A 115,343-nucleotide genomic window follows, 5' to 3' on the forward strand; every position below is an offset into this window, starting at 1 on the left:
ACGATATTTGCAAAAGGAATTCACCGGGTTGGTTTACAGTGAGCCCGCTTATACCAAGGAATTCTACACTCATACTGGGAAATGACTATATTATCATATTACGCAATTTTGACATTTTTTTTCGAACTGTAGATCATAAATTTGCCTTTACCTGTCACGTATCTTCTTGAAATCCTAAAATGGTAATCGCTCATGAGCTTAACGATGAACAATAATAGCTATTGGATGGTAGTAAACGCGGAGGGCTCCGAAGGCGCTCCTGTAAAAGTCGATTTTTTGAATCTGAAGAAAGGCGCACTGATCTTACGAGCACTCAATCACAAACTACGCCAACAAATCATCCGCCTGCTGGATGAGAACAAAAAACTCACCGTCACCGAGATCTACGTCCACCTTCGCCTCGAACAATCTGTTGCTTCCCAACACCTTGCTATCCTTCGCCGGGCGGGCATCGTAAAGACCCAGCGCGACGGAAAATTTATCTACTATATTATCAACCATGACCGGCTGAGCGAGATCATGAAATGTGTGGATGAATTGATCGACTAAGGCGGTACTCCCACCTTTTATTTTATTGATGTATTTTTGCAGGAAACCGACAGGTAATGTACATCCAGCAATTATACACGGGCTGTCTTTCCGAAGCAGCATATTACATTGATAGTGAAGGAGAAGCGGCTATTATTGACCCGTTGCGCGACATCGACGCATACGTCCGGCTCGCCCGCGAACGGAATGCAACGATCAAATATATCTTTGAAACTCATTTCCACGCCGACTTCGTGTCCGGTCATCTCGACCTGGCGAAAGTTACCGGGGCGCCCATCATCTACGGACCCCGGACCGAGACAAATTTCCCCATTCATCTGGCGAAAGACGGCGAACTCTTCCGGCTTGGCGGCGTAACGATCGAAGTATTGCACACTCCCGGTCATACGCTGGAGTCTTCCTGTTACCTGGTGCGCAATGCCGACGGTACGCCCCATGCGTTATTCACCGGCGATACTCTTTTTGTCGGCGATGTCGGCCGCCCCGATCTCAGCAGCGGCAATATGACCCAGGAAGAACTGGCCGGACTGCTATATGATTCCCTTCACACAAAGATCCTGCCCCTGCCCGAGAGCGTTATCGTCTACCCGGCGCATGGTCCGGGCAGCAGCTGTGGAAAGAACCTCGGTCCTAACACCCATAGCACCCTGAAAGAAGAGAAGGAAAGTAACTATGCTTTGCGCGATCAGACAAAGGAAGAATTCATCAAGGCAGTGACGGATGGCCTGCTGGCGCCGCCGCAATATTTCTCCATCAATGCGCGGATCAATAAAGAAGGATATGGCCCGCTGGATGAGGTATTGCAGGAAGGGCTGACGCCGCTGGATATTGCCGCTCTCAAAACCTGGATCAAGGAGGAAGCGATCGTGCTGGACACCCGCCGGTCGGATCTTTTTGTCGCCGGATTCGTTCCCGGATCCATCAGCATCGGGCTCGATGGCCGCTTTGCGGAGTGGGCCGGCAGTCTCCTGCCTTTTAATAAACCGCTGGTGCTGGTGACGGCGCCGGGAGAAGAGAAAGAAAGCGTTATCCGGCTGGCCCGCGTGGGATTCGATAAGGTGAAGGGTTATCTGGAGGGCGGCTTCCCCGCCTGGCAGGAAGCCGGCGAGCCGATAGATCTAATCATCGACGTAGAACCTGACGAGCTGGCGATGGATATTCCGTTTGATCCCAATCTTCTGGTCGTGGACGTCCGCCGGGAGACCGAATTTGCAGACGGGCATGTCAAGGATGCGATCAACCTGCCGTTGCAGGATCTGGCCGATCCGGGCAATATGGCCAATCTGGACGATAAATTCAATCTTTATGTCCATTGCGGCGGCGGTTACCGCAGTATTATTGCCGCCTCCCTGCTCAAGCGCCAGGGCATCCATAACCTTCGCAACGTTACGGGTGGCTGGGGAAAGATCAAGGATCAGAAAGGGATCGAGGTAATAAAAGAAAAAAGTGTGTTGAACTGAGCATGGACGGGAAGGACCATTTTTGAATGAAGGCCCCGAGGCGCTTCATTCCAGTTGCACGATCCCATTCTTCACGGCATACATGGCGAGCCCTACTCTCGTCCGCACGTTCAGCTTTTCGAATAAGGCATCCCGATAGCCATCGATGGTGCGCGGACTGAGGTACATCCGGTCGGCGATCTCCTTGTACGTCCATTCGGTGCACACGAGCTTCATAAACTCCAGTTCGCGTTCGTTGAGCAGGAGCAGATCGCGGAAGCGACGTCCGGGCTCATCCAGATGACTGATCGTGTCGATCAGCTTTTCCGTCACGTTCTCCGAATAGTAATACCCCTTGTCGAAGACAGCGTCGAGGGCTTCTTCCAGGGCGGAGGCGTCGATGTCTTTCACGATGTAGCCCTTGGCGCCGTTTTTTATCATGCGCACGATGGAACTGTCCGTGTCGGACATGCTCAATGCCAGCACCCTGATCTCGGGATAGTGTCGCCTGAGATAGCAGGCGGTTTCATAGCCGTCCATTTCGGGCATACCAATGTCCAATAAAATGATGTCGGGACGGCGGGAGATTTTCAATCGCCTGATGAGGTCTTTACCGTCAGAGGCTTCAAATAATACATCGAACCGGCCAAAGCTGCGAATAAGGCTGGCCAATCCGTTGCGAAGCAGTACATGGTCGTCGACAAGTACTACTCCCGGGTTAACAGTTGTCATCCGGTTTAGGTTTAGGTTTAGGTAGTCCTGGAATTTTGGGGGGAACGGGTTTGACGACGCGGGTAGAACGAGTCGTCTTGCTACTAATCGGGCTCCTCTAACCTGTAACCGGGCACGGCATTGCGCGACTTAAGAATCACATTGTAGTAAATGTATTATAAATTCCTGATATGCCATAGATCAGAGAAACTATTTAGTCGCCCGTCGGGGGATCTTTTTTATCGTCGATCCAGAAGGGGCTGAATTCCGGTTTCCAGGAATACTTCCAACGTTTATGACTCCATAGCCAGCCATCGGGTTGCTGGCGGATCGCGTCTTCGAGCAGATTGCGATAACGTCGGGTCAGTTCGCCTTCGGGGAGGACCCCAGGGTGTTCGGCGATGGTGATCAACTGCACCCCATAGTAGCCACGGCGGTGTTTGTAGAAGCGGACGAAGATGACGGGGATGTCGCCGATGCGCGCACCGCGTTCGGGTCCGCGGACGAAGGGTGTGGGCCGGCCAAAGAAGTCGAGCCAGTAGCTGTTCTCGGGTCCACCCGGGGACTGATCCGCCACGAGGCCAAGGATATACTGACTGTTGCGATAGGGCAGGATCGCCCGTTGCATTTTTGTTGCGGGCAAGGGGATGGAGCCCATGCGGCTTCGCAGGTGGAGGAACAGCCGTTCGAAGATCTTGTTCTCGACGGGCATATAGGCGACGAGGAAGGGGTAGCGGGTGAGCAGCGGGATGGTGGCATTGCCCAGTTCCCAGTTGAACAGATGACCGAGATGGGCTTGGAGTTTTCGGCCCTGATCGTAGAAATGATCCAGTAGTTGGGGATTGTCGATGACCAGCCGTTTTCTCAGGAAGGCCTCTCCGGCGGAGAGGATCTTGATGGTCTCGATAAAATTATCGGTGAAGTTGCGATAGAAGCGTTTGGCGATGCGTTCCCGTTCGGCAGCGGTTTTTTCGGGGAAGGCTATCTCGAGATTGGCGAGAACGACATTCCGCCGGTAACGGACCACGGCATATAAAAAAAACGCGACGGCGTCCGAGAAACCATAGAGCAGCCACAGGGGGATCAGCGAAAACAAATACAACAGGCCATAGACGAGATAGTACATAGCGGGTTAGTTGATCCAGTTTTTCGCATCCTGCACGATATGATGCAGGTCGATCTTTACATGGAATTTGTTCCGCAGGTGTCGGGCGAGGGCGTCTGCCGCGTATACGCTCCGATGCTGGCCACCGGTGCAGCCAAAGCCGATCTGCAGACTTTCGAACCCTCTTTTTATATAATCCTCCACGGAGATGTCGACGATATTGTAAACGCTGTTGAGGTATTCGGGCATCCGGGTCTGCTGTTCGAGAAAGTCTTTTACCGGTTTATCGCGGCCCGTCTGCGTTTTGAATTCCGGGATGCGGCCGGGGTTGAGGATGCCGCGGCAGTCGAAGACAAAACCGCCGCCGTTGCCGCTGTCGTCGGTCGGGTGTTCTTTCTTATAGGAGAAACTGTTGATGTGCACGACGAGGGGGGTGTTGGAATCGGCCTGTACGGGTTCAAACCGGCCGATGACTTCGTCCTGTACCATGAGTGTGAGCAGGCGTTGGAACTCGGGTAACCCGATGCCCACCTGTTTATTTCCCAGGAACCATTTGAAGTTGCGGAGGGCGAGCGGAATGCTGATCAGGAAATGGGCCTTGCGTTCGAAGAGCCCGCGGAACCCATAGGCGCCCAGCACCTGCAGCAACCGGATCAGCACATAGCCGTTGTATTGACTTACAAAACGTGACCGATCGATCTTTTTGTCGAGGAGGCTTTCCACGCAATCCATATAGTACTCCAGGAGTCCATCCTTCCAGGTGTCGGGCAGTTCGGCCTTGGCCTGCCAGAGCAGGGAGGCGACATCGTATTGGAGGGCCCCTTTCATCCCGCCCTGGAAGTCGATGAAGTGGACGGCATCGTCCTTCAACATGATGTTGCGGCTCTGAAAGTCGCGGAACATAAAATATTTGTGATCGACATGCGTGAGATAGCTGCTCAGCGCGTCGAAGTCATCGATCAGCTGTTCCTTGTCATAAGGGATCTGGAGGGTGTCGAGGAAATAATACTTGAAATAGAGGAGATCGCTGAGGATAGCCTGTTTGCCAAACTCCTTCGACGTGATGGCCCAGCCATAGTCCAGGCCTTCGTCGCCGAGGATCTGGAGGCGGGCCAGTTGTTCGAGGCTTTTTTGAAAAAAGGAATAGGCGTGATCGTTGTGACCCTGTTTCTCGAGTTCGCCCAGCAGGGAGAGATTGCCAAAGTCTTCCTGCAGATAGATCGTGTACGATTCGTTGATGGTGAAGATCTGCGGTACGGGGCAACCCTTTGCGCGGAAATGGCGACTATAGTGAACAAAGGTCCGGTTCTCGCGGATATTGTCGTTGTAGGTTGCGATAAAGGAGCCGCCGGCCGTAAGGATACGGAAATACATGCGGTTGCTGCCGGATTGCGGGATCTTTTCGAGCCCGGTGATGGGGGCGCTGGAAAAGCCGGCGAAAAGAGTTTTGATGTCGTCGGTGATGACCTGCATAGCCGCCAAAGATAGGAAAACCGAAGCTATTGACCGGCGCGCTTGCTCTCTTCTTCGGCTCCGGTGGTGCGGCGGCGGGCGGCCTTTACCTGGCGGTTGCCAAACCGGTAAGAGAAGAAGACCTTGAGCTGCCGGGTCTCGGACCCGCCCGAGGCGCGGATGCTTTGTCCGGCGAAGAGACTTGTGGCTGTCCAGTTCAGCGTATGGAAGATATCGGTGACCGAAACCTTTAACGATCCCTTGCCGGCGAAGAGGCTCTTTTGCAGCCCCGCGTCGAGGTTCCAAAGCGAGGATGCCCGCAGTGTAGCCGTCCAGACATTGGGCGAGGTATAGTACTGGTTGATCTCCCCGGTCCAGCCGCCACCCAGCCGGAGGGTGTGCTGGGTAAAAATGGTGGCATTGAAGACATTGAGGTCGATAACGCGACCCACCCCGAAATTGGCCTTGTTCAGCTGGTAAAAGCTGCTGACGTTGATAAACACGCTATACCATTTGTATTGGAAAGGATAGCTGATATTGAGACTGGCGACGTTCTGGGTCGCGAGATTCTCCTGTTCGATGAGGGCCTTGGAGCCTTCGGTGGTGTCGATAAGCGTCGTCGACAGGTCTTTCGTATGGCTGAAGTTGAGGGAGGCGGTGAGCTTATACTTGTACGTAAAGCTAAGCCCCAGGTTGTTGGTGTACTGGGGGCGTAACAACGTGTTGCCGCGAGAGAAGGTATAGTCATCCAGCTTGAATTCAAAGGGGTTCAGCGATTGGTAGGCCGGCCGGTCGATCCGCCGGCTATAGCTGAGCGTCCATTGCTTCAGCGGGTTTTTGTTGTAGGTGATCGACGCGCTGGGAAAAACATCGGTATAATGCCGGGTAAAGGAGGAGTCGTAGGGGACGAGGCCGTCGATCGACCGGGCCCGCTGCTCTTCTTTGTAGCCTGTGGAGGTTCCCTTTCCATTCGTGTTCTCGGCGCGTAGTCCGGCCTGGAAGACCCAGCCTTTCAGCGTCCGGTTATAGTTGGCATAGGCGGCGTTGATATTTTCCCGGTAGTCGAAATTATTGCTGCTGAGGGTATCCAGCAGGGCATGCGTGGCGCCGCCGCCGTTGTCGATATCCCATTCCTGGAAATCATTCCGGGTCGTAACGTAAGATGATTTTAGCCCGACGCTGAGCTTGCCTTTTGCCAGGTTGGTCACATAGTCTGCCCGGAAGGTGGAGATATGAATATCGGAGGGCGAGATCAGGTTGTAGTTGTTGCTATAAAGCAGGGTCTTGCCGGTGGAGTCGAAATAGTCGTTTGGCTGGAACTGATTGCTGCGGAAATGGTAAAGGCCGTAGTCGGCGTCGATGTTCAGCTCGTGGCCGCTGCTGTCCGCGAACCGGTAGTTGAGGTCGAAATTGACATTGTCGCGGCTGCCGTTTGTCCGGTTGTTTGCCTGGAGGAACCGGTCCGTCTTGTTCGTGGGGACATAGACGATGGGGGTGACGGCATTGCTGCTGATCGCGTTGGTCGAGCTGATGCCGTTGACGATAACCCCAAGCGTATTCTGTTTATCGATGAACCAGTCCGTGCCGATCTTGTAGTTATGTGTGTTGGAAGTGGTGATAACCGTGGTCTTTTGCAGGAAAAACGTGTCCAGCTGTGTCCGGTACATCGTGGAATAACCCTCGTTCATGGAATGGTTGTACGAATAATCGCCGAAGACGTTGAAATTGCGTTCCCGGTGGTTCAACGAAAAAGACCCGTTGTATTTGCTGTAAGTGCCGATACCATAACCGGCGTTGAGCGACACATTCGTTCCGTAGGCCTGATCCTTTTTGAGCCGGACATTGATAATCCCGGCATTGCCGGCGGCATCGTATTTTGCGGAGGGATTGGTGATGATCTCGATGGCTTCGATCGAAGATGACTGGAGGGTTTTAAGATAGTCGGCCAGGTTGGCGGCGGAGAGATAGGTGGGACGACCGTCAATGTATACCTGCACTCCATTCTTGCCGTTGAGGCTCAGGTTATTGTCCTTGTCGACGGTGACACCCGGGGCCTTTCGCAGGAGTTCCAACGCGTCGGATCCCACTTCGTTGATACTCCCTTCCACATTGAGGATAAGCTTGTCGGGTCTTGCTTCCACGAGGGGTTTGCGTCCCGTGATCACGGTCTCGCGCAGTTCCTTCGGGACCCGGCTGAGCGTTGTTTCCGGTACCCGGGTTTCCCCTTCCGGCCTTGCGGCGAAGGATACGGAATTCTGTGAAGCAAAGCCGATATGCGAGACGGTAACAAAGTATTGGCCGGGGGAGATGGGTGAAAATTCGTATTGGCCGGATGTGTTTGAAATGCCTAATTTCACTACGGAGGAATCCTTATTGTTCTTTAGTGCGACCGTGGCGCCTGATAATGGTTTACCCTTGTCGTCCCTTGTGATGCCCCTCACCTGCTGGGCGTGGAGGCTTTTATAGGAGAGGATAAGGAATAGGAATAGGAATAGGATCAGGACAGGAATTCTCATGTTGTTATAGGCGTTGTAGGTTTTATCAGCAGCTGGCTGTGGTTTTGGTAATGGCTCTATATACGAAGGAAAGAAAAATTTGTTTTAAGACCTGCACCGCCGATAAAAAATTTTGCGACCACCATGGATTATATCCGACAATATAAGAGTTTTATCAATAGTCACTACCTGAATGGCGCTATACGTATCACTGTAGGGATCACCTTACCCGCTATTTTGCTGAGCCAGTTCAATTACCTGACAGCCGGCATCTCGTTGTCGCTTGGTGCGCTGTGTGTCGGGAACACGGACAACCCCGGGCCGATCCAACATCGCCGTAATGGTATGATAGCCTGTGTGTTAATAATCTTTCTCGTAACCCTGGTCATTGGACTGGCCTCTGTTTCCCGCATCTGGACGGGTGTGCTGGTGCTGATCTTTTGTTTTGTCTTTTCCTTTATCGGCGTATACGGGACGAGGGCCAGCAGCATCGGCTTAAATGCGCTGCTGGTCATGGTGCTGAATATCGACAGACCGCATACGGCTTCCGAAAGCCTTATTATCGCGGCGGAGGTGCTTGCCGGCGGCGTATGGTATATGATGCTGAGCCTGCTGTTATACAGCTTCCGGCCCTATAAGCTCGTGCAGCAGGCGATCGGCGACTGCGTCCAGGCTACAGCGGGCTATCTGCGGATCAAGGCCGCCTTCTATGACCGGGATACCGATTATGACGAGGACTACCGGCAATTGCTGGAGAGTCAGGTATCGATCCATGCGAAGCAGGACCTTGTGCGCACACTGTTATTCAAGTCCCGGAATATCGTTCAGGAATCGACACATGTCGGTCGGGTGCTGATGATGGTGTTCCTCGATGTTGTTGACTTTTTCGAAAGGATCATGACCTCGCAACAGGATTACCGGCTGTTGCATCAGGCCTTTGACGACTCGGGACTGATGCAGGAATGCAGGAAGCTGATCCTGGAGCTTGCGGCCGAATTGGATGAGATCGGCATTGCCCTCATGAGCGGCAAGCCTTCCGTCGAGAATTCGCAACTACCTGCGCGGATCCGCGACCTGCGCGATCGACTGAACCAATACCGGCAGGACCATCGCGGCACTGAGCAGGCGGAGGCCTATGCCAGCCTGAGCAATATCCTTGACAGCATCGAGGATCTCGGCCTGCGGCTGCATACCCTGCACGGCTATACTACCTATGACCGGAAGCTGAGCCGGAACATCCACGCGGAAGTGGATGTAGAGGAGTTTGTGGCGCATACGGAGGTGGATCAAAAGCTGATCCTCGACAATCTCAACTTCAAGTCCGATATTTTCCGTCACGCGGTGCGGGTGAGCATTGCGACGTTTGCGGCTTATGTCATCTCGGGCTTTCTGCCGGTTGGCCACGGCTACTGGATCCTGCTGACTACGATCGTGATCATCAAGCCGGTGTACAGTCTTACCAAGCGACGCAACTATGAACGGCTTTTCGGGACCCTGGGCGGGGCCTGCGTGGGCCTGCTGATCCTTTATTTTGTAAAGGATACGATGGTGCTATTCGTGTTGATGCTGCTGTTTATGATCATGACCTATGTGTTCATCCGCACGAATTATCTTGTCGCCGTGACCATGACGACGCCGTATGTGCTGTTGTTGTTTCACCTGCTGTACCCCACCGATTTCCGGACGATCCTCGCCGACCGGGTGATCGATACGATGATCGGCTCGGCGATCTCTTTTGTCGCGAGCTGGCTGATCATCCCCAGCTGGGAACACGAACGCATCCCGGATTTTATGACAGCGGCGCTGGAAGCCAATATCGATTATTTCAAGGCGGTGGCGGGCGCTTTTCTGGGCAGGCCGGCGACGGTTCATCAATACAAGCTTTCAAGGAAGAATGCTTTTGTGGCACTGGCGAATCTTTCCGATGCGTTGTCAAGAATGCTTTCGGAGCCGCGCCGCAAGCAAAAAAGCATTACGGAGATGCATCAGTTCGTCGTGGCCAATCATATGCTGACCTCGCATATCGCCACGCTGGCCTATTATATGGAACCCTATGCCGCGCGGTATGCGGATGCGACGTATGAGCCGGTGGTGGCGGATATCGTGGGTCGCCTGGAGCGCAGTGTAGAGGTGTTGGAGGACGAGGTCACGGCCGCGCGCCGGCTGCCGGCCAAGGAGGTGCTGATGGCGCTGAATCAGCGGGCTCAGGCGTCGAAGGAATTCAAGCCGATCGTCGATCAGTTCAATTTCATTGCGAAGGTGGCGACGGATATCGGCAAGATCAGCCCGCCGCTGCATATGGCGCTTGCGGCCCCGGAAGAGGGGGTGGGGATCAACCCACTCGTCTAGGCGGCGATGGCGCCGGCCTAGTTGTGTCCACCCAACAATTCGCGAATTTTCAACACCAGTTCGGACTTGGTGATCGGCACGCCCATGATCTTATGGTAGCCTTTTGCGTCCACCAGGAACTGGTCGCGGATGATCTTGATGAGTTGTCCGTTGTTGATCTCGGGGATCAGCACGTGTTTGAAGTTGCGGATCAGCTCGCCGAGGTTGGCGGGGAAGGGACGCAGGTAACGGAGATGGGCATGCGATACTGCATAGCCGTCGCGCTGCAGTTCCGCGCAGGCGGTCTTGACGGCGCCATAGGTGCTACCCCAGCCGAGGATGAGGAGGTCGCCGGTCTCGGCTCCGCTGTCGAGTTTTTGAGGCGGGATATAGTCGGCGATGCGCAGGATCTTTTCTTCGCGGATCTTTACCATCAGCTGGTGATTGTCGGGGTCGTAGCTGACGTTACCGGTGATATTTTGTTTTTCGAGGCCGCCGATGCGATGTTCCAGGCCCGGGGTGCCGGGGATGGCCCAGGGGCGGACCAGCTTTTCGTCGCGCAGGTAGGGCTGGAACGTGGGTTCGCCGTCGCCGAGATCGGTCTTGAATTTGACGGTGATCGGCAGGAGGTCGTCGCTCTTTGGGAATTTCCACGGTTCGGCGCCATTGGCGATGTAGCCGTCGCTTAAAAAGATGACGGGGGTCATGTGTTGAACGGCGATCCGCACCGCCTCATAAACCGCTTCGAAGCAGTCGCTGGGCGTGCTGGCGGAGACGACGGGCATGGGGCATTCGCCGTTTCGGCCATAGTAAGCCTGAAGCAGATCGCTCTGTTCTGTTTTTGTAGGAAGCCCGGTAGAGGGGCCGCCGCGCTGGATATCGCAGATCAGCAGCGGGATCTCCATCATAACGGCGAGGCCCATGGCTTCGGCTTTCAGGGCCATGCCAGGGCCGGAGGTCGTCGTTACGGCAAGGGAGCCACCATAGGCTGCGCCGATCGCCGAGGTGATGGCGGCGATCTCATCTTCGGCCTGGAAGGTGCGGACGCCAAAGGATTTGTGCCGGCTGAGTTCATGGAGGATATCGCTGGCGGGGGTGATCGGATAGGAGCCGAGGAAGAGGGGCAGGCCGCTTTTTTCCGCGGCGGCGATGAGGCCATAGGCCAGCGCCTGGTTACCCATGATGCTGCGATAGACGCCGGGCGCCATCTTTGCCTTTTCCACACGGTAGGTGGTGGTAAAGGTTTCGGTGGTATCGCCGAAGTTATAGCCGGCCTGGAGGGCCTTGAGGTTACTCTCGTAAATTTCGGGTTTCTTGCCGAATTTATCTTTCAGGAACTGGGTAGTGGTCTCCATGTTCCGGTTGTACATCCAGTAGAGGAAGCCGAGGACGAACATATTCTTGGCCCGGTCTTTCTCCTTGGTACCCATGGTGATCTCCTTCAGCGCTTCACGGGTCATCTTGGTGACATCCATTTTGAAGACGGTATAGCTGTCGAGGGAATGATCTTCGAGGGGGTGGACGCCTTCGGGATAATTGGCGAGCCGGAGGTTCTTCGAGTCGAAGCCTTCGGTGTTGACGATGATCTTGCCGCCTTTCTTCAGGCTTTTGAGATTGGCTTTGAGGGCTGCGGCGTTCATTGCGACGAGCACGTCGCATTCGTCGCCGGGGGTGAAGACCTTATCGCTGGAAAAACGAAGCTGATAGCCGCTGACGCCGGGGAGGGTGCCTTGCGGGGCGCGGATCTCGGCGGGAAAATCCGGGAACGTGGCCAGGTCGATACCCATCAGGGCGGTGTTATTGGTGAACTGGCTTCCGGTCAGTTGCATGCCGTCACCGGAGTCGCCGGCGAACTTTATGACGACGTCCTGGAGGACTTCCTCTTTTCTTTTCATAATGGGGCAAAGTTACGTTAGACGAAGATAAATATAAGGAAAATCGCTGATTTTGCTCCGGCGCCTTCGGCACCTGGTAGGGCCTATGATGGGCCTTCGGCCGGCCGGCCCGTGGCCGTCCTTACTCATACCGCAGTGCTTCGATCGGGTCGAGCCGGCTTGCCTTCTGCGCGGGGTAATAGCCGAAAAACACTCCGGTCACGGCGCAGACGAGGAAGGAGAGGACGATCGAGGATTCGGTGACGAGGGTCGGCCAGGAGAGGAAGAAGGTGACGAGGTGGGCGGAGGTGACGCCGAGGATGACGCCGAGAATGCCGCCGGTGATGCTGATCAGGATAGCTTCGGTGAGGAATTGAAGCAGGATGTCGATGCCGCGGGCCCCGATGGACATCCGCAGGCCGATCTCGCGGGTGCGCTCGGTGACGGATACATACATGATATTCATAATACCGATGCCGCCGACAAGCAGGGAGATACCGGCGATGGCGGCGAGCAGGACGGTGAGGAGCTGGCTGGTGGAGCTGAAGGTTGTGATCAATTCCTGCATGGTGCGGACGGCGAAGTCGTCTTCGTCGGAGGGCTTTAGTCGGTGGGTAGTTCGCAAGATGGTGGAGATCTCGTCGGCGGCGGCGGTGGTCCGGGTCTCGTTGATGGCGGAGGCGTAGATATTCTGGACGAAGATGGTCGAGTTGGCCGAGGCGAGGATGCGGCGCTGGACGGTGGTGAAGGGGGCGATGATCACGTCGTCCTGGTCCTGGCCGAAGGCACTTTCACCTTTTGGGGCGAGGGTGCCGATGACCATCAGGGGGACGGTGCCGAAGCGGATGTATTTCCCTATCGGGCTTCCCCCGTTGGGAAAAAGATTGGTGATGACGGTCTGCCCGAGGAGGCAGACCTTGGATTGGGTCTGTACGTCGCGATCGGTGAAGGCCACGCCGTCCTGGATGGGCCATTGCCGGATGATCGTGAGATAATTGGGTTGGACGCCCTGCATGGTGGTGGGCCAGTTGTTATTGCCATAGATGGCCTGGCCCTTGGCATTGGCCATGGGGGTGACGGCGCTGAGGTCGGGGGCCTGGCGCTGGAGGGCCTTGATGTCGTCGAGGGTAAGGGTCTGGACGCTGGTGGCGTCGAGGCGGGCGCCGGCGGAGATATTGCTGTTGGGGCGGATGATGATCATATTGGAGCCCATGCCCGAGAGTGCTGACTGGATGCTTTGTTTGGAGCCCTGGCCGATGGCGACCATCGAGATGACGGAGGCCACGCCGATGATGATGCCCAGCATGGTGAGGAAGGCCCGCAGTTTGTTGCGTTGAAGCGCCTTTAGGGCGATGCGGAGAAGATTGAAGAGGCTCATAGCTTGAGTTTTTGCGGCCGGCGTTGCGACCGACGTTTGCGGTCGGCGCCGGGCCATGAGGGCGGGGCGCCAACTTTTTAATAATCTTCCGTCGTGGGCAGGGCGGCGAGCATATCCCTGGCCGATCGGATGCTCTCGTTGCGGCTGTCCTTTATGACCCGCCCGTCTTTCAGCATGATGGTCCGGCTGCTGAAGGAGGCGATATCCGGTTCGTGGGTGACGAATACGATGGTCCTGCCCTGCTGGTTCAGTTCCTGGATCAGCGCCATTATACTATACGAGCTGCGGGAGTCAAGGTTGCCGGTGGCCTCATCGGCGAGGATCATGACCGGCTCGTTGACCAGGGCGCGGGCGATGGCGACGCGTTGCTGCTGGCCGCCGGAGAGTTGATTGGGGGTATGGTCCAGGCGATCGCCAAGGTTGACGGCCGTCAGCGCTTTGACGGCGCGTTCGCGGCGTTCGCGGGCACTCATCTCGGGGTTGTAGAGAAGGGGGAGTTCGACATTTTCCAGGGCGGAGGTCCGGGGCAGCAGGTTATAAGCCTGAAAGACAAAGCCGATCTTATGGTTTCTCAGCCGGGCCAGTTCGTTGCGGCCCAGCTTTCCCACGTCGACGCCATCCAGGAGGTACCGGCCTTCGCTGGGTTTGTCGAGGCAGCCGAGCGTATTGAGCAGGGTCGTTTTGCCCGAGCCGCTGCTGCCCATGATGGTCAGGAACTCGCCGGCCTCGACGTCGAAGGACACCCCTTTCAGGGCGCGAACGATCTCCGAGCCCATGCGGAACTCCCGTTTGATGTCATGTAATTCCAGTATTTTCTGATTGCTCATGAATTTGTTTTTTATCTGCCGCCGCCAGCGCCGCCACCGGCACCGCCGGCGCCACTACGAGCACCGCCGCCACCCCGGTTACCCCGGCGTGGGGGCATGAAGGGGCTTCTCACCGTACCGGATTTGGGTGCGCCTTTGACGGCGATCTCTTCGCCATTGATCACTTCATCGTCCGGATCGAGGCCTGTCAGGACCTGCACCTTTGTATCATTGTTGAGCCCCGTGGTGATCTTCTTTTCGACGAGGCTGTCACCGATCTTCACCCAGACAAAGGCGGGGGTGCCTGTCCGCGGCGCGGTATCGACCTCGCGGGTACTGGAGTCGCCGCGGTGGTGGGGGGCGCTGAGGGGATTATTGGAGGAGCGTTTTGCCTCTACCGCCACCTCCCGTTCGTCGACGGTGTCGGGGAAGAAAAGGTATTGCTTGCCGAGGGCCTCATCGGGTTTATATTTTAACGCCTTTGCGGAGATGAGCAGGGCGCTGTCGACCTCCTTTGTAAAGATGAAGATATTGGCCGTCATGCCGGGCCGCAGCTTCAGGTCCTGGTTTGGCGCGGTGATGATCGTGGAATAGGTGACGACATTGGCGGAGACGACGGGTTCCAGGCGGATCTGGTTGACGGTGCCCGAGAAAGAGATATCGGGATAGGCGTCAACGGTAAAGGTCACCCGCAGTCCGATGCGGACATCGCCGATATCGGCTTCGGAGACGGCAGCCTGTACCTGCATCTTGGTGATGTCTTTTGCGATGATGAATAAGGTGGGGGTATTGAAGCTGGCGGCCACCGTCTGGCCGACGCTGACATTGCGGGTCATGACGACGCCGTCGACGGGCGAGTAGATGCTTGCATAGTCGAGGTTCTTCTGGGAGCCGCTGAGCTGGGCCTGGACGCTCTCGACGCTGGCCTGGGCCGTCTGGTATTGGTTTTGGGCATTCTCATAGTCGGCCTTGCTGATGGCGCCGACATTATAGAGCTGGGACTGCCGGTCGAAGGTGCTCTTCTGATAGGCGAGGGTGGCCCTGGCCAGGGCGAGATTGGCTTTGTATTGATCAACCTGTGCCTGGAAGAGGGATTTATCCAGTTGGGCAAGGAGTTGCCCCTTTTTCACTTTTGCGTTGAAGTCGGCGTTAAGGACCTTGATCGTACCGGAGACCTGGGAGCCGACGGCGACGGTATCGACGGGCTGGACGGTGCCGGTTGCGGTCACGCTTCTGGAGATGTAGCCGACCTTCGGCCGCTCCGTCGTCAGGACCACGGGCTTTTCTTCCTTTTTATAAAAGAAGTACCAGGCAGCGGCGCCGGCCAGAAGAAGGATAACAATAATAATGATGGCTCTCTTCATGTCGAGGGAGGTTTATAATTTAACGGCTATTCCCATATAGAAATCATAGATCTTGATGCTGAGGGCCGAATTGTATTTGGCCTGGACATAGACCTGGAAAGCCTGGGTATACAGGGTCTTCTGCTGCAGGTAGTCCACCAGGTTGGAGGCGCCGACCTTCAGCTGTTCGCCGGCGATCCGAAAGCTTTCCTGGCTGGCTCTCAATCCTTCTTCGGCGGCGTCATATTGTCCCTGGGCGTTGATGACATTGATATAGGCCTGCTCAATGTTCTGGGCAAGCGCGGTCCGGGTGCCCAGGAGGGTAAGCTTCGACTGGTCCATCTCGATCTTTGCGAGTTCGACCTGCGTCTTTACCGTTCGTCGGGTGAAGATGGGGATCGAGAGGTTGACGCCCGCCTGCTGAAAGAAGTTGTTATCCAGCTGTTTGAAATAATCATCGGTGCTCCGGCTGTAGTAGCTGGAGGAAAGATTGGCCGACGCCGTTAGTATCGGCAGATAGCCCGCCTTTGCCTTCAGCAGATCATACCGGGAGATGTCGATCTGCAGCTGGCTGTTCTTTACTTCCGGCCGGTCGCGCATCGCGATGTTGACGACGCTGTCGAGGCTGGCGACGGCTTCTTTGGAGATAACGGTATCGGGGCTGACGATATCGAAGCTGTCCTGATAGGGCAGTTGCAGGAGCACCTTCAGGTTTAGTTTGTTCTGGCGGACGGCGCTCTGCGCGGTGACGAAATTATATTTGTCGGCGGCCAGCTGGGCCTGCAGTTCGATATACGCGTTGCGGGCGATGCTTCCGGCCTCGTATTGTTTTCTGCCCTGTTCGACCTGGGCGAAGGTGGTGGTGATCAGGTCCTGTTCATAGACGACATTCTCTTTGGCCAGGAGGATGCCGAGATAGGCCTGGGTGATCTGCAGGGTGATATCGTTCTGCGACTGGAGGATGTTGAGATTGGCGGATTCGATCTGGAGGTTCTTTTGCCGGATGTCGTTGCGGAGATAGCCGCCATTATAAAGAGTCATGCTGGAGCCCACGCCCCAGGCGTTGACCCAGCTGGAGGTCGTCTGGACGCCGCTGATCACCGCGGTACCGGCCTTGCTATGGGTATAGGAGAGGCTACCGGTGCCCGTGAGGTTGGGTTGCTGCTGAGCTTTTGACAGGAGATAGTTCTGTTCCGCCGATTGTGCGGTAAGCCGGAGGCTGTTTAGCGTGATATTATTCTTCTTCGCATAATCGAGGCAGGCCTGGAGCGTCCAGTTGCCCTGGGGGCGGGTGGTATCCCGGGTGTTGACACGGGTGGAGGCGGGATCCTGGGCATCGGCCCGGGTGGTGGTTAGCAAGAGCCCGACGAGAAGAAGGAGCACATAGTGACGTACGAACATACCTTTCTTGGTTTAGGTGATGTGTGTATCCAGGTATTACAAAGTGTAGGCCATACTGCACTCTCATTCGCCCATTGGTGTAAATATAGGGTATTTCAACCTTTAGCTGTTGTCGGTGAATGGGTCATGGGGGGGGCAAAAAAAATAGGGCGGGCCACAGGCCCGCCCTATTTTTTAATCGCATTTTAATTAGCTCCAGTGACCGGGAACCCAGTAAGAACCGCGGCGTTCTTTAGTCCAATGGCCGGCGACCCAATTGTGACGGCCGTGAGGAGGCGCGTCCCAATGGCCTTGAACCTGTTCGTAGCGGCCGTTGTTGAAATGCCATTCCGTGCCGACCCATACATGGTGTGCGTCGGGGCGATTCGGGCGTTTGGCCACATTCTCATGGGGCCGTTCTTTCACATAGTTATGTTGTGCGCTTGCGGAAAGCGCGGTCAGGGAGAGGGTGGCGCCGATGGCCGCCACAACCAGGAATTTTTGCATAGTCTATAGTTTTAAAATAGGTAAGCCAAAAATATGCCTATTATTTGATTGCGGGCAGGACTAATTCGTTGAACGCGCTTTTTTGGGTATGCATTTTTTCGACGTCTTCGGACTTGCGGGGCGCCTGGGCGGACAGCAGTTCGTCTTGAGTCTTACCGATGCGGACGTCATCCTCGATGCGGACGCCGATATCCCACCATTTCTTGTCGCAGGGGCTGCCCGCGGGTATATAGATCCCGGGTTCCACCGTGATGACCATATTTTCTTTTAGCGTCTGACCATAGTCTCCGGCGTCGTGTACGTCGAGCCCCAGGTAATGCGAACAGCTATGGGGATAGTATTGGGACACCTGCGATCTCTCTTTTATGATGCCGAGCCGGACAAGCCCGGCGGCCAGCACTTCGGTTGCCTTTTCATTGAGGGCGGAGAAGGGGGTGCCTTCGTGGCAGAGCGGAAAGATGGCTTCCTGCGCCTCGTAGACAAGGTCGTAGACCGCCTTTTGTTCTGGGGAAAATTTGCCCGTGGTGGGGACGGTGCGGGTCACATCTGCGGAGTAGCCGTGGTATTCCGCGCCGATGTCCATCAGGACCATATCCCTGCCGACATTCGTGCGGGTGTTTTCTTCATAGTGGAGGATACAGCCGTTGGCGCCGCCGCCGACGATGGAGGGGTAGCCTACATATTCGGCGCCAAGTTTTTTATGGACATATTCCTGGATGCCCTGGAGTTCGGCTTCCGACATCCCCGGCCGGATGGCCTTCATCACTTCCGCGTGTGCGATGGCGGAGATAGAGACGGTTTTGCGCATGAGGTCCATTTCTTCGGGGGTCTTGATGACTCGCAGGGAGGCCACGAGCGACCGATAGAGATAGGAGTTCCATTTTATGGCGGTGACCTTCTTTTTGAAGGCTTCGAGGTCTTCGGCGGTGTTGACGGCGAGGAATTGCGTGAGCAGTTGGTTGCTGCGTAATTTTTCTGAGGCTTCGCGCCGCTGATTGAGAAAACCCTTTATCCTGGCCAGGCGCTGCATATTGGCTCCTTCGGCAATCTGGGCCACGATCTCGTTGGTGCCCGCGTCGAAGTCGGCGGGGACGGCGGCTTTCTTTTTGAAGGCCTGGAGGAGGTCGTAGAGATCGGCGGGTTCGCTGAGATCATCATGTACGTCGTCGGGGATATCGGAGAACAGGATATGGTCGAAGGCGGAGAGGTCGAGGGGAAAGGCGGCGAAATCGGTTCCGTTATAGACATGGGTGAATCCCAGTTGGCTCTTTGTTTTTTCGACCCCGAGGCGGCGGCCGGTCCATTGTTCTTGTTGGGGGTCGCGTTTTTGGACGAAGAAAAGTTCGTTATAGGTGGTTCCGTCGGGGGCTTTTTGCGGTTCTTTAAAGATGAGCAGGACGGCGTGGGGTTCTTTATAGCCCGAGAAGTAATACAGATCGGGATTTTGATGATAGGGAAAGGTCACGTCGTTGGAGAAGGCGCGGGTGGGGTTGGCAAAGATCACGGCCACCGAGTGGGGCGGCATCAGGTTTCGCAGGGCTTCTCTGCGGCCGGCGTGGAAGGCGGGGCTGAGGTAATCGGTGGGGAGGTTTTCCTGGGCGTTGCTGGGCGTGGTCAGGGTCGTCGCTGCCAGGGCGAAGAGAACGGCAAGCTGCTTCATGTTGGGTTGTTTATGGCGGACAAGATAACCCCGGCGGGGGGAAACTGCGGAGCCGTCCATCAAATCGGGGGTAATTGGGGATGGGTACGGGCGGAATGCGTGGCGACCGAACCAGGATCATCAGGTGAGGAGCAGGCGGAATCCATCGCGAGCAAACCGGGATGATCGGGGAAGGGGTCAGGCGGAAGCCATTGCGGGCGGGGCGGGGATGATCGGGGAAGGGGATCGGGCGGAACGCATCGCAGCCAAACAGGGATGATCGGGGAAGCTGGTGGCGGGCTCAGGGCTTTTTGCGGTTTTTTTTGGCAAAAACCGCTAACTTTGTTAGCAAATCGAGGTGTATGAAACGTTCGGGTGCGGCAGATCTTCCTTTGCATTATGGGTATGTTTCGCAGTGGCTGGCGGACCGGATGGCCCGGTTGGGGCTGGCCGTGACGGAGGTATTGCTGGCGGAATATGGGCGGGAGGAGGTGCTTCGCCGGTTGTCGGATCCTTTCTGGTTCCAGAGTCTTGGCGCGGTGATGGGGATGGACTGGCATTCTTCGGGGATCACGACGTCGGTGATGGGGGCGTTGAAGCGGGCGATCAACCCACATTCCAACGAGCTGGGCATCTATATCTGTGGGGGTAAGGGCAGTGCATCGCGGCAGGCACCGGCGGAGATTGCAAAGGTCTGTGAGAGCACGGGGTTGGATGGGGTGGAGCTGGTGCGGAGCAGCAAGCTGAGTGCGAAGGTGGATAATACCGTTGTCCAGGACGGTTTTCAATTGTATATGCATTGTTTTGTCCTCAGCCGGGAGGGGCAGTGGACGGTGATCCAGCAGGGGATGAGTCCGGGTAATTCGATGGCTCGCCGGTATCACTGGCATTCCGCGGGTTTGCGGTCTTTTGTCGAGGAGCCGCATACGGCGATCTGCGGCGTCAACCAGGGGGAGATCCTCAACCTGGCGGACCGGCAGGCTGATCCGGCGCGAAAGGGGGTGTTGTCGCTGACGCGGGAGAAGCCGGAGTTGATGATGCAGGATGCGCAGCAGTTGCTGACGTTGCCGGCGCATCATGATGTGCGGGCGGAGGATGTGGATCTGCGGCGGCTGGGCGCGGTGCTTTGGCTGGCGCATGACCGGCAGCCTGCCGATTTCGAGGAGCTGATCTTGCTGGAGGGAGTGGGGGCCGCGGACGCTGCAGTCGCTGGCGCTGGTGAGTGAGGTGATCCATGGGACGCCGTCGCGGTTCCGGGACCCGGCGCGATTTGCTTTTGCGCATGGGGGGAAGGATGGGCATCCGTTTCCCGTGCCTATCGATGTCTATGATGAGACGATCGGCATTCTGCAGGGGGCGGTGCAGAAGGCGAAGGTCGGCCAGAGCGACAAGCTGGATGCGATGAAGAAGTTGTCCGTGCTGGCGCAGCGGGCAGAGGAATCCTTTACCCCTACCGGCGGGCTGGAGGAGTGGATCGAAAAGGAGCGTGCCGATTCGTGGAAATATGGCGGGCGGACTGTTTTTGGCAGGGCGAAACCGCCGGCAGACGTCGCACGACCCATGCAGCTGCGGCTATTTTAAGCTCGCACTCCGTTTTCGTCTCAGTTCGGGATTTTTTGCGATGATCAGGGTGGCTTTCTTTTCGGTCTCCTGCGTGGTAAGCCATTTGCGCATCAGCTTTTTCAAAGCTTTTGCTTTTTCCGGGTTGTCTTTTACGTAGTAGTTCATACAGAGTCCTTGTCCGAGGTTAGAGAGATGGTGCACGGTGTAAAAGTACACAGGGACTATGGGAAGAGTATTCGAAGAAGCGGTGCGATTCGCAAGTGTAAGGGTTTTCTTTATCGGCTCCGCTTATAGAAGATTTAGAAAAATTGTAGAACTAATTTTCGGGAGGGCGCGGCGGGGCCGTGACCGGGCAGGAACGGCGGCTGAAACAGATATCCATGAGTGGCCGGGTCGTTGCTGCGGGCGGGCCCGCGGCGGGGCTCTTTCGGGTTTGTCTTTTGCATGTCTCCAAACATGCCGGAAGGTCCTTCCATAATCATCCTCAAAGAGCAGGCCGCGGCTTTTGAAGGGAAAAAGATCGTTGCCGTCACCGGTAACACGAAGGTGGATGTCAGCGGCATCGCCGGGCAAAAAGTGGTGGCGTTACGGAGTTGGGGGAAACATTTCCTGATCCAGCTGAGAGACCGGACGATCCGCATTCATTTTATGCTGTTTGGGTCGTATAGCATCGGGGAGCAGACCAAGCCCAACCCACGGCTGCATCTCGCGTTTGCGAAGGGTGATCTGTATTTCTACGCCTGTTCGGTGAAGATCCTGACGGGCGACCTCGACGCCCTGTATGATTGGAGCGCCGATGTGATGAATGACCGATGGGATCCCCGCAAGGCGCGGAAGAAGCTGAAGGCGATGCCGGATGCGCTGGTCGCCGACGCCCTGCTCGATCAGGAGGTGTTTGCGGGCGTAGGCAATATCATCAAGAATGAGGTCCTTTTTCGTATCCGGGTGCATCCCGAGAGCCGGGTGGGCGCGTTGCCGTCGCGGAAGCTGACCGAAATGATCCGCGAAGCGCGGAATTACTCCTTTGACTTTTTGAAATGGAAGAAGGCTTTCCAGCTGCGGAAGCATTGGCTGGCGCATGCGAAGAAGGGCTGTCCCCGTTGCGAGATCCCGTTGGTAAAAGTCGCCCACCTGGGCAAGCGGAAGCGCCGGGCGTTCTATTGCGGGAATTGTCAGAAGCTATATGCTCGCTGAACCGGCCGGATCCCATTCCTTTTTGTTAGTTAGTGTGAAGGGAATTCATAAATGAAGGCGTAATCGGTGCCCTTGTTGTTGAGTTAACTGTTCTTCCTGCACGCATCTGTTGCGCAAGGCTTCGGGCAGGAAGTCCGGGCCGAGGCTTTCATCGGAGAAGGCGACTTTCCTGACATGGTCGACGAAGAAGAGCTGTTCAGTGCCGTCTTCTTCTTTGTTGGAGACGATGGCGATGCCTTCTTTTTGGAGGCTTTTGGTGAATCCCGCCCAGGTCGTCGACTGGCCGGCGATGGCCCATAGGATATTGGTTTCGAGGCTTTGGCGTGCGGATTCGCGAAGGGTTTGATTCTGTTCGAACTTTTCCTCGAGATGTTTTAGTGTGGGTTTGAGCAGGAACTGACTTGCCTTTATTGGTGCGCCGATGCGGTTGCCATCGGGGTCGAGGGCATGGTAAAGGAGACCTTCGAAATTGTGGAGACGGGAGTTTTCCAAACCGGGGTTGGCCGTTACATTGTATTCTTTAAGAATGGCGTTGAATTCATCCAGGGAAGTATACTTATAGTGGTCAACAACGGTATTCAGGACATCGCTGATCGCGTTTTTCAGTCCTGGTTCACCATACACTACCCTTCGTGCGTGATCGACCTCGAACATGAACTGATCTGCCGGGGTGTACTTTCGGCTTTTTTCAAGGGCGAACTCTTGTTCCAACTGCCGGCAAATTGTGTGGGATCTGCGAAAGTCTTCCGGTTCAAGGCGTATCCAGCTGCCATCTGCCCGGACTGTAGAGGCGACGATATGTATGTGGTCGTGACCGGCGTCCCTGTGTTGATATACTACGTAGGGTTGATCTTCGAAGCCCATGTTTGTCATGTAGCGTTCGGCAAGGTCGATGAGGGTTGTTTTGGGGAGATCTTCCTTTTTCCCGAAGTTGAGAGTGATATGTGCACCGTGGTCGTGCAGCCGTTCGTTCAGGGAGGAGCGTTGGCGGAACCTATCCAGAATGGCGTCCTTTGTCAGTTGATCGGCATCGCTGAGAAAGTTCTCCGCGCTTATTCGTTCGGCTTTGCCGGCTGTTACCTTTTGTTCGTTGTAGCGAAGGGATATGGTGACCGGTTTGTTGGCTTTTATTTTTGAGAACATAGGTTAACGAGGTTGATAAGGTTTTCTTCGATGCTATTTGTTTTTTGTTGGAGGGTCTCTTTTTCCAGTGGGGAGAGGTAGTCCTTTGCCAGGAGGATCTTGAAGTCCTTGCGAAGCTTTACGGCCAGTTCGATAAAGTCGTCCAGCGATCGGTTGCGATAGATGATGTGCACGGGTTTTGCGAGGAGAAGTTTTCTGCCGTAAGCGCTTAGGCTCCGGCATGTTGTTCCCTGGAATGCCTTTATAAAATCTTCGTACTCAGTGATGTCTAAATTGACGTTCACCTTCTTTACACGATTCGCCTTCATAACGGTCGTTTTTGCCGGTTATGGAAAAGCGGAAGTTACGGTTTGGCATAGCCTAAAAAAATACGATATCGTAGCTTTTAAAAATTCCCGCGGAATACAGAGAAGGCGATCAGCGGCGGGGATTAGCTTCGAAGTATTGACCTTTAACGGTGCTGTAGTAGTTTGGGGTGAGGCTGAGGAAACTGGCGATGTGTTTTCCTTGCGCCCTGTCCAGCAGCCAGGGGTAATTCTTCACAAGAAAGTCAATCTTATCGTGTCCTGACATCACGCGCATCCTTTCGCGCCTGATGCTTTGCTGATAGTATTTCTGCAGGAAGAAGGCCTGATGAGCCTTGAAGGTAGCCCATCTCTCCAGTGCGTCTTGTAATTCGCCGTAGGTGATGCTATGGATAATCGCTGGTTCAACCACTTCGACAAATTCGTCTGCCGGTGTCTGGTTGAAAAAGCTATCGACCGAGATCATGATGTCGCCTTCCTTCATGAACCAGTAGGTGAATTCGCTGCCGTCCTCTTTGATGCAATAGCCCCTTACCAGTCCCTTTTCGATGAATCCGATCCTCCGGGCGATATCCCCCTCTTTTACAAGGATCGCCTTTTTTTTGTAACGATCGGTCCTGAATTTCGATTCCAGGTAGCTGCGGAGGTCGGGATCGAGGGAGAGGATAGAGTTGAGGAAATGAATGGCTTGTTCCATGGAGCTAAGGTTTAACGGGATGAAAATAGGAAAAAGGTGGATTGGGAGAAGAGGATAAGAGTTTAATTCAGGGGGAAATAATGTGGAACTCCTATGAATAGTACGGCAAGGATATCCCCCCAAAATTCAGTAAATTACAGTAGTTCTTTCCCTACAGCCCGGTGGGACTTCATAAACTAAGGTTCGGTGAAACGTATTTTCTTATATTGTTTCTTTTTCCTGCCGTTTGTGCTTTCTGCGCAGACCGTTGTCTATTTACATATCGACGGCTCCATCAATCCGGTAGTATCAGAATATATTTCCGATGGAATAGAAAAGGCTCATCAGGAAAATGCGGCCTGCCTGCTCATCGCTCTTAATACTCCCGGCGGTTTATTGCAGTCGACCAGGGCCATCGTCAGCAGCATCCTGAACTCGCCGGTACCCGTTGTTGTCTATGTTTCACCAGGCGGGGCACATGCGGGCTCAGCAGGGGTTTTTATTGTCATGGCCGCCCATATCGCGGTTATGGCCCCGGGTACGAATATCGGCGCTGCACACCCTGTCGGCATGGGGCAGCAACCCGATTCGATCATGAATGAAAAAGGGGTGAACGATGCGGCGGCATTTATCCGGAGTATCGCTGATAAACGAAAACGTAATATACAATGGGCGGAAGATGCGGTTCGCCAGAGTGTTTCCCTTACGGAGAAGGAAGCATTGGAGAAAAAAGTCATTGATCTCATCGCCGCTTCTGAACAGGATATCATGAACCAGCTTGACGGAAAGCAGGTTGAACTTGAGGCAGGAACGGTGACGCTGCATACGAAAGGCGCCCGGCTGGTGCCGCAGGAAATGAGTCTTGTAGAGAAACTATTGAATATTCTCAGTGACCCGAACATCAGCTATATTGTCATGATGCTCGGTATCTATGGTATCCTGTTTGAATTATACACCCCCGGAGCCATCCTGCCAGGCATTGTAGGGGTCATTGCGCTGGTGCTGGCATTTTATTCGATGCATGTCCTGCCCATCAACTATGCCGGCCTGGCGTTGATCGTTTTTAGCATCATTCTCTTTTTGCTGGAGGTAAAAATAGTAAGTCATGGGCTATTGGCCATCGGTGGCGTTGTTTCGCTCCTGCTGGGATCTATGATGTTGTTCCAGAGCAATTCGTCGCTGGAGTTGGTACGCGTCTCCCGGTCGGTCATCATTTCTGCAACCCTGGTGTCGGCCTTGTTCTTTCTTTTTGTGATCGGGATGGCGTTGAAAGCTCAAAGACGAAAACCGGTTTCCGGTACCGAAGCCATGGTTGGGGCAAAAGCGGAAGCGATGGAACTCCTCGACCCCACAGGCTCTGTCAAACTGCAGGGAGAGATCTGGAATGCTGAATCCCTTGCAGGAAGGATCGAAAAAGGAGAAACAGTTCTGGTGAAAGTAATCAAGAACCTTAAGTTGTATGTTGAAAAGCAGGCCACTAATTCTAAGTAAATAATATGGAACAGTTCCCCACGGTCACCATCGTGATCATTTTTTTTGCCGTCCTGATCCTGTCAAGTGCCATCCGTATCCTTCGCGAATATGAACGTGCCGTTGTATTCCGGTTGGGACGCCTGACCGGCACGGATGGGATAAAAGGGCCCGGGCTTATTTTATTGATCCCCGTTATTGATAAAATGGTGAAGGTCAGCTTGCGTACGATAGTGATGGATGTGCCGACGCAGGATGTTATCACGCAAGACAATGTTTCCATTAAAGTAAATGCTGTCGTTTATTTCCGGGTTATCGAGCCCCCGAAAGCCATAATCGGGGTTGAGAATTTCCTGATGGCCACTTCGCAACTCTCGCAAACTACGCTGCGAAGCGTGTTGGGGCAATCCGAGTTAGACGACATTCTCTCCCAGCGGGAAAAGATCAACCACAAATTGCAGCAGATCATCGACTCCAATACCGAGCCGTGGGGAATCAAAGTCTCCAACGTGGAGGTCAAGCAGATCGACCTGCCGCAGGAAATGCAGCGGGCCATGGCCAAACAGGCGGAAGCAGAGCGGGAGCGGCGCAGTAAAATAATCGCGGCTGAGGGAGAATTCCAGGCCTCCCAGCGGCTGGCCGATGCAGCCAGGATCCTGGCCGCGGAACCCCAGGCGTTGACCTTGCGCTATCTTCAGACCTTGAGGGAGATAGCGACGGAGAAGAATTCAACAACCATATTCCCTGTTCCTATCGATCTGTTAAAGCCTTTTTTGACTAAATAAGGCAATTACATATTATACGCCCCATAATACGCCGCGCCCATCAACGCCATCTTATCGTTCAACACGACGTGCACGGGCACCTTGTCCGATAACTCATGCATGCGCCCATTATTGTCAAAATTCCTGGACCAGTTATCCGTCTGCAACAACGGGAGGATCTTCGGGGGAATTCCGCCGGCGATGAAGAGCCCGCCGGTAGCCATTAACTTCAGGATGAGACAGGAGGCTTCAATGGCGAGGTAGCGGACAAACAGCTCCATCGTCTCGGCGCAGATAAGGTCTTCGTGCTTCAGGGCCGCCTGGCTGATGACGGCGGCAGGGTCTTCGTCCCGCATGCGCTGGGTGAGCCATTCGGGAAGTGGGCCGCGGTGTTTGGTAGCGAGACAATGAAAGATATTCTTGATACCCATGCCGGAGACAACCCGCTCCCAGCTGACATGCCCAAACATCTGCTGCAGGGAATAGAAGAGCTCCACATCCTTTGGCGTGCGGGGGGAGAAGTCGGTATGCCCGCCTTCGGTGGCGAAGGGATGATATCGCTCGCCATCCCAGAAGAGCCCAGCTTCGCCGAGTCCTGTTCCCGGCGCGATAATGGCAATATTCCCTTTCGATGCGGGATCGCCTGCGGCGAGCGTTGCCAGCTCATCCCGGCCGAGACCGGCCATCCCATAGGCCGTCGACTCGAGGTCGTTGATAAAAGAAACGGGGATACCCAGGTCCTTGCCCATCGAGGCACTGTCCAGCACCCAGGGAAGATTGGTGAGCTTGCTCTTCCCGTCGACGACGGGACCGGCCACCGCGGCAGAGAGCCGCCCGGGCAGCTTGCCGCCGGAAAAGTCATGAACGATATCGGTGAGGGTGGGATAGTCTTTGGAGACGTATCTTTTCTGGTCGATGATATTGACGCCCTCACTGTCGGCGCGACAGAGGGCGATATTGGTCTTAGTGCCGCCAATATCGGCGGCGAGCAAGGTGATCGGAGACTGGCCTTTCTTTATTTCCTTTCTGAATGCAATCGGGACTAGCGGTTTGGCTGCCATACGGATGAATTTTTTGCAGTACTGTGAGTACTACCCAAAATTACATGTTACGCCGGTATTGTCCGCCAACTTCGTATAAAGCGTTGGTTATTTCCCCAAGGGTGCAATATTTTACCGTTTCCATCAGCTCGGCAAACAGGTTTTCATTATTGACAGCCACTTCTTTCAGTCGCCGGAGCATCTCCTCGCGCCGGACTGCATTGCGCCCGCGGAAAGCCTCGAGGTTATGGATCTGCTGATCCTTCTCCTCGCTGGTGCTGCGGATGACCTCACCGGGTAGAACGGTCGGCGACCCCTTGCTGTTCAGGAAGGTGTTGACGCCGACGATCGGCAGTTCGCCATTATGTTTCAGGCTCTCGTAATAGAGGCTTTCTTCCTGGATCTTGTTGCGCTGGTACATCCGCTCCATCGCGCCGAGTACACCGCCGCGTTCGTTCAGGCGATCGAATTCGGTCAGTACCGCCGCCTCGACGAGATCGGTCAACTCTTCTACGGCAAAGCTTCCCTGGAGGTAGTTCTCCGTTCGGGTACTGCCCAGTTCGCGGTTGATGATCAGCTGAATGGCCATCGCGCGCCGGACGCTTTCTTCCGTCGGCGTCGTGATCGCCTCATCATAGGCGTTGGTGTGAAGGGAGTTGCAATTATCATAGATGGCATACAGGGCCTGCAGGGTCGTGCGGATATCGTTGAAGTCGATCTCCTGGGCATGGAGGCTGCGGCCGCTGGTCTGGATATGATATTTTAATTTCTGGCTTCGGCCGTTGCCTTTATAGACATGCTTGATGGCTTTTGCCCAGATGCGTCGCGCCACCCGGCCGATGACACTGTATTCCGGGTCCATCCCATTGCTGAAGAAAAAAGAGAGGTTGGGGGCAAATTCATCGATGGCCATCCCCCGGCTGAGGTAATACTCCACATAGGTGAAGCCGTTGGAGAGGGTAAAAGCCAGCTGGGTAATGGGGTTAGCGCCGGCCTCCGCAATGTGATAGCCGCTGATAGAGACACTATAGAAGTTGCGTATCTGCTGATCGATAAAATAAGCCTGCACGTCGCCCATCAGCCGAAGCGCGAACTCCGTGCTGAAGATACAGGTGTTCTGAGCCTGGTCCTCTTTGAGGATATCGGCCTGCACGGTGCCGCGCACCTGCGACAGCGCCGTCGCCTTTAGCTTTTGATAGACATCCCCGGGCAGTACTTCGTCGCCGCTAAGCCCCAGCAGACCGAGGCCAAGCCCGTCATTGCCTTCGGGCAGACCGTCCGTGTCATTGCCGTTGCCGTACCCGGGTCGAACGCCGTCCGGATATTTGCGGGCCAGCGCGTCGTTGACGGCGGGAACGGAGACGAGACCCGAACCGGGATGCTTTTTTGCGCCGGATTTGCTGCCGGTGCCTGGGCTGGGGTTCCCACCCGCATTTGCGATCAGCCATTTCTCACATTGCTGGTCGATCGCGGCATTCATAAAGAAAGCCAGCAGGATGGGCGCCGGTCCGTTGATGGTCATACTGACCGAGGTCTTCGGGTCGCACAGGTCAAAACCGCTGTAAAGTTTTTTGGCATCATCGACGGTGGCGACGCTCACGCCCGAATTACCAACCTTTCCATAGATATCGGGGCGATGATCGGGATCTTCGCCATAGAGCGTCACCGAGTCGAAGGCCGTACTCAGCCGCTTGGCGGGCTGGCCGGCAGAGACATAGTGAAAACGTTTGTTTGTTCGTTCGGGTCCGCCCTCGCCGGCGAACATCCGGGTCGGATCTTCTTCCGCGCGTTTCAGCGGGAAGACTCCGGCGGTGTAGGGATATTTACCCGGGAAGTTTTCCTGCAGGCGCCAACGGAGGATATCGCCCCAGTCCCTCAGTCGCGGCACTGCGATCCTGGGGATTTGGGTGCCGGAAAGCGATTCGGTGAACAGCGGCTGGTGGATGATCTTTCCCCGGACATCGTAGTCAAAGGTTTCTTTCCGGTAGCGTGCCGTAATCTCCGGCCATTCGTCGATCAGTTTTTTACAAAGCGGATACAGCTGTGACACGTATTTGGCTTTTTGGGCAAGCAGCTGCTCGCGACCGGAAAAGTCGTCGGGCAACTGATCAAGAACGCCGCTCAACTGATAAAGCCGGGAGGCGATGGCGGACTGTTCTTCCGTTCGACGATTGTATTCCCGGATGGCGCCGGTGATCTCCGCGAGATAGCGGACGCGTCCCGGCGGCAGGATCTGCGATTGGGTCGTCGTGTCCTTTGTATGGGCATGCAGGGTGATCTCCCCATAGCGGACGCCGGTCTTCTTTTCGACGGTGACCATCAGCTTTTCAAACAGCTCGTTTATCCCAAGATCGTTGAACTGTGCGGCGATGGTGCCGACGACAGGCAGTTCGCCATCCTTCGCCGTCCACAGTTGATGGTTGCGTTTGTATTGTTTGCGGATGTCGTGGAGGGCATCCAGCGCGCCGGCCTTATCGAATTTGTTTAGGACTACCAGGTCTGCATAGTCCAGCATGTTTATCTTTTCCAGCTGCGATGCCGCGCCGTACTCAGGCGTCATCACATAAACGCTGATATCGGCATGATCGAGGATGGAGGCATCGCTCTGCCCCACCCCTGCCGATTCGAGGATGATGAGGTCATATCCGGCCGACTTACAGATATCGATCGCCTCCTGTACATGAGAGCTCAGGGCCTTGTCGCTATCGCGTGTCGCCAGGCTGCGCATATAGGCGCGGGGGCTGGAGATGGCGTTCATGCGAATGCGGTCACCCAACAGGGCGCCGCCGGTCTTTTTCTTCGAGGGGTCTACGGAGATGACGGCGATGGTTTTGTCGGCAAAGGTGTTGAGATAACGGCGGACCAGCTCGTCGGTGACGGAGGATTTGCCTGCGCCGCCCGTGCCGGTGATGCCGACGACGGGGATAGCTGCTGGGCGGGTCGCTTCGGCGGGGACACCAACTCCATTCTCCGCATTGGTGATCGACCGGGCGATCCGGCGGATGTCCTTCCATTCCCCCAGCTTCATTTCCCCGGCAAAGTTGCGGGGATCGCCGTTGAGTGAGAAGTCGCATTGCTGGATCACGTCTTCGATCATCCCTTCGAGCCCCATGCGGCGGCCGTCGTCGGGTGAATAGATCCGCGTAACGCCATATTGATGAAGTTCTTCGATCTCGCTTGGAAGGATGGTTCCGCCGCCGCCGCCGAAGAGCTTGATATGGCCGCAGCCATTCTCCTGGAGCAGGTCTTTCATATACTTAAAGAACTCCAGGTGCCCGCCCTGATAAGAGGTAATGGCGATGCCCTGGACATCTTCTTCGATGGCGCACTCTACGATCTCGGCCACGGAACGGTTGTGCCCAAGATGGATGATCTCCGCGCCCTTGGATTGAAGGAGGCGGCGCATAATATTGATGGCTGCGTCGTGACCGTCGAAGAGCGCAGCTGCAGTAACAAGCCGGACTTTGTGAACCGGGGTATAGCTCATAGCATAAATGTTTGGAAGACAGGCAAAGATAATAAAAACTAACAATTGTTAGTTAGTGAGATTGAACACGGTTCTGGTCAACCTGAATAGCGAAGTCGTTCCCGACCAATCTTGGAAAGAGACGTTTTCCGTCCGCTTCGGCCAATCGGCCTCCTGGACAAGCGCAGCCTGGCTCGCTGGCTTTCATCGGGCTTCTTCAGGCTGGATAACCCGGAAGGAACCAAAGACACAACGCTGATTTTCGTCATGGTCCTTGCCAACGCTCTGATAGGTTATAAATAAGTGATTGATAATAAGTATGATAACATACTTTGTGAATATTAACTTTAGCTTTGTTATCGTGCAAAATCTTGTTACTTTTGTTGTATCGAAGACTTCATCTATTATATTAGTCACACCTTCGGGCTTTCGGCGTATGCAGAACCAATAACCCCAGGTAAAGAAATGCCACTTTATCTGAGGAACAGCTTTGCGTTCTTCGAAGGGCTTCTCACCGGCAGAAAATTAATTTGGGCAAGGATACAAACAGAAGTTAGCATAACCCCGGAGGGATTACAAAACCAAAAATTCCAGTTGGAGCGTTTGCTAACCCTTCCGGTCATATTCGTTTTTAACCGTCTGGACAGCTGGCAAAGGAAGCGATTAATTGAACGACAAATCGGGTTCATCCAGACCGGAAAACAGGTGTACATTCCGGAATGGCTAATACAGCTGAATGATATCCGTGAAATCCGAAGAAATGTGAAGCATAATCGAGATCGATTAAGCTTTCCTGCCCAAGTAGCAGTACTCAGTCAATTACAGCACCGTCCCATTGATGGGCAGCCAGCCCACCAGATTGCTGAAAAATTGGCATATTCCGCGATGACTATAACCCGGATTGGTCGGGAATTGGAGCAGCATGGCGTAGCGACCCTTCAATCGGGAAAAGAAAGAGCATTTACCTTTAGAGAAAAAGGCGAAGAATTGTGGCGCCGGGTATTGCCATTGCTTCGTGATCCTGTCAAGGAAGAATTATTTGCTTATGATTTGGCAGGTATTGGCCAAGTGCCGGAAGCGGGTGAAACCGCGCTCGCTGAATACACTATGTTGGCTGAAGGGAGGACAAAACACTTCGCGATTGGCAAGGAGCAATACAAATCGCTTCAAACATTGAAACGATTACCCGAACTAAACAATCATCAGGGAAATTATTGCCTCCAGGTGTGGAACTACAATCCAACTGTAATCGCCGGTGCCTCAAGTGCCACAGTCGATAGGCTCTCGTTGTATCTCTCCTTGATGTCCAAACAGGATGAACGGATTCAGGCCGCATTAGCCGAAATGATCAAAAAAATAACATGGTAAGGGGACTAGAGATATTCAAAAACTACTTCGAGGGTTATGCCCATCACTATATCCTGATCGGCGGCACTGCCTGTGATGTACGGTTTGCTGAAAAAGCACTCGAATTCCGTCGAACCAAGGATCTGGATATTATCCTTGTAGTAGAGGCGTTAACTGAAGGTTTCGTACGGCGTTTCTGGGAATTCATCCGCTTGGGAAAATATGAAGTGGCGGAAGTCGATGAGAAAAAGCGATTTTATCGTTTCATTTCGCCGAACAACGCTGAATATCCCGCAATGCTGGAGCTTTTTTCCCGCCACCCAGAGGCGCTTCTACCTGCAGAAGGCCTGTACATTACCGATATACCAACGGGAGAAAATGTTTCGAGCCTGTCGGCCATCCTGATGGATGACCTTTACTACCAATTCACATTAACCAATAGTGACACAAGCGGCGGCCTACATCTGGCCGGCGATATTGCCCTGATCGCTTTGAAGGCAAAGGCCTTTTTGAACAACCTGCAACGAAAGCAGGCTGGACAAAAGGTTCAAGAAGATGATATCACCAAGCATAAAAACGACGTGATCCGCCTTACAGCCACATATGAAGGGAACAAAATACAGCAGATTCCGGATGCCATTCGGGAAGATATAGCCATGTTCACCATGATCTTAACGGGTGAGCCGGACAACATCAAAGATCTGCTGAAGCCATGGGGAATCGGCATGATCCGAAAGGACGAAATAATTGCGCGACTACGGGATATATTTCAAATAGACCAGTCTGCTGACGATATAGTAACTGTGTCTGTGGCCTAAACTGCGCCTAAAAGAGCAGTTGAATAAAGGGCCTTTCTACACCAATGAGCTTCAACTCAGGGATGAAGACAACTGCATCTTTATCGGTTTCCCTCTGGCCCTCAAATACCGGGATTATAGATTCTCAAGAATTTAGTTCCATCTTGTATATAGCTGCCTTAAGATTTCGGAAATCGCGATCGCAAGGACCGCCGCCGCGGCAAAAAAAATCTCCGCAGTATCCGAAAAATTACTAATTTGTATCGCTTTGAAGCGCCTTGCTGCCATACTGCTCATGGGAATCCTGTTCTTCAACTGGTACGGTTACCAGTTGTTGACGCAGTACTGGCAACAACAGGCCGAAAGCCGCCTCCAGGCGCGGCTCGACCGGAATGAATACGATGAATCTCAGCTTGTTAGCGTAAAAATCCCCGTCACGACACTTTCCTATTATAATGGTTCGGCAAATGGTTTCGAACGCGTAGACGGCAAGATCGAGATCAAAGGCGTCCACTACCAATATGTAAAACGCCGCGTCTACAAGGATTCGCTTGAGCTGCTGTGTATCCCCAACGTTACGACCATGAAGCTGCTGCAGGTGAAGAACGATTTCTTCCGCCAGGCGAACGATCTCCAGCAGCAGAACCAGGGAAAGAAGACCCCTTCTTCCTTCCTGAAAGACCTATCCAAAGATTATCAACCGACGGCAATGCACATTGCCGTTCCCGATGCGCTGGCCGCGTTGATGCCCACGCAAGGGGTTTATACCTGTCCCCGGCTTCCCAACAATTACTCCCCCATCGCCGAGATGCCTCCGGATATGGCAGTCCTCTAAACCGGATCTCCCCGGTTTTGTACACGGGCCATGCGCACCCGGTGTACTCACAGCCTATTTTCACATTCTTGAATTAACGCGCCGACGGCAATGTCCGGACGGTAAGACCTAATGATCCAGCATGAAGAATTTTTCCGGTGAGGGCATGTACTCGCCCGCACAAAATATCCACTATGCGCTGCGTATTGCTGCGGCGATGTGTTTTATCGGTCATGGCGTTTTTGGGATTATCACAAAACCCATCTGGTGCAACTATTTCGCCGTCTTCGGCATCGGTCATGATCTTGCCTACCGGCTCATGCCGTTGGTAGGGGTCATCGATCTCCTGATGGGACTTTCCCTGTTGTTCTATCCCATCCGCGCCGTTGCGGGCTGGCTGCTTTGCTGGGGGCTGATAACCGCCTCGCTGCGCCCGCTGTCCGGTGAACCCTTCGCGGAAATGATCGAACGCGCCGGCAACTATTGCGCCCCCCTGGCGCTGTTGCTGCTTTCGCCGACAAAAGCGCGCGGCGGAAGCTGGCTTTGGTCCCGGATCGACGCCGATCCGCAACCCGATACCCGCCAATTCCGGCTTGTCGTTTTCTGGCTGAGAATAGCCGTCGTTCTTCTACTGCTGGGTCATGGCTGGCTTAACCTCATCGAAAAGAAAGGTCTTCTGCAACAATATGCCGCCCTGGGCTTCCCGAACCCCGCCCAGGTCGCGCGGATGGCAGGCCTCTTCGAGCTGCTGGCTGCGGTGGCAGTCCTTGTCCGGCCCATCCGCCCCCTGCTGTTCATCTTCTTTGTCTGGAAGATGGGGACCGAACTGTTCTACCCGCATTGGGAGGCTTTCGAATGGGTGGAACGCGGCGGCAGCTATGGCTGTATCCTCGCCCTGTGGATGGCGCTCGGCCGGATCCCGCGTGCTGCCGCACCCCGGACAAAAACAACATTCGCAATCTGATCAAATCATTAATTAAATACGGCCGGTATCCCCGGCCACACCACTACCAAAACTTCCGAAAAATGAGAAAGTTACTTTTCAGCATCTTCTTTCTGACTGCATTCGCCTCATTCAATCACGTTCTTTCGCAGGGTTGCGTCGCCATTCGCAGCACCGGTGGTTTCTGTACCGTTGGCGGTCATACGCAAGTCGACTCCGCCAGCAAATGGCAGTTTACCATCAACAACCGCTATTACAAATCTTTTAGACATTATGTCGGCGAAGTATACCAGAAACAACGAGCCGAACTGGGCAACGAAGTAATTAACAACGCTTATACCCTGGACATGGCGATCTACCGGATGATCAATCCCCGCTGGTCGATCATGCTGGACCTGCCTATCTCCGCCAACGCCCGGTCGCAGACCTATCTGCAGAAAGGGGTATACAATCGATACAGTACCCACGCATTCGGTGCGGGGGATATCCGGCTGGCCGTTTACAGCTGGATCCTCGATCCCGTGAAGATGCCAAAGGGCAATATCCAGGTAGGCCTGGGTTTCAAACTGCCCACCGGCCAGGACGACTACCAGGATTATTTCAAGACCAGCGACAGCACCAGGACCTTTGGCCCCGTCGACCAGTCCATTCAATTAGGCGATGGCGGCACCGGCATCACCTTCGAGTTGAACGCGTTTTATAACTTCTCCCATACCGTCGGCGTCTATGGTAACTTCTTCTATCTTTCGAACCCCCGCGATCAGAACGGCATCTCCAATGCCCACGGCGCTACGCCTTCCGCTTCCTCCATCGCCAACGGGAGCAACGTCATGAGCGTTCCCGACCAAATGCTGATCCGGGCCGGTGTCAGTGTTCAGTTTAACCGCCTGACCGCCACCGCCGGGTTCCGCGACGACTGCCTCCCCGTTCGCGACCTCATCGGCCAGAGCAACGGCTTCAGAAGACCCGGCTATATCCTTTCCGCCGAGCCCGGACTGAACTATGTGGTCTCGTCGAAGGTATCGCTGTACAGCTACGTTCCCATCGCGTTTGTACGCAACCGCACACAGAGCGTACCGGATAAGATCACCACAGCATTGACCGGGAAGTTTACCCAGGGCGATGCGGCGTTTGCCAACTGCGTAGTCAACATCGGCGCGAATTTCAGATTCTGATCCATTGATAAAAACCAAAACAAGGCTTATGTTCAACTTTAAAAATATAGCTCTCTCCGCCGCTCTTGGTCTCGGCCTTCTTCTGCCCGCGATGTTGAAGGCGCAAACGGATGAGGATGCTATCATGATGACGAAAAAGAATCTTTGTGTCGGCGGCACATACATGCAAAACAGCTGGGACCACTACTGGGAAGGGACCTTCAAACGGAGCAACCAGAATATCGGGACGGTGTCCACCAAATCGGTGATGCTGATGGGGACCTATGGGATTACCGACAAACTGAATCTCGTCGTAGGCGCGCCCTATGTCTGGACACATGCAACGGCGGGCACGTTACACGGCCAGCACGGAGTCCAGGACCTGTCGGCCTGGCTCAAATGGGAGGCGCTGGACCTGAACGTAGGGAATGGGGTACTCTCTTTTTACCTGCTTGGCGGCGGCTCGCTCCCGCTGACCAATTACATCGCGGATTACCTGCCTCTGTCCATCGGGCTGCACAGCAAGACCCTCTCGGGCCGGCTACTCGTCGACTACCAGGTGAAGAACTTCTTCGTCACGGCATCGGGAACGTATACGGGAAGAAGCGATATCACCATCGATCGCAACTCGTATTACACGACTTCGCTTCACCTGACGGACAGGGTCGATATGCCGAATATGGCCTCCTGGAATGTCCGGGCGGGCTACCGGAGCAACTGGCTCATCGCCGAAGCCGTTTTCACCGATATGATCACGATCGACGGGTTCGACATCCGCAAGAACGACATGCCTTTCCCCAGCAACAAAATGAATTCGAAGATGGGTGGTGTGGACTTCAAATACACGTTCAGAAAGCTGGATGCGCTGTCGGTCGTCGGCGGGGCGATGTATACCTTCTCGGGCCGGAATGTCGGCCAGGCCACTGCCTGGGATCTTGGGGTTTTCTATGTCCTCGATCTCGCGCACAAGAAGGCCAAAGCGCACAATACGGCCGGAAAGAAACTATGACCTTGCTTATAACTCAAAAAAGAAATTATGAATCGCAATATATTCCATCTTGCCTTCGGCGCTTTCTTCCTGGTGACGGCCTGTAATAAAAGCGTCTCCAACAGAACCGCCAACCTCGCGCCGCTGGCGCCTGCCAATCAAGACCTCACGGCAGGTAACTGGAAGCCCATCCTGTTATCGAGACCCGATACTTTTTCCATAGCCACCCCCGCGGCAACCACCAGCCCCCTGTATCTGGCCGATCTCAACGAGATAAAAGGATACCAGGCCCATCTGACCGGCGATCAGAAGGATCAGATCGCCTATTGGAGCGCCGGGGGCGTCCTGCGCTGGAACGAGGTGATGCGGGAGCTGTCGGCGAAATATAATCTGCCGCCCTATCAGAATACCGACGGCACCTATCCCATTCCCAACTCCGCCAATCCCTTCGCTTATCCTTTCTTCCCGTTTTCCAACCCGCCGTATGCCGCACGCGCCTATGCCTATGTCAGCGCCGCGCAATATGACGCCCTGGTAGCCTGCTGGCATTATAAGACGCAGTACAAGCGTCCTGCGCCCTATCTGGTGGACTCGACCATCAAGGCGATGGCCGGGAAGACGACCCTGCCATCCTATCCCTCGGAAGGCGCCGTTCTCGCAGGAGTAACCGCCGGGATGATGCAACTGCTTTTCCCCGATGAGATCGCCAATATCCAGCAAAAGCTGGAACAGCAGGAAATGGCGCTCATCACCTCCGGAACGGCTACCCGCAGCGATGTCACCGCCGGTGAAGCGCTGGGCCGTCAGGTGGCCGAAGTATTTATCGCCCGGGCTCGTGGTGACAATGCCGGCAAGGCCGGAGGCACACCCGCCGACTGGACAAAATTCGCTACGACGGCAACGGCTGCCAACCAGATCCCCTGGCTGAGCCTCGATGCCCCGTCAAGGCCACCCATGCTGCCCCTCTTCGGGAAGACAAAGGGCTTTCTCTGCGATTCCGCCACTATCGTCGCATTACGGCCGGGTCCGCCGCCGTCGACGAGCAGCGATGATCTGAAGGCACAGACTGCCGCAGCCTTAAAAATGATCAAGAACGCCACCCGCGAACAGATGAGGATCGTCCAGTTCTGGGCAGACGGTGTGGCGACCTACACTCCGGCGGGCCACTGGAATGCCATCGCCGCCGAAGATTGGATAAAGCAGAACTGGAGCGAGGTCCGCTGGGCCCGAAACATGGCACTGCTCAATATGGCCGAAATGGATGCTGCCATCAGCTGCTGGGATATCAAATATTTCTATTTCAACCCACGGCCAACCCAGATGGACGCGAATATCAAGACCCTCACCGGGATACCTAATTTCCCGTCCTATGTCTCGGGACACTCGATGTTCAGCGCTGCCGCCTCCGCCGTCCTTGGGCATATCCTGCCTGATCGGGCATCGACCTACCAGGCCATGGCCCAGGAAGCGGCCAATTCGCGCATCTATGCGGGGATCCACTACGAGATCGATTGTTCCGTAGGGATCACCGTGGGAACGAAAGTGGGTAACTATGCCGTAAAACGCGCCCTGACCGATGGGGCCGAATAAATATTTTTTGGTTTATAAGCAAAAGCAAGCAAAACGCCACGATTCTTCGTGGCGTTTCCATTTACATCTTTGGGCAAATGGCGGGTGGCCTTTTTTTCGCTATTTTTATCCTAACTATAAAATATATGAAAAGACTGGCCGGCTTCTTACTTCTTGTAGTAACCTCCCTCCTCTCTTTTGGACAACCGATCGTCACCACCCCGCCCGACAAGATCTACGGGAAATTATTTATCGACGTACAGATGAACAGGGTCTTTCCCGACGGCAAGACCTTCGTGGATTGCATCCCCAAGCGAAAGCCCGCCGAGATCGTCGCTGACTATGAGGCGCAGAAGGAGACGGCCGGGTTCGATCTGAAGAAGTTCGTCCTCGATAACTTCGAAGTTCCCGGCGGTCCTGCGGACACCTATAAGACCAACAGCAACGACGACGTGGTCACGCATATCCGTAATCTCTGGTCCGTACTGAAACGCACCCCCGACAAGGTAGTGGAAGGCAGCTCGCTGCTGCCGCTGCCCTATCCGTACATCGTGCCGGGTGGCCGCTTCCGCGAAGTGTACTACTGGGATTCTTACTTTACGATGCTTGGGCTCAAAGAGAGCGGCGAGATAGAGATGATCGATAATATGGTAAAGGACTTTGCCTATATCATCGAGAACTACGGCCATATGCCAAACGGCGCCCGAACCTATTACCTGGGTCGTAGCCAGCCCCCCTTCTTTTCCGTCATGGTGGAATTGCTGGCGGAGGCAAAGGGGGATAGCATATTCCAGGAGTTTCTGCCGGCGATGGAAAAGGAATATGCGTTTTGGATGGATGGCGCCGACAAGCTGAAGCCGGGGCAGGCGTTTCGCCGCGTCGTGCGGCTGAAAGGCGGGGATATCCTCAACCGTTACTGGGACGACGCCACCGTGCCCCGCCAGGAGAGCTGGCGGGAAGATGTGCTCACGGCCCAGCGTTCGGGCCGCGACAAGATCGAGATGTACAAACATCTGCGCGCCGCCGCGGAGAGCGGCATCGACTTCAGCAGCCGCTGGTTTGCCGACGGCAAGAACCTCGTCACCATCCGCACCACCGACTTTATCCCGCCTGATCTCAACGCCCTCCTTTATCACCTGGAGTGGGCGATCGCCAAGGCCAAGCTGATGAACAAAGAAGACAGCTCGGCTGCGCAATTCCGCCGCAAGGCGATCCATCGGGGCGAACTGCTTGACAAATATTGCTGGAACAAGGCCGTCAATTTTTATACGGATTATAATTTCAGAACGGCAAAGCAAAGCACGCATATCACCCCCGGCGGGATGTATCCATTCTGCTTCATCAACGAGCGACCGGACTTTATGAGCTTTCTCGGCAGGAAGGTGGCGAACGTCGTCCGCGCAAAGCTGCTCCAACCGGGCGGGGTTGCGACCACGGAATTCAACACCGGGGAACAATGGGATTCGCCCAACGGCTGGGCGCCGCTGGAGTGGATGACCATCTGGGGGCTCGACCGCTGTGGTCAAAAAGAGCTCGCCGCCGATATCGCCGCCCGCTGGGTAAAGCTGGTGGAGAAGGTGTATAAGGAGACGGGCAAGCTGATGGAAAAATACAATGTCGTAGATATCAATAGAGAGGCCGGCGGCGGCGAATATCCCGGGCAGGACGGTTTTGGCTGGACCAATGGGGTGCTGCTGAAGCTGATCGAAAAATACCATCTTCCAAAAGAATAAGGCAGGGGCCCGGCTTAAAACGGGCGGCACCCACGAGGCCAACGGCCGAAGTGGACCGACAATTCGTACCTTGCGCCAAATTCCAGCGTATTATGCCCAAACTCTTTTTCACCCTGCTGCTGATCCCCGTGCTCTTTACGGCCTGTTCGACCAATAACGTCAACGTCGACGACAGCCTGCAAAAATACTTCGACAGCGCCGGTGTAAAAGGATGTTTCGGGCTTTTCGATAACGGGCAGGGAAGCTTCACCATCTATAACCTGCGCCGCTTCCGGGACAGCGCCTATCCTCCCGGCGGAACCTTTGACGTCCTCCAGGGACTTATCGGGCTGCAAACAGGGGCAGTGCCCAACGACACTTCAAAGGTGTTCCACCTGGCAGCAACGGTCGGGACTCATGCCGACACCGGTTGGATCTCGGGTGAGCAGGCTTCCTTACAGGACATTTTTAAGAGAGAGATGGGGCAGATGGGCTCGAATCAACTGGCGGCCCTCGTCGGAAAGGACAGCATTAAGAAGTGGGTGGACTCGCTTCGTTATGGTAACAGGGATGTCAGTGAGCTCGGCGACTCGGGCCTTATCCACCGGCGGCTCAGGATCACCGCCGACGAACAATTGGGACTCACCAAAAAACTTTATTTCGATCAGCTGCCCTTCTTCCAGCGTCCCCAACAGCTGGTGAGAAAAATGTTCTTCGTCGAAGAGACAACCAACTACCGGCTGGTCTACAAAACCGGTAAAACCACCAACGCCGACGGCAAGCCCTTCGGCTGGATCATGGGCTGGGTGGAAGAGAATAAACATCCGTATTTTTTCGTTGTTAATATGGAAACGGCCAATGCGCAACTGGATGTGCCAGGCGTTGGTCTTCAACTTGTTAAAAATATCTTACGAACCATGGGGTTCTTTGCGGGGAAAAAATAGGGACGTATATTGCCTGGAGAAATGTTTCGACTCGAACATAGCGACTATCTCATCGGCCTGGGGGCTCTTCCGCTACTGGGGGCTGCGTTTTACTTCCTGATAAGCTGGAAGAAGAAAACGGCTGCCGGGATGGGCGATCCTGCACTTGTCCAGCAACTGATCGGCAATTTTTCGCCCTGGCGCTTTGGGATCAAAGTGACCGTGGCTTTTCTCGCCTTCCTGATCATCGTGTTGGCGGCGACAAATCCGCAGAGGCCCGGAGCCATGGAGAATGTGCAGCGGAAAGGGGTGGACGTAATGCTGGTGCTGGATGTCAGCAAGAGCATGCTGGCCCGGGACATCAAACCCAGCCGGCTGGAGAAAGCCAAGCAACTGCTGTTGCTGCTGACCGATAAACTGGATAACGATCGCATCGGGCTGATCCTTTTCGCAGGCCGCTCCTATCTTCAGATGCCGCTTACGACCGATCACGGCGCGGCGAGGATGTATATCCAGCAGGCCAGTCCGGATGCTGTTCCGACCCAGGGTACGGTGATCGGGGAAGCGCTGCAGATGGCCAACACCGCTTTTAACAGCAAGGAGCGGAAATATAAATCGATCGTCCTGATCTCGGATGGGGAAGACCATGATCCAGAGGCGATGAAAGTGGCTCAGGGTCTGGCGAAGAATGGGGTGATGATCAATGCTGTCGGGATCGGTTCGCCCGATGGGTCGCCGATAGTCGATCCTGCCACCAACGAGTTAAAGAAAGACGAGCAGGGAAATACCGTTATCTCCAAGCTCAACGAAACCGAATTGCAACAATTGGCAAATACCACCAACGGGGAATACATCCGGCTGGATAATATCGATGATGCGCTGATCACGATGACTCAGCGGATCGACAGTGCCGAGAAGAAATCGATGAGCGACGCCGAGTTCATCGACTACAAGAGCTATTTCCAGTGGCTCGCGGGTGCCGCGCTTTTGTTGCTGGTGATCGAATTCTTTTTGTCGGAGCGGCGGAGGAAAAAAAAGGACGCCAGGCCGGGCCTCTCCGCCCGGGTGCCCGCAGGTGCGGCCGTCCGTACGACGTTGCTGGTCCTGGGAATCCTGATCGCGGCACTGCCGGCGGCGGCGCAGGCCGGTAATGCGCAGCTTCGCAGCGGGAACCGGTTCTATAAGAAGAAGCAGATCGATCAGTCGCTGCGGCAATATCAATCCGCGGTTCAGCAGGCGCCCGACAATCCCACGGCAAATTATAATCTGGGCAACGCCCAGTTCAGGAAGAATAACTACGACGAAGCCACCCATTCATATGATGCTACAGTAAAGAACAGCGCCAACGACAAGGCCATGCAGGAAAGAGGGTATTATAACAAGGGCGTGGCGATGATCAAACAAAAAAAACTACAGGAAAGCATCGATGCCTGGAAGCAGGCGCTCAAACTGGATGCCACGGATGCCGATGCGCGGGAGAACCTGGAACGGGCGCTTATCCAGCAGAAACAACAACAGAAGCAACAGCAAAAGAATCAGCAGGACCAGAAGAAAGATCAGAAGGACAAGAAAGACGACAAAAAAGACCAGGATCAGCAACAGCAGCAACAGCCCAAGCCGCAACCCAGCCGGCTGAACAAACAGCAGGTGGAGCAGCTGTTGAAAGCGCTGGAACAGAAGGAGAACGATCTGCAGAATAAGATGAAGCAAAATAAGGTGAAAGCGCCTAACCAGCCGGAGAAAGACTGGTGATTCGCGCCGGCGGACCCGTGGTACGCTCTTGGGCAATTCTTTGTAACTTTACCTCCTTATGCAAACCTATTGTCATTCCCTCACCCGGTACTCGCGGCTGCCCACCCTTGAAGTAAAGATCGGCGACCTGCTGCTTGGCAATTTTCATCCCATCCGGGTGCAGACCATGACTACCACCGACACGATGGATACGCTGGCCACGGTGGAACAGTCGATCCGCTGTATCGAAGCCGGCGCCGAGCTGGTCAGAATAACCGCACCCAGCAAGAAAGAAGCCGAGAATTTATTGAATATCAAGAATGAATTACGTCGGCGGGGCTATACCACCCCACTTGTGGCAGATATTCATTTTACGCCGAACGCCGCGGAGATCGCGGCCCGCATCGTGGAGAAAGTGCGGATCAACCCCGGCAACTATATCGACAAAAAGAAGTTCGAGCATATCGAATATACGGATGCAGAATACAACGAAGAGATCGATCGCATCCGTCAACGCTTCACCCCCCTGGTAAAGATCTGTAAGGAATATGGTACCGCGATGCGCATCGGGACCAACCACGGTTCCCTGAGCGACCGGATCATGAGCCGCTATGGCGACTCGCCGATCGGGATGGTGGAGAGCGCCATGGAATTCCTGCGGGTGGCGCGTAACGAGTCCTATCACAATATCATCCTCAGCATGAAGTCCAGCAATCCGCAGGTGATGGTGCAAGCCTACCGCCTGCTGATCCGCAAGATGGACGAGGAGTTTGGGGTCTGTTATCCGCTGCATCTCGGCGTCACCGAAGCCGGGGACGGCGAAGACGGCCGGATCAAATCGGCCATCGGTATCGGCACGCTGCTGGAAGACGGCATCGGCGACACCATCCGCGTTTCGCTGACCGAAGACCCGGAATTCGAGATCCCCGTTTGCCAGGACCTGGTGAAACGCTATCAACAGCGGGAACCGGGAGCAACCGCGATCCCCCCGATCGCGAAGCTGCCTTATTCTCCCTTCGAATACCGGCGGCGGGTCACGCGCGGGCTGGCGAATATCGGCGGCACCCATGTCCCCGTCGTGGTGGCCGACTTCATGAAGGCGACGGCCATCCATCGTGAAGACCTCAAAGCTATCGGTTATGCCTATGACGCCGCCAGCGATAAATGGAATATCGGAGATGCCGCGGCAGACTATCTCTACACCGGCAAAAAGACTATCGGCTTCGACCTTCCAGGAACGCTGCGGCCGGTTTGCGATCATCAACAATGGCTGGAACTGGATCAACGCGAAAAGTATATCCCACTGTTCCAGGGATCGCAATATGATCCCGCGGGCGAACGCTCCGACACCCTCAACTTCATCGCGGTGGATGCGGCAGGCGATGAGTCCATTCCTCTCGCAGAGACCCTGCGCGACGACGCTACGGTCGTGCTTTGCTGCTATAGCTCTCATCCCCAGAGTCTGCTTTCGGTGCGACGGTTCTTTATGGAGCTGATGGTCCGGGATATCCGCGTCCCGGTGATCCTGGCCGTAGAGAGCGAGCACCAAACCATCGACGAACAGCTGATCCATTTCTCCGCCGAGTCGGGCGCCCTGCTGCTCGACGGGATGGGGGACGGACTTTGGCTGATGAACGATCCGGCAAAGATCGTCAACACGAGAGTCAGCGGCCGCACCTATCTTGAAACAAAGAACAACCATCAGTTTCTCAACAATATCGCTTTCTCCATCCTGCAGGCTGCACGGACCCGCATCTCTAAAACGGAATATATCTCCTGCCCTTCCTGCGGCCGGACCCTTTTCGATCTGCAGGAAACAACAGCCCGCATCCGGCAGGTGACCCACCATCTGAAAGGCGTGAAGATCGCCATCATGGGCTGCATCGTCAACGGCCCCGGCGAAATGGCCGACGCGGATTTTGGCTATGTCGGCAGCGGACCGGGCAGGGTAACGCTCTACAGAGGAAAAGAGATCGTCAAGCGATCGGTGGACAGTGCCATTGCCCTTGAAGAACTGATCAATCTGTTAAAGGACAGCGATGTCTGGATCGAGCCTGCCACTACACCTGTGACACTATGAACCGCATAGACAGACTTCATGCCATACTCACCCATCTGCAGAGCAAGAAAAAAGTGACGGCGCAGGAAATGGCCGATCGCTTTAACATCAGCCTGCGGACGGTTTACCGGGATGTCAAAGCCCTGGATGAGTCCGGCGTGCCTGTCATCGGCGAGGCCGGGTCCGGCTATACCATTATGGAAGGTTACCGGCTGCCGCCTGTCATGTTCACCCAGGAAGAGGCCAGCGCCCTGCTGTTGGGCGCCAAACTGGCCGAACAGTTTACCGACGGTTCCGTCAAAAGGCATTTTCATGGCGCGTTGTTCAAGATAAAGGCCGTGCTTCGTTCGCCCGACAAGGAATATGTCGAGAGCCTGACTGAACATATCGAGATCGTCTCACGGTATACCCCTGACAGCGACTCCCCACAGCAATATCTTTCCCTGCTGCAGCAGGCCATCGTGCACAAAAAACTGGTTCAGCTGCATTACCGGTCCAATCTTAAAGAAGAGGTCACCCGCCGGAAGGTGGAGCCCATCGGGCTGCTTCATTATGGCTCCGCCTGGCACCTGATTGGCTGGTGTCATCTGCGCAATGACTACCGGGATTTCCGGCTCAGCCGGATGCTGGGGGTCGTTCTGGAGGAGATCTTCTTCGACCCCAGCGCACATCCTTCCATCAAGGAATACATCGAGCGGATCCGGGAGGGCAACGACCTGCGGGAAGCCATCGTACTATTTGACAAGCAGGTTGTCAAATATCTGCAGGAACAAAAATATCTCAACGGGTTCGTCTCGGAGGAGGTATGCGAGGACCGCGTCCGGATGAAGTTCCTTGTTTCCAATCTCCCTTATTTCTCCCGGTGGCTGCTGATGTATTCGGACGGCGTACGGATCGACTCGCCCGATGAACTCAAGACCATGGCGCTCGAGCTGGCAGAAAAATGTTCCGCACATCACCGGTCCTACTGACATACTGTTGTCACTTTGAGGTTGTTCCTTTGTGGAAACCGACACTTGTATGCTTGTTCGAACGCAACCTCCCATGACCGTTCTTTACTCTTCCCGGCAGGCCCGGCTGGCCGATCTGCCCAGCATGGCGGACTCCGGCACGGTCGCCCGTGAGCTCTACCGGTATGTGGCCGACCTGGACCTGCTGGTCTGCGGCCCGCAATACTGGTTCTACCATGGCGTGGATGGCCGGCCCGATACGCGTTTCACGCTGGAGGTGGCCCTGCCGGTGCAGGGAAAGATCCCGACCGCCCTTCTTCCTTTTTTTAAACAGATCCCTGCTTTTCGTTGTCTTTCTTCCAGATATGAGGGCCCCTGGGAGGGCATCGCTCAACACTATGCCCAGATGATGCAGCATATAGAAGAGAATCAACTGAAAATGAACGGAATTTATGCCGAATCTTTTTTGCATATAGACACCGACCACCCCGATAACCAGATCACCGAGATACAGATCGGACTTTGTTAAAAACTTTTATCATGAAAAAGAGAACCTGTGCCGCTTTTCTCTTCGACGGCTTTGCCGACTGTGAGCTCGCGCTGGCGATGGCGGCGATCAACCAGCCCGGGGACTTTGTTCTGGAAACTTTTTCCAACCGGGGGCGGGCGGTCACTGCCCGCAGCGGCCTGCAAGTACTGCCGCATACCAATCTGGCGGGGATGCGGCCGGACGATTTTGATATTTTATTGCTGCCGGGCGGCGACCAGTGGGAGAAAGGCGACAACCTGGAGATCTTCCCGCTGATAAAAGCCACGCTGGGCCGGCGGGTGGTGGTGGCGGTTGGTTCGGCCACCCTGGCGCTGGCCGATCTGGGTGTGCTGGATTCGATACCCCATACCGGCGGGGGTCCCGGCTATTTTCGACGGTATTGTCCCGAATATGCGGGGGAGGCGTTGTATCGCCGGCAGGCGTGTATCCAGGCCGGCGGCGTCATCACGATCGACAGCCGATTTCAGCCGGTTTTTGATACATTGCAGGAAATATATCTCAACGATCATGAACTTCACGATCCGGCATGTTGATCAGCACGGCCTCCACCTGGTGACCCTTACCGATGAAAACAACGGCACGACGGTCGCCCTGCTCCCCGGGCATGGCGCTACACTCCATGAATTCCTTGTCCGGCAAAAGGACGGCTCGCTCTTTAATGTTATCGACAACTACCACGATGCTGCCGAACTGAAAAAAGAAATGTCCCGCAGTTTCAAGGGCCCGAAGCTCTCCCCCTTTCCCTGTCGCATTCCCGATGGGGTCTATCAGTTCGAGGGCCGGGAATATCGGTTCGGCCATCTTTTTGGCGATGGGACGGCGATCCATGGGTTATTGTACGATAAGCCCTTTACGGTCACCGCGGAAAATGCGGACGGCGCCGCCACGGTAGCGATGGAATATATCTACAATGCCGACGACGAGGGTTATCCGTTTCATTACCATTGTCTGGTCCGGTACGAGCTCCATCCCGGCAATAATCTCGAGGTGACTACGACAGTGACCAATGCCGGCGATACCGTCATCCCCATGGCGGATGGCTGGCATCCGTATTGGCGGCTTGGCGGCCGAGCCGATGAATGGCTGCTGCAATTCCACTCAGAGGCGATCGTGGACTTCGACGACCGCCTGGTGCCTACCGGGGGCCTGACACAATATGGAGCTTTTGCGACGGCCCGGCCGCTCGGCGATACCTTCCTGGACAATTGCTTTGTGTTAAAACCCGGGCTGGTAAGCGCTGCCTGTGAACTGTTTAATCCGGCCAACGGCCTGCGCGTTTCGTTCTTCCCCGAACGGGGTTATCCCTATCTGCAGATCTATACTCCAAACAGCCGCGACAGCATTGCCGTAGAAAATCTCAGCGGCGCACCCGACTGTTTTAATAATAAAATGGGTCTTTTGCTGCTGCCACCCGGACATTCGCAAATATTTACCGTACGGTATAAGGTTAGCGTCGAGGATTAAATTAATTTGGCGGTCAAATTAGGATATCAATGAAGATGATCAAAATACTTCTGCCGCTGGCTTTGGCTTTTTGTTTTACGGGCTGTCTCGACATCGATGAACAAGTGGTGATCAACAAAGACGGCAGCGGCCAGCTGACCGAGGACATGGATATGAGCCAGATGATCGATATCCTCCAGACCTATATGGGCAAGGAGGAAATGGCCAAGAAGGGGATCCAGACCATGGATACGACGGTTTACCTGAAGGATGTCGTCGACACCAGCACGACCCTCAGCGCCGAGAAAAAGGCGCTGCTCCGGCCGGGGAGTGTCCATCTCCAGTTGAATTTGGAGGCCAAGATCTTCAAGACCCATATGATCTTCCCTTTTACCAGCCAGGAGAATCTGCAGAAGCTGTATACGATCATGAGCGACGGTTCCGCATTCGGCAGCACCAAGCTGCTTGGCGGGATGGGCGGTGACGAAGGCGGCGCTGGAAGTCCCGATCTCGGCCAGTTCACGGGGATCTACAATTTTACAAGCAAGGACGGACTGATGACCCGGACGGTGAACAAGGAAAAATGGAAGGCGCTTACCAATAACCCGCAGATGGCGCAGATGAAACAGGCTTCACAGATGGGCATGGAGATTAATTATTCGACGACCATTACCTTGCCAAGACCCGCAAAAAAGATCTCGAATCCCACGGCCAAGTTATCGGAGGACAAGAAGTCCGTCACTTTAAAATACAATCTCATCGACGCCCTCGACCACCCGGAGCAGTTTGAATATACGATAGAATATTAGGCTATCTTTGCAGCTATTTCACGTATATGGAACAAACAGATTTCCTGGTCATAGGCTCGGGCATCGCAGGCCTTAGCTATGCGCTGAAGGTAGCACAGCATTTTCCCGACAAACGGGTTCTTGTCATCACCAAGACCCGGGTCGATGAGACCAACACCAAGTACGCCCAGGGCGGCATCGCCGGGGTCACCGATTTCGAGAACGACAGTTACGACAAACATATTCAGGATACGCTGGTGGCGGGTGACGGGCTTTGCAATCCCCACACGGTGGAGATCGTCGTCAAGGAAGGCCCCACCCGGATCCAGGAGATGATCGACTGGGGTACCCGGTTTGACAGAGATCCCGACGGCGATTTTAAGCTGGGCCGCGAAGGCGGTCATTCTGAATTCCGCATCCTTCATCACAAGGACGTGACGGGGAAGGAAATAGAACGGGCCCTGCTGGAGACGGTGGGCAAACAGAAGAATATCGAGATCCATAAACATTGGTTTGTCCTGGACCTGATCACGCAGCACCATCTTGGCTATCTCGTGACCAAGTCGACGCCGGACATCGAATGCTATGGAGTATATGCCCTCGACCAGCACACGAATAAAATAGTAAAGATCCTCTCGAAGATCACGTTGCTGGCCACCGGCGGGAACGGCCAGGCGTACCGGACGACGACCAATCCAAAGATCGCCACCGGTGACGGCGTAGCGATGGTCTACCGCGCCAAGGGCCGGATCGAGAACATGGAGTTCATCCAATTCCATCCCACCGCGCTTTTTGAGGCGGGTGTCAGTCCTTCTTTCCTGATCACCGAGGCCGTACGCGGCGACGGTGGTATCCTGCGCAACGACAAAGGCGAGGCCTTTATGGAGCGATATGATCAGCGTAAAGACCTTGCGCCCCGCGACATCGTGGCCCGGGCCATCGACAGCGAGATGAAGCGGGCGGGTACCGAGCATGTCTATCTCGACTGCCGGCATATGGATATTGAAAAATTTATCGAACATTTCCCGAACATCTACGCCAAATGCAAGTCGATCGGGATCGACGTCGCCACCACGATGATCCCCGTGGCGCCGGCGGCCCACTACAGTTGTGGTGGTATCAAGGTCGATGAATGGGGGCGCACTTCCATAAATTTTCTGTACGCCTGCGGAGAATGCTCCTCCACCGGTTTGCATGGCGCCAACCGCCTTGCCAGCAACTCCCTGCTGGAAGCGCTTGTTTTTGCCCATCGCAGCTATATCGACAGCGTTCACCGCGTGGAGGCGCTTGGGTTCAAGACGGATATTCCCGACTGGAATGCCGAAGGAACGACGGAGCCCGAGGAAATGATCCTGATCACCCAGAGCGGTAAGGAATTGCAGTTGCTGATGAGCGACTATGTGGGGATCGTCCGGACGCATACGCGTTTACAACGGGCGATGAAGCGGCTCGATCTGCTGCACGAAGAGATAGAGAACCTTTATGAGACCACCACCGTCTCGCCGCAGCTTTGCGAGGTGCGGAATATCATCACCGTGGGATATCTTATCGTGAAGGAAGCGTCCTTCCGGCGGGAAAGCCGGGGCCTGCATTACAATACCGACTATCCGCAGAAAAGCGAGATCCTGCAGAACATCGTCCTCTAGATACTCCCCAATCTGCCGGGAGTGGGTTATCTTTGGCGCATGAGTACCGTTGCATCAGCGCCGATCGAGCGGGCCATGATCCTGGCCGCGGGTCTTGGCACCCGGTTCAAACCCTGGACGGACCAGCATCCGAAAGCGCTGGCGCCTGTCAACGGCAAATCACTTCTGCAACGCAATATCGAATACCTGCAACGCTTCGGCATCCGGGATGTCGTCATCAATGTCCATCATTTTGCGGAGCAGATCATCGAAGCCCTGGAGACGAACAAAGGCTGGGGAAGCCGTTATTCCATCAGCGATGAGACGGCGGAAGTGCTGGAGACCGGCGGCGGGCTGAAAAAGGCCCGGCCCCTGCTCGAGGGTGGTGCGTTTGTGCTGATGAATGTGGACATGCTAACGGACATGGACCTCGCGGCGATGACCGCCGATCACTTCCGGCACCGGCCGCTGGCGACGCTGGCTGTAACCGGCCGGAGCACTTCCCGGTATTTTCTTTTTAACGGAGAGGATGAGCTATGTGGCTGGCGCAATGTCCAAACGGGGCAGGAGCGGCTAGCACGGCCGGATCCCGGCCAGCTGCTTCAGAAAGCCTTCAGCGGCATCCATGTTATCGACCCGGCTATTTTCCCATTGATGAACCGGGAGGGGAAATTCTCGATGGTAGATGTTTATCTCGACCTCGCCGCCGGCCATGCTCTCCGCGGTTTCGATCACAGCCATTCGAAGCTGATCGACGTGGGTAAGCCGGCTTCGGCCGAAGAGGCGGAAAGGATGTTCCCGTAAGAACGCTGCTACCTGGCCGCTATTATAAAACTATTAATTCTGGGGACTACCCCGCAGCTGATCGTCTTAACACGATAATTTTATCCCGTATGAAGAAGATTATCACCGGCCTGCTGGCCACCTGCCTCTGTTTCACCGCATTTTCCCAAGCAGATACCACTGTAAAAAAAATTTTATTGCCTAACGGCTGGACACTGACCCCGGCGGCGGGCAACGCGCTGCCGCTCGGCGATCTGCCGCTGAATATCGCGGTATCCAGTTCGGGGAAATATGTGGCCGTGACCAACAACGGCCAGAGCACCCAGACGCTGCAGCTGATCGACGTCGCCGCGGAAAAAGTAATGGACACCGTAGTCATCCCGAAATCCTGGCTGGGCCTGAAGTTCAGCGCCGATGATAAATATCTCTACGCCTCAGGCGGCAATGACAATTGTATCCTTAAATACAGGGTCAATCCCAGTCCGGCTCCCGGTGGCCCCGGGTTGGTGCTGATGGACTCGATCGCCCTGGGTAAGAAATGGCCGGAGAAGATCTCTCCTGCCGGACTGGATATCGATGACAAGCGGGGTTTGCTGTATGTCGTGACGAAGGATAATAATTCTTTATATATCGCCGATCTGGCCACCCGGTCGGTTATCCAACGCTTCGATCTTGGCGGCGAAGCCTATAAGTGCCGCCTTTCCCGCGACAGAAAGGAATTATACATCACCTGCTGGGGTTGTGACAAACTGCTGATCTTCGATACCGAAAAACGCAGCTTTTCAGGGGAGATCAAGGTTGGCGACAATCCCAACGATCTGTGTCTGACAAAGAACAATCGCTGGATGTTCGTGGCCGACGCGAATGATAACGCTATATCGGTGATCGATATCCGCAACCGCAAGGTGGTGGAGACGCTGAATGCCGCGTTATATGCCAATGCGCTGCCGGGATCGACGACGAATGCGCTGGCCCTGAGCACGGACGAGAAGACCCTGTATGTTGCAAACGCCGATAACAATTGTCTGGCCGTATTTGATGTCAGCCAGCCCGGCGCGGGCAAGTCCAGGGGTTTTATCCCCGTCGGCTGGTATCCAACGGCAGTACAGGTCCTGCGGGGGAAGATCTGGGTCGCCAACGGCAAGGGCTTTACCTCGCTGGCCAATCCGCAGGGTCCCAACCCGCTGGGGCGCCGGCAGGAGGTAAACTACCAGCAGGGGGACCTTCACCGGACGCAGCCGGTGCAATATATCGCCGGTCTTTTCCGGGGGACGATGAGCATCATCCCCGAGCCGGATGAGGCCCTGCTGGCAAAGTACTCACAGCAGGTGTATCAGAACACGCCCTATACAAAGGAGGGCGAACTGATGACCAATGGAGAAGAAGGCAACCCGGTGCCGATGAAGGTGGGCAACCCTTCGCCGATAAAATATGTCTTTTACTTTATAAAGGAGAACAGGACCTACGACCAGGTGCTCGGCGATGTTCATGAGGGGAATGGCGACACCAGCCTCGTACTTTTTGGCGAACGGATCACCCCCAACCAGCATGCACTGGTGCACCAGTTTGCGCTGTTGGATAACTTCTATGTCAACGCGGAGGTCAGCGCCGACGGTCATAACTGGAGTATGGGCGCTTATGCTACGGACTATCTGGAAAAGACCTGGCCGACCGCTTATGGCGGTCGTGGCGGAGTATATGATGCGGAGGGTAACCGGGCCGTGGCCAACAACAAGGACGGTTTCATCTGGGATGACTGCCGGCGTGCTGGGGTTAGCTACCGGAGCTATGGCGAGTTTGGCGACGGAGGCGGGCCGAAAAAAGATGGCGCGCCCAACAAGCTGATCACCGCGCTGCGGGACCATTATTGCGCGGGCTATACGGGTTGGGACCTGACGGTACAGGACACCACCCGCTTCGGCCAGTGGAAGCAGGACTTCGATTCGCTGATGGCAGCCGGTTCCGTACCGCGGCTGAACATCATCCGTATCGGCAACGACCATACCGCGGGGCTGCGCCGGGGACAACCGACGCCTTTTGCCTATCTGGCGGATAACGATCTGGCCGTCGGTGAATTTGTGGAATATCTCAGCAAGAGCCCGATCTGGAAAGAAAGCGTCGTCTTTATGCTCGAGGATGATGCGCAGAATGGTCCCGATCATGTCGATGCGCATCGTAGCCCGGTGTATATCGCCGGCGGCCTGGTGAAGCACCATTTTGTCGATCATACGATGTATTCTACGACCTCGGTATTAAGAACCATCGAGCTGATCCTGGGCGTTCCGCCGATGACCCAATACGATGCCGCTTCAACGCCGATGTGGAGATGTTTTACGTCGACACCCGACCTGACGCCTTTCCAGGCGCTGCCGGCGAACATCGATCTGCGGGAAAAAAATACTGCGTCGAATGAATGGGCAAAGAAATCATCGGGCATCGATCTGACCCGTGAGGACCGCGTTCCCGATCATCTTTTCAATGAGATCATCTGGAAAGCAATAAAGGGCGCTGATGCGCCCTTACCCGCACCCAGTCGTGCGGCCTTTGTGAAAGTTTCTCCTGTCAAAGACAGTGATTAATGACGTCTGTGATGCTCGCGGTCCCAACGGTTACGATCAAACTCACGGCCGTGGAAATAGGTGCGGTGTTCTCTTTCAAAGCGGGCATGATAATGTTCGTAGTATTCGTGATCGCGGTAGTGGCCATGCCAGCGGGGATAGGAATAATACGTATAGCCGGGATAATCTCTTTCAAAATTAACGCTCACATGAACCTGGGCGCTGGCCGACTGAACTGCCAGCGAACCGGCGACGATCATAGCGAGAGCAAACAATTTTGTTTTCATAAAACATCATTTAAAGTTAGAAGATTTATTATTTGAGATAAGGAACGCAATTCCGGTGCCGATATTGAATCAAACCGGTTAAAAGTGGCTTAAAATGATTTCTTTCAAGCTTTTATGAGTGATTACCACCTTCTGTGGCCTGCGCCGGGACGGGCATAATAGCGTTGGCGTTCCCACCTTGCGTGGTCAAAGCGCCCACCATTGAAATAGGCCCTGTGGTCTCGTTCGAAATACGGCCGGTAGTGGGAGTAGTATACCCGATCGCGATAGTGACCGCCCCAGGCAGGATAGTCATAATAGACATAACCGGGGAATTCGGCTTCGCAGGTTGCGGGAGGGGCATAGTACCCGCCATCATATGCGGGATCGTTGTAAACCGGTGCGGGAGAAGAGTAGACCGGTGCGGGCGCCGTGTAAACGGGGGCCGGAGCAACATACACCCGGACGCCGGGGAGGCGGACACCGACATGGGCGTTTACATATACCTGAGAATAGCTTTTGGTAGCGATGAGGCTGGCGGCCAGAGCGGCGGTGACGAGCATTACCTTTTTCATATCTGTCGATTTTAAGTTAGCGGATGTGTTTTTCCGTTGACATCCTTGTATATATAGATAGGCGTGGAGAGGGAAGATTTAATCCCTGCCTGTTAAAATTGAATTAAAGGGATAGATGACTGATATTTAGGCGAATGCAAGGGTCATAGGGCATGGATGACATAGGTGACCACTCCCCAGACGGCGAATTCTGCGCCCGAGAGATCGACATCGATGGGGGCGAGCCTGGGCGTCTCCGGCACCAGGCGGATCTTATTGAAGGTTTTTTCGAGCCGGCGGATCAGCATCTCGCCGTTGAGATTGGCAATCACGATCTTTCCGCTTGCCGCCTTTGCACTTCTGTCGACGACTACGAGGTCGCCATTAAAGATCCCCGCTCCGGTCATGGCGTCGCCGCTTACCCGCATAAAATAGGTGGATGTTTTGTTTTGAATGAATGGTTCTGTGGTGAATTGTTCGATCTCCATATTGGGGCAGTGAAAATAATTTTTTGTGTACTAATTTATTTAGTAAATTTATACTAAATTATTGATCGTATAAAATCATTTTTATGGAAACCGGGTTAGTAAATCAATCGACGACGCTGTCGTCACAAATAGGCTCCCCGCAGCCAGGACGGGCAATTTTGCCCCGGCTTGGATCTGCTTCGCGGCGGGCTGAATACCTGCTTGTCGTCTATCCGTATGGCGAACTGCAGGAAAAGTTACAGGAGGAGCAGCAGCAGTTCTCCACGGACTATGGGCTGCAGATGACGGTCCGTAACCGGCCGCATATCACTCTTGCTGCTTTTCAGGCGGGTGAGCCGATGGAAGACACGCTGATCCGCTGGATCCAGCGCATCTGCAATCGCTACGAAAGCTTCGATCTCACCCTTAACAACTTCAGCGGATTTCCGCCGCACACGATCTATCTGCGGGTGCAGGACCCGCAGCCTTTCCGGGAATTGATACGGCAGTTGAAGGCGATAGATGATTTTGTCCGCAGCAGCGGCTGTCCGCCGGTAAATCTGATCGGCCGGCCCTATCTGTCGATCGCCGGGGGGCTGACGGAGCAGGTTTATAACAAGGCGATGCCCGACTATTCGCGGAAGACCTTCCACGATACTTTTCACGTCGATCAGCTGGTGTTGCTGAAGCGGGAGCATGCCTTTGACGCCTGCAAGACGGTGAATATTTTCCGGCTGCTGCCGGCCACGGACGTCGCCACGGCGGCACATTAAGGGGGCCGGAGGCACGACATTGAACCTGCCACGGCGGCACATTCTAAAAAACAAATAGTATGAAACAAGCCATCAAACCGATAGCGGCAACGCTGAACGAAAATTATAAGAAGCAGTTAGCGACCAACGAATACCAGTTGATCCTGAGTCCCCACGAAGAGCTGCGCAATAAAGTGCTGCAGATGCGCCAGGCATTTCAGGAAACGTATCAGACGCCACCGCTGATGATAAAACCCCATGTGACGCTGGTCCGGTTTACGCAGCTGGCGTTGATGGAGGAGCGTATCCTGCAGCGGCTGCGGACGATCGCGATGGGTCATTGTCCGTTGAAGGTGGAGTTGAAGGATTTTGGGAGCCTGCCGACGCACAGCATCTTTATCAATGTGATGAGTAAGCTGCCGATCCGCGACCTGGTGACGGAGATCCGGGATATCCAGCGGCTGATGAAGCTGGATAAGGAGAACAAGCCGCATTTTCTCGACGATCCCAACCTGCTGATCGCCCGCAAGCTCCAGCCCTGGCAATATGAGAAGGGCTGGCTGGAGTATTCCAACAAGAGTTTTACGGGCAGGTTCATCGCGGATGCGATGTTGTTGCTGAAGCGGCGGCAAGGGGACAAAAACTGGCAGATCGCCGAGCGGTTTGCCTTTCAGAACCTGCCTGTTTCGACGCGGCAGGGAGAATTGTTTGCATAGTGGGGAGACCCCAAAAAAAGGAAGCGAATGAACTACGAAGAAGAAGAAGAAGAAAGAAAAGAGCCCTTATCCTATTTGAAAGGGCGGGGTGCCCAGTTCAATCCGCGGAACCGGTTTCTAAAGAACGAGCGGGTGAAGGAACATATCGAGGCGATCGATGAGTGGGTGGAGCCGAATATCGAGACGCAGTATCTGGAAGACCATGCGAAGGGTCTGGTTAATAAAGTCGACAGCCCGGATGTGGGGATGTTTTACAGTATGAACCCCTATCAGGGCTGCGAGCACGGCTGCACCTATTGTTATGCCCGGAATGCCCATGAGTATTGGGGTTATAGCGCCGGGCTCGATTTCGAACGGAAGATCATCGTCAAACATAATGCGCCCGAGCTGTTGCGAAAATTCCTGATGAACCCTAAGTGGGAATGCGTTCCTATTTCGTTGAGCGGGAATACCGATTGTTACCAGCCGGCGGAGCGTAAGTTTAAGATCACGCGGCAGCTGCTCGAGGTCTGCCGCGAGTTCAATCAGCCCGTCGGCATCATCACCAAGAATGCGGGGATCCTCCGCGACAAGGACATCCTGTGCGAGATGGCCGCGAAGAACCTGGTGTCGGTGTTGGTTTCGATCACTTCCCTCGACGAAGACCTGCGGCAGCTGATGGAGCCCCGCACGACGACGGCGCGTCAACGGCTGCGGACCATCCGCGAGCTTAGCGAGGCGGGTGTCCGGATGGGGGTCATGCTGGGGCCGATGATCCCCGGGCTCAACGAACAGGAGATGCAACGGATCATGAAGGCCGCCGCGGACAATGGCGCCAGCTTTTCGGCTTATACGTTCATCCGGCTGAACGGCGCGATAAAACTCATTTTTCACGACTGGCTTTATAAATGCTTTCCCGACAGGGCGGACAAGGTGTGGCATTTCATCGAGGCCAGCCATGACGGGAAGGTCAACGATAGTCGTTTTGGCGTTAGAATGCGGGGTGAAGGCAACTATGCGAAGCTCGTGGCGCAGCAATATGCGCGGTATACCGAGAAGTATGGGCTGAATGCGGAACGCTGGGAGTTGGATTGCTCCCGGTTTATGCGGCCCGGTGGGCAGATGAAGTTGTTTTAACCCGAATGATCGTGAAGTATTTTCCATCCATCCTTGCGATGCACCATCGTCAGTGAAAACGTTCCTTTGCGTTCGGGATATTTTTCGTTTGCCTTCAGGATGAAGCGGCCGGTGAGCAGCGCATAATCCTTGCCCAGCATCGTCAGCTGGTAGGTGTCATAGGCCAGCTTCTGTTTGGGGTGGCCGCCGGGGAAATAATATTTTACATACATCCCGCGGATGCTGTCGAGGCCGACGCGGCCGGTCGCAAGCATCATCGTCGCCTGTGGAGCATATAACGACATATAAGCGTCGAGATCGCCCTTGTTCCATTGCACCGTCGCTTCATTCATCGCGGCATAGATCTCTTTTTCGGCGGCGGATTGCGCGGCGCCGGACGGGCCGGCAGTGGGATTGGCCGCGGCCTGGCCGGCTGCGTTGGGCTGGGCCTGTGCAGGGCCGGCGGCAAATAGCAGCAGCAGGGTGGTGGCGAGAAGCAGGGGATTTTTCATAACCGGAAAATACAAAACAATTCTCGGGGGGATCGGGCATAATCGGTATTTTACATAAACGGTTTTACCATGCGATATACGCGAATGCCCATCGAAGCCGAGTCCCCGGAGCAAATGGGCTATGACAAGATCCGCAACAACCTCTCCGAAAGCTCCTATACCGATGCTTTTCTGCGCGAATTCTCCGGCGGCGAAGACCTCGGCCGGCTGCTCCTATGCTATGGATCGCACGAGGGGCATGAAGGGTTGCGGGAGTTGATCGTTTCGGGCAGCGGCGCTCTCACGCGGGACCAGGTCCTGCTGACGATCGGGGCGGCGGGCGCCCTCTTCATCATCGCGACCACGCTGCTGGAGAAAGGGGATGAACTGATCGTCGTCCGCCCCAACTATGCAACCAATATCGAAACGCCCCGGGCCATTGGCGCCACGATACACTTTATCGATCTTCATTTCGAGAACCGGTGGGCCCTGGACATCGACGCGATCAAAAGGGCGATCACGCCAGGAACCCGGTATATCTCGGTGACGCATCCGCATAACCCCACGGGCGCCTGCCTGGAAGAGCCGCAGCTGCTGCAACTGGCAGCCATCGCCGAAACACACAACCTATACGTGCTGGTAGACGAGACCTATCGGGATATGGTCTTCGACCGGCAGCTGCCCCTGGCGGTGGAGTACTCGCCGCGCATCATCAGCATCTCGTCGCTGTCGAAAACTTACGGCCTCCCCGGCCTGCGAACGGGTTGGCTCATCTGTCGCGACCGACCGCTGTTCGAGACATTCCTGGCGGCAAAAGAACAGATACATATCTGCGGACCGGTGATCGATGAAGAGCTGGCCTATCGCTATCTCCTTCACCGCGACCGGCATTTCCCCCGCATCACCGCGGATATCCGCGCGAAGCTGGAAATAGTCAAAAATTGGATGGGGCAGCAGGATGACTGGGAATGGGTAGAGCCCCGCGGCGGCTGTGTCGGCTTCCCCCGGCTGAAGGATCCCGGGGCAGTGGATATCGACCGCTTCTATCACAGTTTGCTGGCAGACTATGGCACCTATGTCGGACCCGGCCATTGGTTCGAAATGCCGCGGCACTATATGCGATTGGGGTTTGGCTGGCCCACGAAAGAGCAGCTGAAAGAAGGATTGTCGGCCCTGACGGCGGCCGTCAGGGCATCGCGGTGCTGAGGCGGCATCCTGCGCGACTCAACGGTTCGCGGCATTGAACGCGGCAAGCCGCGTATTCTCTTTTTCGATAATGGATTTTGCTTCGAGCAACATGGTCTGAAACGGCGGGAACGCTTCCGCCAGCTGAGCCGGCGTCATGGAGAGACAGGTGTTCTCCATCTGCAGACACCGGGACTGTTGAGTCGTCAACCCCACGAATCCGAATAAGGGTTTGATCTTATGCACAGCACTTTTCAATGCTGCAACATCGTTCTCGTGGTAAGTGGTGATAATTCGCTGGACAAAATCGTCGTATTCGCGGAGGACATCGGTGAAGGTCTCTTCGATCATGACGTAATCGGCTGCATATAAATCGATTATGAACGGCCCGTCGATCGCTTCGCTGAAAATGTAGTCGGTATTGGATAAAGGCTTCTCCATATGGTCAGGTCGTATAAATAACGAGGCCTATACTAAAATATTGCCTCCGGACGTTCACCAATAGTAATAGCGAGAAACCCTTATTACAGTTATCTGACATCCTGTGAGTAACCCAATCGCCTCTGTATTTACATCCTTCTATGAAGACATAGTCTATTCCGGGCTCCGGGATGATTATTCTCCTGCCAAAAGGAAGAAGACGATCCGGTTCAACCAGTTTATCCTGTTGATTCTCTTCGCGCACTTCGTCTGCGTTGTCTCCTATTTCTGTTTTGGACTTTACATCAGTGCGCTCATTAATCTCAGCGCAGCCTATTTCTTTATCGTTGCCTATCATCTTAACCTCCGGCGGCAATTCCAGCTGGCCCGGCTTCTGTCGGTGCTAAACCTGAATGCCTATCTGGCGGTGATGAACTATATGGAGGGTCTGAAGGCGGGGGAATACCTGTTCTTCTTCCCCTACTTCCTGATCATGACGTTTATCATCAGCTTTACCCGGAGCATCCGGGAGCTGATCTTCGCCTACCTGATGACGGTCTGCTGTCTGGCGTTTTGCTACTATCAATGCCCGCAGGAGAACCACTACCAGGTGCATATCACCGGCATGTTCGACCGGCTTTATGACAGCAACCTGGTGTTGTCGCTGCTGCTGACGACCTTTTTCTCCATCGCCATCGTGCGCATCAACCGGAATAACGAGGAAGCCATCCTGAAAGAAAAGCAATTCGTCGATACCATCTACAATACTTCACTCGACGGGGTCATCATCCTCGATGCCGAGGCACTGATCATCAATGATTGCAATAACCGTGCGGTCCAACTCCTGGAAATAGAAGATAAACGACAGATCGTCGGCGCACCCATGGACAGCCTGTTCACGAAAGAGCATATCCGGCTGTTTCGCAATATCGAAATGAAACCCGAGGGCGACAGCACCAACCGCTGGCAGGGAGAGCTGGCGCTTACCTCGAAAAAAGACAATACGGTGTTTGCCTTTGTCAATGTCGTTTCCTTCTTTGACAATAACAGGCATTTCTGGAAGATAAGCATATTGGATATCTCCGAGATCAAGATGACGCAGTTCGAACTGATGAAGGCCAAGCAAAAAGCCGAAACGGCCTCGAAGGCGAAGTCGCGCTTTCTGTCCAATATGAGCCATGAGCTCCGGACCCCGCTGAACGGCATCATCGGCGCCTCCAACCTGCTGATGCAGGAGCAGTACCTGCCCGAGCAGGTCTCCCATCTCGAGATCCTGAAATTCTCTTCCGAGCACATGATGGTGCTCATCAACGAAATACTCGATTTCAACAAAATAGAATCGGGCCGCTTCGAACTGGAGAACGTCCCGGTCAATATGCGGGCCTTTCTCCGAAAGCTGGAGACCCAGTTCTCGGTGCAGGCGCATACCAAGGGGCTGCTGTTCCTGGTGGATGTCGATGAGAACCTGGAGACGGAATTCCTGACGGACGAAACGAGGCTGAACCAGGTGTTGAGCAATCTGCTCTCCAATGCGATCAAATTCACGCATACCGGCGGCATAACCCTGGGCGCGAGAAAGATCTCCTCCACCAGTAAGAAGTCGATGATCCAGTTCATGGTGCAGGATACGGGTATCGGCATCCCCGCGCATAAACAGCAGGAGGTTTTCGACAGCTTTACGCAGGCCGATACGGATACGACGCGGAAATATGGCGGAACGGGTCTCGGCCTGGCCATCAGCAAAAAGCTGGTCAGCCTTTTCTCCGGTGAACTGCAGCTGCGCAGTGAAGAAGCCAAGGGGAGTACGTTCTATTTTACGATCGAGCTCGAGATCAACGAGAACGCCAAGATGTATATCAACGATGAGAAGGTGAAGCACCTGCCCGTCTTCGACCATCTGCGGGTTCTCATCGCCGAGGATAATATCGTCAATATGCGGGTGGCGCGGAAGTTTCTCACCAAATGGGGCATTGAGGTCCACGAGGCGGTCAACGGCCTGGAAGCCGTGGAGAAATTTCGCCGGGGAACCTTCGACCTCGTGCTGATCGACCTCGAAATGCCGGAAATGGACGGGATCACCGCGCTGGCGGAGATCCGTAAGGTTCATCCTTCCATTCCGGCCATCGCCTTCACCGCAGCCGTATACGAAGACATGCGCATCGATCTCATGAAAAAAGGGTTCATGGAAGTGGTGCCCAAGCCCTTCCGGCCCGAAGACCTCCATAATAAGATCCAGAAACTGATCCTCAGTCGCGCTTAAGGCACCGAAACCAGGGCCAACCGCCGAACTTCACAGCCGACCGTTTGTCGTCACGACGGGCCTTCTAAATTTTTTTTGGCATTCTTATTGAAAAGAATAAAAAGAATTTTACTTTTGTCAATCAATTAAAAACGCGCACTTACCGATGCTACGACAATCCACACATACACTTGCTTTTTCCGGGTATAACCCGATTAAGGTATGTACCTGCGCGGGGCGAAAAGTGCTGTAAACTTTAACAAAAAAAATCCAGCATATAAAAGCCCCGCCTGACAGCGGGGCTTTTTCATATGGGAACCAAGAATAACGGACATATTACCCTGACCACGATCGCATGGCAAGCCGGCATTCGCCGAAGTATGCCGCTGCGTGAGAAGCAATCGTATTATCATCGACCGAAAGGTATCCGATAGGCACTACAGTGCCTGCAGAAGCCAGCCCCGGTCGTCCAACGACCGGGGTTTTTTTATCATCCAATCCGCCGCTGGCGGATCGAACAGAAAGGAGGAAGCGCCATGAAATTTTTCAACCTGAGAGGAAAAGCCTCTGCCGGCACCCGCTACACCCGCATCAAGATCGGTCGTACCGAACCCAAGACCGATCGTATCGACCCAACGGCCGGTCTCAAGGCCGGTGACGCCGAACTGGCGGACTTCAACGCCGGGTCGTTTGACCTCCGATCCGGCATCGCCGATGACCATTTCGGCATTGCCGATGCACAGGAAGCGCTTTATCGTTATCTGCTGGCTGCATGGTTTGCCGATGATCCGTCGAAGCCGTTGTCCGAAGACGGGTTGGCGGTGCGCAGGGAGATCCTTGCTGCCGGGCCGGAGCTGATCAGCCGGATGGCTGTCCTGTTCGATGACGAAGGCAACTTCGACGGCAAGGGCAACCAGGGCAATTTCCGCGATGCAGCCTTTTGGCTGACCGCGGAGCTGACGGTCGTAACTGAGGGGGAGTCTATCGCCGCGTTGGTGGGAAGGGTCGTTCGTCAGCCGATGGATATTCCGAGGTGGCTGTCCTGGTTTACCCGCGCCGCAGGCGCGGGAGTAAAGCCGGGGCGGGCCGTACGCAAGGTGCTGGACCGTGTGCTAAACCGGCTGGATGAGTATTCCTATTCCCGGTGCACCCGCGAAATGCAGGTCCAACTGCAGCAGGGACTGCGGTTTCTGCAGCCAAAGGCGGCTGACAAGGATAAGAAATCCCTTTTTGCCAGGATCCTGCGGGATCGGATCCCGGGACGGAGCAGTTGGGAGCAGGAATGGCATGCGCTTCATCATCATCACTATGACGGTCCCGAACAGCGTCAGGTGGCGCTGCGGGATAAGTGGAAGGAAGGCATCTCCTCGTTTCGCATCGGCTATACGGCCTTATTGGACAACCTCCGGCCCATGCTCTGCGCCGGCGTCAGCGGAAAGGTGCTAAAGCTCGCCGCCGAATACCTGGGCAATGCCGCCGCGGTCCGCAGAAGCGGGGTGTCGCCGTTGCAGCTGCTGGAAGTGAACCAATCCCTGCGCCGGATCGATCAGGGGGGCGCGGGCATGCTTTCCGAAGCGCTGGAAGAAGCCGTGCTCCACAGTGGCTGGAACCGCTTTGGCCGCACCGGCACTTCGTTGATCGCGATGGATATCAGCAACAGCATGAAACGGCCTATCCGTTCCGGCGGCGGTGTGCAGCGGTTTGATATCGCTCCTCTGCTGGCCTGGCTGTGGAGGAGCAAGGGCTATTCCGTTGCTACCGGGATAATCGGGAATGGGTGGAAGCCGTTTGATCTGGCTGAAAGGCCCGTGTTGCTGGCGACGGAGCAGTTTCGCAGCCGTGAAGGCGAGGCTGGTTATGGGATCAATGCTCATTTGATCCTGCAGGACCTGCTACGCAGAAAACAGGCGGTCGACCGGGTGCTGATCTTCACCGATTGCCGGCTCTGGGGCAGCCGCGGCTTTAACCAGCCCGCGGGCACCGATCTGAGCGAATGGTGGCGGCTATATCGCCGGGACGTGGCTCCGCAGGCGAAGCTGTATCTTTTCGATCTTGCGGGCTATGGGGCAAAGCCACTGGAATCCGTAGGGGATGATGCGTTCCTTATCGCCGGCTGGAAGGAAGGGATCCTGGATGTTCTTGCGGCTATAGAAGACCGTAAGGCCGTGAGTTTGATCCAGTAAATGAGTGCGATCCTGTTAAAGGCCGCAAGGCTTTTCTTCATATAAAACAAGGCCATCCACCGGGATGGCCTTTTATTTTTATTTGGCACGCCACCGGGCGCGCAGCACTGCTGGCCGCGGCGAACCGGCACAATAATTGCAAACCATATATTCTCCCCGAGCCCGAACCGCCAACCCCAATAGAATCTCCCCCTGCCGTTGGAATCTGCCTTACTTCTCAACCACAAGACCCTGGTCAGTATTCAGAACCCAAAGGACAGTGTAGCATGCGAAAGATCTATTTTCCAGGGCTGGACGGCATTCGCGCCATAGCCTGCATCATGGTATTTTTTGGTCATTTCAACGGGGCATTCGGGATCAGGACCCTCTTGCCCGAACACCTGATCGGCTCCAACGGGGTGACCTGCTTCTTTACCCTGAGCGGCTTCCTCATCACCTCCCTGCTCCTTCAGGAGAAGCGAGCGACGGGAAAGATCAACCGGGCGAATTTTTACTTACGAAGGATACTCCGCATCTGGCCGCTGTATTTTCTGATCATCGCCATCGGCTGGCTGACATTTCCCTATGTCCAGGGCACCGATGAGCGGCCAGCCTATTTCTTATACTATCTCTTTTTTGCGGGCAACTATGCCTTTGCCGCCATGCGAGGTATCTGGATCATCAACCCGCTCTGGTCCGTTGCGGTCGAAGAACAATTCTATTCGTTTTGGCCGGCCGTCGTGGATTCCCCAAAAGTGCTGAGAAGCTGCGGGGTCATCCTGGCGACCTTCCTGGTGATCAAGTTTGTTGCCCGGGATTCGTCGGAAGGGTTCTATTATTTCATCCGCTATACCCGCATCGACTGCATGGCGATCGGCGGGATCATCGCCTGTCTCAAATTCAGGGATTCGGCCCTCCTCCGGCCACTGCTGCATCCCCTCGTCCAGTGGACCTGCTGGGGACTTTTCGCCTATGCTATTTTTCGGCCGCTTCATTTGTTCTCGTTTGTCGACGATGAGGTCTTCTCCGCCATCACCGCCATCCTCATCCTCAATGTCGCCACCAATCCCCGCACGGTACTGACCCTGGAGAACCCCGTACTGAAATATCTCGGCAGGATATCCTATGGCATCTATGCCTACAATTTGCCGGTCCTCTACCTCTGGCTGGTCTGTATCCCGGGAGAAAAGACCCGGATGCTGCCTCAATGGACCTACACCCTTCCCTTCCTGCTGTTGGGGATCAACGTCCTCGTCGCCCATCTCTCCTATCATCTTTTTGAAAAGCGGTTCCTGAAAGTAAGGGTCAGGTTTGGACACCTCTCTTCCCCCATGGTTACCTGATTGACGGGCAATATTTTACATACAGTAAGAAACAAGTTTTAAATAATCGGCGAAGTCCTGCCGATTTTCTCTAATTTAACACCCGGAAGACAAAATCATAATTCTATATGGAACCTCCCTCGTGGTCTGCTCGCTTCAGCCGTCTGCGACAATTATTCTGGTTGTTTTTCCTCCTTACCATTGGCTATATGATCTGGGTGAGGTCCTACCTGTCCCCGCTAAGCTCCGATGAACTCGTCCAGTTCGAGATCGCCAAGACAGTCAACAAGGCCCAGGCCATTATCGGTGACTGGAAATCGAGTGGAAAATATGAACTGGGAGTAAAAAGCACGTATCTTGCCTACGTTTTCATGGTCTTATACACCCTGGCCATCGCCTTGGGCTGCCGGTTTATTTCCCTTTGTACCGGAAATGAGATCATGATCAAGGGAGGTAAAGGATTCTCCTTGCTGATCGTCCTGGCCACCATCTGTGACGTAGCAGAGAATATCGCCCTTTTCCGAACACTTCACGGCCCTATACGTCAATGGAACGTCTCTATTGCCTATGACCTTGCGAGGGTAAAGTTCTCGATCGTCATTGTCTGTCTGCTGTTTATACTGGCCTGCCTGCTATACTGGGGAATCGGCAAACTGGCGGGCGAAAATAAGTAGGGCAGGCTTTTTGCAAATGTGATGACCAAAAGAAAGCCGCGGTTTATGTTATTTCGACATAAATTGTTCTCTTTCAATTAACAGTTACGGTTATTGAATATTAAAATCTCTTATATTTGTGCATTGGATCAGAGATGCAGCGTTGGGACGGGGAAATACGATCGCTGATGCAATAAATCGGGCCATTGGTAGTTTTTTTGTGTTTTTGAATCCAAGCTTTTAAAACTTAGCAACGTCCTGTGGAGAATACGTTTCGCGTTTGTATCTATTCAAATAAGTATAAGGGTATAAGTGGTATTTTTTAATCGAAATACGCGCTTGTACCCTTCTCCATTGTAGGAGGCGGGGTGTTTTTATTAATGTGCTGATAAACAAATCATTAAGTGAGGTCTCTGGGACTGAGGAGGCGAAGCTATGCCCGAAAACAAACGAAATTGGTATGCTATCTATACCCGCCCCCGCTGGGAGAAAAAGGTATACGCCCTGCTTGTGGAAAGCGGGCTGGAGACCTATTGCCCGTTGAACAAGGTGCGTAAAAAATGGAGCGATCGGATAAAATGGGTCGAAGAACCGCTGTTCAAATCCTATCTGTTTGTAAAGATCAACGAGGATAAAATGACTGTGGTGCGGCAGACGGGGGGGGTGGTGAATTTCGTATACTGGCTGGGAAAGCCGGCCCTTGTCCGCGACAAGGAGATCGAGTCGATCCGCAAGTTCCTGGATGAATACCGGGACGTCAGGGTCGAACCCGTGGACTTGCAGGCAGACACCGTCGTCAGTATCCGGGGTGGAGCCTTTATGGACCGCAAGGGCCGCATCATGAAGGTTCTCAACAACCGGGTGCAGGTGCTGATCGAGTCGATCGGGTTCCGCCTGGTGGCTGTTCTGGAAAAATCCAATATTACCGTCATCGGAAAGCGATAAAATCCCCGCGGATGCGTTGTTATCAGCGTTCCCGGAAAAAACGTTAAAACAAACGATAAAACAATTTGATGAAGTCTAACCTCCGGCTGTTGTCCCGGCACCTCCCGGCCTGCTTCCTGGCGCTTGTTGTCCTCTCCCTCCTGCTGGCATCCTGCGGGAGCACCAGAAATATCGTTTATATGCAGGGGGCCTTCGACACGGCAAAGCTTAGCAATGCGGTCTACCCCGAGCCCCTGATCCAGAAAGGCGATCTGATCAGCATCATCGTCTATAGCGACAACGCCGAGGCGACGCGCATCTTCAACCAATCATTGATCACCACCGCCGGCGCCGGATCGGCGAGCGAGGCAGCAGCCACTTCGGGGATCACGGGGCAGACGCCAAGTGCCCCCGGCTATCTTGTCGATGAGAGCGGCAATATCGAGTTTCAGGAGTTGGGCCTGCTGCATGTCGACGGGTTAACCCGCGCGGCGTTGAAGGATACGCTCGCCAACCGGCTGAAGGGCTATCTCAACAACCCTTATTTCAACATTCGGTTCCTCAACTACAAGTTCACGATGATCGGGGAGGTCCAGCGTCCCGGCATCTATACGATACCGGGTGATCATATCAATATCCTCGAGGCCCTGGGGATGGCAGGGGATATGACCTTTTACGGCCGCCGCGACAACGTGCTGGTCATCCGCGAAACGGATGGCAAAAGAGAATGGGCCCGCCTCGATCTTACCAAACCGGATATCATGGCCTCGCCCTTTTTCACCCTGCGGCAAAACGATGTGGTCGTATTCGAACCGTCCCGAAAAAAGGTGGCTGCCAACGATCAAACCACCGTCAGGAACCTTACGATCATTACGGGCCTTATTTCCACCTTCGCCATCCTTTACACTATTTTTAAATAAACAGTTAATCAGCACCTCTCCTCATGAGTGATCAACAGGTTGACTTAATGGCACAAGAGCAGGTGAAGCCCGAGATCCGGGACTTCCTGGGCCGCTATCTGAAATATCTGCCCTGGATCCTGGTCTGCATCGTCATTTCCCTTGCGCTGGGTTATATCAAGATCCGGTATTCGGTACCCATCTATCATGTTCAGTCGACTATGATGATCAAGAACGATGGACCCGCGTCGGAGGGCAAGGACGATAAATTGGGACAGCTGTTCATGACGCAGCCGATGACCAATCTGCTGGATGAGATAGAATTCCTGCGATCCAGTCCGGTGCTTGCCCGCGTGGTGACCGATCTCAATCTGCAGACCTCCTACTACAGCAACGGCAGCGTGAAGTCGAGCTTTATCTACCGGGCCACCCCGATCGTTCTCCAGATACTGCAAAACAACGATTCGGCTTCGGGTATCAGCTTCCTGGTCACGGTCCTCGATGACCGGCAATTCCTGCTCAACAAGGAAAAGAATGTCAATTATTTCGGCCAGCCTTTTAAGATCGGTCAAAGCATCTGTATGCTTACCCGCGACAAGCGGGTGGATCCAAAGGTGTTCCAGAGCCGGGATTTTACTGTCAGCTGGCAGCCGGCGATCGATATGGCGCGGAACCTGCAGGGGGCCATCAAGATCACCCAGGCCAATGAATACTCTTCGGTGCTGACCCTCTCCATGGAAACGGAAAGCACTGCCCTTGGGATGGACATGCTCAACACCATCATGGCGGTTTACGATTCGCTCATCGTGGAAGACAAGAAGCGCATCGCGATCAATACGACGGATTTCATCGACGACCGGCTTGCCTCGCTAAAGGACTCACTGGGTGGGGTGGAAGGGCATCTCAGCGACTTCAAGGCCAATAACCAGACTTTTGATATCGAAGATCAGGCCAAGTCGTTTATGACGGATGTTTCCTCCAGCATGAAAGACCTGAAGACCCAGGAAACCCAACTGATCATCATCAACTGGTTGATCTCCTATCTGTCCGAGCCGGAGAACACCTATAAGTCCGTTCCTACCAATCTCGGCATCCAGGAACCGACCCTGCTGCTTCTCTTCGGCGATTACAACAAGGGTGTGCTGGAGAGAGAAGGCAATCTGAAGACGACCAAGCCGGACAATCCGCTGATCAAACGGATGGAGGCCACCCTGGACCGGCTGAAGGTGAACATGCTGCAGGCGCTGAACAACGTAAAACAGGCGGTCACCATTGCGAAAGATCAGCTCGCGAAAACCACCAACGACCTGCAGGGCCAGTTGAAGGCGATGCCCCGCAAGTCGATGCGGGAACAGTCCATCGTCCATCAGCAGCAGATCCTGCAGGAACTGTATTACTTCCTGTTGCAGAAAAAACTCGAAACCTCCATCTCTTCGGCTTCCACGATCTCCAATTCGAAGGTGGTAGAGCCGGCGCTGGGAAACGATGCCCCCGTCAAGCCCGCCGGCAAGTCGATCTATATGACCTATCTGATGATCGGGCTGCTCATCCCGGGCGTGATCATCGCGATCATCGAGGTGATGAACGATAAGGTCAACAGCCGGGCAGAGATGCAAAGAGCGACGCAGACCCCGATCCTTGGCGAGATCGGTCACTCCGAGGGAGACCGAACACTGGTCGTCACCAATAACAGTCGCGGCTTTATCGCCGAACAATTCCGTATCATCCGCACGAATCTTCAATATATCACCGGCAAGAACGAAACTCCGGTTGTTCTTGTCACCTCTTCCTTCAGCGGCGAGGGCAAGTCCTTTGTGAGTACGAATATGGGCGCCGTAATGGCGCTGGCGGGGAAAAAGACGGTGGTCATGGAGTTTGATATCCGTAAACCCAAGATCATTTCCGGTCTCGACCTGAAGCGAAAGATGGGGATCACCAACTATATCATCGGCAGCGCGCGGTTTGAAGACCTGCTGATAAAGGTGGACGGGATCGACGATTTTTATGTGATCCCCTGCGGACCCATTCCGCCCAACCCGGCCGAACTGCTGCTGAGTCCGCGGCTGAACGAGCTGATGGAAACGGCAAAGCGGCAATTTGAAGTGATCATTCTCGATACCGCCCCTGTAGGGCTGGTAAGCGATGCCCTCACGCTCTCGCGTTTCGCAGACTGCACGTTGTATATCGTCAGACGGGGCCGTACGCCGCGCCGGCTGCTGGGCCTGGTGAATGAGCTTTATCTCAATAAGAAACTTCCTTCCCTTTCCCTTGTCCTCAATGACGTGAAGATGCAGGGCGGGTATTATGGCGGCTACGGGTACTATGGTTATTATGGCTACGGATATGCGAAGAATAACGGTTATTTTGAATCAGGCGACAATGTCCGGAAAGGCATCTTCAAAAGGATAAAGGAGTTGTTCTTCGGTTAGCATCCGTAAATAAAGTAAATATTCAGAATGGAAATAACAACGCCCGGGGAAGAGAACTGGGACATGGTCATCGAAGCCCGGAGCAACCTGTTCCAATTGCGGCTCAGGGATGTCTGGCATTACAGGGATCTGCTGGTGCTGCTGGTCAGAAGAGATTTCGTCTCCTTTTATAAACAGACGGTCCTTGGGCCGATATGGTTCTTTGTTCAGCCCCTGATCACGACGCTCACGTACACGCTGGTGTTCGGAAGGCTGGCGGGTATCAAAACCGATAATCTGCCCGCTCCTCTGTTCTATATGGCGGGGATCATGGCGTGGAACTATTTTTCAGAATGCCTCGTCAAGACCTCCACCGTATTCCGGGATAATGCCCATATTTTCGGCAAGGTGTATTTCCCCCGGCTGATCATGCCCCTGAGCATCGTCATTTCCAACCTGGTGCGTTTCGCCGTTCAGGCTTTGTTGTTCTTCGGGATGATGGCCTTTTTTGCCATTAAGGGAGACCATTTCCATGTCACCGCCTATGCGTTGCTGTTCCCGGTGCTGGTCTTCCAGATGGCCCTGCTTGGTCTTGGCACCGGCATGATCGTCTCGGCAATGACCAACCGGTATCGCGATCTGGCGCTGCTGATCGCGTTTGCCACGCAGTTGCTGATGTATTCCACAACCGTCGTGTATCCGCTTTCCAAGGTTCCGTCGAGCATCCGGTGGCTGATCGAAGCCAACCCGCTGACGTCATCCATAGAAGCTCTCCGCCTCGGATTCCTGGGGGCCGGAACTTTCTCCTGGGGCTCGTTCGGGATCGGCCTGGTGGTCACGTTCGTCCTGGCCTTGTTCGGAATAGTGATCTTTAATAAGGTGGAACGCAATTTCATCGATACCGTATAATTCCAATCCATTCGAAACAATATGTCTGTCGCTATAAAAGTCGAACATCTTTCCAAAGCATATCAACTGGGTGTTATCGGTACGGGAACACTGTCAAGGGATATCGAGCGCTGGATCGCAAAAAAGCGGGGGAAGGCGGATCCCTTCCTGCGGATCGGCGAGATCAATGACCGGACCGTCGCGGGCGGGAGTGATATCGTCTGGAGTCTCCGGGATATCAGCCTGGAGATCAGTCAAGGCGAGGCGGTAGGCATCATCGGCCGCAATGGTGCGGGGAAGAGTACCCTGCTGAAACTGCTGAGCCGCGTCACCGCGCCCACCAGCGGCAGCATCCGGATAAGAGGCCGCATCGCCAGCCTGCTGGAAGTGGGAACGGGCTTTCATCCCGAACTGACGGGCCGCGAGAATATCTATCTCAACGGGGCGATCCTGGGTATGCGCCGGAAGGAGATAGACCGGAAGCTGGATGAGATCATCGATTTCAGCGGGGTCGAAAAGTATATCGATACGCCGGTAAAAAGATATAGCAGCGGGATGTATGTGCGGCTGGCCTTTGCCGTGGCAGCCCACCTCGAAAGCGAGATCCTCATCGTGGATGAGGTGCTGGCCGTGGGGGATGCGGAATTCCAGAAGAAGTGTCTTGGGAAGGTGAAGGAGGTGGCCACGGGTGGCAGGACGGTATTATTCGTGAGTCACAATATGGCGGCCATCCAGCAGTTGTGTACGTCGGTTGTTTGCCTGAAAAACGGCATGGTCGAATTTCAGGGGAACGTACAGGACGGCATGCAGGTGTATTTCTCCAGCATGCGTGCGGGCCGGGAGATGCAGGAGGTGGCCCTTCAGAAGCGGAGGACGGGGAATAAAAAAGCCTATGTCGCCGGATTCGAAGTAAAGCTGGCCGAAGAGGGCAGGAGGCTGATGATCGGTGTGGCCGTCGAAGCGAGCGCCGAGATCGAAAAGACCGAGATCGCCGTGGGCATCAACGATGGCCTTGGGATCAGGCTGATCACCCTTCATTCGCGATTCACCGCGCAGCAGTTCGTTCTGAAGCCCGGAACCAACTGGCTGGTCTGCACTGTCGAAAATTTCTTTCTCCGGCCCGGCACCTATACCCTGGATGTTTCCCTGGGAAGCAAATTCGATACGCTTGATTATCTGGACGAACCGCTGGAGTTCGAAGTGCCGGAATATTCGCTCTACCCAACCAGCGTCAAACCCGAAGGCTCGCAGGGGTATCTGATGGCCAGCCATCGCTGGGCAAATCACTAAACCGGGTTATCGTGATAACTATTCTAACCGAGCCCATACCGCCGCCCCGGCAATATTATACGGACAACGTCAAAGGCAGGTTAAGGCCGCTGTTGCGAAAGCTGGATGGCCGGGAACCATTAAAAAGGCCGGCATACGGCGGTCATTTTGCCGTAACCAGAAGCCTTGTAGAAGGACTACGAAAGGCTGGGCTGCCGTTTGTTTATAATCCCCGGAGGATAAAAGACTGTACCCCTGATCTGATCGCGCTGTCCGGCTTGCAGACGCTGGAACAGGCGATCGGCCTGCGCAAGGCCGGGATCGTAAAAAGACTGGCGGCCGGACCCAATATCGTCGGTTCTCCCGCGGACAACTTCGAGTTGTTAGGGTCCGAATGGATCGAAAGGTATATCGTCAACAGCGACTGGACAAGGAACATGTATGCCGGTGAACTGCCTTCGCTGGATGCGAAACTGATCATCTGGCCGGCCGGGGTCGACGAGGAGTATTGGAAACCGGAAGGCCGAGAGAAAGATCCCCGTTCGCTGCTTTTCTACTCCAAGCGTCCGGATAAAGAACTCTTCGACCGGTGTATTGAAATAGCGGAGGCCGCCGGGTGCCGGGTCACCGTACTGGAATATGGCAGCTATACACCCCCGCAGTACAAGCAACTGTTGAATGAACATGCCATCCTTGTTCATTTCACCCCGTCGGAATCCCAGGGCATCTCACTGGCTGAATCCTGGTCCGTGGATGTGCCTACGCTGGTATGGAATCAGGGGGTCTATGTCAGTCACGGCAAGACCATTCCCTGTTCATCCGCCCCTTTTCTTTCCGACCCGACCGGGCTGTTCTTCCGGGATGCCCCGGAATTCGCAGCGGCGCTTGACAAGGCGGTATCGGCACCGGCGGCTTTCAGCCCCAGAAAATGGATTCTCGATCACCTGACCGATGAGATATCGGCCCGTCATCTGATACAACTGTTAGAATTTTAATTTACAAACATACCCCTGTCATGAAAAGACTGATTGGCACTATCCTGAATGGACGGACGGCCAGAAAAAATACCTACAAAAAATCCTATTCCCAGTGCGGGGAAGACCTGATCATCGACTTTATATTAGAGCAGATCGGCGTCACCCAACCTACCTATATCGACATTGGCGCACATCATCCCTTTTACCTTAACAATACGGCCTTCTTCTCATCAAAAGGCAGCACTGGGATCAACGTCGAACCCGATCCGTATCTTTTTGCCCATTTTCTGAAAGAAAGGCCCAAGGATACCAATCTCAACGTCGGAGTCGCCGAAAGGGAAGGCCAGCAGGATTTTTATATCATGTCCACGCCCACGATGAATACCTTTTCCCGGGAAGTTGCCGACCAGCTGGTTGCCAATTCCGGATTCGCAATAAAAGAGGTGCGGAAAACTCCATTGCTGGATCTGAATTCCATCCTCAGACAACACAACGGCGGAAAATTCCCCGATCTGTTCTCCCTTGATGTGGAGGGACTGGATGAACAGATCATCCGTTCCATTGATTTCGACAGACACGCTCCCAAAGTGATCTGTATAGAGACACTAACTTACTCCGAAAATGGAAACGGCGTGAAGAATACGGCGCTTATCGAATTGATCAGCAGTAAGGGTTACATGAATTATGCCGACACCTATATCAATACTATTTTTGTAAAGGAAAACCTCTGGAAGAAGAATATATAACTACCACAATGAGTATCCTAGGACGTATTGCTTTACGGATGAACCAACGCAGGCACAGACAGCGGGCTATGAAGGAATTCCGGGGTGATTTTGACCGGTTTGCAAAAGGGGCGGACGATCGTTTCAAACTGGATTGGGCGGAGAAAAGACCCTATCTGGAGGAAAAGACGGCGCAGACGAATTTCGACGCACACTATATCTATCACCCGGCATGGGCCGCACGAATTGTCCGGCAACTGAACCCGGCATTCCATGTGGATATTTCCTCCACGCTGCATTTTTGCACTCAGCTTTCCGCGTTCATACCCGTTCGGTTCTTCGATTACCGGCCGGCTGTCCTGAACCTGGACAATCTTGATTCAGACCGGGCCGATCTGACCAATCTGCATTTTGATTCCAACAGTATCGAAAGCCTGTCCTGTATGCATACGGTGGAGCACGTAGGGTTGGGGCGTTATGGCGACCCCATCGATCCCCAGGGTGATCTGAAAGCGATGAACGAATTAAAAAGGGTGGTCAGGCCCGGTGGATCCCTTCTTTTCGTGACGCCCGTCGGTGAGGCCAGAATCGTTTTCAATGCCCATCGGATATATAGCGCACAGGCAGTAGCCGGCATATTCAGCGGATTTTCACTCGAGAGCTTTTCGCTGGTAACAGATAATGGAGATTTTTTGGCAAATACGCATTTGAAAGAGGCCGATAAGCAGGAATATGGATGCGGATGTTTTTGGTTTAAAAAAAATAAATAACCATGTTCGAAGAACTGTCAAGCAAAATTATCGGCACGACAAAAGTTGGCTCCTATAACGAAAGCAATAGGGTCGAATGGCTGGAAAAGACGTTGAAGAATGTCCAGGCAAACTCCCGGATACTCGATGCGGGAGCAGGAGAACAACAATTCAAAAGATTCTGCACACACCTCCGGTACGTTAGCCAGGATTTCGCGCAATACGTGCCCGCGGAACTGTCTTCCGGGCTCCAGATGCCGAAATGGGACTATGGCAAACTGGATATCGTTTCCGACATCGCGGGTATCCCCGAGCCTGACGGCGCTTTTGACGCCATTATGTGCACGGAAGTCTTCGAGCATATCGTCAACCCCCGGGAGGCGGTGAGAGAGTTTGCGCGGCTGCTTCACAAGGATGGCCAGCTGATCATCACGGCGCCGTTCTGCAGTCTCACGCATTTTGCTCCCTATCATTTTTATACGGGGTTCAATCGATTCTTTTATGAGACCGAGCTGAAGAATAACGGATTCGAGATCCTCGAGATCACCCCCAACGGCAATTACTTCGAATATGTCGCGCAGGAGGTGAACCGCATCCCGCAAATGGCCAACCTGTATGCGGGCGATCGCGTCGGCAGGATCGAGCGGGTCGCTATGAAGATCGTGCTCAAAATGCTGGAACGGTTTTCCGCGAAAAATAACCGGTCGGAGGAATTACTCAGCTACGGACTGCATGTCTTAGCCCGGAAATTATGATCATCGCAACCCTTAATGGCGGTCTTGGGAATCAGTTGTTCCAATATGCCGCCGGGAAGGCCCTGTCCCTGAAGAAAGGAGTTCCCCTCTACCTGGATATCTCCGGCTTCGACCACCTGCCGGAAGGCACGACGAAAAGAGTGTATGAACTGAAGCCCTTCCGCGTCAGCGCGGCGCCGGCCACGGCGTCCCAGGTGGAAAAACTGGCGGCTCCCGCCTTCGCGGGCCGGCTTTGGGATCGGGCGATGCCCTATTACCGCAGGCATGTCTACCAGGAACCTTTCTATCATTACGATCCGCATTTCTTCGATGCCTCCCCGAATACTCTTCTCAAAGGATACTGGCAGAGCGAACGGTATTTCAAAAACTACCATTCGGTGATCCGGGAAGAACTCTCCGTCCACACACCACTTTCTGCCGCCACGCAAGCCCTCGCGCAAAAAATAGCCTCCGTCAATGCCGTCAGCTTTCACATTCGCCGGGGCGACTATGCCACCGATGCGAAGACCCAAAGTTATCATGGGCTTTGCAGCCCGGAATATTACCGGGAAGCGCTGCGGGTCCTGATGCAACGGATATCCGCGGGCGGCCCGGATGCCGGAGGACCGGGCGGTATCGAACTTTTTGTTTTTTCCGACGACATCCCCTGGGCGAAAGCAAACCGGCTGACGGAATTCCCCGTCACCTTCGTGGAGCATAATGACTCTCTTCATTCCTTTGAGGACCTCTACCTGATGAGCCGTTGCAAACATCATATCATTGCCAACAGCAGTTTTAGCTGGTGGGGCGCGTGGTTGAACGACCAGCCCGGCAAGGTGGTCATTGCGCCGGCAAAATGGTTCGCTCGATCGGATGCGGATACAAAAGACCTGATCCCCGCAGAATGGCTAAGAGTGTAGGCATGGGCGGTCCGCCGCAGCTAAGCGTCATTCTTTGCGTTTATAATGGCGAGACCTTTTTGGAGGAGGCCATCCGCAGCGTGCTGGCGCAGACCTTCGGATCCTTTGAGTTCCTGATCGTCGATGACGGGTCCACCGACGGGACGGCAGCGATCCTCGCGGCGTGTACCGATCGGAGGATCAGGGTGATCCGCAACGGCAGCAACCTTGGGCTCATCGCCTCTCTCAATATCGGCCTGGAGGCGGCAACCGGTGAATTTATTGCCCGGATGGACGCGGATGATGTCTGCACGCCCGGGCGTTTCCAACGGCAGATCGACTTTCTCCGGCAGCACCTGGACATCGGCCTATGTGGCAGCTGGCTGCAGGTCATCGGCGAAGAGACCGTCATCCCTTTTCCGGTGACGCATGAACAAATAAAGGTCGCGCTGCTGGATCAAAACCCGCTGGCGCATCCCTCCGTTCTCTTCCGCAGCCGCCTGATAAGCGACAATGGATTGAAGTACGACGCGGAATTTCTTGCGGCGGAAGATTATGAACTGTGGACGAGGCTGGTCTTTCTCACGAAACTGGCGAATATCCCCGAGCCGCTGCTGCTCTACCGGCAACACGAGCAGCAGGTGACGAGTAAGAAGATGGCGGTGGTGAACAGCGCTGCCGGCAGAATAAAGCTGCGATTGCTGAATAGTCTGGAGCTGTATCCGACCGAGCGGGAAAAGATGATCCATCTGTTCCTGTTCAATAACGACTACCGCGATCTTCGCCATGGGGATATCCTGGCGGAAGCCGATGAATGGCTGAACCGGTTGTTTGCGGCGAACCGGAAGTTCCGGCAGTTTGACGAGCTTGATCTTCTCCCCCTCTGGAAGAAGAAACTCCTGATCACCTGCATCGACTACTATAGTATACCGAAGTGGAAGGTCCTGAAGCGCACGCATTGTTTCCGGCTGGCCGGCTTTTCCCCGGTGGAAAAGATGAAACTGCTGATCAAGTGCCTGTTAAAAAGAAAAGTAGGTCCCTGATATGAATGAGCTGACGATCCTGATACCGGATATCACCGGAGGGGTTTACCATAATGCCATGAACCTTGCCCGGCTGCTGCAGCAGGCGCAATACAGCAGCCGGCTGATCCTGACCCATCAGACGGATGGAGAAGGAGGAGCAAGGATCACCGATCTGACCGGCTTCGACAACCAACTCTTTGTCTTTTCGATCGCCGATAATAAATATTTCCTGTTCAAGAGACTGGCCGCGCTGATCTCCGCGCAGTCGGAAATTCTTATCCTGAACAACTGGGTCGACTATTATCTGGTCACCCACCGGCGCTTCCGGCAAAAGGTGATTGGGATCGTTCACGGCGATTATTCCTATTACTATGACCTGGCCCGGGAGTGTGAACCGCGGATCGATCAGTTTGTCTGCGTGTCGCCGGTGATCGCCGCTAATCTGCAGCGGCTGTTGCCGCAACGAAAGGACGATATCGTGTTTATCCCGGCGATAGTTCCGGATATGCCCGTCCAACGGCAGCCGGACTCCGGCCCGCATCTCCGGGTCATCTTTGTCGGCCGGCTTACGGTGGAGAAGGGCTTCAACTGGCTGCCGGAAGCAGACCGGCAATTAAAGGAGAAAGGCATCCACGTCCGCTGGACCGTCGTGGCGCCGCATTCCACCGGCGAGTATGACGAATGGCTGAATAGTCCCGATGTACGATATATCCCCTATATCCGCAACCAGGATATAGCCGAGGTATATGCCGGACAGGACGTCATCCTGCTGCCTTCGCACGCCGAAGGTTTCCCGCTTTCCCTGCTGGAAGCAATAAAATGCGGAGTGGTTCCCGTAGCCACCCGTTTGCCCACGCTTGTGGATTCCCTGGTGAGGGACGGCGAGTCGGGATTTCTTTTTGCAAAAGATGATGTCGATACTATGACGGAGATCCTGCGGCGCCTGGATTCCGACCGGCCATTGCTGGAAAAAATGAGTGGTCAGGCAAAAGGGTTGGCTGAGTCCCGGTATAGCGAAAAGATGCTGTTGGAAAATTGGCTGCGGGTCTTAGCCCGGGAGTCCTCCGGTAAGAACTTCGATGCCCCCGTGACCAGCGCATACGACCGGCTGGATCACCCCTGGCTTCCCAATTCGATCGCGCGGATCATCCGGCGGGTTCGGAAAGGGGCCGGGAAACTCGGAAAAAAAGGAAGTTAAAGATGAATTCCCCTGTTGTCAGTGTATTAATGACCGCCTATAACCGCGAGCCTTATATTGCCGAGGCGATCGAAAGCGTGCTGAACTCAACGTTTGGGGATTTCGAGCTGATCATCGTGGACGACCGATCAAAGGACAGAACGGTGGAAATAGCCCGGGCCTATGCGGCCAAGGACAGCCGGATCAGAGTGTATGTCAACGAAAAAAATCTGGGAGATTATCCCAACCGGAATAAGGCGGCTTCCTATGCCCGCGGAAAATATCTGAAGTATCTGGATTCGGATGATAAGATCGAGGCCTTTGGGCTGGCTTATTGTATCGATGCGATGGAAAGAACACCGGATGCGGCACTGGGAATGATCTCCTATCATGATCTGGGCTCGGCTAATCCGGTATGTCTGCAATCCGAAACGATCGTGCGGGAACATTTCTTTAGCCGGCAGCATCTGGTTATCGGTCCGACGGGATCTATCTTCCGCCGCGATCGTTTCGAAGAGCTCGGGGGTTTCGACACCCGGTTTGGCGTAGCGAGTGATGTGTTCTTCAATACCCGGATGGCGGCCCGGTCGCCGGTCGTACTGCTTCCCCAACTGTTCTTTTATTACCGGGAGCATGAGGGGCAGGAGAAGAACAATGACAAGGGGTATCTGCGATTCGGCTATCTTTCTTTCAAGGAGTTGATGGAAAAAGGCGGGTTGCCGCTGAAAAAAGAGGAGATCGATTTCTTATCGCGGAAATTGCAGAAACGGCATGCTGTCAATCTGACCCGGTATCTGCTGAAGTCCCGGGACTGGAGCGGCTTTCGGCAGGTGATGCGGGAAACGGGATTCTCTTTTTCCGATATCCTGCGGGGCTATTTTCGATAAAAACACCCTTCCTCCGAGTATGAAGATCGTTCATTGTTTAGATCACTATATGCCGTTGCACATGGCGGGAACCGAATTGTATGTGCATACCCTGGCTTCTTCGCAGAAGCGCGGCGGGAACGAAGTGGCCGTTCTGATCCCGCATTTCGAGTACTACCAACCCGGCGTCTTTGCCGGACAGTATGTCTACGGGGGGATCGACGTGTATCAGTATATGGAGCCCTCCGATCCGCGGGAAAAAGGATTTACGGCAGGCAGAAAGGCGCCGGACGGCCTGGCTAACTTCGAGGCGGCGCTTCGTGCGCTTCGGCCTGATGTCGTACATTTTCACGAACTGACGCGCAGTATCGGCCTTGGCGTACCGCACGTAAAGCTGGCCAAGCGACTGGGGGCAAAGGTCATCCTGACCATGCATCTGCCGACCTACACCTGTAATGCGACTACCCTTGTCCGGAATGACCGCATCTGTTCCGGCGAGATCCGGGAATTCGACTGCAGCGTCTGTTGTCAAAAAACGCGCTATCATTTTCCACCGGCGGTCTCCTGGCCGATCGTAGGAATTGGCTGGCTTGCCGCCCGAACGGGGATCCTGTCGCGGCTACCCGAGGGAAAGGCGACGACGGTATTGTCGTTTCCCGCTACCATCCGGCGGATAAAGGCCGAGCTCGTTGAGTTGGCGGCTACCGTCGACCGGATCGTTCCGCTTACGGCGTGGTATAAAAAGATCCTGGTCGAGAACGGCGTCCCGGAAAATAAGATCACGGTGATCCCGCAGGCGCTGGCGTCGGCTGAAGCATCCGGCCCGCAGGCCGCAACTGCTGGTGCGCAGCCCACAGCCGCCGGTACGAGCTCCGCAGCCCCATCCGCTCTCGCCGCATCCTCGGCCCCGGAGCCCCCCGCCACGGTGATTCCACCCCTGAAAATCGTTTATGTCGGGCGGATATTCCCTATTAAAGGAGTGCATCTACTGATAGAGGCCGTGAAGGGGTATACCCGGGACCAGGTGATCGTGGACATCTTTGGCAAGGAGGAGGATACCGACTATTGCCGGGACTGCAAACGGCTGGCGGAAAAGGCAGAGTCGATCCAGTTCCGCGGTCAGATCCAACGCGAGAAAGTGCTGCCGACCCTTCCCGGCTATCATCTGCTGTGCGTGCCTTCCACCTGCGCGGAGATGTCCCCGTTAGTCATCCAGGAAGCCTTTGCGGCGGGGATCCCGGCGCTGGTAAGCGATGTCTATGGCAATGTGGAGCAGGTGAAGCACGAGGTGAACGGGCTTGTCTTCGACTTCAACTCGGCGGCCAGCCTCCGCACGCAGATCCAACGGCTGATCGACAACCCGCATCTTGTGGCGCGGCTGCGGCAGAACGTGCGGCCACCCGGCGATTTTAACGCGATCGACAAGGCCTATTGGCAATTGTATACGAATTGAGTCCAGCACCCATGCAGCGGCATATCCTGTTTCTGACCAGCACCAATCTTGCCTGTAATCCGCGATGTCTGAAAGAAGTGAGACTTGCGCGGGACAGGGGGATGAAGGTGACTGTTGTAGCCTTCCAGCTGCACAACTGGACGACGTCGCTGGAAGCGCGGCTGAATGCGGAGCTCACCGGGGTTTCTTTTCACTACCTCGACACCGCCCGCCGCCGCCTTCTTCCCTGGCTGTTCGGCACCGTGCTGGAACGGATCGGGCGTCTGGCCGGCCCACGGCTGCAAACCAGCACCTTCTGGTCGGCGATGGCCATGGACAAGCGAAGCTGGCGGTTGCTGCGCTGGGTGAGAGCGAACCGGGTGCGGCCCGATCTCGTGGTCGCGCATAATCCGCCGGCGTTTTATGCGGCTGCCTGGCTGGCCAAGCAGGATCCCTGTGCATTGGCGATCGATATCGAAGATTATCATCCCGGCGAGAACAATCCCCCGGCCAAGCAGCAGGGTTCGGCCCTGCTTATGCGCAGCTTCCTGCCAAAGGCTGCCTATGCCAGCTTTGCCTCGCCGTTGATAAAAGAATATTCCGACCGGCTAACCGGTCCCGGGGTAAACGGGATCGTGGTCAACAACAGTTTTCCCAGGGGGGACTTCCAACGGCCGGCTGCGGCGGTGGCCGCGAGCGCTGTGGACGATAATGAAGCGCCGCTGCGGATCGTCTGGTTCTCGCAATTTATCGACTATGGCCGCGGGCTCGAAAAGATACTCCCTGTGCTTGACGAATACCGGGATCGCATCCGGCTGACGCTGATCGGCTCGGCAAGGACCGCCTTCGTCCAGCAGGAGATCGCCGCGCGGGAATATATCCGCTGCATCGACGCGATGCCGGAAAAGGAACTACACCGGGCATTGGGCGGTTATGACATCGGGCTCGCGCTGGAAGACGGAAAGGCCGATCAAAACCGCGATCTCTGTCTGACCAACAAGATCTGGTCCTATCTGTTGGCGGGTCTTTATATCGTCGCCAGCGATACTGCTGCGCAACGCCGTTTCCTGCAGGAACATCCCGGTCATGGCGTCTGCACCTCCTTATCGGCCGACCCGCTTCGCACGGTGATGACCGCCCTGGTGACGGATGCGCGGATGATCCGCGCCGCCGCCTGTGCCCGCTTCGACGGGGCTGCCGCTGCCGCCTGGGAAAACGAATCCGCCGTGCTGACCGGCGAGTGGGAACGGATCTTTTCTCAACCCTGAATCCCTACGAATTGAAGAAGATACTCATCATATCCCCGCATTTCCCGCCGTCCAACCTGGCGGCGGTGCATCGCAGCCGGCTTTTTGCGCAGCATCTGCCGACCTTTGGCTGGGAGCCCGTGATCCTTACCGTGGATGAAAAATATTATGAAGAAGCGCTGGATCCCAATCTCTCCCGGCTCTTACCCGAGGGACTGCGGATCGAGAAGGTGAAGGCTTTTCCCGTCACGCGGCCGCGGCTGATCGGCGATATCGGGTTGCGGGGCCTGCTCTTTCTTTACCGGCGGGCAAAAAAGCTGATCCGGGAAGAAGGGATCGATTTTCTGTATATCCCCATCCCTTCCTTTTATGTCGCCCTGCTGGGCCGCTGGCTTCATCGCAGTACGGGTGTGCGTTATGGGATCGATTATATCGACCCCTGGGTGCATGAATTCCCCGGTTCCCGCAAACGGTTCTCGCGGCACTGGTGGAGTACCCGGCTGGCGCGGATGCTTGAACCGATCGCGGTGCGCAGGGCCTCGCTGATCACCGGTGTTGCCGAAGGATATTACAAGGGCGTGATCGAACGGAATCCCCGGCTATCCTCCACTGCCGTCTTCGGCGCCATGCCGTATGGCGGGGAAGGCAAGGACCATGAGAGGGTGAAAGAGCTGGGTCTGCGGCCCTATCTGTTTACCCGTAAACCGGGGAAGTTGCTGCTCGTCTATGCCGGCGCCATGCTGCCAAAGGCCTACGCGCCGCTGGAAGCGGTGTTGAACGTGATAAAGGAGAACCCCGCGGTTTTTTCGGAGGTGGAATTCCATTTCATCGGAACCGGGAAGACCGCCAACGATCCCAACGGGCATAATATAAAGCCGCTGGCGGAGCGGTACGGACTATGGGGAACAACCATTTTTGAATATCCCGCGAGGATACCTTATCTCGACGTTCTCATCCATCTGGAGGCGGCGGACGGGATCTTTGTGCTGGGCAGTACCGAGCCGCACTATACTCCGTCGAAGGTCTTCCAGGGTATTCTTTCGCATAAGCCGGTAATGGCGCTGCTCCACGAGGCGAGCACGGCCCGGAAAGTGGTGGTCGACGCCGGTGCGGGAACGGTCCTGGCCTTTAACGGCGAAGACTATGCGGAAAAGATCGGTGAGGGGTTTGTCCGGGCCTTCGTAGGATACAGCGCCTTTCTCAAAGAATATAGCTTCGAGAAGGTGAACCGGCAATTATTTGATGAGTACAGCGCATATCATGTAACGGAAAAGCTGGCTGCACTGCTTGGGCAGGCCGCCGGCGACTGAGTTATGACAAGAACATCCGACATCTCATTAGGGTTCGGAACGGCTGGTATCTCCAGCCTTCCCTGGCGGCATACCGTGAACCGGCTGCTGCGAACGGCCTTCGATGGCGGTGTCCGGCATTTCGATACGGCCCCGCTTTATGGAAAGGGATATGCCGAGCAGTTGCTGGGTGATTTTTGCAAAGGCCGCCGGTCGGCGCTTACCCTCACTACAAAATTCGGGCTTGGCGGTTCTGCCGACCTCCCGTTGCCGGCGACGCTGGCCCTGCCCCTGAATTATTACCGCAAGAAGTTGAAGGGTATACCGGTCACGCTGGCTCCGGGCGAACCTGTAGAACCGGCGCCGCTGACCTTTCGCCGGATCGATCTTGCCTCCGTGGAACAAAGTCTCGCCACCAGCCTGAAGCGGCTGCAAACGGATCACATCGACTTCTACCTGCTGCACGAGGCGCTGCCGGGGTTTCTCGACAAGGGCGTACTGGATCTTCTTTTATCGAAGAAACAGCAGGGGGTGATCCGCCACCTGGGCGTCGCCACGGACGGCGCCAATTTGCAGGGGCTGACCGACGCCGATCTCGTCCACTGGGATGTGCTGCAGTACGAAGCCGGTCCCTGGCAGGAAGCGTTAAAGAAAAAGTTTCCGGACAAACTGCATTTTATTCATAGCATCCTGAAATATATTCATCGCCAGCCGGCGCCGCAGGGCGTATCGGCGGAACAGTGGGCAGGAACCCTGCTTGCCCGGCAGGCATCGAATGGCCTGGCGGACCGGCTGATCTTCAGCACGCGAAGCGGGGCGCGACTCCAACAGAATATCACTACCTTCCAAAGAGAAACAACAGCACACGGGTAATGCCTTTTATCGACTGGAACACAAGCTCCGTTCACTTTGACCCCGAAGCCTTCGACATCGTGATCGTCGGCGCCGGCGCCGCCGGTATCCTGCTGGCCATGAACCTGTCGGAGAAGAACAAACGGGTTCTGCTGGTGGAATCGGGACATTTCGCCGAAGACGATGCACGACAGGTACTCAATGAAGTGGAGCAGGCGGGAAAAGCCGTCACCTCGGCCGTCTGGGGCAGAAAGCGGGCCATCGGCGGCACCACGATCGCCTGGGGCGGGCAATCTCTTCCATTCGGCATGCTCGACTTCGAGAAAAGACCCTGGGTGGCGGAAAGCGGCTGGCCGTTCGGTTACGAAGAGCTACGGGCTTATTATCTGGCCGCCAACCGGTTCATGAATATCGACGAGCTGGACTATGAGGATGATGTGCTCCGGCTGTTGAAGATGAAACGGCCGGATATCGACGCCAGGCAGCTGCATTTTCATTTTTCCAAATGGGCGCCGGAACCCGATTTCAGAAAATTATACGAGGATCAGCTGCGGACCCGCGTCACCGTTGTATACAACGCGGTCCTGACCCGGCTGCACGATGACGGCGGCTCGCGAGTGACCGGCATCACGATCAGCAATTTTCAGGGGCGGCAAGAAACGATAAAGACCAGGATGTTGATCCTTGCGCCGGGATGTATCGAGGCGAACCGCATCCTCCTTCTCCATCGCCGGCAGGAGAATACCCGGAACCGGTTCTCGGAATGGCTGGGAAAGTGTTTTATGGAACATCCCTGTATCGAAGTGGGCGATGTCCGGGCCAACCGGCTCTGGCGTCTTCAGGAAAACTTCAATACCCATGTCAGCCACCGGAGAAAATATTCCATCCGGCTCAGTCTTGCGGAGGAACAGCAGCGGCAGGAGAAACTCCTCAATGGATCGGCAAGCATCCTTTTCCGGTATGAGAACGAGGAAATGGATCCCTATAATGAGGTCAGGCAATTGCTGCGGCAACGCCGGCTTGGGAATCTCCGCAAGCTGCCTTTCGCGCATTTCAAGGCGCTGGTCATGGGCGCGACGGCGCTGGGCTTTCGGAATTTTGTATATAAGCATAACAGCCTCGCCAAACTGATCATGATGATGGAACAGGAACCATCGACAGACAGTTATATCGAGCTTGGCGATAAAAAAGACCAATTTGGACTAACGAAGGTGAATCTTAACTGGCAGATCTCGTTCAACACCTGGCGCAGCGTCGTCTTCCTGTCCAACGCCGCGAAAAAAGAGATCGAACGCGCCGGATTCGGGAAAGTGCAGTTATATGAGCATATCGAGGAGAAAGAGCCTTCCTGGAACAAATATCTGTCGGATGTCAATCATCATATGGGCGGCACCCGCATGAGTGCGTCGCCCGACCTGGGGATCGTCGACCCGGAGCTTCGGGTTTGGGGATTTGACAACCTGTACATCTGCAGCACCGCTGTTTTCCCCACCGGATCACATTCGAACCCTACACTGACCCTGCTGGCCCTCGCCCAACGGCTGGCAGACAAGCTGAGTAAGCAATGACAAAAGCAACCCTGCGTCTGGCCATCGTAACGACCCATCCGATCCAGTACAACGCACCCTGGTTCCGTCTGCTGGCGCTTGATCACCGGATCGAGCCGATGGTATTTTATACCTGGTCGCAGGCCGGCAAGGGCGACAAATATGACCCCGATTTCGGCAGGCGGATCGAATGGGACATCCCGTTACTCGACGGCTATGAACACCGCTTTGTGGAAAATACGGCGAGCGACGCCGGGAGCCATCATTTCAGCGGGATCGTCAATCCCGGCCTGGTGAAAGAAATAGAAGACTGGGGCGCCGATGCGATCCTTGTTTTTGGCTGGAAATTTCGCAGCCATCTGCAGTGCCTCCGGCATTTCCACGGCAAGATACCCGTGCTTTTCCGCGGGGACTCCACCTTGCTGGATGAACAGCCGGGGATGCGTACGAGCGCCCGGCGTCTGTTGTTACGCTGGGTTTACCGGTATATCGACTATGCCCTGTACACCGGCAGGAACAACCGGGATTATTTTTCCATTCACGGGCTGAAAAATGAACAACTGATCTTCGCTCCGCATGCGATCGATAACGACCGGTTCGGCGGCGATGAGCAACGATATGCCGCTGATGCGCTGGCCTGGAGAAAACAACTGGGTATCGGTAACGACGATCTTGTCCTCCTTTTTGCCGGGAAGCTGGAAGCCAAGAAGAACCCCTTCTTCCTGGTCGAACTCGCAAAGGCCGTCACTGACCGCCGGCTAAAGATCATCCTGGTGGGCAACGGAGTGCTGGAAGAGACCGTGCGATCGGCGGCGGCTTCAGACCCGCGGATCGTGTTACTGGATTTTCAGAACCAGCAGAAAATGCCCATCGTCTACCGGCTGGGTGATCTGTTTGTTCTCCCCTCGAGCGGACCGGAAGAGACCTGGGGTCTGGCGGTGAATGAGGCAATGGCCTGCGGGCGGCCTGTCATGGTCTCCGACCGGGCGGGATGTGCGGTGGACCTGGTTCACACCGGTGACAACGGACTCCTTTTCGACGCCCGGGACAACAGGACCGCCATCGACTTCCTGCAAAAGGTGATCGGGGACCGCGGACGGCTGGCGACAATGGGCAAACGATCGAAAGCGATCATTGGGGACTACTCTTTCCGGGCGATCATCGACGCCATTTATTCCATCCTGAAAAAGACCGAAAAGAAATAAACACACCGTATATGAGCATTCAGCAACAATACAACGAGTGGCATAGCGCCACCGCGGATTTCTGGGAAGATCCGTTGAACTTTCAATGGTACCAGACGACCAACAGGCTGTTGCCCAACCTGGACAACCTGGATGTTCTCGAGATCGGCTGCGGCCGTGGAAATTTTTCGCAGCTCGTCAAAAAGAAAAACCCTGCCGTACGATTGACGGCCGTGGATATTTCCGAAGTTGCCATCGAAGCCGCACGGAAGGCGCCCAACGGCATCCGGTTCCAGGTGGCCGATGCCGAGAACCTCGCCTTCCCGGATGCATCATTCGACTTTATCTTTTCCTGTGAAACGATGGAACACCTTCCCCATCCGGAAAGACTACCGATGGAAATCTTCCGGCTGCTGCGGCCCGGCGGTAAATTCATCATCACCACCGAGAACTATTTCAACGGGATGACCATGGTCTGGCTCAAGACCTGGCTAAAGAAGGAGCCGTTCGATTCCGGTTCCGGTGCACAACCCCATGAGAACTATTTTCTATTCTTCCGGGTTGCTTCCATGATCCGGAAAAGCGGCCTGAAACTTACGCATACGGAAAGCAACCACTTCCAATGGCTGATGCTGCCCGGTGTAAATCCGGCGAAACTTTGTACCCAGGATTTTGCCAGTCCCTTCCTGAAAAAGTTTTTCAAACCCTTTGGCCGGCATTATACCTATTCGGGGAGCAAACCCGTTTGAGGCCTGAAAAAAGATTGTTTATCCAATATACAAAAGCAACATGAAAGGGAATGCAGTTCTGCACTACATCCGGGTCGTCTTCGGACTCGACAAACCCGAAACTCAAACAACCCCACGGGAGCGGGAAGCTCTGCACCGGTTCGCATCCGGAGCGAAGACAGCGATCGAGATCGGGGTTTTCGAAGGCGTGAATACCGTCATCATCTCCCAGTCGATGGGCAGCAACGGGAAAACGATAGGGATCGATCCGTTTTTCAAAGGTCGGCTGGGTGTCTGTTATCATGAACGGATCGCCAGGCTTCACCTGCGACGGAACAAAGTACACAAGGATGTCCAGCTGATTGTAAAGCTGAGCTTTGAAGCAGTCAATGACATTCAGCAACAGGCTGACTTTATTTTTATCGACGGGGACCATTCCTATGACGGCATCCGCAAGGACTGGGAAGTCTTTCCGGATAAGCTGAAGCCGGGAGGGGTCATGGCCCTGCATGACACAACCACCATTCCCGCCGATGGGGGCTATGTGCAGGATTCGGTCCGGTATTATAACGACGTGATCCGCCATGACAATCGTTTCGAATGGCTGGAGACCGTAGACAGAATGAATGTACTGAGGAAAAAATAATGGAATTGGAGAAGAAAAGAATCCTGGTCTTTATCGGGGCTTCGTATGTGTCCGGGCTCGAGATCTCTACGTTGCATCTCCTGCACGGGCTGAAGCGCGATGGTCACGACGTCCGGTGTGTCGTCAACGGCTGGAACGACGGCGTTTTCCGGCAGAAGCTGGATGAGGCCGGTATCCCCTGGTGGCAGCCGAAGGTCGGCTGGCTCTATATCCGCAAACCACTGTGGACCCTGGACTCTCTTCAGCACTGGCCGCGGGCCTATCGCGAGTGTAAACGCATCCTCGAGACGTTCGATCCCCAGGTTTGCCATTTCTCCAGCTTTACGACGGCGTTGATGATCTACCCCCTCCTGAAGGGCCGCAATTGCGTGTACAACCTGCAGGAGCCCCGGGAAAGGAATCGCAAACACCTCTTCATCTACGGCTTGCTGAACAAGCGCTTCAAGATCTTTACGACGGTTTCCCGGCGCATCGTCTCCATGCTGGAAGGCCTCGATATTCCGAAAGAGAAGATCCGGCTTATCTATAATGGCGTACCCGCACTGGAGAATGTCGTCGCGACGCGTCCTGCCGGTGAGGCGGTGGTCTTCGCTATCGTCGGCCAGATCGTTCCCTGGAAGGGTCACGATACGCTCGTAGAAGCCGTCGAGCGATTGATGGGGCATGCTCCGGTACCCTTTGTCGTCTATATTTTCGGCAATGATCAGAACGAATATTCCCGACGGCTGAAGGCGACCATCGAAGTCAAGGGGTTGACCCAGCTTTTCGAATGGAAGGGATTTGTCCGTGAACAGGCGGAGATCTACCGCCAGACCGATGTCATCATTGTGCCGAGTCTTTCGGAGGAACCCTGTTCCCTGACCATACTCGAGGCGATGATGCGGAAAAAAGGGCTCATCGTATCCGACCGGGGCGGAAATCCCGAGCTGGTGACCCACGGAGAGACGGGAATGATCTTTGCCGCGGGAAACCCCGCCGACCTGGCGCTCTGCATGCAATACCTGCTGGGTGATGCTGCGCTCATCGAAAAAATGGGCGAGAAAGCGGGCCGGAAGGCGCTGGAAGCTTTCACCGAGACACGGATGACACAGGAATACGAAAAGGTTTATGCGGAATTGTGATCAACTGTTGCGAACTTTAATGCGGTAAAATGGCAGAGACTTCACTTACGACTTCCCGAAAAATAACCATCGCCTCTCCGGTGATCGTGCTGGGGGCGGCGGCCGTCGTCCTTGCGGCGATGTTCAGTAATGGGGTTTATCTGGCTGCCTGTATCCTGACGAGTTTTACCATTATCTATTTGCTCTGGAAGGACACGCGGCCGGCCGTACTGGTCTTCTCCATGCTGATGCAGTGGGTGCAGGTAGTGGCCTTCGTCATCTGGATGAATAATTTCGGATTTGACATCAACCGAACCAGCCCGCATGGCGGGACGGCCGTGCTGATGGCCTGCGCCGGCATCATCGTGATGTGCGCCGTTATGGGCGGCAGCCTTCACGGGCTGAAGATGCCGACACGGGAAGAATTCGAGCAGCAGGCCCGGCTGGTCAACGAAAAGAAGATCCTTTACCTCTACCTTTTCTCGACGTTCTTTCTGGGGAGTATCGGCCTGGCGCTTAGAAATAATGCCGGTTTCGATCAGATCCTAATGACCCTTGCCTCCTTCAAATGGATCTTTTTCATGGTGTACGGGTATGTGGCCTGGGTCAACAAGAAGAACCGGTTCATCCTCGTCCTCATCGTCCTGTTCGAGTTCTCTTCCGGCCTTTACTCTTACTTTTCAAATTTCAAGGAGGTTATCTTTTACACGATCCTCATTGCGCTGACCTTTGTCCGGAAGATCAGCTTCAAACAGGTGTGCTATGGGATCGTCGTGGGTGTGGCGCTGCTTTTCATCCTGCTGACCTGGACAGCGATCAAGGGCGATTACCGGCAATTCCTGAACCAGGGGAAGAAACAACAGGTGGTCGAAGTGTCCCGGTCGGAGGCGTTCACCAAGATCGGGGATAAGGTGAGCAACATCACCTGGGACGACTACCAGAAAGTGATCGGCGCGTTCCTTTATCGAACCCAATATATCCTCCACCTTGCCAGGACGATGGATCGGGTGCCGGCCCTGATGCCGTACGAATATGGGAATGTGTGGTGGGGGAACATCAGCTTCGTGCTCATGCCCCGGCTTTTTTTCCCGGACAAACCCATTTATCAGGCCACCGTAAAGACGGTTAAGTATACGGGCATCACCTATGCCGGGTTTAATCAGGGGACGTCGTTCAGCCTCGGGTATTTTGCGGATTCCTATATCGATTTCGGGTATGTGGGCATGATGCTGCCGCTATCGCTGATCGCCCTGTTCGTGGTGTTTATCTACAAGAAACTATACGCGTTTAAAAAAATAAACGTCCTGCTGCGGTATGCGGTCATTAATACGGCGCTGATCCAGCTGGACTCCTTCGAGCAGGACGGCCTATTTCTGTTTGGCCGCCTTCTGCTGATGTTCCTTGTGTTCTGGTTCCTGTCAAAATATGTACTGGGCCGGCTGCAAAAATGGCTTTATAAGCCAAGCTCCAAAACAAGATGGATCTAACTCCCATAAAAGTCTGTTACCTCTTCCGGCAACCGGGTCGTTTTTTCAGCATCGAACGTATCTTCGGCCAGCTGATACCCGTGGTGCGGCGACGGATGGCCGTGGCGGAGTGGGTTGCTCCTTCCTCTGCCTTTACCCCGGCGCAGCTATGGAAGAATATCCGTTCCGCAAAGAAATGCCGGAGCGGTGCGGCAAATGAATCCAGCGCCGACGTCTATCATATCACCGGCGATATCCATTATATCGTGCTGGCGTTGCCTTCCCGGCGAACCCTGCTGACCATCCATGATTGCGTCTTCCTCTACAGCGCCACGGGCGTCAAACGCCGGGTGTTGAAATGGCTCCTGCTCGACCTGCCCGTTCGCCGCAGCCGGCTCATCACTACTATCTCCGAAGCGACGAGAGAAGACATCATCCGGCATACAAACTGTCCGCCGGAGAAAGTTATCGTCGTTCCTAATCCGGTGGCCGACACCGTTTATCATTCTCCGCTGTCTTTCCACGATGCCGAGCCGGTGTTGCTCTTTGTCGGCGTGACCCCAAATAAGAACCTGTTTCGCGTTGCCGAGGCGTTGGACGGCATTTCCTGCCGGCTGGATGTCATCGGCAAACTCTCCGCCGAACAGCAGTCGGCCCTCGCCGGGCGGAAGATCCGGTATACTCAGCGATCGGGCCTCACCGATCAGGAAATGGCCGATGGGTATGCCGCCGCCGATATCATTCTGTTTCCCTCCACCTTTGAAGGGTTTGGATTGCCGATCGTGGAAGGGCAGAAAGCCGGCCGGCCGGTGATCACCAGCGATCTCGCGCCGATGAAGGATACCGCGGGCGGGGGCGCCTGTCTGGTGGACCCATATGATCCCGCTTCCATCCGGGCGGGGGTGCTCCGGGTTATCCGCGACCCTGCTTACCGGGATGGAATCGTGCGGGAAGGGCTGCGGAATATCACCCGGTTCTCGGCGGAAAGGATCGCGGCATCGTATATAGAATGTTATCAAAAAATAGCCAACAACTAATTTATGTGCGGTATCGCAGGTATCTTGAATTTCCATGACCGGCAGGTGGACCCGGGTATCGTCAATCAGATGACGGACTCGCTGGCGCATCGCGGTCCCGACGCCGACGGGTTTTGGACCGAAGGCGCGGTAGCATTAGGTCATCGCCGGCTCTCTATCATTGACCTGTCCTCCGCGGCCAATCAGCCTTTCTTTGATAACGGCGGCCGGTATGCCATGGTCTTCAACGGCGAGATGTACAATTACCAGGAGGTGAAAGACCGGCTCGGCGACTATGCCTTCCGCACCACGGGCGACACCGAAGTGCTGATCGCCGCCTATGCCAAATGGGGGGCGGACTGTATCCAGTACTTCCGGGGGATGTATTCCTTCGTCATCTGGGACCGGCAGGAAAAGGAACTCTTCATCGCCAGGGACCGGCTTGGCGTAAAACCGTTATACTTTTATCAGGATAACGACCGGCTGCTGTTCGCCTCCGAGATCAGGGGCATCCTCGCTTCGGGGCTGGTCCCCCTGGTTCTGGACCCCGCGGCGCTGATCGATTTTTTCAGCTATCAGTCCGTCAGCGCTCCTGAGTCTCCCGTAAAAGGCATCCGTCAGCTGGAAGCCGGCTGCTGGATGCGGATCAACAGGCAGGGACAGACGAAGACCCAGCGATACTGGGATGTTACGGCCGCAAAAATGGATGTCGATCCCAACGATGAGCCCGCGATCCGGCGAAGGATCCGGGAGCTGACACTGCAGGCCGTGAGCCGCAGGCTGGTCAGCGACGTGCCGGTGGGCGCCTTTCTCTCCGGCGGCATCGATTCCAGCGCCGTGGTGGGGCTGATGGCGGAAGCCGGCAGTTCCCGGCCCAACACCTTTACGGTCGCCTTCGAGGAAAAAGAATACGACGAATCGTCCTATGCGGAGCTGATCGCAAAAAAGTTCAATACCGTCCATACGAATATCCTGCTGAAGCCGACGGTCTTCCTGGATGAACTGCAAAATGCGCTGAATGCCATGGATACGCCGAGCGGGGATGGCGTCAACAGTTATGTCGTGTCGAAGGCGATCCGCAAGGGTGGGATGACCGTGGCCCTTTCGGGGGTGGGTGGAGACGAGCTGTTTGCGGGCTACCCCTTCTTTGATCAATATCTGCAGTTGCAGAAAGCCCGGCCCTGGTATTGGCTGCCCGGCGGGCTGAGAAAAGGGCTGGCGGGGCTTGCGCTCGGTTCGGGTCCCGGGAAGAAGGACCGGATGAAACAGCTGCTGCGGCTGCCCTCGCCGTCGATCGATCACTCCTATCCGATCTTCCGTCAGTTGCTTTCCCCTGCGCTGATCCGGGAATATACCACGCTTGCACAGGACCGGATGTCCACGGAGCTTGCGCAGGACAGACTTGTCACGGGGCCCGGGCGGCATCGGCTTGCCGGGGACGGGCCGATGACGACGGTGGAGAAAGAACTGGCGCGGCGGAAAGCCGGTCTACAGGCCCTCCCGCTGCTGAGCCAGGTATCGGCCGCCGAATACATGGGCTATACCCAGCATACCCTGCTGAAAGATATGGATCAGATGAGTATGGCGGTGTCGTTGGAAGTTCGCGAACCGTTCTTCGATCAGGACCTGGTGGAGTTTGTGCTGGCGGTGCCGGATCGGTGGAAGAAGCCGGTGTATCCGAAGAGCCTGCTTGTAGAATCGCTGAAACCGCTGTTGCCCGATGAGATCGTCCACCGGCGGAAGCAAGGGTTTCTTTTTCCGTGGGAGGTCTGGATGCGCAATGAATTGCGGGCGTTTTGCGATGTATACATTAACAATATGGCCCAGCGATCGTTTATCAATGGCGATGCCCTCACGGCTTGCTGGCGGCGGTTTCTGTCGGGCGATAAGAATATCCGCTGGGGAGAGATCTGGCTTTTCGTGGTGTTGGAATACTGGCTGGAAAAAAATGGAATAAAATGAGGCGGCGGTTCGCGCATATCGGGATAGCGGTGGTTGTGCTGGCGTTGTCGATTCGGGGCTTTGCGCAGGAGAGCCTTGCGCAGGGTTCCGCGGCTCAGGGGCGCGAAGAATTCATCGGCCCGCTGAAAGGCTGGGCCAATGTCCGCCACGGATTTGGCGCCAAGGGCAACGGAAAAGATGACGACACCCACGCCCTGCAAACCGCCATCGACCTGCTCAGCGTACCGCCCAAGAGTTTCGGCATGGGCGCCGGCGCCTATACAGTAGTCTATCTGCCGGCCGGCGTCTATTGTATCTCGGCGCCGCTGCGCTTGCGCGGGAAGATCGGCGTCAGCATCCTCGGCGAAGACCCGGCAAGGACCATCATCAAATGGACGGGAAAGGACAGCGGGAGCATGTTCCTCGCCGATGGTTCCGCGTATTTCCGGGTGAGCCGGTTTACCTGGGATGCCAATGGCAGGAAAGGGATCGAAGGCCTCGGCATCCACTGGCGGCATCAATGGAATGACGCCCAAAGCCAGAGCTTTGCCGCACTTAATATCGAACTGTCCGACAACTGGTTCATCGGAGGTTTCCGTTTGGGGATCAGCGGCGGTACGACGCCGCAAACCGGAACAGGCAACAATGATTCGGAGATCACCATCCGCCGCTGCCGCTTCGACCATTGCGCGACCGGCATCGGGATCATCGGGTTCAACGCCCTGGACTACTGGATCTGGGACAGCCGTTTCCTGCAATGCGGCAAGGGCGTTGACTGTGCCTATGGCAACTATCATCTTTACGGATGTTATTTCTCGGGCTCGGCGGTCAGCGATGTCCACAACAACAATGGGTACTATAATTCACTGCGGGGTTGTTTATCCGTCAACGCCAATGACTGCTCCTCCGATGAAGGCGGCAGCTCCAATCCCTTCAAGCGAATTTTTCAGGATGATACGATCGTCAACCCCGTCCATGTCCCCATCCGGCATAACCATCTCGGGAAACTGACCCTGCTGGGGAATGCCATTACGGCCAACACCGGCAGCGACTCGAATCTCAGCGTCTATAACCGGAGCTGGTACGACTGCACCTATGAGGCGCTTTCACTGCATAACAGCTATGCGTATGCGGATGCCGTCAAACTCGACCGGGACCCGCATAAACTATACAGCTTTGCCGATCGGGTCGACCGCAACTGGCGGGTCGACACGGCCGGTTTTCTTACACGGATGGACCGGACCCCGCCAAGGGTGGAGCGAAGGGTCTTTGAGATCCCGGCCGGCGCCGGCAGTATGATCATCCAGGCGGCGCTGGATTCGGCAGCGGCGCTGAAGGGCCACCGGCCGGTCGTCCATTTTCGGATGGGCACCTATTATATCACCCGGCCGCTGACGATCCCGGCTGGTTGCGATATGCAATTGATCGGCGACGGCTGGGTCTACAACACGGTGATCCGGCCGGCGGATATCGCCGCTTTTCACCGGGTTCCGCTGCTGGTGGTGGAAGGGCCCAGCTTTATCAGCATCCGGGATATCCATTTCGGGGATGCGGGTTTAAAGGGCGAATGGGCCGGAATCCTGTTTAAAAATGTCGATCAGCCGCAGGCCCAGGTGCATATCGATCAACTGTATTCCCCCGCTGCCGATACCTCGCTGTATGTAGGGGATCTCAACCATCTGTATGTCGAGAAGGACAACTCGTTCTTTAGCGCGGGCAATTATATCTCGGGCGGCAATCTTGTCCGGCAGGGCCGCGGGACGTCCCGGGTCTGTTGCTATGGCGGGCAGTTTGCGCATCTTTGGGTAGAGAACAATGGCCGGTTTGTCGCGAAGGATTGTTGGTGGGAAGGCGCCGACAAGACGCCGCTGGACCTCAGCGGTTGGGGATCGGTCACCATTGATGGGGCGATGATCGCACCCTATAAGCAGGACAGTACGACGACGGTGAATATCGGGAAATTCCGGGGCTCCGTCAGCCTGATGAATATGTATCTTCAGGGGGCGCTGTTGCCCCGCAGCGACAACCCCGGGCTGAACCTGCTTGTCTGGAATATCCATTTCTATCATAAAATGAATGTCCTGGCGTTCCTGGAAAAGGGAGCGACCTACAAGGCGGCCTTTCTGGGACTCAATGCCCAATGCTTCCGGGCCAATGATCCGGAGTGCCGGTTGATCAGTTGTATCAACGACCGCCTGCAGAACGTCGGCGATATCGGCCGGTTCCTCGATATGGAGACCGCCGCCACGCGGGAGAGCCAACCGGTCCCGCTCACTGAACTACCGGCCGGCGCCAGCAACATCCATCTTTCGCGGGTAAGCTTTGGCGTGATGAACCGGGGGGTCAGCTTCGCGCCCTAGACGGCAAGGACGCAGCGAATGCATGCCTTTTAACTTTTTGAAACCGATGAAAAAGAAGATACTTGTTTTAGTGGATTGGTTTGTACCGGGATATAAGGCGGGCGGACCGATACAATCCTGTGTGAACTTTGTATTTGCCATGAAGGAGGACTATTCCGTCTACGTGCTGACGACCGATACGGATCATGGCGAGACCAGCCCTTATGAAGGGATCGAATCCGGGCGCTGGACCAACGACCTGCACCCGGATATCAACGTATACTACCTGCCGAAAGCAACGCTGACAGCGGCCAGGGTGCAAGAGCAGATGGACGCCGTGCAGGCCGACTATGTTTATCTCAACCACCTGTTCTCGCCCCTGTTTGTCGTCTACCCTCTTTGGCTGAAATTCCGGGGCCTGCTGAAGAGCGAGATCGTCGTTTGCCCCCGCGGCGCGCTTTATGAAAGCGCTCTTTCGGTCAAACGCTGGAAGAAGACCCCCTTCCTGTTCCTCTTCCGCCGGATGAAACTGCACAAACGGGTGCTATTCCATGCCACCAACAAGCGGGAAAAAGACGCGATCCTCCAGCACTTTCCCGGAAGCCGGGTGCTTATCGCCGACAACCTGCCCAATATGCGGCAGCCCTCCTTTGGAAACATCGCGAAGGAGCCGGGTTCGCTGAAAATTATTTTTATCGCGCGGATCGTAGCGATAAAGAACCTGCTGTTCCTGCTCAACGCGATGGAACAGGTGACGAACGCAACGCTGGAACTCACCATCATCGGTCCCGTTGAGGAGAAAGCCTACTGGAGCGAATGTGAACGGAAGATGGCCGCGATGCCCGCCAATACTACGGTGCGTTACCTGGGGCCGAAGCGGAATGACGAGTTGATGCCCATTCTGCAACAACATCATCTTTTTGCGCTGCCTACCACCGGGGAGAATTTCGGTCATTCGATCTTCGAGGCCTTCCTTGCAGGCCGGCCTGTGCTGATCAGCGATCAGACGCCCTGGCTGGGGTTGCCGGACCGGAAGGCGGGCTGGGATCTGCCGCTGGCTACGACCGGGCCTTTTACCCGGGCGCTGGCGGCCGCCGCGGACTGGGATCAGGCGGGTTTTGACGAATGGGCCCGGGGCGCCTGGCAACATGCTGAAAAGTTTATCAAAAATCCGGAACTTCACGATCAATATCTCAAGTTGTTCGCCTGACCACAACGGTACAAACATGACCACAATGGTACAAACATGAGCACAACGGTACAAAAGAAAGTAAACAACGCGGCCTACCGGACCACCATTGCCATCGGAGCTTCACGGCTCAAGCAGGTGACCTGGTATTTTACCAACCTCGTCTTCTTTACGAACCCCTTCAACGTCCTCTCTTCGCTGAAGGTCTCCTTGCTGAAGGCGTTTGGCGCGCGGGTAGGCGTGGGGGTGGTCATCAAGCCGTCCGTGAATATCAAATTTCCCTGGAAGTTACAGGTGGGCGACCATACGTGGATCGGCGAAGACGTCTGGATCGACAATCTTTCGGATGTGACCATCGGCAGCCATGTGACGCTTTCGCAGGGTTGTCTGTTGCTGACGGGCAGTCATGATGCGGCCCGGGAGACCTTCGATTTCCTTTCCCAGCCGATCGTGCTGGAGGATGGCGTCTGGATCGGCGCGCGGGCCGTCGTGGGTGGCGGCGCCCGTTGCGGTACGCATAGTATCCTGGGGATCAATTCGGTGGCCGAAAGCGATCTGGAACCCTATACCATTTATAAAGGAAACCCCGCCATACCCGTACTCCGCCGGATCGTTAGCTGACCCCGCGCCGATTCGCGGCAATTTGCGCCGGTTCGCGCCGGTTCGCGCCAATCCGCGCCGGTTCGCGCCAATCCGCGCCGGTTCGTACCAGTCCCCGAAGACTATTAAACCGTATAAATGAAAGGCACTTACCTGAAAGGGCTCAATACCCTACGATTCTTTGCCGCTTTTTTTGTGATCATCTCGCACTGGCAGATCTCGATGAATAAACTGGGCGATTACCGGTTTGAGAAATGGGCCGTTTTCCAACGGGGTGGTGAGGCGGTGGAATTCTTCTTTACTCTGTCCGGGTTCCTGATCACCTACCTGTTGCAAAAAGAGATCGTCCGCACTTCGACGGTCTCGATAAAGGAATTTTATATTCGCCGGGTATTCCGCATCTGGCCGTTGTACTTCCTGTTGGTGCTGATCGGTTTTGTGGGATTTGGGATCCTCCTGCCCAAATTTACCGGGCAACGGCTATTCGAATTTCCGTTGATGACGGGAGCACTCCTTTTTATCTTCTTCCTGCCCAACCTGGCTTCGGCGTTGTACCCAACGGCCCTTCTGCATCCGCTTTGGTCGATCGGGGTCGAGGAACAATATTATCTTTTCTGGGCGCCGCTGGCAAAGCTGTTCAGGAATAATATCATCCGGCTGATCGGCGTCTTCCTGACCCTGACCTGCATCTGGTATGTCATCGTCTACTACCGCATTTTTGCCTTCCCGGATTATTTGCGGAGCTTTTTTCTGTTCCAGAAATTCTATGCGATGGCGATGGGCGGCCTTTTCGGGTGGATCCTTTTTGCGAAGGCACCGGCATATCGCCGGTCACTTTGGGCCTTACCCTGGATGCAATGGCTTGTATTTGGGATCATCGTGTGGTATTTCCTTACCGGCATTCCCGGGCAACCCGTAAACGAAAACCCTTTCCTGCATATCGGGATGTCCGCGTTGTACGGACTGTTGATCCTCAATTCCTCCATGCTGGAAAATCCGGCGATCAACCTGGAAAAACAACCTTTTGTTTATCTTGGGACCATATCCTACGGATTGTATATGTACCATATGCTGGTAGACTATTTTATACGCTTTACCTGTATCAAATTCCGGCTGGTCAGCCGGTTCGGAATCGCAAAACTGGCCCCCACGTACCTCGTATTTTTGCTTGCGGGAACCGTTTTAGTCTCATCTTTGTCTTATAAGTACCTTGAATCGTACTTTCTTCGTTTAAAGGACCGGCATGCTAAATAATCGAATCGCCATCAATCATCGGATCATCCGCGAGGCATTGCGCATCCGGAAGGTGGAAGAGAAATTCCTGGAATTGTTCTCCCAGGGAAAGCTCAATGGCACCGTGCATACTTGCGTGGGGCAGGAGTTCTCCGCCCTTGCCTTTGCGGGGCAGCTGAAGAAAAAGGACTTTATCTTTTCCAACCACCGGTGTCATGGCCATTATATCGCCTTTACGGGGGATACCCGGGGGCTGCTGGCCGAATTGCTGGGAAAGCGCAGCGGCACCTGCGGAGGCATCGGAAGCAGTCAGCACCTTTGTCATAATAACTTTTTCTCCAATGGGATCCAGGGTGGTATCGTCCCCGTATCCGCGGGTTTTGCCCTTGGTAATAAGCTGAAGGGCACCGGTGCGGTGGGGGTCGTCTTTATCGGCGACGGGACCCTCGGCGAGGGTACGATCTATGAGACGATGAATATCATCAGCAAATGGGAGATTCCCCTGCTGATCGTCTGCGAGAACAATTTCTATGCTCAATCGACCCCACAGCATATCAATCTGGCCGGGGATATCCTGGCAAGGGCGGCTGCTTTCGGCATCCGTACCGACCGCGGGAATACCTGGGCGCCGGAGGATCTGATGATCCGGGCGCAGGAAGCGATCGACTATGTGCGCGAGACCTCGCGGCCCGGCTTTTTCCTGGTGGAGACCTACCGGCTGAATGCGCATAGCAAGGGCGATGACGACCGTGATCCCGCCGAGGTGGAAGCCCACCGGGAGAAGGATTTTCTGCAGGTGTTCCAGGGGGAATCCCCCGCCTATTTCCAGATGTACAACGACGCACTGGATGTGGAGATCAATACCCTGGTGGAGGAGATCCTGCAGGAGGGAGATCTTGCGGCGGAAGACTATTACCAGCACCAGCCGACGGTGACCGGGGAAGAATGGACACCGCTGGAAGCGATCAACAAGCGGCAGGTGGAATTGCTGAACGCCTTTTTTCGCGATGCGATCGTCGCTGACGACCGGGCGGTGTTCCTTGGCGAGGATATCCTCTCACCCTATGGCGGCGCCTTCAAGGTGACAAAAGAACTGTCCTTTCTCCGGCCCGAAAGGGTCTTCTCGACCCCGATATCCGAATCGGCGATAACCGGGATATCCAACGGCCTTGCGCTTAACGGCTTCAAACCTTATATGGAGATCATGTTCGGGGATTTTATGACCCTGGCCTTTGACCAGATCGTCAACCATGCCTCGAAGTTTCATCATATGTTCAACAAGAAGGTCACTTGTCCCGTCGTCATCCGGACGCCGATGGGGGGAAGACGGGGGTATGGCCCGACGCACTCTCAGACGCTGGATAAATTCCTGGTGGGGATCGACAATGTCCGCACCGTGGCGTTGAACACCTTTTTTGATCCGGCGGTCCTCTACCGGTCGATCAGCGTCGAAACGCATCCGGTCATCGTGATCGAGAACAAGACGGATTATGGAAAGAAGATAGCCCAACAGCAATACCCGAATTTTGTCTACGAACGGAATAACGATGCGTACCCGGTGGTGCGCATCCGGCCGGCGGTGTCGGCGCCGACCCTGACCATCGTCGCCTATGGCGGCATGGCGGAGATGGTGGCGGGCATGCTGGAAGACATCTTTCTGACGACCGACCACAAACCGGAACTGATCGTTCCCTCACTGATCTCGCATCTGCCGGTGGACCTGGTGGCCGGGTCGGTGACCGATTCAGGCCGGCTGTTGGTGGTGGAAGAGGGGTCGGGTTTTGCCGGGATCGGCAGCGAACTGATCGCCGCGGTGATGGAGATGACCCACGGTGGATTTACGGCGCGGCGGGTCACGGCGTATCCCGTTCCCATCCCGTCGGTCAAATCATTGGAAAATAGTGTCCTGCCCGATAAGCGCAGGATATTGGCAGAGATAAAAACATCTTTCAGCTAATGGCCTTACTACAGGAAATATTGGTGCCGCTGCTCGCGGTGAACGATACCACGCTGACCGTCGTGGAGCTGCCGTGCGTTGCCGGGGCTGCCGTAAAGAAAGGCGAGGTGATCCTGGTGCTGGAGACCTCGAAGACCAGCTATGATGTGGAAGCGCCCGTGGATGGGTATATCCAGTATTGCTGCGAGGCCGAACGGGATTATGCGGTGAATGAGGTGATCGCGCGGCTTTACAGCGAAGTGTCCGAGGCGTCGGCGCCCGTGCCGGGGCGTCCGCGTGTGGCAAAGCCCGTCGTTGCACCCGCTATAAATGGCCAGCAGTATGCGCCCAGCGCTATGACTCCGCCGGTTCAATCCCGTCGGGCTGCCGCGACGCCCGCGCATTGGGGCGGGGAGACCCTTTTCTCTTACGAGGCGGAGCGATTGATCGAGGCCGCGGGCCTCGCCCGGGAGACATTCGCCGGCCGCGATCTTGTTACCGGGGCGGATGTACAGCAATATCTCAACCCCGTTGCGGCGCCGGGTGCGAGGATGGCCGCGCCGACTGCGGCAACCCCGACTGCGGCAGCGCTGACGGCGGCAGGAACGGCTACGTCCTTGAAAGCCGTGGCGCCCGTCGACCCGTCCAAAGCCATTGTGCAGAAACTGCAGTCCGCCAAGAGGCGCGAAATAGAATATCTCAGCGATATCCAGTCGACGGGTCTCACCAGCACGCTGAACACCCATATCGAGATGGAGGGCATCTTCCCGCAACTCAACAAGGGGCTTGGCTATCTGAAGGACTCGCTGTTGCCGGTGATCGTTTATGAAACGGCACGGATGCTGGCCGGCTACCCGTTGCTGAATGCTTATTTCACGGGGGATGCCGTGGCGGTATATAAAGAAGTGAATCCCGGGTTTGCGATCGATATCGACAAGGGATTGAAAGTATTGAAACTCGAGGGGGCCGGTGGAAAAAGCCTTCGCGACATCGAGGCGGATATCCTGCGGCTCTCGGGGGCTTATCTCGATGATACCCTGACCGTGGAGCAGCTGACCGATATCACGTTTACCATCACCGACCTGTCTGCCGAAGGCGTTGCTTTCTTCCGGCCGCTGATCAATAAAATGAACAGCGCCATCCTCGGTGTATCGGCGATCGACGAGAAACTACAACGCTGTACGTTTAGCCTGAGCTTTGACCACCGGGTAACCGAGGGCAAATATGTCGCCGGGTTTCTCCGGGAGTTAAAGGAACGGATAGAGTCGTATAGGGGCGATGCCGGGGGATTTTATACCGATATCAGCTGTTTTAAATGTTATAAAACATTGAAGGAAGATCTGGGTGGAACGGGTTTTGTACGATGTATCACGCCGGAAGGGAAAGAGGGCTATGTTTGTCAGAGCTGTCTAAAGGGTTTTTAGTATGGAAGGAAAGCTAAAGGAAATAGTGTCGGCATTCATCCGCGTTCCTGCGGAGCAGATCGGGGCGGCGACCCCTGTCGACCGGCGGGCGGTGAAGAGTTCGATCATGCTGCACCGGATGTATGCGCGGCTGGCGGAAGAGGGGTTTGTGGTGAAGGATTATGCGTCGGTGAGGGTTTTTGGCGATTTGTTCGGCGCGCCAAAGGAAGTAGCGGCGCCGGTCGACATTGTTGAGGCGCCCGCGCCGACGGCGCAAGCCGGCGGCGTCGAACCCATCGCGATGGGTATCGACATCGAATCGATAGATTCGATGCCGCGGGCGGCAGATTTTAGGAGCGAGGAATTTTATAAGATGAATTTCACCCCGCGGGAGATCGCCTACTGTATCCTGCAGGCGGACCCCTATTCATCCTTTGCCGGGCTTTTTGCGGCGAAAGAGGCGTTGGTCAAGGCGGATGGATCGATGCGTGAAAAGCCGTATAATCAACTGGGCATTGGTCATTCCCCGGAGGGTAAGCCGCTGTATCCGGGCTTTACGCTTTCCATTGCACATGCGAATGGAACGGCGGTGGCGGTAGCCGCCCGTGGTGGAAATGGCGCGGGGACGATGCCGGTGCTGACGGCGCCGGCTGTCGCTTCTGGCGGCCGGAGCGACGTTGGATCATGGGTGGCCTGGCTGGCCTTGTTGCTTGCCGCGGCAACCTTAACCATTGTATTACTCCGATGAAGATCTCGATCATTACGGCAACGTATAACAGCGCGGCGACCGTTGCCGACACCCTTGACTGCATCAGCCGCCAGGATCATTCGGATATCGAGCATATCATCGTGGATGGCGGATCGACGGATAGCACGCTGGAGATCGTCCGGCGGTTTCCCCATGTGGCAAAAGTGGTCAGCGGAAAGGATAAGGGGATCTATGACGCGATGAACAAAGGCATCCGGCTGGCGACGGGCGAGGTCGTCGGGATCCTCAACTCCGACGATATCTATACCGATGAAAAAGTGCTGTCGGCGGTCGGCGGGGCATTTTCCGATGCGGCCGTGATGACGGTGTATGCCGACTTGCAATATGTTTACCCTGACGACCTTTCCCGCGTTCAGCGGACCTGGAAGACGGGTCGTTTCAAGCGAAAGAACTTTTATTACGGGTGGATGCCGCCGCATCCGACGTTTTTCGTTCGCAAGGAGGTTTATCAGCAGGCGGGACTTTTCAATCTTGAGCTGCGGTCGGCGGCCGATTACGAGCTGATGCTGCGTATCCTGCTGAAGCTGGGGATGTCGGCGCATTATATTCCGCGGGTGATCGTGAAGATGCGGGCGGGAGGCATGAGCAATGCGTCCCTCTTCAACCGGCTCCGGGCCAACAAGGAAGACCGGATGGCCTGGCGGCTCAACGGATTACGGCCATATTTCTTTACATTGTATCTGAAACCGCTGCGAAAAATCCATCAATTCATAGTTAAGTAAAACCATTATGTCGAAAGTAGCATTGATCACGGGCATTACAGGACAGGACGGGGCGTATTTATGCGAGCTGTTGTTGAAAAAAGGATATATCGTTCATGGTATCAAGAGGAGAAGCTCTCTTTTCAATACCGACAGGATCGACCACCTTTATCAGGACCCACACGAGTCCAATGTACAACTGCACCTTCACTATGGCGACCTGACCGATTCGACCAATCTGATCCGGATCATCCAGGAGACGCAGCCGGATGAGATCTACAACCTGGCGGCGATGAGCCATGTACATGTGAGCTTTGAGACCCCCGAATACACGGCCAATGCGGATGGTATCGGGACCTTGCGCATCCTCGAGGCGGTACGGCTGCTGGGGCTGACGAAAAAGACCCGGGTCTACCAGGCCTCCACCTCGGAGCTTTACGGGCTGGTGCAGGCCGTGCCGCAATCCGAGACAACTCCGTTCTATCCCCGCAGCCCTTACGCTGTGGCCAAGTTATACGCCTACTGGATCACGGTGAACTACCGGGAAGCCTACCAGATGTATGCCACCAATGGCATCCTGTTCAACCACGAATCACCCCTGCGCGGTGAAACCTTTGTCACCCGGAAGATCACCCGGGGCGTCGCCAAGATCGGCCTCGGCCTGCAGGACAAGATCTTTCTGGGGAACCTGGATGCCCGGCGGGACTGGGGTCATGCCAAGGACTATGTGGAAGCCATGTGGCGTATCCTGCAGCAGCCGACCCCCGAGGATTATGTCATCGCGACGGGGGTGACCACCCCGGTCCGGGACTTCGTTCGGATGGCGTTTGAAGAAATTGGCGTGGAACTTGAGTTTAAAGGAAAAGCGGAAAAGGAAGTGGGGGTCGTGGTCAAAAGCAGCAACCCGGATTTCCGGGTGGAACCTGGAAAGGAAGTGATTGCGGTGGATGCACGGTATTACCGGCCTACGGAGGTCGATCTGCTGATCGGCGACCCCACGAAGGCACAGCAAAAGCTGGGTTGGAAACCGGTCTATACGCTGCCCATGCTGGTAAAGGAGATGGTGGATGCGGATGTCCAGCTTTTCCGCAAAGAACGGGTGTTAAAAGACTCGGGATTTTATGTCAGGAATCAGTACGAATAACACAATATGCAACCGACAGACAAGATTTATGTCGCCGGCCACCGGGGAATGGTGGGATCGGCAATCCTCCGAAGACTACAAAAAGATGGATTTAAGAACCTGATCACCCGTACCTCCGCCGAGCTCGACCTGAAAGACCAGGTGGCGGTGAGGGCTTTCTTCGAAACCGAACGGCCGGACTATGTTTTCCTCGCGGCCGCCAAGGTGGGCGGGATCATGGCCAATAACACCTATCGCGCCGAATTTCTGTACGATAATGTCATGATCCAGTCCAATACGATCGATTCGGCATGGCGTTCGGGCGTCCGGAAGCTGATGTTCCTGGGCTCCTCCTGTATCTATCCCAAGATGGCGCCGCAGCCGCTGAAGGAAGAATACCTGTTGACGGGTCCGCTGGAACCCACCAACGAACCCTATGCGATCGCCAAGATCACGGGCATCGAGATGTGCGACGCCTACCGGGCACAATATGGCTGTAACTTCATTTCGGTGATGCCAACCAACCTGTATGGGCCGAACGACAATTACGATCTGAATAACTCCCATGTCCTGCCCGCCCTGATCCGCCGGTTTCATGAGGCAAAGGTGAATAAGGCGCCGTCGGTCACCCTTTGGGGCACGGGCACCCCAAAACGGGAGTTCCTGCATGCCGACGATGTGGCCGACGCCTGTCTTTATCTCATGCAGCATTATAACGAGGGTGGTCTCGTCAACGTAGGAGTGGGTGAAGACCTGGAGATCCGGGAGCTGGCTGCGCTGATCAGCCGGATCGTAGGCTTTAGCGGCGAGATAAAGTATGATACGAATAAACCGGATGGAACGCCGAGAAAGATCATGGATGTGTCGAAGCTGCATGGTCTTGGCTGGAAGGCCACTATCGGTCTCGAGGAAGGGATAAGAGGGGTATACGAGGAATACCGCAAGGAACATTAAAGACATTGACCCATGTTCTCTTTTTTCAAGCGGAAGCCGGCGTCGTCAGGTCCGGCACTGGAGGGGTTGCGTTGCGACATGCATTCCCATCTGATCCCCGGCATCGATGACGGAGCGCAGGATATGGACCAGTCGATCGGGCTGATCCGGGGACTGGTGGCGCTTGGCTATAAGAAGATCATCACTACGCCGCATATCAATGCGGATGGGTTTCCCAATACCCCCGCGATCATCCGGGAAGGGCAGGCGGCCGTGGTGGCCGAATTGAAAAAGCAGGGCGTCGCGGTGGAATTCCATGCTGCCGCCGAATACCTGCTCGACGACGGTTTTTCGCGTGCCCTTTCCAACGGTGAATCCTTTCTCACGTTAAAGGATAATCTCATTCTGGTGGAGTTTTCTTTCGTCGTTCCGGCGATGAACATCAAGGATATCCTTTTCCAACTGCAGCTCAAGGGTTACCAGCCGGTGCTGGCCCATCCCGAGCGCTATCTCTACTTCGGCGCCAACAAAGGCTGGTACGACCAGTTACGGGATGCGGGCTGTCTTTTCCAGTTGAACCTTCTCTCCTTCCGCGGCCATTATGGCAAAGAAGCGCTGCAGCTCGCGGATTACCTCGTCAAAAAAGGCTATGTCGATCTTCTCGGCACCGATCTGCATCGTGCGCAGCATCTGGAAGGGCTCCATTCTGCCCGGATCGAGCAAAAGGTAGCCGCTTTGCTGGATACCGGCAAGATCCTCAATCCCGGGCTTTAGCGCGCCGTCCGGCTTGCTGGAGCGCCCCGCTTCCCACCTGCCCGCACCTCGCCGCCCGCCGCCTCCATTTTCCTCCTGCCTGCGATTCGCCCCCGCATGCCCATTCTCTCCCCTGATTAGCGCCACCAGCAGCGGCCCATCCCCCCAATTTGCTAAAAGGATTTTGCGCGCTCACCCAAATTTTTCGGCTCCCACCCCAGGGCAACTTCCCCGCCGCAAAAGAATTCGCTCGCTCCCCCCGGTTGAGGTTTAAGGGCCCGTTTCTTAAACAAAAATCGCCTATCGTTGTATAGAATAGGCGATGAACGTCTTCACGATAAAGGACTTGGAGAATCTTTCGGGGATCAAGGCCCACACCATCCGGGTATGGGAGCAGCGATATGATTTCCTGAAACCCTGCCGGACAGAGACCAACATCCGGTATTACTGCAATCAGGAATTAAAGACCGTGCTAAACATTTCCCTGCTGAGCAAGCATGGGTACAAGATCTCGCACATCAGCCGGATGACTGCGCAAGAACTGCGGAGCAAGATCATCGCCCTGACGGATCGCGAGGCGCTGCAGGAGCGGCTGGTCAACGAACTCATCACACACATGATCGATCTCGACATCGAGGAATTCGAACGGGTCCTCGATGGGTTTATCCGCGCGAAGGGGATCGATAAGACGATCGGCCAGATCCTCTTTCCTTTTCTCCAGCGGATCGGCATTCTCTGGCTGACCAATCAAGTCCATCCCGCGCAGGAACACCTCGTCACCCAGATCATCCGGCAAAAGCTGATCGTCGGCATCGAGGGGACCCTGGCACACCGGCGCAGCGGGAAGCAGGTGCTGCTTTTCCTGCCCGAGGGAGAGTTTCACGAGCTGGGTCTGCTCTATGTCTGCTATCTTCTTAAGACACATGGTGTCAGGGTTTTATATCTTGGCGCGAATGTCCCCTTAAAGGATGTGGAATTCGTCTGCAAGGCCAAACAGCCCGACTATCTTTATACTCATCTGACCGGCATTGCCGGGGGCTTCCAGCTGGATAAGTTTTTGACCCAGCTGACCCGGCAGGTCGCCACGCCACTTGTCCTCTCCGGCGAGCTGGCGCGGACGCATTTGCGAAAGGTGCCTGCGGGTGTTAGCTTCCGCCGCAGCATCGCCGAAGTGCAGGAGTTTGTCGTGACCATCTGACGATATTTCGCTGATCCGCGTGCCGGTTTTGACGAAGCCCGGCCCGGGTTTGATGAAGTTTACGCTGGATTCGGTGAGTTTACCGCTGCTAACGGTTGCCGTCTGCCACATTTCGTGCCGAGACTGCCAATTCTCTTGTATTTTTCGCTGTCTTTCTGACATCTCCGGCATACAGGCCCCTTTTTTGCATATAAAAACGAAAGAATAATAGCATGGCACACGAATCAACCGACCCAAAAGCACAACGACCTGATTATCAGACTATGGTTTTTTAACATCACCATAGGTCATTTAATCCAACATCGCTGTCCTTTTGTGTTTAATTTTGAATAGAAGATCATTAAACAATTTCAAATCATGGCTACAGTAGAATTCAACCAGCTTTTGGTTAACAATGCAGAGTTCTTAAAGCCGTTCGCTATCACGCTTACCCGTGATTCTGAAGCAGCAAAAGACCTTTTCCAGGAAACCTTGTTCAGAGCCTTAGCAAATAAGGATAAATACAACGTAGGCACTAATATCAAGGCATGGCTTTACACGATCATGCGGAATATCTTCATCAACAATTACCGCCGTAAAGCCAAACAAAATACCATCTTTGACAGCACGCCAAACGAGTTTCTGCTCAACTCCGCCCAAATGGCGGTGGCAGGTACTGTCGAAAGCAATCTCCGGGTCAAGGACATCCAGGTGGCCATTCACAAGCTGCCCGAGATATTCCGTAACCCCTTTCTGCTTTACTTCGATGGTTTCAAGTACCACGAGATAGCCGAGATGCTACAGGAGCCCCTGGGTACCATCAAGAGCCGCATCCATTTTGCCCGCAAGCTTTTGAAAAATCAGATCGAGCGATTCTAAGCTGCAGTATTATCAGCCGTGGAATTGGTTACTTTTGCTCGTCCGTCAGGAGTTAAAGTAATCTAATCTGATTTTATGCAAAGTGAAGAAGTGATCCTGGTAAATGAGGAAGATACGCCGCTGGGAACTATGGAGAAAATGGAAGCTCACCGGAAAGCCCTTTTGCATAGGGCTTTCAGCGTTTTCATATTCAATTCCAAGGGGGAGATGCTGTTACAGCGGCGGGCGCTGACCAAATACCATTCGCCGGGTCTGTGGACGAATGCCTGTTGCAGTCATCCCCGGCCCGGGGAGGACACGCTGGCTGCGGCCAGCCGCCGGCTGGCGGAGGAGATGGGATTCACCACGGGATTGGAAAAACTCTTTGATTTCACCTATCGTTCGGAGTTTGACAACGGGTTGACCGAATTCGAGTTCGATCACGTGTTTGTCGGACATTATGAGAAGGATATTCATCCCAATGCATCGGAGGTGAGCGACTATTGTTATCAGTCGCTGGACAAAATAAAGGAAGGCCTGGAGACCCGGCCGGATCATTTCACCAGCTGGTTCCGCCTGGCCTTCCCGTTAGTAACTGAGAAGATGAAAAAATAGGGCTGCTTCCCGCGGCTCGAGTGCGGACGTAAGCACTCGCGGCTTTTGCACGAGCCTACTCACAAAGATTAAGTCCGTCGGTTCCGAGTGTGCTGAACTGGAAGTATTTCACCTTCCCGTTGGGGCCGGCCACGTCGAAGTGCAGAACGAGCGTGCCGTACTGCATCTGGTAAGCCTCCCAGAGATCGTCCTTGATCTTGGGGTTACCCAGCTTTGTAAACATCGAACCTCTTTTGGTGCCCAGCACGGGCAAGCTGATCTTGCCAATGAACTTCGGACCTACCTCGACATATTTCCTCTTGGTGTAAAAGAAGATATCCTTGGTCTTAAAGAAGACGCCGCCGCCGCATTTGGCTTCCGCGGATTCTTCCTCGGCGCTGGTGAAGCAAGGAAATTTTTCCTTGATCTCATTCTGGGTGTTCGACGGCTTAAGCCCATTGACGGTTCCGTCGAGGACATCTACATAAAAGTCGGGGCATTGAACCTTGGCCTTTAATTGTCCCATTGTTACGGACACCAGGGCCATGAACAGCATTAGGGAAAGAAGTCGCTTCATAGTTATAGAGATTTTAGGTACACCAAAACGGACCGGAGGTCCGTTGCCGAAAGGCAGACATTAATAATTTGCGGGAATGCGCTAAATTTCCAATAGCGCATTTTCCGCCCATATTGTATAAGCAAAATCCTTGCTAATTTTTTCTCTATCCGGGAATTTTTCCCGCGAATTCCAGGCATTTTTTTACTGAATTGCCTATCTTACCCGGCAGGACAGCCCATGAATAGCCAGCAACAGCACTTTCGGAAGATCGATTTTTTACGGGGAATCGCGATTCTTGCCGTATTCCAGGCTCATTTCATCTGGTACTATTTTCCGGCCTACCCGGGTTTGATAGGTCTCGACAGCGGTCTGCCGGTGAAAAAAGTGGTGCTGTTAAGCTTTCTGCCCCGGACCATTGGATGGAGCGGCGTGACGATATTCCTTCTTGTCAGCGGCTTTCTGCTCCACCTCGGGTATCTGAGATCCCCTTCAACGTTTACCTTGCGTGGCTTCTACAGCCGGCGGTTCTGGCGGGTCTACCCCCCGTATCTGCTCGTGCTGCTGGTGTTTTGTCTTTTCCTCGAAAAGGACCTTTTTAACAGCCTCGAGGGATGGAAGACCTTCTTGTTCCATGTGCTCTCGGCGCAGAACCTTTCCACAAGAACCTATTTTTCGGTGAACCCCACCTTCTGGTGTCTTGCACTGGAGGTGCAGTTATATCTTCTGTACGCCGTCTTTCTGTATGGCCGGAGAAAATGGGGGGTAAAGCGAATGACGGGGTTGACCCTTCTGGTCTCCATCGTCTGGCAGGCCGTCGGCATGCGGGTGGACGGCCTGGCGAATTCCCTGCCCTGGGCCAACGCCGCCATCTCGATCTGGGTCGTTTGGGCAACGGGGGCCTTTCTTGCCGAGGCGTATCATGAAGGCCGCCGCATCGGGAAGGCGCTTGACGGGCGCGACCGGCTGTTCATTGCCGGCGGTTTTGTCCTGGCGATCGTCCTGACGCCGCTGAACGCCGTATTGCAATACACTGCCGGGCTGACCGGTGTCCTGCTGATGGATCTGTTCCTGCATTCCGGGAAAATGACGCTGCAGCGATGGCCCGCCCGGGTCATCGTGACCATCGGGCTTTGCAGCTTCAGCGTGTTCCTGATCCACCAGCCGCTCCTACAGGCATGGATCGACTTCCTCGATCGCCATTCCCCGGTCTACAGGGGCTATCGGTTGGTGGATGGTCTCCTTGTCTCGCTGGGGATCTTTCTTCTCTCCTATGCGATGTATCATTTTGTCGAACTGCCCTCCATCCGCATCGGCAACAGGCTGCGGAAAGAACGGAAGCCGGCCCTGACGGTCTAGCCTGCGGCTTCGCGCTTTTATTTACTGAGATACATACTCCGGTCCTTATAAAGCTGGCGGAAGTTGGGGTCCCGCAGGTCTTTGATAAAGCGGATGGCCTCGCCGGTGGATTTCATTTCCGGGCCGAGTTCTTTATTGACGCCCGGGAATTTGTTAAAACTGAATACCGGTTCCTTGATGGCAAAGCCTTTCAGCTTTTTTTCGAAGGTGAAGTCGGTCAGCTTATGGTCACCGAGCATGATCTTGGTGGCGATATTGAGATAGGGGATCTGGTAGGCCTTGGCGATGAACGGGGTGGTCCGGGACGCCCTTGGGTTGGCCTCGATGACGAAGACCTTCCCATCCTTGATGGCGAACTGAATATTGATCAATCCCTTGATGTTGAGGGCCCGGGCGATCTTTTCGGAATAATATTCCATCGTTGTGACCACCATCGCGCTGAGGTTGAAGGCCGGGAGAACGGCATGGCTGTCGCCGCTGTGGATGCCGGCGGGCTCGATATGTTCCATCACGCCCATCACGTGGAAGTTCTCGCCGTCGAAGATGGCGTCCACTTCTGCTTCCTGGCAGCGGTCGAGGAAATGATCGATCAGGATCTTGTTACCGGGGATATGCTTCAACAGGCTGACGACGGCCTTTTCCACTTCGTCGTCGTTGATGACGATGCGCATCCGCTGTCCGCCCAATACGTAGGAGGGGCGCACCAGTACGGGATAGCCGACCCGGTTGGCGACTACGATGGCTTCATCGACGTCGAAGGCCGTTCCGTAGTTGGGATAGGGGATCTCGAGTTGTTTCAGCATGTCGCTGAAGCGGCCGCGGTCTTCGGCGATGTCCATGCTATCGAACGAGGTGCCGATGATGGGGATGCCTTTTTCGTTGAGCTTTTCCGCCAGCTTGAGGGCGGTCTGGCCACCCAGCTGAACGATGACGCCTGTGGGTTTCTCGTGTTCGATGATCTCCCAGAGGTGTTCCCAATAGACGGGCTCGAAATACAGCTTGTCGGCGATATCGAAATCGGTGGATACCGTCTCGGGGTTGCAGTTGACCATAATGGCTTCGTAACCGCATTCGCGGATCGCCATCAGGCCATGTACGCAGCAATAGTCGAATTCGATGCCCTGGCCGATGCGGTTGGGCCCGCTGCCGAGGACGACGATCTTCTTCCGGTTGCTGACCTTGCTTTCGTTGTCATGTCCGCCTTCAAAAGTGGAGTAGAAATAAGGTGTTTTTGCCTCGAACTCAGCCGAACAGGTGTCCACCATCTTATAGATGCGGGTGATGCCGGCGGCCTTGCGTTTTTCATACAACGCCTCTTCTGTGCCGGAGTTCATGATCCGGACGATCTGTGCGTCGCTGAACCCGAGCTTCTTGGCTTCCTGCAGCAGTTCGACGGGAAGGGATTCGAGTTTAAAGTTCTCCAGCTGTTTTTCCATGTTGCAGATCTTCTGGATCTCATAGAGGAACCAGCGATCGATGCCGTTGGTGGCTTTGGAGATGGTGCCGACGGAGATGCCGGCCATCAGTGCATCCTTGATCCGGAAGATGCGATCCCATTTCGGGGTCTTTATATATTCCAGCAGTTCTTCAGCGTGCATGAGGCTTTTGCCATAGTAGCCGAGACCGACGGCGTTGTTCTCGAGGCTTTGACAGGCTTTCTGAACGGCTTCGGTGAAGCTTCTGCCGATGGCCATCACTTCGCCGACGCTCTTCATCTGCAGGCCGAGGGTGTCGTTGGCCCCTTTGAACTTGTCGAAGTTCCAGCGGGGGATCTTAACGATGACATAATCCTGCACCGGTTCGAAGTAGGCGGAGGTTGTTTTCGTGATCTGGTTTTTCAATTCGTCAAGGGCATAGCCGATGGCGAGTTTGGCGGCGATCTTCGCGATGGGATAGCCGGTTGCTTTGGAAGCCAGTGCGGAGCTACGGCTTACGCGGGGGTTGATCTCGATGGCGATGATCTCTTCCGTTTTCGGATTGAGGGCGAACTGAACGTTGCATCCGCCGGCGAAATTACCCAGATCCCGCATCATGCGGATGGCGGTGTTGCGCATCAGCTGGTAGGCGGTGTCGCTAAGCGTCATGGCCGGTGCGACGGTGATGGAATCACCCGTGTGAACACCCATCGGGTCGAAGTTTTCGACGGTACAGATGATGACGACATTATTATTGGAATCGCGCAGCAGCTCCAGCTCGAACTCTTTCCAGCCGAGCACGGCTACTTCCACCAGTACTTCATGGATGGGGGAGGCCTGGAGCCCGCGGTTGAGGGCTTCGTCGAGTTCTTCTTTGTCATGTACAAAACCGCCGCCGGTGCCGCCGAGGGTAAAGGAGGGCCGGATCACCAGGGGGAAGCCGATCTCCTGGGCAAATTCCTTTCCTTCGAGGAAGGAGTTGGCGGTCTTTGCTGTTGCGACGGGTACGCCGAGCTCGATCATCCACTGTCTGAACTTCTCGCGGTCTTCCGCCTTGTCGATGGCTTTGATGTCGACTCCGATGAGGCGGACCCCATATTTTTCCCAGACGCCGAGGTCTTCGGCTTCTTTTGCCAGGTTGAGGGCCGTTTGGCCGCCCATGGTCGGGAGAACAGCATCTATCTTGTTCTCTTCCAATATTTGTTCGATACTTTCGACCGTCAACGGCAGGAGATAGACCTTGTCTGCCATCATCGGGTCGGTCATGATCGTGGCCGGATTGCTGTTGATGAGGATCACTTCGACCCCCTCTTCCCGCAGGCTGCGGGCGGCTTGTGTGCCGGAATAATCAAATTCGCAAGCCTGACCGATGATAATGGGACCTGATCCGATGATCAGTACTGAATGAATGGAGGAGTCTTTGGGCATGTCTAAGAAATTGCGCAAAGGTACGTCCCTGAGGGGTCCCTTCCAAAAGAAATCGCTCCGCCGGGCGGGGCGGGTGAATATGGCAATGAAAAAGGCCCGGCTCGTTTTGGGGAAAGTCGAACCGGGCCTTTTTCCATAATGTCTTTGAAGGCTTTGCCATTCAAAGAAAAGGCCCGGCGGATGCCGGGCCTCGTATAACTAACAATTTACAAGATAAACGCTGTGTTGTGATCCAAGCGAAGTGGAACTTCGCTCAGTTATTGTGATAGGCTGCGAGCTCGATGTCGTCAAGCAGCACCCCACCCTTGCGGGCGATCAGCTTGCGTTCCGCCATCAGCCGCCGATTTTCATATTTGCTCTTCATGCGGAACACCCATTTCTGCTTTGCTTCTTCGCCTTTGATAACGCCAATCATGCCTCCGACAGCTATTGCCAGAAAAACGACCATTCTTTGTTTAAATCCTTTCATACCGGTTCTTTTTTGATGGTGAAGCCTTCTTCTATTAACAAGACAATATTGGTTAGCCAAAAGCTGTACCAAACTTTAAAAAAAACCTACCCTTTTGGTAGTATTTTTTTCGACGCCGGATTTCAAGGTTGATTGGTAGTGCCTTATTAACATTCGCTTCACTTTTGGTTACAGTATATACGTAAAAACGGGACCAAGGGATGCCGACATATCGCTTTTTGACGTGTCAATTCGCCCGTCGTTCCGATCAATTTGGGAAGAAATGGCTCACAATGGGAATACCCGGCGAATGGGTATCTTTGGACCAACAATGAATTTAATCCCGTATTAATCTCATGAGGTATCTCGTATTAGCGGCATGTTTGTGTTGTACATCTCAAGGCTTTGCTCAGTTGTTTCCTTCCGCGGACGTTCCCCGCGATTATTTCCGCGACCCGCTTGCCATTCCGATGAAGCTGGCTGCCAACTTCGGTGAGTTGCGCCCCAACCATTACCATATGGGTCTCGATATCCGCACGCAGCACCGGGAGAACCTGCCCGTGTATGCTGCTGCCGATGGTTATGTGGCGCGGGTATCCGTAGAGCCCGGTGGATTTGGCCAGGCGATCTACATCAATCATCCCAATGGGTATACGACGGTGTACGGCCATCTCAATCAATTTTTCCCTGCGCTGGCGACGTATATCCGCGGGCAGCAATACCGCCGTCAGTCCTGGCAGGTGAGCCTGCAACTTTCGCCCACGCAATTTCCCGTGAAGAAGGGCGACCTCATTGCCTACAGCGGCAATACCGGCGGCTCGCAGGGTCCGCATCTGCATTTTGAGATCCGCCGCACGG

General features: G+C 54.9%; 101 protein-coding genes (1 of these 101 running past the window's edge). 76 read left to right on the forward strand and 25 right to left on the reverse strand.

All coding sequences use genetic code 11. From position 1 onward, the window contains the following. Positions 1-192: 192 nt before the first annotated feature. Positions 193-549, forward strand: coding sequence for a metalloregulator ArsR/SmtB family transcription factor (locus VGM48_RS12160; RefSeq protein ID WP_331579425.1), 357 nt, complete (start codon positions 193-195; stop codon positions 547-549). A gap of 56 nt (positions 550-605) precedes the next feature. Continuing rightward, on the forward strand, positions 606-2,009 hold the full coding sequence (locus VGM48_RS12165) for an MBL fold metallo-hydrolase (RefSeq protein ID WP_331579427.1): 1,404 nt from the start codon (positions 606-608) through the stop codon (positions 2,007-2,009). Positions 2,010-2,054: 45 nt separating this feature from the next. On the opposite strand, the gene VGM48_RS12170 is transcribed toward VGM48_RS12165, so the two are convergent. The 4 genes from VGM48_RS12170 to VGM48_RS12185 all read right to left on the reverse strand — a co-directional run bounded on the left by VGM48_RS12170 (position 2,055) and on the right by VGM48_RS12185 (position 7,772). Continuing rightward, positions 2,055-2,720, reverse strand: a complete 666-nt coding sequence (locus VGM48_RS12170) for a response regulator transcription factor (protein WP_331579429.1) — start codon at positions 2,718-2,720, stop codon at positions 2,055-2,057. A 193-nt stretch (positions 2,721-2,913) separates the two neighbouring features. Next, entirely contained in the window at positions 2,914-3,825 is a 912-nt protein-coding gene (locus VGM48_RS12175; RefSeq protein ID WP_331579431.1) for a lysophospholipid acyltransferase family protein, read from the reverse strand. Positions 3,826-3,831: 6 nt separating this feature from the next. Beyond that, positions 3,832-5,277 (reverse strand): RapZ C-terminal domain-containing protein, encoded by a 1,446-nt coding sequence (locus VGM48_RS12180; protein WP_331579433.1) that lies wholly within the window; start codon positions 5,275-5,277, stop codon positions 3,832-3,834. Positions 5,278-5,303: 26 nt separating this feature from the next. Then, positions 5,304-7,772 (reverse strand): TonB-dependent receptor, encoded by a 2,469-nt coding sequence (locus VGM48_RS12185; protein WP_331579435.1) that lies wholly within the window; start codon positions 7,770-7,772, stop codon positions 5,304-5,306. 123 nt (positions 7,773-7,895) lie between these two features. Here VGM48_RS12185 and VGM48_RS12190 point away from each other — a divergent pair, with 123 nt between their 5' ends. Continuing rightward, positions 7,896-10,100, forward strand: coding sequence for an FUSC family protein (locus VGM48_RS12190; RefSeq protein ID WP_331579437.1), 2,205 nt, complete (start codon positions 7,896-7,898; stop codon positions 10,098-10,100). Positions 10,101-10,117: 17 nt separating this feature from the next. Here VGM48_RS12190 and VGM48_RS12195 read toward each other — a convergent pair whose 3' ends face one another. The 7 genes from VGM48_RS12195 to VGM48_RS12225 all read right to left on the reverse strand — a co-directional run bounded on the left by VGM48_RS12195 (position 10,118) and on the right by VGM48_RS12225 (position 19,027). After that, the gene (locus VGM48_RS12195) at positions 10,118-11,974 is read right to left on the reverse strand and encodes a 2-oxoacid:acceptor oxidoreductase subunit alpha (protein WP_331579439.1); all 1,857 of its coding nucleotides are present in this window, start codon (positions 11,972-11,974) and stop codon (positions 10,118-10,120) included. A 121-nt stretch (positions 11,975-12,095) separates the two neighbouring features. Then, positions 12,096-13,331: an ABC transporter permease gene (locus tag VGM48_RS12200; RefSeq protein WP_331579441.1), complete on the reverse strand. Its 1,236-nt coding sequence runs from the start codon at positions 13,329-13,331 to the stop codon at positions 12,096-12,098. 77 nt (positions 13,332-13,408) lie between these two features. Next, positions 13,409-14,158, reverse strand: coding sequence for an ABC transporter ATP-binding protein (locus VGM48_RS12205; RefSeq protein WP_331579443.1), 750 nt, complete (start codon positions 14,156-14,158; stop codon positions 13,409-13,411). A gap of 11 nt (positions 14,159-14,169) precedes the next feature. Next, positions 14,170-15,501: an efflux RND transporter periplasmic adaptor subunit gene (locus VGM48_RS12210; RefSeq protein WP_331579445.1), complete on the reverse strand. Its 1,332-nt coding sequence runs from the start codon at positions 15,499-15,501 to the stop codon at positions 14,170-14,172. A gap of 12 nt (positions 15,502-15,513) precedes the next feature. Then, positions 15,514-16,881, reverse strand: a complete 1,368-nt coding sequence (locus VGM48_RS12215; protein WP_331579447.1) for a TolC family protein — start codon at positions 16,879-16,881, stop codon at positions 15,514-15,516. Between the two features lie 189 nt (positions 16,882-17,070). Then, on the reverse strand, positions 17,071-17,367 hold the full coding sequence (locus tag VGM48_RS12220; RefSeq protein ID WP_331579449.1) for a hypothetical protein: 297 nt from the start codon (positions 17,365-17,367) through the stop codon (positions 17,071-17,073). A 40-nt stretch (positions 17,368-17,407) separates the two neighbouring features. Beyond that, entirely contained in the window at positions 17,408-19,027 is a 1,620-nt protein-coding gene (locus VGM48_RS12225) for an aminopeptidase P N-terminal domain-containing protein (protein WP_331579451.1), read from the reverse strand. Between the two features lie 341 nt (positions 19,028-19,368). On the opposite strand from VGM48_RS12225, the gene VGM48_RS12230 reads away from it, so the two are divergent. Further along, positions 19,369-20,232 (forward strand): DUF763 domain-containing protein, encoded by an 864-nt coding sequence (locus tag VGM48_RS12230; RefSeq protein ID WP_331579453.1) that lies wholly within the window; start codon positions 19,369-19,371, stop codon positions 20,230-20,232. Next, positions 20,225-20,587, forward strand: coding sequence for a DUF763 domain-containing protein (locus VGM48_RS12235; protein ID WP_331579455.1), 363 nt, complete (start codon positions 20,225-20,227; stop codon positions 20,585-20,587). The genes VGM48_RS12230 and VGM48_RS12235 overlap by 8 nt, the downstream gene beginning before the upstream one ends. Here VGM48_RS12235 and VGM48_RS12240 read toward each other — a convergent pair. Then, a complete protein-coding gene (locus tag VGM48_RS12240) occupies positions 20,579-20,770 on the reverse strand; it encodes a hypothetical protein (RefSeq protein WP_331579457.1) in 192 nt (63 codons plus the stop codon). The genes VGM48_RS12235 and VGM48_RS12240 overlap by 9 nt on opposite strands. 243 nt (positions 20,771-21,013) lie before the next feature. On the opposite strand from VGM48_RS12240, the gene VGM48_RS12245 reads away from it, so the two are divergent. Beyond that, entirely contained in the window at positions 21,014-21,763 is a 750-nt protein-coding gene (locus VGM48_RS12245; protein WP_331579459.1) for a DNA-formamidopyrimidine glycosylase family protein, read from the forward strand. Positions 21,764-21,808: 45 nt separating this feature from the next. On the opposite strand, the gene VGM48_RS12250 is transcribed toward VGM48_RS12245, so the two are convergent. The 3 genes from VGM48_RS12250 to VGM48_RS12260 all read right to left on the reverse strand — a co-directional run bounded on the left by VGM48_RS12250 (position 21,809) and on the right by VGM48_RS12260 (position 23,908). Next, complete coding sequence (locus VGM48_RS12250; RefSeq protein WP_331579461.1) at positions 21,809-22,906, reverse strand: relaxase/mobilization nuclease domain-containing protein; 1,098 nt, start codon at positions 22,904-22,906, stop codon at positions 21,809-21,811. Next, positions 22,891-23,214 (reverse strand): hypothetical protein, encoded by a 324-nt coding sequence (locus VGM48_RS12255; RefSeq protein WP_331579463.1) that lies wholly within the window; start codon positions 23,212-23,214, stop codon positions 22,891-22,893. The genes VGM48_RS12250 and VGM48_RS12255 overlap by 16 nt, the downstream gene beginning before the upstream one ends. Before the next feature lie 109 nt (positions 23,215-23,323). After that, positions 23,324-23,908, reverse strand: coding sequence for a Crp/Fnr family transcriptional regulator (locus tag VGM48_RS12260; RefSeq protein WP_331579465.1), 585 nt, complete (start codon positions 23,906-23,908; stop codon positions 23,324-23,326). Positions 23,909-24,094: 186 nt separating this feature from the next. Between VGM48_RS12260 and VGM48_RS12265 the strand changes: the two genes are divergently transcribed. After that, complete coding sequence (locus tag VGM48_RS12265) at positions 24,095-25,378, forward strand: nodulation protein NfeD (RefSeq protein WP_331579467.1); 1,284 nt, start codon at positions 24,095-24,097, stop codon at positions 25,376-25,378. Between the two features lie 5 nt (positions 25,379-25,383). Then, entirely contained in the window at positions 25,384-26,142 is a 759-nt protein-coding gene (locus VGM48_RS12270; protein ID WP_331579469.1) for a slipin family protein, read from the forward strand. Between the two features lie 5 nt (positions 26,143-26,147). Here the strand turns inward: VGM48_RS12270 and glk are convergent, their stop codons facing one another. Together glk and VGM48_RS12280 are read right to left on the reverse strand one after the other, a co-directional pair. Next, positions 26,148-27,182, reverse strand: coding sequence for a glucokinase (gene glk, locus VGM48_RS12275; protein ID WP_331579471.1), 1,035 nt, complete (start codon positions 27,180-27,182; stop codon positions 26,148-26,150). A 40-nt stretch (positions 27,183-27,222) separates the two neighbouring features. Beyond that, entirely contained in the window at positions 27,223-30,648 is a 3,426-nt protein-coding gene (locus VGM48_RS12280; RefSeq protein WP_331579473.1) for a methylmalonyl-CoA mutase family protein, read from the reverse strand. Positions 30,649-31,092: 444 nt separating this feature from the next. Here VGM48_RS12280 and VGM48_RS12285 point away from each other — a divergent pair, with 444 nt between their 5' ends. The 19 genes from VGM48_RS12285 (at position 31,093) to VGM48_RS12375 (ending at position 53,382) form a co-directional block, all read left to right on the forward strand. After that, positions 31,093-31,995, forward strand: coding sequence for a hypothetical protein (locus tag VGM48_RS12285; protein ID WP_331579475.1), 903 nt, complete (start codon positions 31,093-31,095; stop codon positions 31,993-31,995). Further along, positions 31,989-32,792: a hypothetical protein gene (locus tag VGM48_RS12290; RefSeq protein WP_331579477.1), complete on the forward strand. Its 804-nt coding sequence runs from the start codon at positions 31,989-31,991 to the stop codon at positions 32,790-32,792. The genes VGM48_RS12285 and VGM48_RS12290 overlap by 7 nt, the downstream gene beginning before the upstream one ends. Positions 32,793-33,039: 247 nt before the next feature. Beyond that, positions 33,040-33,606, forward strand: coding sequence for a hypothetical protein (locus tag VGM48_RS12295; protein ID WP_331579479.1), 567 nt, complete (start codon positions 33,040-33,042; stop codon positions 33,604-33,606). Positions 33,607-33,727: 121 nt separating this feature from the next. Next, entirely contained in the window at positions 33,728-34,549 is an 822-nt protein-coding gene (locus tag VGM48_RS12300; RefSeq protein ID WP_331579481.1) for a DoxX family protein, read from the forward strand. A gap of 62 nt (positions 34,550-34,611) precedes the next feature. Further along, complete coding sequence (locus VGM48_RS12305; RefSeq protein ID WP_331579483.1) at positions 34,612-35,703, forward strand: hypothetical protein; 1,092 nt, start codon at positions 34,612-34,614, stop codon at positions 35,701-35,703. A gap of 28 nt (positions 35,704-35,731) precedes the next feature. After that, positions 35,732-36,691, forward strand: a complete 960-nt coding sequence (locus tag VGM48_RS12310; protein WP_331579485.1) for a hypothetical protein — start codon at positions 35,732-35,734, stop codon at positions 36,689-36,691. Between the two features lie 27 nt (positions 36,692-36,718). Next, positions 36,719-38,260 carry a phosphatase PAP2 family protein gene (locus tag VGM48_RS12315; protein WP_331579487.1) on the forward strand — a complete coding sequence of 514 codons (1,542 nt, stop codon included), beginning with the start codon at positions 36,719-36,721 and terminating at the stop codon, positions 38,258-38,260. Between the two features lie 125 nt (positions 38,261-38,385). Beyond that, positions 38,386-39,972 carry an alpha,alpha-trehalase TreF gene (treF, locus tag VGM48_RS12320; RefSeq protein ID WP_331579489.1) on the forward strand — a complete coding sequence of 529 codons (1,587 nt, stop codon included), beginning with the start codon at positions 38,386-38,388 and terminating at the stop codon, positions 39,970-39,972. Positions 39,973-40,064: 92 nt separating this feature from the next. After that, the gene (locus VGM48_RS12325; RefSeq protein WP_331579491.1) at positions 40,065-40,895 is read left to right on the forward strand and encodes a penicillin-binding transpeptidase domain-containing protein; all 831 of its coding nucleotides are present in this window, start codon (positions 40,065-40,067) and stop codon (positions 40,893-40,895) included. A 21-nt stretch (positions 40,896-40,916) separates the two neighbouring features. Continuing rightward, positions 40,917-42,626 (forward strand): VWA domain-containing protein, encoded by a 1,710-nt coding sequence (locus tag VGM48_RS12330; protein ID WP_331579493.1) that lies wholly within the window; start codon positions 40,917-40,919, stop codon positions 42,624-42,626. Positions 42,627-42,684: 58 nt separating this feature from the next. Next, positions 42,685-44,685, forward strand: coding sequence for a (E)-4-hydroxy-3-methylbut-2-enyl-diphosphate synthase (gene ispG, locus VGM48_RS12335; protein WP_331579495.1), 2,001 nt, complete (start codon positions 42,685-42,687; stop codon positions 44,683-44,685). Further along, positions 44,682-45,635: a YafY family protein gene (locus VGM48_RS12340; protein ID WP_331579497.1), complete on the forward strand. Its 954-nt coding sequence runs from the start codon at positions 44,682-44,684 to the stop codon at positions 45,633-45,635. The genes ispG and VGM48_RS12340 overlap by 4 nt, the downstream gene beginning before the upstream one ends. Before the next feature lie 49 nt (positions 45,636-45,684). Then, entirely contained in the window at positions 45,685-46,143 is a 459-nt protein-coding gene (locus VGM48_RS12345; RefSeq protein ID WP_331579499.1) for a GyrI-like domain-containing protein, read from the forward strand. 11 nt (positions 46,144-46,154) lie between these two features. Then, positions 46,155-46,697 carry a DJ-1/PfpI family protein gene (locus tag VGM48_RS12350; protein ID WP_331579501.1) on the forward strand — a complete coding sequence of 181 codons (543 nt, stop codon included), beginning with the start codon at positions 46,155-46,157 and terminating at the stop codon, positions 46,695-46,697. Beyond that, a complete protein-coding gene (locus tag VGM48_RS12355; protein WP_331579503.1) occupies positions 46,672-47,628 on the forward strand; it encodes an aldose 1-epimerase in 957 nt (318 codons plus the stop codon). The genes VGM48_RS12350 and VGM48_RS12355 overlap by 26 nt, the downstream gene beginning before the upstream one ends. Before the next feature lie 29 nt (positions 47,629-47,657). Then, positions 47,658-48,416: a hypothetical protein gene (locus tag VGM48_RS12360; RefSeq protein ID WP_331579505.1), complete on the forward strand. Its 759-nt coding sequence runs from the start codon at positions 47,658-47,660 to the stop codon at positions 48,414-48,416. Between the two features lie 26 nt (positions 48,417-48,442). Then, positions 48,443-50,041: an L-aspartate oxidase gene (nadB, locus tag VGM48_RS12365; RefSeq protein WP_331579507.1), complete on the forward strand. Its 1,599-nt coding sequence runs from the start codon at positions 48,443-48,445 to the stop codon at positions 50,039-50,041. A 39-nt stretch (positions 50,042-50,080) separates the two neighbouring features. Next, entirely contained in the window at positions 50,081-50,824 is a 744-nt protein-coding gene (locus VGM48_RS12370) for a nucleotidyltransferase family protein (RefSeq protein WP_331579509.1), read from the forward strand. A gap of 89 nt (positions 50,825-50,913) precedes the next feature. Beyond that, positions 50,914-53,382, forward strand: coding sequence for a bifunctional YncE family protein/alkaline phosphatase family protein (locus VGM48_RS12375; protein ID WP_331579511.1), 2,469 nt, complete (start codon positions 50,914-50,916; stop codon positions 53,380-53,382). Here the strand turns inward: VGM48_RS12375 and VGM48_RS12380 are convergent. The 3 genes from VGM48_RS12380 to VGM48_RS12390 all read right to left on the reverse strand — a co-directional run bounded on the left by VGM48_RS12380 (position 53,379) and on the right by VGM48_RS12390 (position 54,669). Further along, on the reverse strand, positions 53,379-53,648 hold the full coding sequence (locus tag VGM48_RS12380) for a hypothetical protein (protein WP_331579513.1): 270 nt from the start codon (positions 53,646-53,648) through the stop codon (positions 53,379-53,381). The genes VGM48_RS12375 and VGM48_RS12380 overlap by 4 nt on opposite strands. Positions 53,649-53,770: 122 nt before the next feature. After that, a complete protein-coding gene (locus VGM48_RS12385; protein WP_331579515.1) occupies positions 53,771-54,202 on the reverse strand; it encodes a hypothetical protein in 432 nt (143 codons plus the stop codon). 143 nt (positions 54,203-54,345) lie between these two features. Then, positions 54,346-54,669, reverse strand: coding sequence for a LexA family protein (locus VGM48_RS12390; RefSeq protein WP_331579517.1), 324 nt, complete (start codon positions 54,667-54,669; stop codon positions 54,346-54,348). A gap of 83 nt (positions 54,670-54,752) precedes the next feature. On the opposite strand from VGM48_RS12390, the gene VGM48_RS12395 reads away from it, so the two are divergent. From VGM48_RS12395 to VGM48_RS12405, 3 genes are read left to right on the forward strand one after another with little or no spacing between them, the layout of a single operon-like run. Beyond that, positions 54,753-55,421 (forward strand): 2'-5' RNA ligase family protein, encoded by a 669-nt coding sequence (locus VGM48_RS12395; RefSeq protein ID WP_331579519.1) that lies wholly within the window; start codon positions 54,753-54,755, stop codon positions 55,419-55,421. 59 nt (positions 55,422-55,480) lie between these two features. Beyond that, positions 55,481-56,116 (forward strand): 2'-5' RNA ligase family protein, encoded by a 636-nt coding sequence (locus VGM48_RS12400; protein ID WP_331579521.1) that lies wholly within the window; start codon positions 55,481-55,483, stop codon positions 56,114-56,116. 27 nt (positions 56,117-56,143) lie between these two features. After that, complete coding sequence (locus VGM48_RS12405; RefSeq protein WP_331579523.1) at positions 56,144-57,232, forward strand: PA0069 family radical SAM protein; 1,089 nt, start codon at positions 56,144-56,146, stop codon at positions 57,230-57,232. On the opposite strand, the gene VGM48_RS12410 is transcribed toward VGM48_RS12405, so the two are convergent. Beyond that, positions 57,229-57,723: a nuclear transport factor 2 family protein gene (locus VGM48_RS12410; RefSeq protein ID WP_331579525.1), complete on the reverse strand. Its 495-nt coding sequence runs from the start codon at positions 57,721-57,723 to the stop codon at positions 57,229-57,231. The genes VGM48_RS12405 and VGM48_RS12410 overlap by 4 nt on opposite strands. Before the next feature lie 69 nt (positions 57,724-57,792). On the opposite strand from VGM48_RS12410, the gene VGM48_RS12415 reads away from it, so the two are divergent. Further along, a complete protein-coding gene (locus VGM48_RS12415; RefSeq protein ID WP_331579527.1) occupies positions 57,793-58,908 on the forward strand; it encodes a pyridoxal phosphate-dependent aminotransferase in 1,116 nt (371 codons plus the stop codon). Between the two features lie 18 nt (positions 58,909-58,926). On the opposite strand, the gene VGM48_RS12420 is transcribed toward VGM48_RS12415, so the two are convergent. After that, complete coding sequence (locus VGM48_RS12420) at positions 58,927-59,328, reverse strand: Hpt domain-containing protein (protein WP_331579529.1); 402 nt, start codon at positions 59,326-59,328, stop codon at positions 58,927-58,929. A 103-nt stretch (positions 59,329-59,431) separates the two neighbouring features. On the opposite strand from VGM48_RS12420, the gene VGM48_RS12425 reads away from it, so the two are divergent. The 43 genes from VGM48_RS12425 (at position 59,432) to idi (ending at position 109,300) form a co-directional block, all read left to right on the forward strand. Then, on the forward strand, positions 59,432-61,567 hold the full coding sequence (locus tag VGM48_RS12425) for an ATP-binding protein (RefSeq protein ID WP_331579531.1): 2,136 nt from the start codon (positions 59,432-59,434) through the stop codon (positions 61,565-61,567). A 515-nt stretch (positions 61,568-62,082) separates the two neighbouring features. Further along, positions 62,083-63,729: a TROVE domain-containing protein gene (locus tag VGM48_RS12430; RefSeq protein WP_331579533.1), complete on the forward strand. Its 1,647-nt coding sequence runs from the start codon at positions 62,083-62,085 to the stop codon at positions 63,727-63,729. 266 nt (positions 63,730-63,995) lie between these two features. Beyond that, on the forward strand, positions 63,996-65,051 hold the full coding sequence (locus tag VGM48_RS12435) for an acyltransferase (protein WP_331579535.1): 1,056 nt from the start codon (positions 63,996-63,998) through the stop codon (positions 65,049-65,051). A 107-nt stretch (positions 65,052-65,158) separates the two neighbouring features. Continuing rightward, positions 65,159-65,704, forward strand: a complete 546-nt coding sequence (locus VGM48_RS12440) for a hypothetical protein (RefSeq protein WP_331579537.1) — start codon at positions 65,159-65,161, stop codon at positions 65,702-65,704. A gap of 414 nt (positions 65,705-66,118) precedes the next feature. Continuing rightward, on the forward strand, positions 66,119-66,628 hold the full coding sequence (locus VGM48_RS12445) for a UpxY family transcription antiterminator (protein ID WP_331579539.1): 510 nt from the start codon (positions 66,119-66,121) through the stop codon (positions 66,626-66,628). Between the two features lie 68 nt (positions 66,629-66,696). Beyond that, a complete protein-coding gene (locus tag VGM48_RS12450; RefSeq protein ID WP_331579541.1) occupies positions 66,697-67,527 on the forward strand; it encodes a polysaccharide biosynthesis/export family protein in 831 nt (276 codons plus the stop codon). A 47-nt stretch (positions 67,528-67,574) separates the two neighbouring features. Then, positions 67,575-69,935, forward strand: coding sequence for a polysaccharide biosynthesis tyrosine autokinase (locus VGM48_RS12455; RefSeq protein WP_331579543.1), 2,361 nt, complete (start codon positions 67,575-67,577; stop codon positions 69,933-69,935). Positions 69,936-69,962: 27 nt separating this feature from the next. Continuing rightward, entirely contained in the window at positions 69,963-70,823 is an 861-nt protein-coding gene (locus VGM48_RS12460) for an ABC transporter permease (protein WP_331579545.1), read from the forward strand. A gap of 21 nt (positions 70,824-70,844) precedes the next feature. Further along, entirely contained in the window at positions 70,845-72,092 is a 1,248-nt protein-coding gene (locus VGM48_RS12465; RefSeq protein WP_331579546.1) for an ABC transporter ATP-binding protein, read from the forward strand. A gap of 11 nt (positions 72,093-72,103) precedes the next feature. Beyond that, positions 72,104-73,066 carry a hypothetical protein gene (locus VGM48_RS12470; RefSeq protein WP_331579548.1) on the forward strand — a complete coding sequence of 321 codons (963 nt, stop codon included), beginning with the start codon at positions 72,104-72,106 and terminating at the stop codon, positions 73,064-73,066. Between the two features lie 20 nt (positions 73,067-73,086). Then, positions 73,087-73,794, forward strand: coding sequence for an FkbM family methyltransferase (locus VGM48_RS12475; RefSeq protein WP_331579550.1), 708 nt, complete (start codon positions 73,087-73,089; stop codon positions 73,792-73,794). An 8-nt stretch (positions 73,795-73,802) separates the two neighbouring features. Then, complete coding sequence (locus VGM48_RS12480; RefSeq protein WP_331579552.1) at positions 73,803-74,543, forward strand: DUF268 domain-containing protein; 741 nt, start codon at positions 73,803-73,805, stop codon at positions 74,541-74,543. A gap of 2 nt (positions 74,544-74,545) precedes the next feature. Then, positions 74,546-75,277 carry a class I SAM-dependent methyltransferase gene (locus tag VGM48_RS12485; RefSeq protein ID WP_331579554.1) on the forward strand — a complete coding sequence of 244 codons (732 nt, stop codon included), beginning with the start codon at positions 74,546-74,548 and terminating at the stop codon, positions 75,275-75,277. Continuing rightward, on the forward strand, positions 75,274-76,176 hold the full coding sequence (locus tag VGM48_RS12490; RefSeq protein ID WP_331579556.1) for an alpha-1,2-fucosyltransferase: 903 nt from the start codon (positions 75,274-75,276) through the stop codon (positions 76,174-76,176). The genes VGM48_RS12485 and VGM48_RS12490 overlap by 4 nt, the downstream gene beginning before the upstream one ends. Beyond that, positions 76,161-77,198, forward strand: coding sequence for a glycosyltransferase family 2 protein (locus tag VGM48_RS12495; protein ID WP_331579558.1), 1,038 nt, complete (start codon positions 76,161-76,163; stop codon positions 77,196-77,198). The genes VGM48_RS12490 and VGM48_RS12495 overlap by 16 nt, the downstream gene beginning before the upstream one ends. A 1-nt stretch (position 77,199) precedes the next feature. After that, positions 77,200-78,378, forward strand: a complete 1,179-nt coding sequence (locus VGM48_RS12500; RefSeq protein ID WP_331579560.1) for a glycosyltransferase family 4 protein — start codon at positions 77,200-77,202, stop codon at positions 78,376-78,378. A gap of 2 nt (positions 78,379-78,380) precedes the next feature. Further along, positions 78,381-79,244: a glycosyltransferase family A protein gene (locus VGM48_RS12505; protein ID WP_331579563.1), complete on the forward strand. Its 864-nt coding sequence runs from the start codon at positions 78,381-78,383 to the stop codon at positions 79,242-79,244. Between the two features lie 19 nt (positions 79,245-79,263). Beyond that, complete coding sequence (locus VGM48_RS12510; RefSeq protein ID WP_331579565.1) at positions 79,264-80,676, forward strand: glycosyltransferase; 1,413 nt, start codon at positions 79,264-79,266, stop codon at positions 80,674-80,676. Beyond that, positions 80,673-81,923 carry a glycosyltransferase gene (locus tag VGM48_RS12515; RefSeq protein ID WP_331579567.1) on the forward strand — a complete coding sequence of 417 codons (1,251 nt, stop codon included), beginning with the start codon at positions 80,673-80,675 and terminating at the stop codon, positions 81,921-81,923. Before VGM48_RS12510 ends, VGM48_RS12515 begins: the two co-directional genes overlap by 4 nt. 11 nt (positions 81,924-81,934) lie before the next feature. After that, positions 81,935-83,212 (forward strand): glycosyltransferase, encoded by a 1,278-nt coding sequence (locus VGM48_RS12520; RefSeq protein ID WP_331579569.1) that lies wholly within the window; start codon positions 81,935-81,937, stop codon positions 83,210-83,212. 3 nt (positions 83,213-83,215) lie between these two features. Then, positions 83,216-84,064, forward strand: coding sequence for an aldo/keto reductase (locus VGM48_RS12525; protein ID WP_331579571.1), 849 nt, complete (start codon positions 83,216-83,218; stop codon positions 84,062-84,064). After that, complete coding sequence (locus tag VGM48_RS12530; protein WP_331579573.1) at positions 84,064-85,611, forward strand: GMC family oxidoreductase; 1,548 nt, start codon at positions 84,064-84,066, stop codon at positions 85,609-85,611. The genes VGM48_RS12525 and VGM48_RS12530 overlap by 1 nt, the downstream gene beginning before the upstream one ends. Then, entirely contained in the window at positions 85,608-86,795 is a 1,188-nt protein-coding gene (locus tag VGM48_RS12535; protein ID WP_331579575.1) for a glycosyltransferase family 4 protein, read from the forward strand. Before VGM48_RS12530 ends, VGM48_RS12535 begins: the two co-directional genes overlap by 4 nt. A gap of 11 nt (positions 86,796-86,806) precedes the next feature. Further along, positions 86,807-87,523, forward strand: a complete 717-nt coding sequence (locus VGM48_RS12540) for a class I SAM-dependent methyltransferase (RefSeq protein ID WP_331579577.1) — start codon at positions 86,807-86,809, stop codon at positions 87,521-87,523. A 40-nt stretch (positions 87,524-87,563) separates the two neighbouring features. After that, entirely contained in the window at positions 87,564-88,148 is a 585-nt protein-coding gene (locus VGM48_RS12545; RefSeq protein WP_331579579.1) for a class I SAM-dependent methyltransferase, read from the forward strand. A 5-nt stretch (positions 88,149-88,153) separates the two neighbouring features. Further along, on the forward strand, positions 88,154-89,269 hold the full coding sequence (locus VGM48_RS12550) for a glycosyltransferase family 4 protein (RefSeq protein WP_331579581.1): 1,116 nt from the start codon (positions 88,154-88,156) through the stop codon (positions 89,267-89,269). A gap of 29 nt (positions 89,270-89,298) precedes the next feature. Further along, entirely contained in the window at positions 89,299-90,735 is a 1,437-nt protein-coding gene (locus tag VGM48_RS12555) for a hypothetical protein (protein WP_331579583.1), read from the forward strand. Further along, a complete protein-coding gene (locus tag VGM48_RS12560; protein WP_331579585.1) occupies positions 90,726-91,751 on the forward strand; it encodes a glycosyltransferase family 1 protein in 1,026 nt (341 codons plus the stop codon). The genes VGM48_RS12555 and VGM48_RS12560 overlap by 10 nt, the downstream gene beginning before the upstream one ends. Before the next feature lie 3 nt (positions 91,752-91,754). Next, a complete protein-coding gene (gene asnB, locus VGM48_RS12565; RefSeq protein ID WP_331579587.1) occupies positions 91,755-93,692 on the forward strand; it encodes an asparagine synthase (glutamine-hydrolyzing) in 1,938 nt (645 codons plus the stop codon). Further along, entirely contained in the window at positions 93,689-96,031 is a 2,343-nt protein-coding gene (locus VGM48_RS12570; RefSeq protein WP_331579589.1) for a glycosyl hydrolase family 28-related protein, read from the forward strand. Before asnB ends, VGM48_RS12570 begins: the two co-directional genes overlap by 4 nt. A gap of 46 nt (positions 96,032-96,077) precedes the next feature. Next, positions 96,078-97,220, forward strand: a complete 1,143-nt coding sequence (locus VGM48_RS12575) for a glycosyltransferase family 4 protein (RefSeq protein WP_331579591.1) — start codon at positions 96,078-96,080, stop codon at positions 97,218-97,220. Between the two features lie 36 nt (positions 97,221-97,256). Continuing rightward, on the forward strand, positions 97,257-97,820 hold the full coding sequence (locus tag VGM48_RS12580; RefSeq protein ID WP_331579593.1) for a WcaF family extracellular polysaccharide biosynthesis acetyltransferase: 564 nt from the start codon (positions 97,257-97,259) through the stop codon (positions 97,818-97,820). A gap of 117 nt (positions 97,821-97,937) precedes the next feature. Next, on the forward strand, positions 97,938-99,053 hold the full coding sequence (locus VGM48_RS12585; RefSeq protein WP_331579595.1) for an acyltransferase: 1,116 nt from the start codon (positions 97,938-97,940) through the stop codon (positions 99,051-99,053). Continuing rightward, entirely contained in the window at positions 99,043-100,989 is a 1,947-nt protein-coding gene (locus tag VGM48_RS12590; protein ID WP_331579597.1) for a dehydrogenase E1 component subunit alpha/beta, read from the forward strand. Before VGM48_RS12585 ends, VGM48_RS12590 begins: the two co-directional genes overlap by 11 nt. Next, complete coding sequence (locus VGM48_RS12595) at positions 100,989-102,392, forward strand: 2-oxo acid dehydrogenase subunit E2 (protein ID WP_331579599.1); 1,404 nt, start codon at positions 100,989-100,991, stop codon at positions 102,390-102,392. Before VGM48_RS12590 ends, VGM48_RS12595 begins: the two co-directional genes overlap by 1 nt. Before the next feature lies 1 nt (position 102,393). Further along, positions 102,394-103,119, forward strand: a complete 726-nt coding sequence (locus tag VGM48_RS12600; RefSeq protein ID WP_331579601.1) for a holo-ACP synthase — start codon at positions 102,394-102,396, stop codon at positions 103,117-103,119. Then, positions 103,116-103,862 (forward strand): glycosyltransferase family 2 protein, encoded by a 747-nt coding sequence (locus VGM48_RS12605; protein WP_331579603.1) that lies wholly within the window; start codon positions 103,116-103,118, stop codon positions 103,860-103,862. The genes VGM48_RS12600 and VGM48_RS12605 overlap by 4 nt, the downstream gene beginning before the upstream one ends. A 7-nt stretch (positions 103,863-103,869) precedes the next feature. Next, entirely contained in the window at positions 103,870-104,985 is a 1,116-nt protein-coding gene (gene gmd / locus VGM48_RS12610; protein ID WP_331579605.1) for a GDP-mannose 4,6-dehydratase, read from the forward strand. Between the two features lie 6 nt (positions 104,986-104,991). Continuing rightward, on the forward strand, positions 104,992-105,918 hold the full coding sequence (gene fcl, locus VGM48_RS12615) for a GDP-L-fucose synthase (protein WP_331579607.1): 927 nt from the start codon (positions 104,992-104,994) through the stop codon (positions 105,916-105,918). 12 nt (positions 105,919-105,930) lie between these two features. Further along, on the forward strand, positions 105,931-106,671 hold the full coding sequence (locus VGM48_RS12620; RefSeq protein WP_331579609.1) for a tyrosine-protein phosphatase: 741 nt from the start codon (positions 105,931-105,933) through the stop codon (positions 106,669-106,671). 301 nt (positions 106,672-106,972) lie between these two features. Continuing rightward, entirely contained in the window at positions 106,973-107,848 is an 876-nt protein-coding gene (locus VGM48_RS12625) for a MerR family transcriptional regulator (RefSeq protein WP_331579611.1), read from the forward strand. 357 nt (positions 107,849-108,205) lie between these two features. Beyond that, on the forward strand, positions 108,206-108,706 hold the full coding sequence (locus VGM48_RS12630) for an RNA polymerase sigma factor (RefSeq protein ID WP_331579613.1): 501 nt from the start codon (positions 108,206-108,208) through the stop codon (positions 108,704-108,706). 75 nt (positions 108,707-108,781) lie between these two features. After that, positions 108,782-109,300 carry an isopentenyl-diphosphate Delta-isomerase gene (gene idi, locus VGM48_RS12635; protein WP_331579615.1) on the forward strand — a complete coding sequence of 173 codons (519 nt, stop codon included), beginning with the start codon at positions 108,782-108,784 and terminating at the stop codon, positions 109,298-109,300. 55 nt (positions 109,301-109,355) lie between these two features. On the opposite strand, the gene VGM48_RS12640 is transcribed toward idi, so the two are convergent. Continuing rightward, a complete protein-coding gene (locus tag VGM48_RS12640) occupies positions 109,356-109,856 on the reverse strand; it encodes a hypothetical protein (RefSeq protein WP_331579617.1) in 501 nt (166 codons plus the stop codon). A 219-nt stretch (positions 109,857-110,075) separates the two neighbouring features. Here VGM48_RS12640 and VGM48_RS12645 point away from each other — a divergent pair, with 219 nt between their 5' ends. Further along, the gene (locus VGM48_RS12645; RefSeq protein ID WP_331579619.1) at positions 110,076-111,194 is read left to right on the forward strand and encodes an acyltransferase; all 1,119 of its coding nucleotides are present in this window, start codon (positions 110,076-110,078) and stop codon (positions 111,192-111,194) included. A gap of 17 nt (positions 111,195-111,211) precedes the next feature. Here the strand turns inward: VGM48_RS12645 and carB are convergent, their stop codons facing one another. Beyond that, positions 111,212-114,037: a carbamoyl-phosphate synthase large subunit gene (gene carB, locus VGM48_RS12650; RefSeq protein ID WP_331579621.1), complete on the reverse strand. Its 2,826-nt coding sequence runs from the start codon at positions 114,035-114,037 to the stop codon at positions 111,212-111,214. Positions 114,038-114,290: 253 nt separating this feature from the next. Beyond that, on the reverse strand, positions 114,291-114,506 hold the full coding sequence (locus VGM48_RS12655) for a hypothetical protein (protein WP_331579623.1): 216 nt from the start codon (positions 114,504-114,506) through the stop codon (positions 114,291-114,293). A gap of 392 nt (positions 114,507-114,898) precedes the next feature. Here VGM48_RS12655 and VGM48_RS12660 point away from each other — a divergent pair, with 392 nt between their 5' ends. Beyond that, positions 114,899-115,343 carry the beginning of a M23 family metallopeptidase gene (locus VGM48_RS12660; RefSeq protein WP_331579625.1) on the forward strand. Its footprint extends 1,388 nt past the window's final position, so the window shows 445 of its 1,833 coding nt (coding positions 1-445); the start codon lies at positions 114,899-114,901; its stop codon lies beyond the right edge, outside the window.

The sequence above is a fragment of the Puia sp. genome, from assembly GCF_036500295.1.
Lineage (GTDB): Bacteria > Bacteroidota > Bacteroidia > Chitinophagales > Chitinophagaceae > Puia.

Coding starts and splice junctions, on each gene's coding strand:
- VGM48_RS12160 (WP_331579425.1), top strand. CDS start 193: ATGAGCTTAACGATGAACAATAATAGCTATTGGATGGTAGTAAACGCG.
- VGM48_RS12165 (WP_331579427.1), top strand. CDS start 606: ATGTACATCCAGCAATTATACACGGGCTGTCTTTCCGAAGCAGCATAT.
- VGM48_RS12170 (WP_331579429.1), bottom strand. CDS start 2,720: ATGACAACTGTTAACCCGGGAGTAGTACTTGTCGACGACCATGTACTG.
- VGM48_RS12175 (WP_331579431.1), bottom strand. CDS start 3,825: ATGTACTATCTCGTCTATGGCCTGTTGTATTTGTTTTCGCTGATCCCC.
- VGM48_RS12180 (WP_331579433.1), bottom strand. CDS start 5,277: ATGCAGGTCATCACCGACGACATCAAAACTCTTTTCGCCGGCTTTTCC.
- VGM48_RS12185 (WP_331579435.1), bottom strand. CDS start 7,772: ATGAGAATTCCTGTCCTGATCCTATTCCTATTCCTATTCCTTATCCTC.
- VGM48_RS12190 (WP_331579437.1), top strand. CDS start 7,896: ATGGATTATATCCGACAATATAAGAGTTTTATCAATAGTCACTACCTG.
- VGM48_RS12195 (WP_331579439.1), bottom strand. CDS start 11,974: ATGAAAAGAAAAGAGGAAGTCCTCCAGGACGTCGTCATAAAGTTCGCC.
- VGM48_RS12200 (WP_331579441.1), bottom strand. CDS start 13,331: ATGAGCCTCTTCAATCTTCTCCGCATCGCCCTAAAGGCGCTTCAACGC.
- VGM48_RS12205 (WP_331579443.1), bottom strand. CDS start 14,158: ATGAGCAATCAGAAAATACTGGAATTACATGACATCAAACGGGAGTTC.
- VGM48_RS12210 (WP_331579445.1), bottom strand. CDS start 15,501: ATGAAGAGAGCCATCATTATTATTGTTATCCTTCTTCTGGCCGGCGCC.
- VGM48_RS12215 (WP_331579447.1), bottom strand. CDS start 16,881: ATGTTCGTACGTCACTATGTGCTCCTTCTTCTCGTCGGGCTCTTGCTA.
- VGM48_RS12220 (WP_331579449.1), bottom strand. CDS start 17,367: ATGCAAAAATTCCTGGTTGTGGCGGCCATCGGCGCCACCCTCTCCCTG.
- VGM48_RS12225 (WP_331579451.1), bottom strand. CDS start 19,027: ATGAAGCAGCTTGCCGTTCTCTTCGCCCTGGCAGCGACGACCCTGACC.
- VGM48_RS12230 (WP_331579453.1), top strand. CDS start 19,369: ATGAAACGTTCGGGTGCGGCAGATCTTCCTTTGCATTATGGGTATGTT.
- VGM48_RS12245 (WP_331579459.1), top strand. CDS start 21,014: ATGTCTCCAAACATGCCGGAAGGTCCTTCCATAATCATCCTCAAAGAG.
- VGM48_RS12250 (WP_331579461.1), bottom strand. CDS start 22,906: ATGTTCTCAAAAATAAAAGCCAACAAACCGGTCACCATATCCCTTCGC.
- VGM48_RS12255 (WP_331579463.1), bottom strand. CDS start 23,214: ATGAAGGCGAATCGTGTAAAGAAGGTGAACGTCAATTTAGACATCACT.
- VGM48_RS12260 (WP_331579465.1), bottom strand. CDS start 23,908: ATGGAACAAGCCATTCATTTCCTCAACTCTATCCTCTCCCTCGATCCC.
- VGM48_RS12270 (WP_331579469.1), top strand. CDS start 25,384: ATGGAACAGTTCCCCACGGTCACCATCGTGATCATTTTTTTTGCCGTC.
- glk (WP_331579471.1), bottom strand. CDS start 27,182: ATGGCAGCCAAACCGCTAGTCCCGATTGCATTCAGAAAGGAAATAAAG.
- VGM48_RS12280 (WP_331579473.1), bottom strand. CDS start 30,648: ATGAGCTATACCCCGGTTCACAAAGTCCGGCTTGTTACTGCAGCTGCG.
- VGM48_RS12285 (WP_331579475.1), top strand. CDS start 31,093: ATGCCACTTTATCTGAGGAACAGCTTTGCGTTCTTCGAAGGGCTTCTC.
- VGM48_RS12290 (WP_331579477.1), top strand. CDS start 31,989: ATGGTAAGGGGACTAGAGATATTCAAAAACTACTTCGAGGGTTATGCC.
- VGM48_RS12300 (WP_331579481.1), top strand. CDS start 33,728: ATGAAGAATTTTTCCGGTGAGGGCATGTACTCGCCCGCACAAAATATC.
- VGM48_RS12305 (WP_331579483.1), top strand. CDS start 34,612: ATGAGAAAGTTACTTTTCAGCATCTTCTTTCTGACTGCATTCGCCTCA.
- VGM48_RS12310 (WP_331579485.1), top strand. CDS start 35,732: ATGTTCAACTTTAAAAATATAGCTCTCTCCGCCGCTCTTGGTCTCGGC.
- VGM48_RS12315 (WP_331579487.1), top strand. CDS start 36,719: ATGAATCGCAATATATTCCATCTTGCCTTCGGCGCTTTCTTCCTGGTG.
- treF (WP_331579489.1), top strand. CDS start 38,386: ATGAAAAGACTGGCCGGCTTCTTACTTCTTGTAGTAACCTCCCTCCTC.
- VGM48_RS12325 (WP_331579491.1), top strand. CDS start 40,065: ATGCCCAAACTCTTTTTCACCCTGCTGCTGATCCCCGTGCTCTTTACG.
- VGM48_RS12330 (WP_331579493.1), top strand. CDS start 40,917: ATGTTTCGACTCGAACATAGCGACTATCTCATCGGCCTGGGGGCTCTT.
- ispG (WP_331579495.1), top strand. CDS start 42,685: ATGCAAACCTATTGTCATTCCCTCACCCGGTACTCGCGGCTGCCCACC.
- VGM48_RS12340 (WP_331579497.1), top strand. CDS start 44,682: ATGAACCGCATAGACAGACTTCATGCCATACTCACCCATCTGCAGAGC.
- VGM48_RS12345 (WP_331579499.1), top strand. CDS start 45,685: ATGCTTGTTCGAACGCAACCTCCCATGACCGTTCTTTACTCTTCCCGG.
- VGM48_RS12350 (WP_331579501.1), top strand. CDS start 46,155: ATGAAAAAGAGAACCTGTGCCGCTTTTCTCTTCGACGGCTTTGCCGAC.
- VGM48_RS12355 (WP_331579503.1), top strand. CDS start 46,672: ATGAACTTCACGATCCGGCATGTTGATCAGCACGGCCTCCACCTGGTG.
- VGM48_RS12360 (WP_331579505.1), top strand. CDS start 47,658: ATGAAGATGATCAAAATACTTCTGCCGCTGGCTTTGGCTTTTTGTTTT.
- nadB (WP_331579507.1), top strand. CDS start 48,443: ATGGAACAAACAGATTTCCTGGTCATAGGCTCGGGCATCGCAGGCCTT.
- VGM48_RS12370 (WP_331579509.1), top strand. CDS start 50,081: ATGAGTACCGTTGCATCAGCGCCGATCGAGCGGGCCATGATCCTGGCC.
- VGM48_RS12375 (WP_331579511.1), top strand. CDS start 50,914: ATGAAGAAGATTATCACCGGCCTGCTGGCCACCTGCCTCTGTTTCACC.
- VGM48_RS12380 (WP_331579513.1), bottom strand. CDS start 53,648: ATGAAAACAAAATTGTTTGCTCTCGCTATGATCGTCGCCGGTTCGCTG.
- VGM48_RS12385 (WP_331579515.1), bottom strand. CDS start 54,202: ATGAAAAAGGTAATGCTCGTCACCGCCGCTCTGGCCGCCAGCCTCATC.
- VGM48_RS12390 (WP_331579517.1), bottom strand. CDS start 54,669: ATGGAGATCGAACAATTCACCACAGAACCATTCATTCAAAACAAAACA.
- VGM48_RS12395 (WP_331579519.1), top strand. CDS start 54,753: ATGGAAACCGGGTTAGTAAATCAATCGACGACGCTGTCGTCACAAATA.
- VGM48_RS12400 (WP_331579521.1), top strand. CDS start 55,481: ATGAAACAAGCCATCAAACCGATAGCGGCAACGCTGAACGAAAATTAT.
- VGM48_RS12405 (WP_331579523.1), top strand. CDS start 56,144: ATGAACTACGAAGAAGAAGAAGAAGAAAGAAAAGAGCCCTTATCCTAT.
- VGM48_RS12410 (WP_331579525.1), bottom strand. CDS start 57,723: ATGAAAAATCCCCTGCTTCTCGCCACCACCCTGCTGCTGCTATTTGCC.
- VGM48_RS12415 (WP_331579527.1), top strand. CDS start 57,793: ATGCGATATACGCGAATGCCCATCGAAGCCGAGTCCCCGGAGCAAATG.
- VGM48_RS12420 (WP_331579529.1), bottom strand. CDS start 59,328: ATGGAGAAGCCTTTATCCAATACCGACTACATTTTCAGCGAAGCGATC.
- VGM48_RS12430 (WP_331579533.1), top strand. CDS start 62,083: ATGAAATTTTTCAACCTGAGAGGAAAAGCCTCTGCCGGCACCCGCTAC.
- VGM48_RS12435 (WP_331579535.1), top strand. CDS start 63,996: ATGCGAAAGATCTATTTTCCAGGGCTGGACGGCATTCGCGCCATAGCC.
- VGM48_RS12440 (WP_331579537.1), top strand. CDS start 65,159: ATGGAACCTCCCTCGTGGTCTGCTCGCTTCAGCCGTCTGCGACAATTA.
- VGM48_RS12445 (WP_331579539.1), top strand. CDS start 66,119: ATGCCCGAAAACAAACGAAATTGGTATGCTATCTATACCCGCCCCCGC.
- VGM48_RS12450 (WP_331579541.1), top strand. CDS start 66,697: ATGAAGTCTAACCTCCGGCTGTTGTCCCGGCACCTCCCGGCCTGCTTC.
- VGM48_RS12455 (WP_331579543.1), top strand. CDS start 67,575: ATGGCACAAGAGCAGGTGAAGCCCGAGATCCGGGACTTCCTGGGCCGC.
- VGM48_RS12460 (WP_331579545.1), top strand. CDS start 69,963: ATGGAAATAACAACGCCCGGGGAAGAGAACTGGGACATGGTCATCGAA.
- VGM48_RS12465 (WP_331579546.1), top strand. CDS start 70,845: ATGTCTGTCGCTATAAAAGTCGAACATCTTTCCAAAGCATATCAACTG.
- VGM48_RS12475 (WP_331579550.1), top strand. CDS start 73,087: ATGAAAAGACTGATTGGCACTATCCTGAATGGACGGACGGCCAGAAAA.
- VGM48_RS12480 (WP_331579552.1), top strand. CDS start 73,803: ATGAGTATCCTAGGACGTATTGCTTTACGGATGAACCAACGCAGGCAC.
- VGM48_RS12485 (WP_331579554.1), top strand. CDS start 74,546: ATGTTCGAAGAACTGTCAAGCAAAATTATCGGCACGACAAAAGTTGGC.
- VGM48_RS12490 (WP_331579556.1), top strand. CDS start 75,274: ATGATCATCGCAACCCTTAATGGCGGTCTTGGGAATCAGTTGTTCCAA.
- VGM48_RS12495 (WP_331579558.1), top strand. CDS start 76,161: ATGGCTAAGAGTGTAGGCATGGGCGGTCCGCCGCAGCTAAGCGTCATT.
- VGM48_RS12500 (WP_331579560.1), top strand. CDS start 77,200: ATGAATGAGCTGACGATCCTGATACCGGATATCACCGGAGGGGTTTAC.
- VGM48_RS12505 (WP_331579563.1), top strand. CDS start 78,381: ATGAATTCCCCTGTTGTCAGTGTATTAATGACCGCCTATAACCGCGAG.
- VGM48_RS12510 (WP_331579565.1), top strand. CDS start 79,264: ATGAAGATCGTTCATTGTTTAGATCACTATATGCCGTTGCACATGGCG.
- VGM48_RS12525 (WP_331579571.1), top strand. CDS start 83,216: ATGACAAGAACATCCGACATCTCATTAGGGTTCGGAACGGCTGGTATC.
- VGM48_RS12530 (WP_331579573.1), top strand. CDS start 84,064: ATGCCTTTTATCGACTGGAACACAAGCTCCGTTCACTTTGACCCCGAA.
- VGM48_RS12535 (WP_331579575.1), top strand. CDS start 85,608: ATGACAAAAGCAACCCTGCGTCTGGCCATCGTAACGACCCATCCGATC.
- VGM48_RS12540 (WP_331579577.1), top strand. CDS start 86,807: ATGAGCATTCAGCAACAATACAACGAGTGGCATAGCGCCACCGCGGAT.
- VGM48_RS12545 (WP_331579579.1), top strand. CDS start 87,564: ATGAAAGGGAATGCAGTTCTGCACTACATCCGGGTCGTCTTCGGACTC.
- VGM48_RS12555 (WP_331579583.1), top strand. CDS start 89,299: ATGGCAGAGACTTCACTTACGACTTCCCGAAAAATAACCATCGCCTCT.
- VGM48_RS12560 (WP_331579585.1), top strand. CDS start 90,726: ATGGATCTAACTCCCATAAAAGTCTGTTACCTCTTCCGGCAACCGGGT.
- asnB (WP_331579587.1), top strand. CDS start 91,755: ATGTGCGGTATCGCAGGTATCTTGAATTTCCATGACCGGCAGGTGGAC.
- VGM48_RS12570 (WP_331579589.1), top strand. CDS start 93,689: ATGAGGCGGCGGTTCGCGCATATCGGGATAGCGGTGGTTGTGCTGGCG.
- VGM48_RS12575 (WP_331579591.1), top strand. CDS start 96,078: ATGAAAAAGAAGATACTTGTTTTAGTGGATTGGTTTGTACCGGGATAT.
- VGM48_RS12580 (WP_331579593.1), top strand. CDS start 97,257: ATGAGCACAACGGTACAAAAGAAAGTAAACAACGCGGCCTACCGGACC.
- VGM48_RS12585 (WP_331579595.1), top strand. CDS start 97,938: ATGAAAGGCACTTACCTGAAAGGGCTCAATACCCTACGATTCTTTGCC.
- VGM48_RS12590 (WP_331579597.1), top strand. CDS start 99,043: ATGCTAAATAATCGAATCGCCATCAATCATCGGATCATCCGCGAGGCA.
- VGM48_RS12595 (WP_331579599.1), top strand. CDS start 100,989: ATGGCCTTACTACAGGAAATATTGGTGCCGCTGCTCGCGGTGAACGAT.
- VGM48_RS12600 (WP_331579601.1), top strand. CDS start 102,394: ATGGAAGGAAAGCTAAAGGAAATAGTGTCGGCATTCATCCGCGTTCCT.
- VGM48_RS12605 (WP_331579603.1), top strand. CDS start 103,116: ATGAAGATCTCGATCATTACGGCAACGTATAACAGCGCGGCGACCGTT.
- gmd (WP_331579605.1), top strand. CDS start 103,870: ATGTCGAAAGTAGCATTGATCACGGGCATTACAGGACAGGACGGGGCG.
- fcl (WP_331579607.1), top strand. CDS start 104,992: ATGCAACCGACAGACAAGATTTATGTCGCCGGCCACCGGGGAATGGTG.
- VGM48_RS12620 (WP_331579609.1), top strand. CDS start 105,931: ATGTTCTCTTTTTTCAAGCGGAAGCCGGCGTCGTCAGGTCCGGCACTG.
- VGM48_RS12625 (WP_331579611.1), top strand. CDS start 106,973: ATGAACGTCTTCACGATAAAGGACTTGGAGAATCTTTCGGGGATCAAG.
- VGM48_RS12630 (WP_331579613.1), top strand. CDS start 108,206: ATGGCTACAGTAGAATTCAACCAGCTTTTGGTTAACAATGCAGAGTTC.
- idi (WP_331579615.1), top strand. CDS start 108,782: ATGCAAAGTGAAGAAGTGATCCTGGTAAATGAGGAAGATACGCCGCTG.
- VGM48_RS12640 (WP_331579617.1), bottom strand. CDS start 109,856: ATGAAGCGACTTCTTTCCCTAATGCTGTTCATGGCCCTGGTGTCCGTA.
- VGM48_RS12645 (WP_331579619.1), top strand. CDS start 110,076: ATGAATAGCCAGCAACAGCACTTTCGGAAGATCGATTTTTTACGGGGA.
- carB (WP_331579621.1), bottom strand. CDS start 114,037: ATGCCCAAAGACTCCTCCATTCATTCAGTACTGATCATCGGATCAGGT.
- VGM48_RS12655 (WP_331579623.1), bottom strand. CDS start 114,506: ATGAAAGGATTTAAACAAAGAATGGTCGTTTTTCTGGCAATAGCTGTC.